Raw genomic sequence first — 115,343 nt, 5'->3', positions numbered from 1 at the left:
CAGCCCGGTGCGCGTGCCCTGCAGGCTGGCCGCGAGCGCGTTGGGGCGATAGCCGATGTCGAGCGCCGTTTTCAGCACCCGCTCGCGCTTGGCCGGATCCAGGTAGCTGTCGGGGTTGAACGCCCGGGAGACGGCGGTGCGCGAGACGCCGGCCGCCTGTGCGACGTCCTGCGCGGTGACCCTGCGCGGGCGTCGGGGGGTCGGTTGCAGGGGGGCGTTCTCGTCGGTCATCGGCCGTACCGGATCATCAGTCGTCGGGTGCGCAGGGTCACCGCGCACCGTCACATGGGTGTCACCAAGTGCCGGTATCTGAACACGTGTGCACATTTGGACTCAACCCCGTTGATGCAATCGCATCTGGCGGCTATCGTCGCGGGACTCTGACCGATGTGGCGCATGATATACTGCACCGCATCGGCGGGTCGCAGGACACCTGAACGCGCGTCTTGCGCAACCAACTTGGGGAGAGAAAGATGAACCTACTCAAAATCGCTGCAACAACTGCCTTCGGCCTGACGGCCACGGCGAGTTTTGCAGAAACCGAGATCACCTTCTGGCATGCGATGGGTGGCCAGCTCGGCGAGACCGTCAACCAGGTGGCAAAGGACTTCAACGCCAGCCAGGACGAGTACAAGATCACGCCCGTCTTCAAGGGATCTTATGAGGAAACGCTGACTGCGGGCATCGCGGCCTTCCGCGCGGGCGAGCAGCCCAACATCATTCAGGTCTTCGACGCGGGTGCCGCCACCGTGATCGGGGCTGCGGGCGCCGTCATTCCCGTGGAAGACCTGCTGGAGCAGAACAAGCTCGACTTCGACATCAACGACTATATTGCCGGTGTGCGCTATTTCTATGCCGATGCGGATGGCAAGATGATCGGCATGCCGTTCAACTCCTCCACGCCGATCCTCTATTACAATCAGGATGCGCTGGACGCGGCTGGTGTGACTGCCCCCAAAACCTGGGAAGAGTTTGCCGAAACCACGGGTCCTGCGCTGAAGGAAGCCGGGTATATCCCGCTGAGCCAGTCGCACCTGCCCTGGATCTTCACCGAGAACTTCTTCTCGCGCCACAATCTTCAATTCGCCTCGAACGACAACGGCTATACCGGGCTCGACACCCAGATCATGGTCAACCACCCGGCGATCAGAGCGCATTTCCAGGCGCTGACGGACTGGAAAGAGGCGGGCCTCTTTGAATGGTACGGCACCGGCTGGTCCGACAACCAGGACCCGTTTGAATCCGGTCAGGTGGCCATGTGGCTGGGCTCCTCCGGCTCCTTCGGGGGTATCCAGGACCGTGTGGACTTCAACTTCTCCGCCACCATGCTGCCCTACTGGGAAGCGGTGACAACAGAGCCCACACAAACCTTCATCGGTGGTGCTGCTCTCTTTGCCATGTCGGGACATGATGAGGCCGAAAACGCAGCCGCGGCGGCCTTCTTCGACTTCCTGGCCTCTGCCGACACGCAGGTGATGTGGCACAAAGAGACCGGCTATGTACCGATCACCACAGCCGCCTATGAGCTGGCCGCCGAGCAAGGCCACTACGAGGAGTTCCCGGCAGCCGAGGTCGGCATCCAGCAGCTCAGCCTGCCCGGCGGCGACTTCACCCGTGGCTATCGCATGGGCTTCTACGTGCAGATCCGCGACGTGATGAACCGCGAATACGGCCGCATCCTGACCGGTGAAGCCACCGTCGACGAGGCTTTCGAGATCATCGAAACGGAAGCCAACGATCTGCTGTCGCGCTTCGCGCGCACTCAGGGCTAAGCACAGAACACGAACGGTGGCCGGGCCCGTGCCTGGCCACCGTTGCACTTGTAACTGGGCAGGGGGGACCAACCAGTGAAACGCGCCGCTTTTGGGCAGATCGGCTTTCCGATCCTGTTGCTGATCCCACAATTGGTGATCATCGCCATCTTCTTCTACTGGCCCGCGGGCTATGCGATCCAGTCCTCCTTCTACCTGCAGGACCCCTTCGGCTTTGGGTCGACCTATGTGGGCATGGACAACTACACCCGTCTGACAACGTCGCGCACGTATCTCTCCAGCTTCTGGTTCACGGTGATCTTCACCACGCTGGTCACGTTCTTTTCGCTGGCCATCGCGCTGCTGCTGGCCGTGAAGGCCGACAAGGTGATCCGCGGCGCCAAGACCTATCGCACGTTGCTGATGTGGGTTTATGCGATCGCGCCGCCCGTGGCGGGACTGATGGGTGTGATGCTGTTCGATCAGTCGCGCGGGAACATCACGCAGCTGCTGGCCAGCTTCGGCTATGACTACCGCCTCGGTGTGAACTACTGGGATACGGCGGCGGCGATGATCACGGTCTCGATCTGGAAACAGATCCCCGTCAACTTCATCTTCTTCCTCTCGGGTCTGCAGGCCATCCCGAGATCGGTGCGCGAAGCGGCGCTGATCGACAATGCCTCGGGCAGCAGCCGGTTCTGGGACATCACCTTCCCGCTGCTCGCACCCACCGGGTTCTTCCTGTTGATCATCAACATCACCTATGCGCTCTTTGATACCTTCGGCATCGTCGACACCATCGTGAAGGGCGAGCCCGGCAACAACCCGATGACGCTGGTCTATCGCGTGTTTGTCGATGGCTTCCGGGGCGGTGATCTGGGCGGCTCTTCGGCGCAGTCGGTCGTGCTGATGGTGCTGGTGCTCATTCTGACCGTCGTGCAGTTCCGCTTCCTGGAACGCCGCATACATTATACGTAAGGAGGCAGGCAGATGGCAGATATCACCGAAAGCCGCATCGAAGCGCAATCGACCGCCCGCCCCGCCAAGCGCATCAAATGGGAACACATCGGCGACCACGCGATCCTGATCGCCGGCGCGCTGCTGATGCTGGTGCCGGTCTTCATGATCTTCGCCTCCTCAAGCTGGGACGACATCACGCTGCACCGCGAGGGCCTGCAATTCGGCTTCTCCGACGATATGGCGAACAACTACAACGCGGCCCTCTTCGAGTACGGCGGCTTCACCGACAGCGTGAATGGCGTGACCATGCTGGCCAACTCGCTGATCCTCGGGATCGGCTTTGCCATCGGCAAGATCATCGTGGGCATGATGGCGGCCTATGCCATCGTCTACTTCCGCCTGCGCTTTGCCACGCTGGCCTTCTGGATGATCTTCACCACGCTTCTGCTGCCGCTGGAGGTGCGCATCCTGCCCTCCTATGAGGTCATCACCTGGATGAACCTGGGCAACACCTATACGGGCCTCATTGTGCCTTTGATCGCCTCGGCAACGGCGACGTTTTTTTTCCGGCAGTTCTTCATGTCCGTGCCGGAGGAGCTGATCGAAGCGGCGCGGATCGACGGCGCAGGCCCGGTGAAGTTCTTCATCGATATCCTCGTGCCCCTCAGCCAGACGATGATCGCGGCGATGTTCATCATCATGTTCGTCTTCGGCTGGAACCAGTATCTCTGGCCCACGCTGATCACCACCGATGAGAGCCTGTTTACCCTGGTGCGCGGCATCCGGCAGATCATGCAGGCCTATGCCGATGGCTCTTCGACCCCCGAATATGGCGAGGCCGCAGCGCTTGCGATCATCGCCATGACACCGCCCGTTCTGGTGGTGGTGTTCTTCCAAAGCTGGTTCGTCAAGGGCCTCACAGAATCCGACAAGTAAGGAGCCACGCGAATGGCAAAGGTCAAACTGGACGGGGTGCGCAAGGTCTACCCCAATGGGGTGGAAGCGGTGGAGCCCTGTGACATCGACATCCCCGATGGCGAACTGGTGGTGCTGGTGGGGCCATCGGGCTGTGGCAAGTCCACGCTGCTGCGCATGGTGGCCGGGCTGGAGGAGATTACGGATGGCACGCTGATGATCGGTGATGCGGTCATGAATGACGTGGAACCGGCCAATCGGAACATCGCGATGGTGTTCCAGAACTACGCGCTCTATCCGCATATGACGGTCGCCAAGAACATGGGCTATGGGCTGAAAAACCGCGGGCTGCCCAAAGCCGAGATCAACCAGAAGGTGGCTGAAGCTGCCAAGATGCTGAACCTCTCAGAGTATCTCAACCGGCGGCCCAGCCAGCTGTCGGGCGGGCAGCGGCAGCGGGTGGCGATGGGGCGCGCGATCGTGCGCTCGCCGGAGCTGTTCCTCTTTGACGAGCCGCTCTCGAACCTGGATGCCAAGCTGCGCAACCAGATGCGCATCGAGATCCGCGCGCTGCAGCAACGCCTTGGCGTGACGGCGATGTATGTGACCCATGATCAGGTCGAAGCGATGACGCTGGCCGACCGGATCATCGTGCTCAATGCCGGGCGGATCGAGCAGATCGGCACGCCGGGCGAGATTTACAGCCAGCCCGCTTCGACCTTCGTGGCGAGTTTCATGGGGGCGCCGCCGATGAACATCTTCACCGGCACCAGCGATGGGCAACAGGCGACGCTGGATGGGGGTGTGTCGCTGAATGGTGCGGGCGCGCCGAGCCACACCGGCAAGATCCAGATTGGTATTCGCCCTGAAGATGTGGCGCTGGATGCCAGCGGCCCCCTGCCGTTTGAGGTCGAGATCGTGGAAGAGCTGGGCGCGCACCGGCTGCTGCACGGCCGGTTGAGCGGCCAACCCTTCTCGGTCAGCGTGAACAAGGATCAACCGGCGCAGACCGGGCCTGCCAAGGTGGCCCTGAAACCCGGCGCGGTGCATTTCTTTGACGCTGAGGCAGGCCGCCGGCTGTGACGCAGATCTTTGACCGGCTGCCGGATGTGACGGACAGCCAGCGCGCGGCGATCTTCTCCGCTGCGCGCACGTCTGAGGCCCATGCGCAGCTGATGCGGGAGATCCCGGCGATGACCGGGCTGGAGGTAGGCGGCTCTGGCCCCGACGCGCCGTTGGCGGGCCGGTTGTCTATCGCCGCCTGGAACGTGGAGCGCTGCCTCGACCCGGAGGAAAGCGCCGCCTTGCTGCAGCGCCATGATGTCAAAGTGGCCCTGCTCAGCGAAATGGACAGCGGCATGGCCCGGACCGGCCAGCGCAACACCGTGGCCGCGATGGCCGAGGCCATGGGGATGCACTACGCCTTTGGCGTCGAGTTTTACGAGATGGGCCTCGGTGGCCCGACGGAACGGCATTTCTGCAAGGACGATTTCAATGCGCGGGGCTGGCACGGGAATGGCATCCTGTCCGCTGCCCCGTTTGAGCGGCTGGCGCTGATCCGTCTTGACCGGGACGGGCACTGGTTCACCGGTGCGGCCGGCCAGACAGACCAGCCCCGCGTGGGCGGACGGATGGCCGTGGCGGCGGTGCTGCCCACGGAAGCGGGGCCTGTCTGCGTGGTCTCCACCCACCTGGAGAGCAACGCGCAGGCGCCCCATCGCCATGCGGAACTCGCGCGACTGCTGACGGAGGTCGAGGTCTTCGCGGGGGAGATGCCGGTGCTGATCGGTGGTGATCTGAACACCGGCAACCACATGCCCCCTGATTATGACTGGCGCCAGGAGACACTCTTTGCGCTGGCCGAAGAGCGGGGTTATGCCTGGTCACTGACGCCCGACGGCACCACCACGCGCAAGAGCCTGATCACCCCGCACCCGACCCGCAAGATGAAGCTCGACTGGTTTTGCCATCGCGGGCTGACGGGCGCGGGTGGTCAGATCGTGCCTGCGCTGACGCCCGATGACACGCCACTCTCGGATCATGAGTGTCTTGTCGGGCAGGTGACGGTGCCCGCGTCGCGCTGCGCGTAACAAACCTGAAAAAAACTTTGCGCCTTTTGTCGATTGGTGCGCTCTCCGTCCGTCGTGGAGGTGAAGCGGCACACCTGCCCTTCGCCAAACACGAGGAGACAGAGACATGACATTTGCAACACCGGCCCTGTGGATCGCGGGCGGCCTGATCGCGCTGAGTGCGGCCACGCTCGCCCTGCCCCGGCACGTGAGCGTGGAACGTTCGGCAGTTCTGGAGGCCACACCGGAGGCCGTGCTGTCGCTTGCCGCGTCGAACAGCGGCTATCAGGCGTTCAACCCCTACAAGACACGCGATCCGGAGTTGAAGATCGACCTCTTTGGACCGGAGGCGGGCGTGGGGTCGGGCTTTCACTTCGACGGCAAGGAGGGCAAAGGCCAGCAGACCGTGGCGGGCGTGACCGACGACACGGTACGCTATGCCATTGATCTGGGTGCGATGGGGCAGCCCACGCAGGCGATCCACGCGGTGCCCTCCGAGACCGGCACGCAGGTGACCTGGCGCATCGAGAGCGACATGGGGATCAACCCGGTGTTCCGCGTCTTTGGCCTCTTCATGGAGCGCATGATGGGCCCGACCCTCGAGCTCGGTCTTGAAAACCTGCGCAAGGCCGCCGCTTAATACCCTCAGCAAACAGGAGAAAACCCATGCGTTACACATTTCTGCTCTATTCCGACCCGGCGGACTTTGCCCATATGACGCCCGAGGACTGGGCGCGCGAGAAGGAGGTCTACGGCGCCTATATCGGGGCGTTGCAGGAGGCGGGGGTGTTTGTCGATACCGACTGGCTGCACCCGGCGGAGACGGCGACGACGATCACGCTGAAAGACGGAGAGACACGGGTGCAGGACGGCCCCTTTGCCGAGACCAAGGAGAGCCTTGGCGGGTTTTTTGCCATCGAGGTGCCGGATCTGGATGCGGCCCTTGCCTGGGCGGAGAAATGCCCGGCCGCCAAGACCGGGAAGGTCGAAATCCGCGCCTCAGCCATGGGTGACTATTGAGCCCGCAGGACGCGGCCCGACGCGCCGAGGATGTGGCGCGCGGGGCGTACGGCAAGCTGCTGGCGATGCTCGCCAGCAGCACCGGTGACATCATCGCCGCCGAAGATGCTTTGGCGGACGCCTTTGTCGCTGCTTTGACGACCTGGCCCGCGCGGGGTGTGCCGGACCGGCCCGAGGCCTGGTTGCTCACCGTGGCCAGGAACAAGCGCATCGATGCCGCGCGCAAGGATCAGCGGCTGGTGATCATCGAGGAGGTGCCCGAGATGGCCGCGCCCGCCGAGACAGATGAGAGCCTCGACGAACGCCTGAAACTGCTCTTTGTCTGCGCACATCCGGCGATTGATGCGGGCGTGCACACGCCGCTGATGCTGCAGACGGTGCTGGGGCTGGAGGCCGAGGAGATCGCGCGGGCGTTTCTGACCTCACCGGCGGCCATGGCGCAGCGGCTGGTGCGCGCCAAACGCAAGATCAAGGCGGCGGGCATCCCCTTCGTGGTGCCGGAGCCCGCGCACTACCCCAGCCGCATGAGCGCGGTGCTGGAGGCGGTCTATGGCGCCTATGCGGTGGACTGGATGGCGGGCGCGGGTGATCTCTCGCACGAGGCGTTCTTCCTCAGCACCGTGCTGGCCGATCTGGCGCCGGACGATCCGGAGGCGCTGGGGCTGACCGCGCTCATCGGCTTTATCGAGGCGCGGCGGGATGCGCGCCTCGCGGATGGGGTGCTGGTGCCCGTGCCGGAGCAGGACACGACGCTTTGGGATAAGGCCCTGATCGACCGCTCCACCGCGCTCTTGCAGCGGGCGGCGACGCATGGGGTGCCGGGGCGGTTTCAATTGGAGGCGGCGATCCAGTCGGTGCATGCGGCCCGCGCGGTGACCGGCCGGACCGATTGGCGCGCTCTGTCGCAGCTCTATGCTGGCCTGGTGCAGGCCTTCCCGACCATTGGCGCGGCGGTCAGCCGCGCGGCGGCGGTGGCCGAAGATGCGGGGCCAGCAGAGGGCCTCGCGCTGCTCGATCAGATCGGTTTTGACGGGCTTGCCCGATACCAGCCCGCCCAGGCCGTGCGCGCCCATTGCCTGGAGCGGATGGACCGCCGCGGCGAGGCGGCGGAGGCCTATGCCAAGGCCATCGCACTGTGCACGGACGCGCCTTCGCGTCGCTGGCTTGAACAGCGCGCCGCAGCCTTGCGCGACACATCCTGCTGAGCAGGCTTGCCGAAAACGACGTGTTCGATTAGAGACTGCGCCACGTCCCCAGGATTGCGGGACGATGGAGTTTGTATGTCTACGACAGAGACCCGGCGCTAGGGTCCAGCCAGCCTGGACCGATCTGAGCCATAGGACGTCCGCGCACCGGCCCGGACGCCCGTTCTGATGACATCAACTCACGAGACAGTCCATTGAATATCTCAAAACACGAGCAGCGTGTGCTGCATGCCCTTGCGCAAGGCGGGGCGATCCACTTTGAGCGCCTGCCGAGCGGCAAGGTCCACGAGGTCTTTTGCGTCACCCGTGACGGTCATGTGCTGACCGATTGCACGCTGACGCTCTTTGACCGGCTGCGCAAACGCGGCTTGATCCGGTCGCGACAGGGCCAACCGTATCGGGCCACGCGGGCGGGCATCACCGCCGTGCGGGCGCAACTCGACAACAGATAGGAGACGACATGACAGATATGACCCTACGACCGACCGAGCGGGGTGATCTGGCCGCGCTGGAGCAGGTGGTTCAGGCCACCGGGCTCTTTCCCAGCGAGATGCTGGCGGAGATGCTGGCGCCGGCGCTGACCGGAGAGCGCGCCGCGCTCTGGCTGAGCTGCGTGGTCGCGGGGGCCCCTGTGGGCCTCAGCTATGCCGAACCCGAGGCGCTCACCGACGGCACCTGGAACCTGCGCGCGCTGGCGGTGCATCCCACGCAACACGGGGCCGGGCGCGGAGCGGCTCTCGTCCGCGCGACGGAGGACCACTTGCGCGCGGCGGGGCAGCGGCTGCTGATTGTCGAGACATCGGGGACGGAGGCGTTCGCCTCCGTCCGCCGGTTCTACGGCAAGATCGGATACAGCGAGGAGGCCCGCATCGCGGGTTTCTGGGCGGCGGGGGATGACAAGGTGATCTTCCGAAAGACGCTCTAGCCCGGCGCGGGCGCGCTGCGGGGTCACCGCCACGGCGAGACCGCGCGGCGCGCCCTTGTGTTGCAGGAGATCGGCAAATGGCTGCCGGGTGGCTGCGGCACTGGCGACCGCTGAGAGAGAGGCCCTGCGAAACCCTGCCTACCTGCGCAGCGGTGCGGCCCCACCTCCGCTGGCGATCAATGTCCGCGGTGCGTCACATTTGATCGCCTGTCAGCGCATCCCCCGGGCTTGGACGGGGCGACATCTTTTGGGTCCTGATGCAGCTCGAGACAGAATTCGGGACAGGTTTCAGCGAACGGAACCGATGGCCATGAGGCGCTTGGCCGGACCCCGCGCACTGGCGCGAACCTCGATAGGTTCAAATCAAATCCGCAAATTGCAGGCAGTACGGTCCCGGTCAGCGACGGGGATCACGGTATCCGGGGGTGCCGAGGGTGGACCGAACCCTGCTGCAGAGGTCTGGATGGCGTCACCGGGGGCGGCCCGGTGACGCCGAGGTTCGGGCTCAGGCGAAGGCGACGCCGTTCTCGTCCATCGGCAGGCTGGAGACCCGCAGATCATCACTGGCCGCCGCAATCGCATTTGCCAGGGCGGGCGCGGCAGGCGGTGTGCCCGGCTCGCCCACACCGGTCGGGGCTTCTGCGGAGGGCACGATATGCACGTCGATGGCCGCGATATCGCCGATGCGCAGCGGCTCGTAGTCGGGGAAGTTGTACTGATCGACCGCGCCGCCGGTGAGCGTGATCCGGTCACGCATCACATGGCCGATGCCGTAGCCGATGCCGCCCTCCATCTGTGCCTTGATGACATCCGGGTTCACGGGCAGGCCGCAATCGACGGCGCAGGTGATCTTCTCGATCCGCACACCGTCTTCAGCCGAACCGGAGACCTCGACCACCTCAGCCACGTAGGAGCCGAAGGACTTGTGCACCGCGACACCTTGCGCGTGGCCTGCGGGCGCGCTGCCCCAGCCCGCTTTCTCAGTGGCCAGTTTCAGCACACCGGCGAGCCGGTCCTGATCGGCCCCGCCGGTCAGGTAGCTGAGGCGGTAGGCCACCGGGTCCTGACCCGCTGCCTTGGCGGCCATGTCCATCATGACCTCCATCACATAGGCGGTGTGGGTGTGCCCCACCGAGCGCCACCAGAGCGTGCTGGTCGCCTTCTCCGTATCCGTCAGGCCGAAGAAGGCGCCGGGGATCTGGTAGGGCGTGTCGGACGCACCCTCGACGGAGCTGTGATCCACGCCGTCATGCACCAGCATCGGCTCGAACGCGGTGCCCTTCATGATCGACTGCCCCGCGATCCGGTGATCCCAGCCGACGATCCGGCCGTCGGCGTCGAGACCGACCTTGACCTTGTGACCGAAGGCGGGGCGGTAATAGCCGCTGCGCAGATCATCCTCGCGCGACCAGACCAGCTTGACCGGGCGCGAGCGGTCGGTGACCACGAAGGCCAGCGCGGCCTCGACCTGATAATCCGCATCCGGGGTCGCACGGCGCCCGAAGGAGCCGCCCGCGAGCATCGTCTTGATCTCGATCTTCTCCATCGGCAGCTCGAAGATCTGCGAGAGCGCCATATGCGGCCCGGTGGGCAACTGGCAGCCGTCATGCAACCGGATGCCGCCGTCTTCGGTGGCTTCGATGGTGCAATTGAGCGGCTCCATCGGGGCATGGGCGAGCAGCGGGAAGTAGAAACTCTGCTCCAGCACCTGATCCGCGCCGTTGAGCAGCGCCTGGGTCGCAGCCTGATCCGATTTATTCACGTTGTAGGTGGGCTCCGCGTCGAGGGCCGCACGGATTTCCGCTTCGATCTCGTCCGAGCTGCGGGTCTCGGCGGCGGAGAGGTCCCACTCCACCTCGACCGCATCGCGCGCCTGCATCGCCGCCCAGGTGCTCTCGGCATAGACAGCGACACCTGCGCTGTTGGGCAGGACGGCGGACATGATGTAGCCCTTCACCTCTTGCGCAGCACTGTCATCGAAGCCGGTGGCGAGGCCACCGCGCTGCTCGGGCCGTTTGATCATCGCGACCATCTGGTTCGGCAGATGCAGGTCCATGGCGAACATGGCACTCCCGTCGCCCTTGATCGCGCTGTCGAGGCGGCGGATGTCGGGATTGCCGATCAGCTTGAACGTGGCGGGGTCTTTCAGCGCAGGTGTCTCGGGCGCGTCGAGCGTGGCGGCCACGGCGACGAACTCACCGATGGGCGCGGATTGGCCCGCGCCGGTCACGACGCCCTCCTCGATGGAAAGCTCCGAGGCATCGACGCCCCAGCTCTGCGCGGCGGCAGCAATCAGCATCTCACGCGCGGCGGCCCCGGCGGTGCGGTACTGCTGGAAGGAATTCGCCATCGCGGTCGAGCCGCCGGTGCCCTGGAACGGACCGAAGGCGAAGTTGTTGTAAACTTCGGCATTCGACGGCGCGAAGTCATAGGTGATCTGGTCCATGCGCAACCCGATTTCCTCGGCGATCAGCGTCGACAGGCCGGTGGCGGGCCCCTGCCCGAACTCCACATGTTTGACGATGGCCGTCACCGTGCCATCCGACGCGATCTTGACGAAGGGATTGAAGGCGGTGCTCTCCCCGGCGGCGGCGAGCGCCCCGTCCGGACGGGCACCGATGAAGAGGACGGCGCCCGCGGCTGCGGCGCCTTTCAGAAAACTGCGGCGTGTTGTGTCGAGGGTCATATCAGGCCTCCAGGATTTCGGCGGCGCGCTGGATACCGGCGCGGATGCGTTGATAGGTGGCACAGCGGCAGGCGTTGCCGTACATGTAGGCGTCGATGTCTTCGGCGGTGGGCTTTGGGTTTTCGCTGAGCAAGCCCACGGCGGACATGATCTGGCCCGACTGGCAGTAGCCGCATTGCACCACGTCAAGCTCGACCCAGGCCTGCTGGACGGCGGCGCCGATTTCTGTCTCGGACATAGCTTCGATGGTCGTGATCTCGGCGCCTTCCACATCTTCGACGTAGGTCTGGCAGGAGCGCACGGGCTGGCCATCCAGATGCACGGTGCAGGCGCCGCAGGAGGCCACGCCGCATCCGAATTTTGTTCCGGTCATCTTGAGCTCGTCCCGGATGACCCACAAAAGCGGTGTCCCGGGTTCAACATCGACCTCGTGGCTGGTGCCGTTCAATTTCAAAGAGAAGGCCATTCAGAGTTCTCCATCTGGCTTGAGGGGGTGAAATCCATTCGCTGATCGCAACACTTTAAGCGAGAATCGCGCGCCTGTAAACTCGTGAGTTTACCTTGCCGTTTGACCGTGTCGGAGAATTGCAGCATATGGTGACGGCATGACCGATTGCAGCGAGCCAAGCGCGTCCAAGTACGAGCAGATACTTAGAGCCGCCGTGGAGGAATTCCAGGAAAACGGCTTTGCCGATGCGCGCATGGACCGCATCTCGGCCCGGGCCGAGGTCTCAAAGCGGACGGTTTACAAGTACTTTGAAAGCAAAGACAAACTGTTCCGCTCCATCGTCGATGTCTTTGCCGCGCGGTTTTCGGAAGTTCAGGACATCCGATATGATCCGGACCGGCCCTTGAGAGCGCAACTGGTCGACCTGGCCTGGGCGGAGGGGCGCCTTTTGATCGCACCCGATGTGATTGCCATGGCGCGGATGATCATCAGCGAAACCCTGCGCAACCCGGACCTCGCCGAAGAGGCGAACAACAAGATCGACAAGACCAGCGTGTTTACGGCGATGCTGCGGGACGCCACGCAAAACGGTGCGCTGGCCGTGGATGACCCGGAGGATGCTGCGGTGGCGTTCATCGGCCTGATCAAGGCCAAGGCCTTCTGGCCGGTGATGTTCGGCGCGCCCATCGTGTCGGCAGGCGAGATGGAGCAGATCGTGCAGCGCAGCGTCGACATGATGCTCAGCCGCTACGGGGTTGCCCCCTGAGCAGGCGCGGGCCGTGCGGCGAAAAGATATTTTGCGGACGGGCTGACCCGGACTGGTGCCGTCGCGTTTGATCTGTCCGGCGGCCTGCGCCGACCGGCGCGGCATAGGTGTCGGACGTGCTGGCCGTCTCGACCGTATGCTCAGAAGCAGCAGGACTGTCGCACCCATATGGGTGACAAACCCGCTATCGGCGCCGTCCGGACCAGACGGATGGGCGGGCTTGTGTCAGCATCCGCCCTGACTGGGGCTGTCGGTGCGGTGCGCCCGCGCATGCCGATGGATCAGGCACAGCCCGCATCATTTCAAAACTGAACGTACCTTTTCAAAATGTGGCAGTGGACGGCGCCCCTCTGCCCCTGCAGAAAGAGGGCCCGGCACTGGAATAGATGCCGGTTTGACCCCTCCGGCAGGCTGCATCGCGGCGGCCCGCGCAATACGGCAGTCTGATGGTGCGTTTCGAGGTTCTTCCATTTCTTGGCCTGCTGTTTGTCGGCACGCTCTGTGGTTCGATGATCATGCCTTACATGGCGTACTTCGTCGTCGAAGGGCTGGGGCGCGACCCCTGGGCGATCAGCCTTTACGCCGGCGCTGTCGCTGTCCTGGTTGTTCTCATCAACCGGCGCTTTGCGAAATGGATGGACGCGGGCACCCGGCCCTTTCCATTGATCGGCATGGCGGCTGCGGGATTCCTCACGGCCACGGCAGCCCTGTCCCTGATCCCCGCTTTCTGGACAGTGCTCAGCTTCGGCGTTCTGGGCTTTGCGGTAAGTTCGAGCGCGATGTCGACCATGTTCAGCCTCGGCGGGATCATTGCCCAGCACAGCGCTATCAAGCGGACGAGTTTCAACGCCTACATGCGTGCCACGACCTCGACCGCGTGGATGGTGGGGCCGGCGCTGTCCTTTGTCGTGGCCGATCAGGTCGGCCCGGTGGCGGTCTTTCAGGTTGCCGTGGGGGTCGGACTGATCTGGCTCGGACTGTGGTGGTGGGTCGCGCCACGCGACGCGGCCATCGAGCCGACAGCACCCGGAACGACTGATCGGCGCGGCAGCCTCACGGTCGCGCTCTGGATCGCGGTGAGTTTCGTCTTCTGCCTGTCGGTGGCGCATTTCATGACCTTCACCGCCCTGCCCCTCTTCTTCGTGCAGGAGGTCGGGCTGCCCGGTTACGCGCCGGGGCATGCCTTTAGCGTGAAAACCTTTGTCGAGGTGCTGGCCATCCTGCTGACGCCCATCCTGATTGCGCGGGTCGGCATCCGAAGGTCCCTGCTGGCCACCGGGCTCTTGGCGGTCGTGGCCATTCAGTTTCTGGCGTCGGTACAATCCTATCCGCAGATGCTGCTGGGTGCTGCCCTGGAGGGATTCTACTACGGGCTCTTTTCCACCCTCGCCATCAGCTTCGTGCAATCCTTCGCAGAAGACCGCCCGGCCTATGCGACGGCGATGTATTGGAACACGCTGATGGTCACGGGGCTTTTGGGAGGACCGGCGGCAGGTCTGATCGCACAAATCTATGATTTCCGCACGGTGATCCTGGTGGCCTCAGCTGTGGCGCTGTTCTCCGTCCTGATCCTGGCCATCGGATCACGGCACCCGCAGGTGCGATCGGTCTCGGCCTCCTGAGCATCGCAAGCCATCTGCCTGCCTGCGACGGCTCTTCGAAATGAACCATCTGCAGCGCCAACTGGCAGCCTGGCACAGCGCACTTTTCGATATGTCGGACGGGCGAGACAGGCGGGCAAGCGATTCGCGAAAAACGGGTATCTTGGACCGGCTGCACCGGAGGTGCGGCAGCTTGTCGCCGCATCTTCGGCCACATTCGGTATACATTTGCATACGCTGCCAGGAGATCCGCGCCGGTCACGAGAAAGTTACCAAAAGGTAAACATTGAATAATTTTACAATTTGAGAATGTATTTACAAAGATCGCGCACAACCGAAAAAACGTTTACAGAAAATATCAATTAAACCAACAGGAAAGCGACTATGTTTACAAGCTCTGCTATGCTCTGAGGGCAGGTGCTCGGAGATCCGACTGGGCGGACACCACCGCAGTACCGCACGAGGAGGATGCTCATGACAACGGAAGATCTGCTGGCGCCGGTTGATGCCAACTCACCCACCGCCACCCCGAAACAGCCCCATGTGACAGCCGACGACTATGCACGGATGTATGCGGACTCTGTCACGGATCCGGACGCCTTCTGGGCGCGAGAAGGTCAGCGGATCACCTGGATGACGCCCTTCACCAAGGTCAAGAACACCTCCTTCGAGCCCGGCAATATCGACATTCGCTGGTTTGAGGACGGCACCCTGAACGTCTCGGCCAATTGCATTGACCGGCATCTGGAAACGCGCGGCGATCAGACGGCGATCATCTGGGAGCCGGACAGCCCCGAAGATCCCGCGCTGCACATCACCTATCGCGACCTGCACACCTCGGTCTGCAAGATGGCGAATGTGCTCAAGGACCTCGGCGTCCGCAAAGGCGACCGGGTGATCATCTACCTGCCCATGATCCCCGAAGCGGCCTATGCCATGCTCGCCTGCGCACGGATCGGGGCCATTCATTCCATTGTCTTCGCGGGTTTCTCCCCGGACGCGCTGGGGGCGCGGATCAACGGCTGTGACGCGAAAGTCGTCATCACCGCAGATCATGCCCCCCGGGGCGGACGCGAAACGCCGCTGAAGTCCAACACTGATACGGCCCTGCTGCACTGCAAGGACGACGTCAAATGCCTGGTCGTAAAGCGGACCGGCGGTCAGACCACCTGGACGGATCGCGACCATGACTGCACCGCGATGATGGCCGAGGCCTCGGCAGAGTGCGCACCCGTCGAGATGAACGCGGAAGACCCGCTCTTCATCCTCTATACCTCGGGCTCGACCGGCCAGCCCAAGGGCGTGGTGCATAGCTCCGGCGGTTACCTCGTCTACGCCGCGATGACGCATCAGATCACCTTCGACTATCATGACGGCGATGTCTTTTGGTGCACGGCGGATGTGGGTTGGGTGACAGGCCACAGCTACATCGTCTATGGTCCGCTCGCCAATGGCGCCACGACAATCATGTTTGAGGGCGTGCCCACCTACCCCGATGCGGGCCGCTTCTGGGAGGTGTGCGCCAAGCACAAGGTCAACCAGTTCTACACGGCCCCCACCGCCATCCGCGCGCTGATGGGCGCGGGCAAGGAGTGGGTCGAGAAGCACGATCTGTCGAGCCTGCGGCTGCTGGGTTCCGTGGGTGAACCGATCAACCCGGAAGCCTGGAACTGGTACAACGAGGTTGTGGGCAAGGGCAAATGCCCCATCGTCGATACCTTCTGGCAGACCGAGACAGGTGGTCACATGCTGACACCGCTGCCCAGCACCAAGCTGAAGCCGGGTGCGGCGCAGCAGCCGTTCTTTGGGGTGCAGCCCGTGGTGCTGGAACCGACCTCCGGCGAGGTGATCGACGGCAATGGCGTCGAAGGGGTGCTCTGCATGGCCGACAGCTGGCCCGGGCAGATGCGCACCGTCTGGGGCGATCACGACCGCTTTGAGAAGACCTATTTCTCTGATTACAAAGGCTATTATTTCTCGGGCGATGGTTGCCGCCGTGACGAGGATGGTGACTACTGGATCACCGGTCGCGTCGATGACGTGATCAACGTCTCGGGCCACCGTATGGGCACAGCCGAAGTGGAAAGCGCGCTGGTCGCCCATGCCAAGGTCGCCGAAAGCGCCGTGGTGGGCTACCCCCATGACGTCAAGGGCCAGGGCATCTATGCCTATGTGACCCTGATGAACGGCGAGGAGCCCTCGGAGGAGCTGCGCAAGGAGCTTGAAACATGGGTCCGCACCGAGATTGGTCCCATCGCCAAACCGGACCTCATTCAATGGGCGCCGGGCCTGCCCAAGACCCGCTCGGGCAAGATTATGCGGCGCATTCTGCGCAAGATCGCCGAGGATGATTTCGGCTCGCTTGGGGATACGTCCACGCTCGCAGATCCCTCGGTGGTCGACGATCTGATCGAAAACCGTATGAACCGGGGGGACACATAATGGACGGCTCGAAAACACCCGTTGCCGCCCCGGTTCTGATCCTGCTTGGCCCTCCGGGCGCGGGCAAGGGCACCCAGGCGCGCATGCTCGAAGAGGCCCACGGGCTTGTCCAACTGTCCACGGGCGATCTGCTGCGCGCGGCGGTGGCGGCGGGCACGCCGGCAGGGCAGCGGGCCAAGGCGGTGATGGAAGCCGGCGATCTGGTCAGCGATGACATCGTGATCGCCATCCTGCGCGACCGGCTGGGTGAAGCCGATTGCGCGCAGGGGGTGATCCTTGACGGCTTTCCCCGGACGACTGTTCAGGCCCAGGCCCTGGATGCGCTTCTGGCGGCAACCGGACAGCGGATCAACGCCGCGATCAGCCTCGAGGTTGAGGATGCCGCGATGGTCGAGCGTATTTCAGGGCGGTTCACCTGCGGCGGCTGCGGCGAAGGTTATCACGACAGCTTCAAACCCACCGCAAAACCGGGTGTGTGCGACACCTGCGGCGGCACCGAGATGAAGCGCCGCGCGGATGACACCGCAGAAACGGTGGCGCAGCGGCTCGAGGCCTATCACGCGCAAACCGCGCCGCTGATCACCTACTATCAAGGCAAAGGCGCACTGACCCGTGTGCCCGCGATGGGGGCCATCGACCAGATTGCCGCCGAACTCAATGCCGTTGTGTCGCAGGTCACGACATAGCGCACACTGGAGGGGTCCGTGCGGGCCTGAGGAACCATAAGGAGGAGGGCTTCATGTCCCAAGCAAACGACAACAACGCCTATTGGAGTGCCAATGTGCGTCTCATCCTGATCAGCCTCGTCATCTGGGCGCTGGTCTCATTCGGGTTCGGGATCATCCTGCGCCCGCTTCTGGCCGGCATCGCCGTGGGCGGCACCGACCTGGGCTTCTGGTTTGCACAGCAAGGTTCGATCCTCGTCTTCCTGGCGCTGATCTTCTTCTACGCCTGGCGGATGAACAAGCTCGACCGTGAACACGGCGTGGACGAGGAATAGGAACCATGGATCAGTTTACACTCAACCTGCTGTTTGTGGGCGCGAGCTTTGCGCTCTACATCGGCATCGCGATCTGGGCCCGCGCGGGCTCCACATCGGAGTTCTACGCCGCCGGGCGCGGCGTGCATCCTGTCACCAACGGCATGGCGACGGCGGCGGACTGGATGTCGGCCGCCTCCTTCATCTCCATGGCGGGGCTCATCGCCTTTACCGGCTATGACAACTCCTCCTTCCTGATGGGCTGGACGGGTGGCTATGTGCTGCTGGCGCTGCTGCTGGCGCCGTACCTGCGCAAGTTCGGCAAGTTCACAGTGTCCGAGTTCATCGGCGACCGGTTCTACTCCAGCACCGCGCGCATGGTGGCGGTGATCTGCCTGCTTGTGGCCTCCATCACCTATGTGATCGGCCAGATGCAGGGTGTGGGCATCGCCTTTGGCCGCTTCCTCGAGATCGACGCCTTCTGGGGGTTGCTCATCGGTGCCTGTGTGGTCTTTGCCTATGCGGTCTTCGGCGGCATGAAGGGCGTGACCTACACCCAGGTGGCGCAGTACTGCGTGCTGATCACCGCCTATACGATCCCGGCGGTCTTCATCTCGCTGCAGCTGACCGGCAACCCTATCCCGGCCCTCGGTCTCTTTGGCTCGACGGAAAGTGGTGAGCCGCTTCTGGCGAAACTGAACCAGATCGTGACCGACCTCGGCTTTGCGGAGTATACGGCGGCGCATGGATCGACCATCAACATGGTGCTCTTCACCCTGTCGCTGATGATCGGCACCGCCGGTCTGCCCCACGTGATCATGCGCTTCTTTACCGTGCCGCGTGTGTCGGATGCGCGCTGGTCCGCAGGCTGGACGCTGGTCTTCATCGCGCTGCTTTATCTGACTGCCCCGGCTGTGGGCGCGATGGCGCGGCTCAACATCTCGGAACTGATGTGGCCCAATGGCACCGATGGAGAAGCGGTCAGCGTCGAGCAGATTGAGAGCGATCCAGAGTATGCCTGGATGGCCACATGGCAGAAGACCGGCCTCTTGGGTTGGGAAGACAAGAACGGCGACGGCAAGATCCAGTACTACAACGACGCCAACGCCGATCTGCAAGCCAAGGCGGCAGAGAACGGGTGGGAAGGCAATGAGCTGACCAATTTTAACCGCGATATCCTCGTGCTCGCCAATCCAGAGATCGCCTCCCTGCCCGGCTGGGTGATCGGCCTTGTGGCGGCGGGTGGTCTCGCAGCGGCACTGTCGACGGCGGCGGGTCTGCTCCTGGCCATCTCCTCGGCGGTCAGTCACGATCTGCTCAAGGGACAGCTGACACCCAACATGTCGGAGAAATCGGAGCTGCTAGCAGCGCGGATATCCATGGCAGCGGCGATCGTGGTGGCCGTCTTGCTGGGGCTCAATCCGCCGGGCTTTGCCGCGCAGACCGTGGCCCTGGCCTTCGGTCTCGCGGCTGCGTCGATCTTCCCGGCGCTGATGATGGGGATCTTCTCGACCCGCATCAACAACGTTGGCGCCGTGGCAGGTATGCTCGCCGGTCTGGTGGTGACGCTGCTCTATATCTTCCTGCACAAAGGCTGGTTCTTCATCCCGGACACCAACACGTTCACGGATGCCGACCCGCTCTTGGGCCCGATCAAGTCGACCTCTTTCGGCGCCATCGGGGCTGCGGTCAACTTCGCGGTGGCCTATGTGGTATCCGGCATGACCAAGGAGACCCCGCAGGAAATCAAGGACCTCGTCGAGAGCGTCCGCATCCCGCGTGGGGCGGGCGTGGCCGTCGAAGGTCACTAGTACCGCCTGACACCGCCGCCTGCGGGTGGCGGTGCCTCCCATATCAGGCCCGTCCTGCCCGATCCTCCCTCGGGCAGGACATCCCTTTCCAGAGGCTGACACATGCCCCTTCCGGCCCATCTGCGACAGTTCCTTGCCTCCGTGCATCCCTATGACAGCCTGTCAGAGGCTGATGTCGATGCGCTGGCAGAGGTCTGCGAGGCCCGGGATTTCACGCCTGGAGAAACAGTGTTTGCGGTCGGAGATACCGCAACAAGCCTCTACATCATTGCGAGCGGAGAGGTCGACGTCACCGACGAGACCGGCGTGCAGATCTCCATCCTCGGCCCGCGCAATTCCTTCGGCGAGCGTGCCTTGCTGCGTGGCGAAGACGCCAGCCGCACGGTCACCCCGACGCAGGACACGACCCTGATCGTGATGCCAGCGGAGACGTTCTTTGCCCTGATCGACGCCCATGCGCCGGTGGCCGGGTTCTTCGACCGCCGCCGCCCGCCGCGGACCGATCAGAAGGATCTGACGACGCTTCCGGTCGAGCAGTTGATGACCCGTGACCCGATGACCTGCGCACCCGAGACGCCGATCCGCAGCGCTGCCGGAGAGATGCACGCCAAGCGCATCTCCTCGATCTGTGTCAGCGATGCGGGGGGCTTTCGCGGCATCGTCACCCTGCGCGATATGAACGGCAAAGTCGTGGCCGAGGGTGTTGACCCGGCAGCGCCGGTGTCGGCGATCATGACGGATCAGCCGCTGACACTCGGGCCGCAAGCGCTGGTGACGGATGTGTTGCACCTGATGGTCGAGCGCGGGATTGGCCATGTGCCAATCGTCGAGGGCGCTGACCTCGTGGGTATCGTCACGCAAACCGATCTCACCCGTGCGCAGGCCATGTCCTCCGCCGATCTGGTGGGCCGCGTGGCCAAGGCCGCAGACGCTGCAGAGATGTCCCGCGCGACAGCACAGATCCCCAACTTGCTGGTGCAGCTGGTCGAAGCAGGAAACCGGCATGAGGTCGTGACCCGTCTGATCACCGACATCGCCGACACTGCCACGCGCCGGTTGCTCGCGCTCGCCGAAGCCGCGCTTGGACCACCCCCCGTGCCCTACCTCTGGCTCGCCTGCGGCAGCCAGGGGCGGCAGGAGCAAACCGGTGTCTCCGATCAGGACAACTGCCTGATCCTGTCCGATGACGTGACCGAGGCGCAGATGCCCTATTTCGCGGACCTCGCGAAATACGTCAGCCAAGGGCTCGATACCTGCGGGTATTTCTACTGCCCCGGCGACATGATGGCCACGAACCCGCGCTGGTGCCAGCCGCTGCGCGTGTGGCGCGAGTATTTCCGCGGCTGGATCGCCACCCCGAACCCCGAGGCGCAGATGCTCGCCTCTGTGATGTTCGACCTCCGGCCTATCGGGGGTGACCTTAGCCTCTTCGAAGATCTGCAGCAGAAGACGCTGGCAGAGGCATCGAAGAACTCGATCTTCACCGCGCATATGATCGCCAATTCGCTGAAGCACCAACCGCCGCTGGGTCTCCTGCGCGGGCTCGCGACGATCCGGTCGGGCGAGCACCGCAACCAGCTTGATCTCAAACACAACGGCGTGGTGCCGGTGGTCGATCTGGGCCGCGTCTACACGCTACAAGGCCAGCTCAGCCCGGTGAACACCCGCGCCCGGCTGGAGGCCGCGCAAAAGGCGGGCGTGCTCTCTGCCTCCGGGGGCGCGGACCTGCTGCACGCCTATGATTTGATCGCCACGATGCGGCTCGAGCATCAGGTGACACAGATCAAGGCAGGCGCGAAACCCAACAACTACCTTGATCCCGCCACGCTCTCGGATTTCGAGCGCAGCCACCTGCGTGACGCCTTCGTGGTTGTGAAGACGATGCAATCCGCTGTGGGATCGGGCAAAGGCGCGTTAGGATAGGCCCATGTTTGTCGAACTCATCGCCACCATCTTTGCCGGGATCGCCTGCGCCGGGATCGCCATGCTGCTCAATATCGTGACCGGGCGGCGCCTGCCGAAATGGGTGATGCCGGTGGCCGCAGGCGCGGGTATGATCGGGATGACCATCTCGAATGAGTACACCTGGTTTGACCGCACCGCAGAGCGGCTGCCCGAGGGCGTCGAGATCGCCATGACGGTGGACGAGCAAGGCTGGATGCGCCCCTGGACACAAGTCTGGCCCTACACCAAGCGCTTCGTCGCGGTCGATACGGGCACCGCGCGCAAGCACCCAGACCTGCCGGACCAGCGGCTGGCCGACATCTATTTCTTCGGGCGCTGGTCGCCGGTGAACCAGGCGCCGATGCTCTTTGACTGTGGCCTCGCACGCTCCGCCCTGCTGATCGACGGCGCCGAGTTCGCCGCCGACGGCACCGTCGCCAATGCTGACTGGCAGGCGACGCCGGCGGGCGACCCGATCCTGCAACTGGTGTGCGAGACTTGAGATGTTCACCACCCTGTCCCTCCGCCTGCGCGTCTTTCTCTTCTTCTGCCTCGTGGCCTTTGCAAGCGTGGCGCTGGCGGCGGGCGCATTGGCCTTCGGCTGGTCCCGGGGTCCGACTGACCTGCCAGCCGGTCCCTTCATCACCGCCTTCATTGCCTTCGCCTTTCTGAACACCGGCTTCGCGCTCGGCATATGGCTGCTCTTCGATGAGAACATGGCCAAACCCATCACGCGTCTCTCAGCCGATCTGAGGCTGCGCGCCCATTCCGGCGTCGAGTGCGAGGTTGATACCCAAGCCGCGCGCTATCTTGGCGATCTGGGTCCTGCGGCGAGCGCGCTTTCGGAAACGATGAGCAGCGCGGTGATGGATACGGCTGCCGAGGTTGCTCGTGAGACGCAGCGCCTGAAGGCGGAGAGCGAACGGCTGACAGCGCTCCTGACCGAAATCCCGATTGCGACAATCCTGCTCAACCCGGCGCAGGAGATTGTGCTTTACGACGCGCAGGCGGCGGATGTCCTGTCACAAATCGCCCCACCGCGGCTCAAGGCACCCCTAGCGGATTACTTCGAGACAAGCGCAATCACGGAGGCAATGTCGCAACTGACGGCGCAGATCACCGAAGTGCCGCTTGGCTTGACAGGTACGGCCGGCAGCGAAGAGTTCGAGGCCCGGCTCAAGTCGCTCGGAGACGGCAGCCATATGCTGCTGATCGAGGTGGAGGCCACCGGCGACAAGGTGGTTGCGCAGCGGCCGCTGGTCTTTGATTTCGACCTGATGACCGCAGGAGAGACCCGGGAGATCAGCGAGACCGCCTTGCGCGATCTTTGCTTCGTTCCCTTCGACACGGAAACCACCGGGCTGTCGGTTGAGGCCGACGCAATCATTCAAATCGGTGCTGTTCGGGTGCTGAACGGCCGGATCGTGGAAGGCGAGATCCTCGACACCTATGTGGACCCGGGATGCGCAATACCGCCCGCATCGACCAAAATTCACCGGATTTCAGACGCCGATGTGGCGGGCGCGCCCGACATCGGCAACGCCGGGCGCCGCTTTCACCATTTTGCCCGGGACGCGGTTCTTGTGGCCCATAACGCACCTTTCGACATCGGTCTTTTGCGCAAATCCCAGGATGAGATGGGTGTCGAGTGGGACCATCCCGTGCTCGACACCGTACTGCTCTCAGCGGTGGTCTTTGGCATCACCGAGGATCATTCGCTGGACGCGTTGTGCGAGCGGCTGTCCGTGACGTTGCCAGAGCAGGACCGGCACACTGCCCTGGGCGACGCGCGGGCGACGGCGCAGGCCCTGGTCAGGCTGCTGCCTTTGCTGGAGGCGAAAGGCGTGCGTACCTTCGGCGATGTGGTCGAGGCCACCAAGAAACATGGGCGCTTGCTTCAGGACATGAATGCCTAGAGCTGTTTCAGGATCGGCCACGGCATTTAGTTGTAGAAATAGTCCACCAAAAACAGTGGGATGGCGGGGATGTAGGTACATATCAGCAGGACGGTGAGCAGCACGGCGATGAAATAGACATTCACCTTCGTCACGTCCCAGATGTTGGCACGCGCCACCGCACAGGCGGTGATCAACACGCTGGCGACGGGTGGTGTCTGCTGACCAATGGCGAGGTTGAGCGTGACGACCAGGCCAAAATGGATCGGGTTGATCCCAACGGCGTCGATCAGCGGGATGACGATGGGCACCACCAGGATAATGGCTGCAGCGGAGTGCAGGAAAAAGCCGATGATAAGGAAGAAGAAGTTCAGGATCAGCAGGATCAACCATTTGTTTTCGGTGATGCTGAGAATCCCCGCGGCGAGTTCCTGTGGATATTGTGCGCGGGTCAGGAAACCGCCCATCACCACGGACGCGGCGACCAGCAGCATCACGACAGCCGTCTGCATGCCGCCATCGAGCATGGAGCGCTGGAGGTGCCGCAGATCCACTTGCCGGTACCAGAGGCTGATCGCAATGGCGGCCAGCACCGCGAGACCTGCGGCCTCGGTGGCCGTGACATAACCGCCGAAGATGCCGCCCAGGATGATGACAGGCAGGGCAAAGGTGGGCAGCGCATCGACAAAGGCGACCCAGAGCCTGCGCCCGGAAAACGCCTCTTCACGCGGCAGATCGTAGCGGCGTGCAAAATAGTAGGCCACACCCATGAGCCCGGCCGCGCCCATGAGGCCTGGCACCACGCCTGCCACAAAGAGCTGCTCGACCGATACATTCGCCGACGTGGCATAGAGGATCATCGGGATGGATGGCGGGATGATGATCGCCAGCGAGGCCGAAGACGAGGTCACGGCTGCGGACAGTGCAGCGGAGTAGCCGCGCTTTTTCATCTGGGGGATCATCACCGACCCCATCGCCGCCACGTCGGCGACCGCCGAGCCAGAGATTTCGGCAAAGAAGAGCGACACGCCGATGTTCACATGCGCCAGACCCCCGCGGATGAAGCCGATGAGGGCCGCTACGAAATTGATGAGCCTGTCGGTGATGCCGCCCGCGTTCATGATGGCGCCCGCCAATACGAACATCGGGATGGCGATGAGGGAGAACTTGGTGGCACCGCCGTACATGTCGAGGGCCACATTCACCAGCGAGCCGGTCCCCTCCAGAACAAGAAGGCCGCCGATGGCCGACACCGCCAACGCGACGCCGATTGGCACGTTGAGGCAAATCATGCCGACCATCGCGATGAAAATCCCCAGCATCAGCATCAGGCGTTCCCCGCTTTCTTCATTTCGGCTTCGACCTCTTCCTCGATCTCGGCATGTTCGAGCGAGACACCTCGGGCCGTGTTGCGCCAATACTCCGGCAGGCTGAGCGCCTGACAGATCAGGAACAGGACAGCGCCAACCGGGATGACCGACTGGGTGAAGCTGACGGGCACCCATGTCAGGGACACGAGGGACATACCGCCGAGAATGGTCATCACCACATACCCGGCCCAGGCCAGCAATATGAAGAATCCTGCCGTGATCGCTTCGGCCAGGGCGACAGCCCACATGCGTGTGGGCATCGGGATTGACAGCAGGACACTGTCAAACCCGATGTGGCGGCGGCGCAGGGCGGCCAGTGCCGAGCCGTAGTAGGTGATCCAGGCCAGCAGGATCGCAGCAACTTCGTCATACCAGGCGAGGCTCGACCCCACGAGCCGGTAGATGACGGCGACCACCACGATGACTGTCAGCACGACCATCAGGAGGATGACGAAGTATTCGAGGACGACCTCGAAGACCTTCTGCAGTGACTTGAACATGGCTCTCCCCGCCGGGTCACCTGCCCGGTACTATCCAACCAAACGGGCGCGGCCCGACGCGTTGGTGGAGGCAGAGGACCAAACGCGGCCCCCTGCCCCTGTCAGATCAGGACCCCGATGCGAGGGTCTGGATGCGCTCGATCAGTTCCGCGCCGCCCTCGACGGTGCTTGCGAACTCTTCATAGATGGCAGCTGAGGCGTCGATGAAGGCTTGATTGTCGGCCTCGTTCACCTCAACGCCCGCGTTCTTGATGACGGTCAGAAGCTCGGTCTCCAGTTTCGCGGCGTGTTCGTAAACGAAATCCTGGGTTTCGGCACCGCAAGCTTCAAGCTCGGCGCGCACGTCTTCCGGCAGGCGTTGCCACTGGTTTTCAGCCACCAGCACATAGCCGGGAGTGTAGACATGGCCGGTGATCGACAGGTACTTCTGCACTTCCTGGAATTTGGCCGATGCAATCTGGGCGTACGGGTTTTCCTGCCCGTCGATCACCTTGGTCTGCAGAGCGGTGAAGACCTCGGAGAACGCCATCGGTGTCGGGTTCGCCCCATATTGCTGGAACATCTTCACGCGCCATTCGCCGTTCGGGGTGCGCAGTTTGATGCCCTGCAGATCCTCGGGCGTCGTGATCGGGCGTGTGTTGTTGGTGATGTGGCGGAAGCCGTTCTCGAAATAACCAATGATCCGGTAACCCTCGCGCAGCGCGGCCTCCTGGAAGACATCGCCAAGCTCCGCCTGGATGCGACGCATGTGGTCGCGGTCCTGAACGATGTAGGGCATCTCGAACACGCCGAATTCAGGCGCGACGGAGGACATGACCGACGAGGGCAGCGAGAAATCCACCTGGCCGAGCTTCAGCTTCTGCAGCAGTTCGCGGTCCTTCCCGAGTTGGCTCGCCCCGAAGGTCTGGACTTCCGCTTTGTCCCCCAACTTTCCGTTGGCGCATTCGGCAAAGGCATCCGCCGACGCCTCGAACAGCGACCCTGGGTTTCCCACATGGCCAAACCGCAATGTCAGATCTGCCGCGGTGGCGGCAAATGGCATCGCCAATGCTGCCACGCTCGCAAGAATACGTGCTTTCAGTTTCATGGTTTCTCCTCCCTAGATGCCCCTATCGGGCGTTATTCCGCGGCGAACCGCTCCTCTGTCGTCTCCTTGAGGTAATCCATAGCGGCCTGGGCACCGCCCGACTCATGCGGCACACCGGCCTTTGCAAGCCCCATCTCCACCCCGGACAGGGTTGCCATCAGCATCAGATCGTTGAAATCCCCCAGATGACCAATGCGGAACACCTTATCCGCGACTTTTGACAGGCCATTGCCGAGCGAGATGTCATAGTGCTTGAGCGTGATGGCGCGGAACGCATCCGCCGAATGGCCCTGCGGCGTCATCACGGCTGTAAGCACCCCGGATTCGTCGCCTTGCCGAGCGCAGAGCACCTCAAGCCCCCAGGCCCGAACGGCCGTGCGCGTGGCCGCGCCATGCCGGGCGTGACGTGCAAAGACGTTATCGAGGCCCTCTTCGTGCAGCATGTCGATGGCCTCATTCAGGCCATAAAGCAGATTGGTGCCGGGCGTATAGGGGAAGTACCCGGTCTCGTTCGGCCCGATCATATCCTGCCAGTCCCAGTAGCTGCGCGGCATCGTGACCGACTTCGACCGCACAAGCGCCTTCTCACTAACCGCGTTGAAGCTCAACCCGGGCGGCAGCATCAGACCCTTCTGCGAGCCCGAGACACAGACATCCACGCCCCATTCGTCAAACCGGAAATCTATCGACGCCAAACCGGAAATCGAATCAACCATCAGCAAGGCAGGATGGCCCGTCGCGTCGATCGCCTTCCGGATCTCCCCGATGGGTGACACAGATCCTGTGGAGGTTTCGTTATGCACAACGCAGACCGCCTTGATCTGATGGTGCGTATCCTCACGCAAGCGGGCCTCAATCCGGTCAGGCTCGGCACCGCCGCGCCAATCGCCTTCGAGGCACTCCGGCTCCAGCCCGATCTTGCGCGCCATTTTTGTCCACATCGCCGCAAAGTGTCCGGTTTCGAACATCAGTACGCGATCTCCCGGAGACAGCGTGTTGACCAAGGCCGCTTCCCAGGCGCCGGTTCCCGACGACGGGAAGATGAAAACATGCTGCTGCGTTTTGAAGATGGACTTCATGCCATCGAGCGCTTTCTTGCCCACATCGGCGAAGTCAGGACCGCGATGGTCAATGGTTTGCTGGCCAATCGCTTTGAGGATGCGGTCCGGCACGGCACTCGGGCCCGGAATCTGCAAGAAATGTCGGCCAGCCTGGCGCATTTGGATCTTCTCCTGCGGGCGCCCCACGGAGCGGGCGCGTTTATCGGTTGCTAAAACGTAATTATGAATTCATAATTCAGTCAACCCAAAAACTGTCACAATGTGCATTCGCACTGAAACGGGGGAGTTTGACCATTCATGCGTGAGAACACCCGTCTCTCTGGCAAGCTGACAGGTGCGGTCGAAGGTGAAGTGATGTCAGACGCGGCGTCCCGCGCGCGCTACGCCACAGACGCCTCTATCTATCAGATGGTTCCCGAGGCCGTCGTTGTCCCCCGCTCAAAGGACGATATCCAAGCTGTCATGGCAGTGGCCCGAGACGAAGGTGTCCCCATCCTGCCGCGTGGTGGCGGCACCTCCCAGTGCGGACAGACCGTCAATAACGCCATAGTGCTCGACAATACACGCCACCTGAACCGGATCCTGGACATTGACACCGAGGCATTGACCGCGCGAGTGGAACCGGGTCTGGTGCTGGATGAGTTGAACCGCGCGCTCAAACCGCATGGTCTGTGGTTTCCGGTCGACCCCTCGACCGCGTCGCGCTGTACCTTGGGCGGTATGGCTGCCAATAACTCCTCAGGTGGCAAATCGCTGCGCTACGGGATCATGCGCGACAATGTCAGGGCGATTTCTGCGATTTTGCCGGATGGCACCGAAGCACGATTTAATGGAGCAGTTCCGCCGCCTGGGCCTTACGCCGACTTGGTTGCTGATATGCGTGCTCTCGGGCAGCGCGAAGTGGGTGAAATCGAAGCACGCTTTCCCAAAGTCCAGCGGCGGGTCGGTGGCTACAACATCGACGCGTTGACGGGCAATGACGTGAATATGGCCCATCTTCTGGTTGGCTCCGAGGGAACGCTCGCCTATTTCACCGAACTGGAGCTGAGCCTGGCACGCCTGCCCGGCGAAAAGGTCACCGGGGTCTGTCATTTTCCGACCTTCTATGCGGCGATGGATGCAGCACAGCATCTGGTGAAACTCGACCCGCAGGCAGTGGAACTGATCGACGACACGATGATTGCGCTTGGCCGCGAGATCCCGCTCTTTCGAAAGACCATAGACGCCTTTGTCGAAGGCGACCCCGCCGCGCTTCTGCTTGTGGAATTCGCCGATGGCAGTGCGGCGCGCAATGCAGCAAAACTGGCCGAACTCGCCGAGATGATGGGTGATCTTGGTTACGACTTCGCCGCGAAAGATGGCCACTGGGGCGGTGTGGTTCCCGTGACGGACAACGGCCTGCAAGGCGCCATTGCCGAATACCGGAAAGCCGGTTTGAACGTGATGATGTCGATGAAGGAGGCCGGCAAGCCGATCTCTTTCGTCGAAGACTGTGCAGTCGCCCTGCCCGACCTTGCCGAATACACCGCAGGGCTGACCGAGATTTTCACGCGCCACGGCACCAAGGGCACCTGGTATGCCCATGCGTCGGTCGGCTGTCTGCACGTGCGACCTGTGCTGAACATGCGGCAGGACAAGGACGTCCGCACGATGCGTGCGATTGCCGAAGAGGCGTTTGATCTCGTGAAACGCTACAAGGGGTCGCATTCAGGCGAACACGGCGATGGGATCGTCCGGTCGGAGTTTCATGAGACCATGTTCGGGTCCCGCATCGTGACAGCCTTTGAGCAGGTCAAAGCGCGCTTCGATCCGGGGGCGCTTATGAACCCTGGAAAGATTGTGCAGGCGCCCGCGATGGATGATCGGCGGGTCTTTCGCTACGGTGCTGACTATGCCGTTCCTGAATTCGATACAGCGCTCGATTGGTCGGCTTGGCCGGGGTCAGCGGGCGGGTTTCAGGGCGCCGTCGAGATGTGCAACAACAATGGTGCCTGTCGCAAGCTCAAGGGTGGCGTCATGTGCCCCTCGTTTCGCGCCACCAGGAACGAGCGGGACACGACACGTGGACGCGCCAACACCCTGCGATTTGCAATTTCCGGGCAGATGCCGGGCGGTCTGACCTCGGATGCCATGGCTGACACCATGAAGTATTGCGTGTCCTGCAAAGGATGTCGCCGCGAATGCCCGACAGGTGTTGATATGGCCCGCATGAAGATCGAGGTGCTTGCCGCGCGGCGAAAGACAAACGGGCTGTCGATTGCGGAGAGGCTGATCGGCTATCTGCCGCGCTATGCGCCTTATGCGGCAAAAGTGCCGTTTTTGATGAACCTGCGCAATAAGACGGGCGCGATCCGGAAGCTGACCGAGGGGTTGACCGGTGTCTCGCACCGGCGCGACCTGCCGGCCTGGTCACGGCATCCGTTTGCCGACGCAGAAGCACAGGATGCCGATCCGCATGTCCTGCTGTTCGCGGATGTGTTCAACCGCTATTTCGAACCTGAAAATCTTCGATCCGCGATCCGGGTTCTGCGCTCCAGTGGCAAGCTGGTAGCTGTGGCGCGGGATGGGACCGACCGGGCATTGGATTGCGGACGCACACTGCTGGCGGTGGGGTGCGTGGACGAGGCGCGGGCAGAGGCGCGGCGGGTGATTGCCGCCACCCGCGAAGCAGTCGCACATGGGGTGAAGCTGGTTGGGTTGGAGCCGTCTTCCATCCTGACGTTTCGGGATGAATGCCTCGCCCTTTGCCCGGGACCGGGCGCAGAGGCCCTGGCAGCCGCCACTTTTACGTTCGAGGAATACCTTATCCAACAGGCCGACCTGCCGCTCAAACCCCTCGATCGTCCGATCTACGTCCATGGTCATTGCCATCAAAAAGCACATGACGCGGTCACGCCGATGTTGGATCTGCTGAGACGCATACCAGATACGGAGGTCCATTTGATAGAAACCAGTTGTTGCGGCATGGCAGGCGCCTTCGGCTATGCGCCGGACACAATCGACCTTTCGCTCAAAATGGCGGGGCTGGACCTGCTGCCGGCACTTCACGCCGCTCCCGAAGACGCGCTAATCATTGCAGATGGTATATCCTGTCGGCATCAGATCGCGGACGGAACGGACAGGCGCGCCCAGCATGTGGCACGCTTGCTAGATCAGGCTCTCGCCGGGTAAGAAAGACACATGAACCTGACCAGTAGCATCCAACGCCCCACCTTGCATGAAGAGCTGGTCGAACGGTTGCGCAATCTCGTGATCGAAGACATCCTGAAGCCGGACGAAAAAGTGCCGGAAAAGGAGCTGTGTGAGAGTTTCGGAGTGTCCCGAACGCCGCTGCGGGAGGCGCTGAAGGTTCTGGCGTCCGAAGGGCTGGTGGTCTTGCAAGCGAACCGTGGCGCTCGTATCGCCCGAGTCACGCGTGAGGAACTTGAGAATACATTTCCAGTGCTCGCGGCGCTTGAACAGTTGGCCGGCGAACTGGCATGTGCACATTTGGATGACGAAGGTATCTCGAAGATCGAAGAGCGCCATGCAGAAATGCTCGCCGCGTACAAGGCCCAGGATCGGAAGGCGTATTTCCAGGCCAATCAAGATATTCACAACGCGCTGATTTCCGGGGCACAGAATGATGTATTGAAGGCGCACCATCGCAGGCTCGCTGCGCGGGTCAGTCGGGCTCGGTTCATGGTAAATTTGTCCGATGAAAGGTGGTCGGAAGCGATCAGTGAGCACAAGCAGATGATGATGCGTTTAAGATGCCGCGATGCCGTCGGGCTCGGGCAACTTATGAAAACCCATATGACAAACAAGCTTGCCGCGCACGTCAAAGCACTTGGATCAGACGGAGAGCCCCGACAAAAACAAACCTGAGAGCTTCGCGGTGGTCAAAGCCGACTACTAACTGCCTGCTTCGGTTATTCAGACCTGCAGCTTTGCTGACACGTTGATCTTCACGCACTCCACTGAAAGATGCCGGGGAAGAATACTATCCAGTCCGCTGGCAGATCCTATCGGTCTGTTGTTGGCTCCTGGGCAATTGCCACAGCTTGAAAAAAACCTGCCGTCTGTGTGGCGCATGCTGAGCGAACATCCGGTATGGCGCGACCCACTGACCAATATAAGATCGCCTTGCGAGATGGGAGCCGACAAAATCCCAATCTGTGTAAGCGCTCACCTAGTTTCAATCGTCCTTTGAAGCGGTCAATCGCCCCTCAAAACAGTGTACCCAGCAAACTGGTGATTGGGGTTTGCTGAACCAAAGGAGCATACAATATCAGTCAAGCGACGGTAATGGACGCACTTCGCAAGCCCTACCGGACTATGAATTCGGCATGCAGCGCTCCCGCCGCCTTTATGCTCTTCAGGATGTCGATCATGTCTCGTGGGGCCACGCCAAGCGCATTCAGCCCGGCGATGACTTCGGACAAGGATGTCCCCGTCGGGATCTCAGCAAGTCCGATACCAGGCTCCTCTTCGATTTCGGCATCTGTTCTTGGCACAACGACGGTCTCTCCATCCGCAAATGGATTGGGCTGAACCGCGATCGGCGCCTCCTGGATCCGCAAGGTCAGGTTCCCCTGAGACACCGCAACGCGAGAGATTCGGACGTCTTCCCCCATGACAATGGTGCCGGACCGCTGATCGACGACAACCCGCGCCTTCCGCTCTGGCAAGACCGATATATTTTCAATTCGGCCCAAAGCGTGTGCAACCGACGCCATTCGCGTCTGTGGAATATCCAGTTGAACTGTACCGGAATCCAACATGAACGCCACGGGCCGCCCAAAATCGGAATTGATGGCCTGCTCGATCCGCGCGGCGGTAGTAAAGTCAGCGTCGCGCAGAGCCAGCCGGAGATTTGTCAGACTAGAGAGATCGAATTCAATTTCCCGTTCCACACGAGCGCCGGAGGGGATCACACCCGACGTCGGCACGCCTTGAGTCACTGTCGCGCCGTCACCTTCCGCGACTGCGCCGCCCGCGATGATGGTGCCTTGTGCAACAGCGTAGATCTGGCCGTCCGCCGCATTTAACGGGGTCATGATGAGTGTTCCGCCTAGAAGGCTGTCCGCATCTCCGATCGCCGAAACTGTCACATCGATTTGACTGCCTCCGCGCGCGAATGGCGGGAGAGCAGCAGTTACCAGTACCGCTGCGACGTTCTGAGGTCTGAACTGCTCGCCCGCGACGTTGACACCGAGACGTTCGAGAATGTTGGACATAATCTCTTCGGTAAACGGCGAATTTCGCAACCCATCACCGGTTCCGTTCAGGCCGACAACGAGGCCATATCCCACGAGATCATTCCCACGTACACCGTCAAATTCAACCAGATCTTTGATCCGCACAGGTCCTGCATGAAGCGCCGGAACGCATAAAAGGACGGTTGCCAAAACGGCCAAAAGAAATCTCATAGGAAATTCACCAAGTTGAGTTGTGCGCTGCGAACTGTGACGGAGTAGAGGCTCTGCAGATGGAATTGAACGCTCTCCAACTCGGTTGCCGTCTCAAAGGGGTCGGCTGCGAGCAAGGCATTTCGCGCAAACTCCATACTGGTCTCTTCGGCCTGATTGCGGGCAGAGATCATTTCGATCCGTTCTTCGACAAATCCGATACTAGCGCGTAGACTGGTGAGTTGATCTTGGTTGGACTGAAGACCAATTCCCGTCAGTCCAAAAAGCTCTGACTGTTCTTGCACTCCGAACCCAAGCGCGGCGTCGTCGCCGAGCGCAGCAACGGTGATATGCATCAACAAGTCTTTGATTGCATCGTCGTCGGCACGGATATCGAGCGACACACGCTCGGTATCAGAGAGCGCGAACGGTGCAAGCGCAGTTGTTGAGCCTGAGTAGGCAAGGGCGTCGAATCCCGCAGGATCATTGAACCAAGTTTCTGCCGCAGCGAGCGCGTCTTCGGGCGTCGGTTGACCTGCAATCACAGTGCGTACCAATCCAATCAGTGTTTCGGCGTCCGGTAGCGGTGCGCTGTCTGTCGCTGTACCCGCAAAAAGGCTCAGCCCGGCGACGTCGTCATTTAGCGAATTGACGATCCCCTGCAGCTGCGTCCTGGCATTTTCAGCTGGATTGCCGGAGACAACACCCAAGGGGCCGCCGCTTGCCAGAAGCAAGTCCAGCCCCAATTGACTACCGTACTCCTGAACCCGCTCCAGGGAATCCTGCATGGCGCCGGTCAAGTACCCGGCTTCGGTGTTTGCGACAGAATACCCTTGCAGAACCTCCAGCGAACGTTCGAGCCCGGTGAGATAGTTGTGATTGCCGGACAAGACTTGCCTGACATCAGCGACCTTACCGCTCGAAAGCTCATCTGTCAGTCGCGTCAGATCCTGCCTGAGCGCGACGCTACGGCGCTGCAGCATGAAGGATTGTGCAAGATCACCAAGGGAGGTCGACTTCATCGCTTACAGCCTCAAAATTGTTTGCATCATTTCGTCTGCAGCCTCGATCATTCGGGCATTCGCAGCATAGGTCTGTTCGACCAGCAGGAGCTTCTGAAGCTCCTGATCGGTATCGACCCCCTCGGCCAAAACCAGTTGGGTCAGCTCATTGAATTGGGTCGACGTGAACGTCTGTGTTTGCTCTGCTTGCGCTCGGTCCGCGCCGAGTTGCGATGTCAGCGTGGAGGCCAAATTGATCATCGAGAAGGCGCCTGTGCCGAAATCGCCCGACGCCGGTACACGTTGTGTGAGCAAAGCCTCCGACAGTGCTTGCAATTGACGAGAGTCGCCGACATCGCCCGGGGCAACTGCATTCAGGCCGTCTCGCAAACGCCAGGACTCACCCCCCTGTCGGTCGTCGATCGCCGCGTTGATAGTCAAACGTTCCGAAATGCCGACCTCGTTTAGTGGATCGAATGCGATGCCGGTGTCGGTGAAAATGCCTGGGTCTCCTACGGCCAAGGTCGGATCGACCGCTGGATCCTGGAAGCGTTCCACCAAATCTCGCGCCAGCGCGTCCAGTTGCGTCTGAGCTTCAACCCCGAGCTCATCTCTGATCTCGAACTGGGCCCCAAGTGATCCTCCGCCGAGCGCGCCACGATCACTGCTTGTCTGAGCGGGGTAGCCATTGATTGTCAGGCCTGACAGTTGGCCACCTGCGAGGCTCATGTAGGGGGTCACCTGATTGACAGCCGTGAACTCGATCTCTGCGACCCCACCGTCGAGCAGGATTGCACCGCCGGTCGAGTAGAGCGCGATTTGACCGTTTTCTCGCGAGATTTGGCGAACGGGGACGATCCCGCTAATCTCGTCCACAAGAGCCTGGCGATTGTCTTGCAGTGCGGATGTATCCCCGCCCAGTGCCATGGTCTTGGTAATTTGTCGGTTCAGCTCTTGGACGCTGGTCAAGGCTGTACTCAGCTGGTTGATTTGGAAATCAATATTTCGATCCGCTTCGCTGCGCGCTTCCTGGATATTCCGCGAAGCTGAAGAGATCAACGTCGCGAGGTCGCGCGCGGCATTGACCGTTGCGTCTAGGCGCTCGGGCGCGTCAGGGCGGCTTGTGGCGGTGACCAGGCTGCTTTCAAACTGCGCAATCCTGGCTGAAAGTGAGTTTGGATCATCCGGAATACCCAGAAAATCTTCATGGTTGGTCAAGAACTTCGTGCGGTCGCTTGCGTTGTTGAACGCGGCCTCGGCGAGGCCGCGATCGACAAGAAGGGCCGGGCTGACAAGGCGCGTAATCCCATCTATCTTTACGCCGCCGATCAACGACGACGACAGATCAACGGAGCGCACCCCGTAACCTGGGGTCATCGCGTTTGCGATATTTGCCGAGATCGTCTCGGAATTGCGCCCCGCGGCGCGCAACCCGGTCATGGCATTTGACAGTGCAGATGAAATCGTCATGTCTGGCCCTTACTTGTTAACTGGGAGCTGCGGAGATCGCCTTATCGCTTGATGTTGGTGGTTTCCTGCAACATCTCGTCCACGGTCTGGATCACCTTCGCGCTTGATGAATACGCCCGTTGGGTCTTGATCATGTCGGTCAGCTCACCTGCGACGTCGACAGCGGATTCCTCGCGGGCGAAGGACGCGATATCACCGGTCGGGCCGTCTCCGGCGTCCCATAGGAAGAAAGCTCCGCTTTCGCGAGATGGCAGATAGGTTTGGCTGTCAAACGCCTGCAAACCGTTCGGATTGGCGACGTTCACGAGCGGAATCTGATAGACAGTGCGGATCTCGCCTGTATCAAAGCTTGCCCGCACGAACCCATTGGGATCCACATCAAGCCCGATGAAGTTGCCGATGGCCGAGCCGTCCTTCGTCACCGAAATCGGTGCGAAGTTGTAGGACAGCTGCGACAGACCTTCGTTGTCGCCAATGGCGCCAATATCAATGGTTATGGGGCCAGCGGCCACGTTCACATTGATCAGGCCCGTGGCCGTATCATAGGCCGGGCTTGCACCCGCTGGCGTTACGGTCGGAATGGGCGTAACGGTCGCGAGCGAGCCACCGGCGGTGCGCGCATCGGTGAATGTCAGCGTGTAACGCCCGATCTCATCGCCAGCTTGGGCGGAATCGGTCATCACCATCGTCCATTCATTGGTCGCAGGGTCGGTCGCAGTGGCAGGCGGTGTTGGTGTGAAAGTAATGCTGATGCTCTGAGACGTACCGAGGTTGTCAAAATACTCGACCGACAGCTGTTCAGTCAGCGCCGCGGCGCCAAACTCCGTCTCCGTGGCCGGAAGATTGATGCCCAGGCTCATGTTCAATGTCGGGTTGCCCGCAAGCTGGCCTGTATTGATGCGCACCGGCTCGAGCCCATCCGCGGTATCACGCGGGAACGGCGGGATGGTACCGTCGGCAGCGGCGGGAATGCCCATCAGAACGAGGCCAGACTGCGACGTAAGGTAGCCTTCGGCATCAGTGCGGAAGGACCCGGTGGTGGTCAGAAACATCGGTGCGTCCGCACCCGCAGTCTGCACCTGCGCGGCCTGAGCGACGGGCAGCATGCCCGCGCCGCGAACCGCAAGATCCGTCGGGTTCGAGGTGGTGATCAGTGGCCCGCGTTCGTCGATCAGACGCTGAGTGTTGGCCCGGACGCCGCCAGCGGCATAAGACCCACCTCCGGAGGACAGCACCATGGATTCGAAATCCGTCTGCACCCGCTTGTAGCCATAGGTCGACGAGTTTGAGATATTGTCCGAGATGGACGCCAACCGCTGCGCATTAGTCTGCAAGCCTGCAACACCTGCATTGAGCGACGAAGAAATTGTCATGGGCACGCCTTTCTGATGTGATCATCCATTGATCGCACAGATAAGCGTCCGGGCTTAACACCGCGCTAACATATAAAATGCGCCCTATTTCGGCCACAATTCATCGCAGCAGCACAATTTCCACCCTGTCGTTACGCGTAGCCATTGGGTTGCGGTGAACCGGTTCACGATCAGCATGGCCGGTCACCCGCTGCATACGCTCGGGCAATATGCCATCCTGCTGAAGCATGAGCCGGGTGCGTGTCGCACGGTCGGCGGATTTATCCCAGACCGGATTGTCAGCCAAAACAATAGGTACCGCCCGGACATGGCCGCCGATGGCGATATCATTGGTCACAGCCTGGCTTACCGTGGCCACCATCTCGACAAGCGTTTCCATCAGCGGTGTCGGTCGATCACTGCCTTCCTCAAAGAGCGGGAGGCCGTCGAGGGCAAAAAGTTCGATAACAAGACCCTCATCGGTGATACGCGTCACGATATGCTGGAGTGCATTCTCCATCACCGTGCTCTCTCCACCGAGCGCGGTCAGTTCCGCGATGATCTCCTCCAACTCTTCATTGGTGGCATCCTGCGCACCGTCATCCGTGCTTGTGCCACTGTCCCCACGGGACTGCTGCTGCTGGGCGGCGTAGTGTGTGGTGGCACCGAGGCCGTTTTGAGGCAAGGTTTCTTCAGAGAAGATGCTCTCACCACCGAAGGCGCCATCACCGCCCCCGGAAACCCGGTTCACCGGTATGGTCGGCGAAAAATAATCCGCCAAACCCTGCCGTTGCTGTTCTGTCGTCGCATTCAACAGCCACATCATCATGAAGAACGCCATCATCGCCGTCACGAAATCCGCATATGCGACCTTCCAGGCACCGCCATGGTGCCCGCCGGCGATGATCTTCTTCCGTTTGATGATGACTGGTGCCAGATTGCTCTGCGCAGCCATAACTCACCACTCTCATATTCACCCAACAGCGGTGATAGCGCAGAAGGTCTTTCCACCTCCTTAATGAAAGCTGGTTTTTCCACTGTGTCAGCGCGGAGGTGCCCGACACCAAAGGCGAGGGACGACGCCAAGATGTCGCTGGCTCTGCATTATAACGGCAAACAGGTTGGTGTTCGGTGTGATAACGATTGACCGGCGTCATCGGTTGGCCCGTTGAACATTGGCATCTCGCAGCGGTCCTTCTGCGCCTCAGGTCCGCCTACCAATTAGCTCGGCCCTGGGAGAACGTTTGCGATCAGAGCCGCACCGGCGAGAACACTCTGTTTCGTGATATGCCGTTCGGCAGCCTGACCTCGCTCAGTCGCGTCGGCCCGCTATTTGTTTTGAGACAGCGCCGCATCCTGGCAACGTGGGGTCCGAGCCGGCTTGGTCCGGTATGCAAAGACCATTCATGTCTGCAAGAGTTCTTCCGGGAGCGGCTTGCATCACAGCGCGCTGGGAGATAATATTTCACGGCACGGACCGGGTGTGGTGATTATCCCAACTCGTCGCCTGAACACCGATCACCGCCAAACAGCGCAAAGACGGCCTAGCTCTCAGCAACTCTCCGCGCCTTGGAAAGGGCCATCTGTCTCTGCCGCTCACGGAAGCGGGCCTTATCGGCCTCCGACGTCTCGGAAACGCATTGGTGACAGCTTACTCCCACCTCGTATTCGGCGCGTTTGGTGTCTTGGGGGAGGATGGGACGACGGCATCCGTGACACAGCATATGCGGCCCCTCGCGCAATCCATGTTCAACGCTGACACGGTTGTCAAAGACAAAGCATGCACCGGTCCATCTCGTGTCCTTCTCCGGGACGTCTTCAAGATATTTCAAAATACCGCCTTTGAGGTGATACACGTCTTCGACACCCTGCCCCAATAGATAGTTGGTAGATTTCTCACAGCGAATGCCGCCGGTGCAAAACATCGCGACCTTCTTGTTGTGGAAGCGCTCCTTGTTCGCCTCCCACCATGCCGGGAACTCGCCGAAGCTCTGGGTGTTGGGGTCGATGGCGCCTTCGAAGGTGCCGATGGCGACCTCATAGTCGTTGCGGGTATCGATCACGGCGACATCCGGTGACGTGATCAGCGCATTCCAGTCTTCCGGTTCGACATAATGGCCGACCCGTGCGCGTGGATCCACATCCGGTTGGCCCATAGTCACGATCTCACGCTTGAGACGCACCTTCATCTTGCCAAAGGGGGCGTGGTCGCTGACCGCCTCTTTCCACTCGAGATCAGCGCAGCCCGGAAGAGCGCGCAAATGTGCGATGACCGCATCAATACCTGCGCGCGGCCCGGCGATGGTGCCGTTCACCCCTTCCTGTGCAAGCAAAAGGGTGCCCTGCACATTCTGCGCAGTACAAAGAGCCAGCAGGTGGGGTTTGAGCGCGGCGGGGTCGTCAAACCGCGTGAAATGATAGAGGGCGGCAATGGTATACATGCGCGCTGAAATAGGCCCCAACGGCTGCGGGAGCAAGAGCGGAGGCGTGCCGCACAGGCGCTCACACGCATCGGTTGCCATTGACGCCTCGCGCGCCGCCCCTTACCCAAAGATGACCAAAAGGGAGGTGCGGATGACCCAAGCCCTGATCGTGATCGACCTGCAGAAGGATTTCTGCCCCGGTGGCGCTCTGGCGGTACCGGACGGCGATAGCATCGTCGGCGGCGTCAACGCGCTGATGGCCAAAGCCGAGGCGGTGATCCTGACGCAAGACTGGCACCCGGCGGGTCATTCCTCCTTCGCCTCGTCGCACGCCGAAAAGGCGCCTTACGATCTGACAGACATGCCCTATGGGCCGCAGGTGCTCTGGCCCGACCACTGTATTCAAGGCAGCCTCGGCGCGCAGTTCCACCCTGAACTTCAGGTGGACCGCGCGGACCTGATCATCCGCAAGGGCTATAATCCGGGCATCGACAGCTATTCGGCGTTTTTCGAGAACGATCAGGTGACGCCCACCGGGCTGGAAGGCTATCTTCGCACACGGGGCATCGAAAGGTTGGTCATGGCGGGCCTCGCACTCGACTTCTGCGTGAACTTCTCGGCCGTGGATGCGGCGAAGCTCGGGTTTACCGTAACGGTGCGTGAAGATCTCTGCCGGGCGATTGACCTGGACGGATCGCTCGCCGCTGCGCGCGACGGAATGGGAGCCACCGGTGTGCGGCTGGAGACCGGCCATGGTTGATATCGCGAGACGCGTCTGGAACCACAAATGGAAGATCGACCCGATTGTCCGGTCATTGATCGACACGGATTTCTACAAACTCCTGATGTGCCAATCGGTCTTTCGCAACAAGCCCGGCACGCGGGTGACCTTCAGCCTGATCAACCGCTCCAAACATGTGCCTTTGGCGGAACTCATTGACGAGGGCGAACTGCGCGAACAGCTTGACCACATCCGCTCGCTCTCGCTCTCGCGCGGGGAAAGCACCTGGCTGCGCGGCAACACCTTCTACGGCAAGCGCCAGATGTTCCGGCCCGACTTCATGGAGTGGTTCGAGCAACTGCGCTTGCCGCCCTATCACCTAGAGCGCAAGGGAGATCAGTACGAACTGACGTTTGAGGGCAACTGGCCCGAGGTGATGCTTTGGGAAATCCCGGCGCTGGCGGTGCTGATGGAGTTGCGCGGGCGGGCGGTGCTGAACCGGATGGGAAAATTCGAACTGCAGGTGCTCTATGCCCGGGCAATGACCCGCGTCTGGGAGAAGATTGAGGCGCTCCGCGACATTTCCGACCTGTCGATTGCCGATTTCGGAACGCGTCGGCGGCACAGCTATCTCTGGCAAGACTGGTGCGTGCAGGCGATGCAGGAGGGCTTGGGTGACGCCTTCACAGGGACCTCGAACTGCAAGATCGCCATGAATCGCGAGCTTGAGGCGATTGGTACCAACGCCCATGAGCTCCCGATGGTCTATGCCGCCCTGGCCGAAACCGACGAGGCGTTGGCGCAGGCGCCCTACGATGTCCTCTCGGACTGGCACGAGGAGCATGAGGGCAACCTGCGGATCATCCTGCCCGACACCTTCGGCACGAAAGGCTTCCTCGACAAGGCGCCGGACTGGCTGGCTGGATGGACGGGCATCCGGATCGACAGCGGAGACCCTGCGAAGGCGGCGGAAATCGCCATCGACTGGTGGAAAGCACGTGGAGAAGACCCCAGCGCCAAGCGGATCATCTTCAGCGATGGGCTCGACGTGGACAAGATCCGCTCGCTTCACGGCAAATTCGCGGGCCGCACCAATGTCTCGTTCGGGTGGGGCACCTTGCTCACCAACGACTTCCGCATGCTGGTGCCCGAGGATAGGCTCGCCCCCTTCTCGCTGGTCTGCAAGGCGGTGGAGGCGAATGGTGCTCCCACCGTCAAGCTGTCCGACAATCCCAACAAGGCGATGGGCCCTGCTGCTGAGATCGCGCGCTATAAACAGGTTTTTGGCGTTGGCGAGCAGGTTGCGCAGGATGTGATTGTCTGACCGGCTGCGGCCCCTGCACGGCTGGGCTCTTTACCGATGACATCATCCCGCTTCTGCCAGCACCAACTTCTTATCTTATTGCCGACACATTAATCGGATATGCCGCCACCGCGTCATCTTTTGTCAGGATCACAAGTGTCGCGTCTCGTTTGGGCATAATTGGACTGCGGTGGATGCCCGCTTGAGCCAGCGCGTCCAGATCGCCGGAGTACGCAACCGCAAGCCCATCGTCGTCCTCTCGCTCACCACAGTGGATCCGGAGCGCCGCCCAGACACCGATCCGCCGCCTGGTCGGATGCGCAAAGAACCTGCCAATCGACGCTGGCTTCGACAATGATGCTCTTTGTCGATGCGGACCATTTGCCCTACCGCTGCGCTTTAGATCCGTCGGCGAGGCAGCGCGCGCAGATGAGGGACGTACCCGCCCTGCGAGCAGTCGAAGACGTTTCCCAATAAAAGCCAGTTTTTCGAGCGTCGCCACTCACGGTATTCTTTTCCGCCCGAAGGTAGAGAGCACGAAGGCCACCCGATCACTATGATTTGGAGCAGGCTGCACCCGTTGTCTGGTGATCTCATCGCAATTGGGTGGGCCCAACGCCGTTTGCAACCGACGATCCCACTGCCCACCAACTGTTTATGAGATCAAAGGGTCATGAACAGGAAGGTCCTCACGTCGCCGCACACCCGGTTTTCAGGTCAAACCCGCGCTGTCGCTGAACATGGAGTGGCTGTGTCGCGGATCTTGAAACAGATCAATGAGCCAGGACGATCTCAAATACGCTGTGATCAACGGTCTCGGACTTTTCGGCCACCTGTTTGACCGCGATCCGCGCACCGGTCTCTTCGGCCAATCCGTCAAGTAGTCCGACCACCATGGTATCGAGACCTATTCGCTGAGAGAAGTAGTGCAGGTGATATGTTCTGTCGGCGATTTCTTCGAGCTGGAAGGACGGTGGTTTCAGATGAGGCATCGACTTCTTTATCTGCGCATGCATGTCGTCGAGGCCCGCCAACCGTTCCAGGAAGCTGTCTCCCGCGCGCTTCATCAGTCTTCCATAGCTGGAGCTGCCCGCGTAATCGATCCAGTACGAGCCAAACTTCGCCATCACCTCTCCAGCGGAGAGCCCGGTATGCTCAGACACGGCACCAACGAGATCGTAGGTCACACTGTCGTCATAGCTTTTCATATGATCGAAACTCCGACCTTCGACAGCAGCTTTTTGGCAGATTGTCTCCCACGTTTGTTCGTCGTGATTGTTAATGATGAAGGTGCGAATTCCTTCGTTAATCATCCCATACATTCTGGTTACCTTGCAAATTGACTGAGCACTCGACGAGACAAAGGACAGTTCCTTGCGTCGACATATGAGCCCGTTGGAGTTTTCGTTTCGGAGCGTCGTTTCCGATCACTCAGGAAATGGATAAGTCGCCAGAGACGGTTCGAATACCCGTAGACCTGCAGGATGCGCTTGCACCGATGCATGGCTGGATCGGGCTATCTGTGATCGGTCGGCCCAAAGGATTGGTCCAGGCCCCATACGACGATAGTGGCGGCGCATTTCAGCATGCGGCGGTCAAAGACAACCGCGCGGTACGATTTGAGCAGCCTTATCGTCAGGTCGGGCGTGATGAGGTGATACTTCGTCAAAGCACGCGGCGCAGAAGTCCTTCGCGGGTCAGAAAACCTCTCTCTTTCGCAACCATTGCTTTGGCATGCAGGGCGCGGGCTCGGCGTCCGGCGCGGGCCGTTCCCTGCCCCACCGTCCTTAGAAACGTGTCAGCGAGCTGTTGCAGGGCGGGAACTCGCGTGCTGGCATCAACCAGAACCTCAATGATCGCGCAGATCGCCATCACCTCTTCCGCTGTGCCGCGCAACCGGATGTGATCGTGCGAGATGGCTTCGGAGATCTCCATGTAACCAAGAAGAAGTGCGGTGACGGTCTCCCGGTCGGTCGATCCGTTTGGGCTTTTCAGTTGGCCGGTACCGCCTCGCATCCGGCGGACGTGCAGCACGCCATCGACAAAGCGCACCGTAACCCGGTCGTCGTCGAGTACCATGCGCGAGATCTGTGATCCGGCAAGTTTGCGAATGGCCTCTGCGTTGTGCGGTTCAGCCTGCTCAAGGGTTGCATAGAGCGCGCTGATCCAGTCGCGCAGATGACGGGGATCACTCGACATATTCAAACACGCCCAAGCCTTCGGCCCGCAAAACTATCTGATCAAGGTTTGCAACGAGACGGCAGCGCCCGGCCAATTCGTTGATGAAGCCAGACCCGGGGCGTAACGGATCGGATAGCAGCAGCTGTGCAACGGTATCGACCTCGAAGAACAGCTCGAACTGGGCGGCCTGGCTTTCCGCCCGCAGGGTGACGGTTGTCGGCAGATCGGGGGCGCGGCGGTCTGGGTGGATCGCGGCCAGCGCACCCGGCAGACGGCGCGCCACCCGCATAGGCGCCGCCTCGTAAGTCAGGCTGATCTGACCTGGCAAAAACCCGTGAACCTTGCTGCCATGCACGAGGAACACATGCGGTTGCTGCCGGTCGAAATGCGCCTTGTCAGTCCCCCGTGCAGCCACCACCGTGATGTTGTCACTCAACACCCAGGCGCCCCATTCCCAGGCCACGTCCTCGCCCCAGAACCAGCGGCCCCAATTGTGGTCGTGATAGCCGCGGGCGTCCTCCAAGGACACCTCTTCGCCGTCGAGCGTGAGCGTGCCGGAGATGGCCAGTACCGGCACGGCGCTCCAGCCGATCCAGCCACTGCCGAACTGCGCCGTCAGATCCAGCGCGCCTGCGGACAGAACCGGGCGCGCGATCAGATCTGCCTCAAACCCATCTTCAGGTCTTGCCACCTTCGCGTGCAACGCGCTGCCGTCACGCGTCACGGCGATGGAGAGTGTGCTGAGAAACAGGGCCTGCGTGTCGACTTTGCTGTCGGCGAAGGACGCGATTTCGATCCCGCCGATCCAATCGCCATCCGGCGCGCTCGCCAGCGCCACGCCCACCGCCCGGGCGCGGGCGTCCCACGGTGGCCCGTGCAGTGACATGTTGATCAGCACAACGCGCCCCGTGTCGGGCAGGAAGACGTTGAGATGAAACCAGTCTTTGTAGGCGGCCGCCGTCGGATCGCTCAGCACCGGTGGCCGGAGCACGTCAAAGGGTGTCACCGCAGGATCGGGCCGCTGTGCACCGCGTCTCCGGGTTCAACCGCGTCCCGTTCGGGGGCCGTCCGTGCCAGTGCCTCGACCGATTGTACGATCTCGCGGGAGTGGATCCACAGCCCCATCAGCGTGTCGATGAAGGTGATTGCGGGCGGAACCGTCTTGCTTTGATAGACTTTGTTTTCCAGCGGGGCAGGGACATTGTCGATGGTCTCAGCCAGATCCTCCGCCAGCAGCAGCGCCAGATCATTGCGGATGTGGTCGAGAACGGGGGCGGCGGGCATCCCTTCCGTCCAGCCGGTCACACGCAGCGCGTTCCACAGCAGCTCTCCGTTGTCCTTCACCGCGCTTGCCTCCAGCGCCCGGCGGATGCGCGCACCCTCCGCCGTCTTGGAAATCTCGCGCCCCGCTTGTGCAAGCCCGGCCAGCGTCGAGCCAATCACACTGACACCGGAGGTGTAATGCAGGGTGATCAACCGGCTGGCGAGAGAGGAGAAGAGGCTTGCGGTGGTGCGCCCGGCATCTTCCGGCGGATCGATGAGGCGAATATTTGCGCTGTTGGCCATGGGCGGGTCTCCTCAGGAGGCTTTGGTGGGTTTGCGGCGGGCGGGTTTCTTGGCTGGCGCTTTCTTGGCGGGGGCGGCCTTGCTCTTTGTCGCGGTTGCCTTGTTTTTCGCCGTCGCGGCACTGGCTTTTGCGTTGGCTGCCGGGGCCTTGCGCTTGGCCGCCTGTTTGGCCACCGTGACCTCCAATGGTACCACCCCGTCGCTGCAGCCATAGATCAGCACTGCCCCCCGATAGACCCCAACTGGCATGTCAGCTGGTGCATCCAGAACCAGCGCGAACTCCAGGCTCTCATCGGTGGCGAGCAGGGCGGTCGGCGGCGCAAAGGCGGTCTGGGCGAACCATGTCGCACCCGTGTCCGAGACCAGCGGGGTGATCATTGGCGTGATCATGGAATGCACCCTCTGACGGTTCTCTACAGTCACGCTCGCCTTGGCCTGCCCACCTGGGCGCAGCTTGAGATCCACGCCCGCGCCGTCGATCTGTTGCACCACCGTGCCTGGAGTGACCGGCCCGACGATGCCCTGCAGCTGCCGCAGATACTGCATGGTCGCCTGGCTGAGGCTTTGCTGAAACGCGCTTTGCAGCTTCATCAGCTCTTCGAACGGGCTGGACGGGGTGCCCCCGTGGTCGTGGTCATGTGGCATGTCGGTCCCTCTTACTTCAGTCTTGCAATGACGTATTTCAGCACTTCGCGCAGGAATTGGCGGTGGCGGGTTTCGGGCATGAAGCTGAGCCCGTCCGCTTCGAAGGTGAGCGCGCGGGTGATGAAATCCTGCGCCAGGGCCCGCCCGTGGTCGATGGAGCCTGCCGCGTGCATGGCCTCGAGCAGCCAGCGCACCTCGTCGGGGTCCTTGCTGGCGCGGGGCAGGGTCAGCAGCTTGATGGCGCGGGCGCGCTGGCGCTTGGGCGCGGTGCGCAGGAAATGCAGCAGCATGACCGTGCGTTTGCCTTCAAAAAGATCGCCGCTGATTTCCTTGCCGTAGAGCACCTCATCCGCGGTCAGGTTCAACAGGTCGTCCTGCACCTGAAAGCCGATGCCCGCGAGGTAGCCCAGCTCCATCACATCGATCAGCGCGTCTTCTAGATTGGCGACCATCGACGGGCCGGACCCGGCCACGACCCCCAAGCGCAAGGGCGCGATCATCGTGTACCAGCAGGTCTTCTTATAGGCCATGCGCAGATAGTCTTCGCTCTCCAGATCGAAGCGCGCGTTGTGGATCCAGTCGAGCTCGATGGCCTGACCTTCGACGGATTCGCGGCTCAGGCGTTCGAAATCCTTGAGAATGCGCATCGCCTTGCGCACGCCCAACTGTTCCACATTGTCCAAGAGCAGCGACAGGCAAAACACAAAGGTCGCATCGCCGGTATTGATCGCAATCGGCACCCCGTGACGGCGAAACAGCGTCTCGTCCCCGCGCCGGAAATCGGAGATATCCTCGATATCGTCGTGCACCAGCGCGCCGTTGTGAAAAAGCTCGATGGCCGTCGCGGTATTCTCCGCCTGTGCTTCGGTGCCACCCATGCCCTGACAGGCGGCATAGACCAGCGCGGGCCGCAGGCCTTTGCCCACGCGAAAGGGGTAGTCGCTGATCTGATCGTAGAGCACATCCATCCCCGTTTCGCGGCGCGCATCGAAAAAGCGGGTCATCGCCTTTTCAGTCCGGGTCCTTGCAGTACTTAGGGCCTGCTCGATGAGGGCCCGGTCGTAGGCAGGCGTGGTCAAACCGGTTTCTGCGCGCTGGCGATGCCGAAGCCGGGCACAAGGTCGATCCAGCCGGTGTTTTCGAACCCCGCGGCCTCGAAGAGCGCCATGAACTGCTCGGGCGTGTGGAACCCGATCCAACCCGGGTCGGCCCAGAGTGCTAGGCCCGAAGAGCGTTTCACAAACCATTCGGGGCCCGCGTCGATCACTGTATAGTAGCCGCCCGGGCGCAGCGCGCGGTAGATCTCCCGCGTGGCGGCAGACGGATCCGGGTAATGGTGATGCGCCAGACAGGAATAGACCAGATCGAATTGACCAGTGAAGACCTCCGGCAGATCGCCCACGTCGGACTGGAAGAAGGCCGTGTGGTCGAATGCCTTGGCACGGGCGGAGGCATAGGCGGCATTGACCATGCCTGCTGCCAGATCAATGCCGACGGCTTCGCCCTCGGGCACCATCTGCGACAGGCGGCAAAGCTCCCGCCCCGCGCCGCAGCCTGCATCCAGCAGACGGAAGTCCGGCTTGATCCAGGCCGACAGCTCCTCGACAGCGGCATTCATGATCGGGGTCGAGAAGGGGCGCACATAGGCGTCATAGATCTCGCCCATGCGGTCGAACTCGGAGACCAACGCATCGTTTTCGGTGGCACGGCCCAGCAAAACGGGCTTGGGGTACTTCTTCGAGAAATACCGGCCAAGGCCAGCGCGGTCGAGCGGTTGGGGCAAGGTGCCCAACGTCGTCCGCTCGATCAGCCCGGCGTTGCGGCCTTGTTCATAGGGCTTCATAACCAACGCGGAATAGAGATGCATGGCTTGCACCAGCACCCCTTCCGCCATGATGCCGCCGGGAGCGCTCATGACGTCTTGGCCTTCGTTTTGGCGGCCGCGTGCAACCGTCGTAACACCACGGGGATTTCGCGATCACCGAAGGGGCGCACGCTGACGGTGCCGTGCACGTCCTGATCCAGTTTCATCTTCGAAGTTGGTCTGCCCTTCAGCGTGAAGACCACGTCTTCTCCATGCGCGACCATCCGGCCTGCCGGTTCGGCCACCACGCCCGCAGCCTTCAGGCTGTCGGAAATCTCCGGGTCTGCCGCGACGTCCTGCCCGGTGTTGTTCGTGACCGCAAAGCTCGCCGTGGCGTCTTTGCCCGCGGCTGCTGCGAGGATCAGGGGCTGGATCGCTGGTGCCCCGGGCTGTGCTCTTGGCCCCGATGCGGGTGCAGACGCCTTCGCGGCGCCCTGTTCTGCCAAATCGCGCAGCGCCCCCAGATAATCCTTGGTGACGTCAAATAGTCCGGAATAATACTTCATGTTCAGGCGCATGGCCTGGCTGAAAAGGTCTTTCATCTGTGAGTTCGACATGGATCACCCTTTGATCCCTGTGCCCGGCCGCACCGACCGCCCGTAACAGGGCCGCACGCAATAGAAATGATCGTACCAATGATGCTCATAATCCGGCTGGTCGAAGACCTCGACATGGTGACAACAAGCGCGTTCGGATTTGCCCACTTCGACGGTCCAGCGCAGGTAGTGGCTGTTGCAGCCGACCACCCAGATCAGCGCCTCGAACTCCGCGCAATGCACGCCGTCGTCGAGTTTGGTGTCAAACTCGGCACGCACCGTTCGGCGTTCCTTGGGACCAAGTGAAAAGCTGTTCGGGGTCAGTTTCAGGCGGCCTGCATCCGGCCCCGCCGCGGCCATCGTAAAGTTTCGCGGGCGGAAATCCGTGTTCGTGATGCGCATTTCGATGATCCCGGTGCTGCCCGCACAGAGCTGACAGTGAAACTCGCCCAAATCCTTGGGCATCCAGCACGGCTCGGGGATGTCACAGCAGTTTGACGATTGCCCCGCCGTAAGCGTGGAAAGAAACCGCTGCGCCGAACCCGCGAGGCTGTCGACCAGGTCGCCCGTCAGATCCATCTGCCGGACCATCATGTCCGACATGGCGTCCATACTCTCGCGCATGTCCCGCGCGGTCATCTTGCTCTTCTTCATGGGCAGTCCCCCTTTTCTATTCCGGAGCGCTCAGGGTCAAACGGGCCACAAGACGCAAGTGCGGCATGACGATTGTGGTGTGAAACCGTCGGCCCGCGCCCAACTGCGTCGCAGCGTTCAGCGGTTCGGGCACGGCAAACTCACCCGTCAGCGCACGGCTTTCGCCCGGAGCCAGATCGCCTTTGTCCTTTGATGTCAGCTTCAGGCGCATCAGCCCCAGGTATGATCGCCGCAGACCCAGAATGAACTCGCCGAAGACCTCCAGCGGCGCCTCCGCATCCGAGGCATAAGCGGCTGAAAACGCGCCTGCCAACCCGTCGGAGGCGAAGAGCCCGCCTACGCCACCTGTTGACACCGGCAGGGCCACATTGCCCCGGTTGGAGACCGTCAGTTGCGCTGTGATCCGCTCGCCCGGTCGTCCGGTGATGCTGATCGACCCTGGCGACAGGCGCAGCTTCTCGCGCACAGGCACGTCGACCATCACGGGGTATTCGCCGTCGTTGGTCACCAGCGTGGCCTTGTGTACACCCGGCGGGGCCGTCTTGCCGATCCGGGTCGCGATCCGGGTCTGACCCTTGCGCGGCACCAGTCGCGCGCGCAACTCGGCACCCATCTCCTTCTTGAGAGCGCCGCCCAGTTTCAACACAGCGGATTGCGGCTCGGCCACCTCGAACGACGCCAAAGCGCTGCCCTTGCGCAGCGTGATGCCTTCTGCCAGCTCAGCCATCGTCTTCGATGAGTTCTATGCGGCTGACATTACCCGCGATTTCTCGCGCGTTGCCCGGCGGCCCGCAGATTTCGCAGGGGTTCGGCTTGTAATCCTCGGTAATCACCTGCGCTTCGCCACAGAGGTTGATGGCCAGAAGCTCGTTGCCCAGCAGCGACAGGCCAACCTTGAAATTCGCCGGCAAATGCGCCCGGATCGCGGGGATTTCCTTGATCCGCAGAGAGAAATCAATCGGGTCGACGCCCAGCTGCACTTTGGGCAGCTCCGTGACACCGATCTTCACCTCTGGCAGTTCTCGCACCCGCAGCTCGATGGTCGGCAATTCGCGGATCCGCGTCGTGTTGCTGACGGAAAAATCCCCGTCAATGGTGCTGCCGCCGCTGAGGTTGAGATCGATGTCGAAATCGTCAGGTACATCCACGCCCATTGCAGTCTCCTTCTTGAGGTTGGGCCGAGAGGTTGACGTAAGGTTAACAGAAATTTGAGATTCTGCGAAGTCCCGCGGTAAATCGGCTTTGACTGCCCAAACTGAGGACGACGCAGCCATCGCCAGCGTGGGTCGTGGCGGTCTACGGTTTGCTGATCAAAGTTCATAGCAGAGCGGCCTCACGTGTGAACGTCGTGACGTCACGATGATGGGTTCGCCCATCGGCATCTTGCGAAGGCCGGAGACATGAGCGCAGGTTGATTTGGGCGGCGTTTTTTGTTCGGTGTTTCTGACGACTTCAATCACTTGAGCGCGCCAACATGGGAGCCGGCGCCGAAAGCTTGATCGACATGCAGGCCATGTCCGGCCACGTCCCGGTTGCATCGCGATTCACCCGGGGGCTGCAGTCGGATCAAGACGCGGTTACCGCAGGAAAGGCAGGAGATCGAAAGGGCAGATTGCCGTGTCGACACTGTGCCAACAGTCGGCAAGATCATGCGCGGAGTGCGTATGATTGTCGCGATCCGCGCCAGAGACCGTTTTTTCCCTTCTCACCACACCACCGACATGCTCAGTTCGGGCAATGCGTTAGAGACACCGAGGAACCTATGCCCAAACTGACCCCAATTTCACCAGTATTGTCGCGCCGCAAACTTCTGCAGTTGGGCACAACCACGACTGCAGCGACCATGCTGGGCCTGAACGCGATCCGCGCAGCTGCATCGGTGCCCGTGAACTTCCAGCTCTCCTGGCTTCATTCGGTTCAATTCGGCGGCAGCTACATCGCGGAGGCGAAAGGATATTGGTCCGATCTCGGGCTGGACGTCGCGCTGACGCCCGGTGGGCCAAACGCCCCTGTTGAGCCTCCAGTGGTCACCGGATCTGCACTCATGGGGATTTCAGCCGCCGACTACACGGCCGCCGCTGTCGAAAACGGCGCCCCCTTCAAGATCCTGGCGGTTGCGATGCAGAAAAATCCCTTTGCAATTTCGTCTCTTCCGGACAACCCGGTCAACAGCCCCGCCGATCTAGCGGGAAAGTCGATTGGTATGGCCACCGCCAACACTCCGGTGCTGCAGGCACTGTGCGACCTAAATGGCGTGGATATCAATGAAATCGAGATCGTACCGACACAATATGACGGTGCGCCGCTCCTGGCAGGTCAGGTCGACTGCCTGCTGTCCTGGTCCACGGATCTGCCCGTCGCCATGACAATGCAAGGCGTCGAACCAGTGGTCATGCTGCTCGCCGACCATGGCTATGCGGTGCACTCACAGACCTACATTGCAACAGAAGACGCAATTGCAAACCGGCGCTCCGATCTCGTGGCGCTCCTGAAAGGTGAGGTCATGGGGTGGACCGACTACGTTGCCGACACAGACGCCGCCGCTGCGCTCACTATTGAGCGCTATCCTGACGCTGGACTCGATCTGGCAACGCAAGAACTACAGGCAGAGCGACAGGTTCCTCTGATGTTTTCCGATCTGACCGACCAGCACGGGTTTGGCTGGTTCACAGAGGAAACCGTGGCCGCGAATATCGAGACCCTCGCCTTGCTAGGACGCACCGTGACGCCTGACCTCTGGGATCTTAGTATTCTGGAAGAGGTGCATGGGAGCACCTGATATCGCAACGACGACTATGCCAGCACCGCTGGATATCGAACTGACCGGTATCTCGAAGTCCTTTTCGTCTTCCGCGGGCGATCTCTCGGTCGTCCGCGACATCGACCTTCAGGTTCGAGGTGGCAGTACAACGGCATTGCTCGGTCCGTCGGGGTGCGGGAAGTCGACCCTTTTGCGGATCGTCGCTGGACTGGAGGAAGCAGATCACGGAAGTGTCCTGCTTGGCGACAAACCACCACATGCCAGACGCTCCAAAGGTGAAATCGCGGTAGCTTTCCAGGATGATGCGCTGCTGCCCTGGCGTACCCTGAAAGCAAACGTCGCGCTGGGTCGTCAGCTCGTCCGGATGCCCGCCGCGCCGCGCCGGGTTGCCGACCTGATTGATCGTGTGGGTCTGTCCGGTTTCGAGGCACGACGCCCGGCCGAACTCTCCGGCGGGATGCGACAGCGCGCGGCCATCGCCCGGTGCTTGGCGACAGATCCGCGGGTTCTCCTGCTTGATGAACCATTCGGAGCAGTGGATGCACTCACCCGCAGGCGGCTCAATGTCGAGCTCCCCCCCGTCTGGGGTGACGGCGTGACGACGGTGCTCTTGGTGACGCACTCGGTGACCGAAGCGGTCTTGCTGGCCGACAAGATCGTCGTGCTGTCCGCCCGCCCCGCTCGCATCACAGATGTGATAAACGTCACCCTGCCCCGCCCCAGACGGGAAGACATGCTGCAAACACCGGCCTTCGCCGAAACAGTGCGCACCGTCGAAGAGGCTCTGGGCGCTGGAGGCGGTGGATCCTCCTCGGCATGAGTGACGCGCCAATTTCTGCCCGCGTGCTCCGGTTTCTGGGGACGCTGATGGCCGTGCTTCTTGCCTGGCAGTTCGCTGCGACCCTGCTGGCAGGCAGCTTTCTTTTTGCTGGCCCAATCGAAATTTTGCGGTACCTGCTGGACAACCACGCTGTCCTCGGACGGGCCCTGCTGGCGACGGTTCAGACAGCGGCATTGGGATATCTTTGGGGCAACGCCGTTGCGATCCTCTTGGCAGGTCTGGCGCTGCTTTTGCCCCTGTCCGAAAGACCAATCCGCATTCTGTCACTGGTCGTCTTCTGCCTGCCCCTGATTGCAACGGGCCCGATCCTGCGTGTGCTTTATGGCCCCGGGATCGGACCACAGGTGACCCTCGCAGCGCTCAGCGTGTTCTACACGACACTTGTACCGCTTCTCGCAGGGCTGCGGGCGGTGCCGCGTGTGTGGGTCGATATGGTCCAGAGCTATGGCCGCGGGCGCTGGACGACGCTGGCCAAGGTACGCGTCCTGGCGTCGACACCCTATCTGATCGCCGGGCTGCAGATCGCGGCCCCGGCCGCCTTTCTCGGTGCATTGATTGGTGAATTCACCGGAGCGGAACGTGGTCTCGGCATTCTGACGCTTCAGGCAATGCGCCGACTTGATACAGACGCGACCTGGGCCATTGCGAGCATCGCGGCTGTTACGTCGATCAGTGTCTACCTGGTGATCGGTAAACTCGGCCGCCTTCTTTGGAAAGGCGCGCCGACAACCCTACTGGCGCCGCCGCTCAAGGCGCCGAGACGTCATTGGCTGCGGTCCGTCGCCGGCGTTTTGGGTCTGACCCTCATGGTGCTTTTGCTATGGCAGGGCGTGATGGACGTTTTTGGACTGAACCGTTTCTTCGCCAAGAGACCCGATGACATCTGGAGTTTTCTGGTAACGGGCACGGAAGCAGAGGCCCATCGCGAGACGCTTCTGTCCGCGCTCGGAGATACGCTGATAACGGTCGTACCCGGGTTCTTCGCCGGGCTCGCGCTGGGAGGCGCGCTTGCTGCTCTGTGCACGCTCATGCCGCGTATGTCCGGCGTCCTCTTGCCGGTTGCGATCACCCTGCGGGCGGTTCCTATCGTCACAACGGCGCCGCTCATTGTCCTTTGGTTGGGCCGAGGACCAACCGGCGTCATCACCATCGTCGCCATCATGATTTTCTTCCCGACGCTCATTGCGTGCCTGCATGGGCTCAAGCAGGTGCCAAAAGCGGTGCTTGATGTGTGCGAGAGCTATTCCGCACCGAGGTGGCGGATACTCGTTCACGCACGCATTCCAGCCGCCCTGCCCGCCTTTTTCGCGACCGCGCGCATTGCCGTTCCGGCAGCGGTGCTGGCGGCAACAGTGGCGGAGTGGCTCGCAACCGGTCAGGGGATGGGTCATCTCATGGCACTGGCAGCCTCCACGTCAGACTACAACATGCTGTGGAGCGCAGTTGTCGCGCTCACCCTCGTCGCGGTGATTGCCCATTTCGCTGTCGCCCTCGCGGAACAGGTGGTGTTCGCCCGATACGCACCGGAACAGCTCCAACCCTAAGGGGAGAGCTGATACAAGAGATCGCTCACCACTCGGGCCGTATCGTCCCACGTTGGCAAGCTCTCGCCGTGACGCCTCGACCCGGTTGCGAGAGCCTTCCTGAGCGAGGCATCGGTGAGAAGCTCGCGCAGCGCAGCAGAGAGCGCGACGGCATCTCCGACGCGCACACAGCGCCCCGCAGTTACTGGAACCGTGTCAGGAACGGCGCCGCCGTCGCATGTGACGATGGGCAGACCGTGCACCATAGCTTCGGCGAACACCATGCCGTAGCCTTCGTACCGTGTCGCAAGTGCAAAGATCGACGCGGTCGCATATCGGACGCGCAGCGCGTCAGGAGACAGTTCGCCGTTGAAATGCAAGCGCTCTTCGACTCCGAGTTCCAAAGCCAAGTGTTTCAATTCAGCGGCGTGCGCGGGATCGCTCTCCCGTCCAACGATATGCGCAGTCCAAGGCAGATCTTTCAGGCGCGAAAGCGCATGCAGAAGTGTATCATGCCCCTTGCGCCTGACCAGTTGACCGACGGCTAGGATCTCCGGCGGCTTGGCGGGCTGGGAGATCTCCGTTGCAGCCCGCGTCACACCGGGCGGAGCGATTTTGATCCGATCCGCTGCAACACCGAAGTCGTCGATGAGCATGCGGGCGGTATGCGGACTGGGAACGACAATATGAGACGCGCGGGCCAAATTCGCACATTCCACATGTTTGAGGTGAGCGGATCGCTCGGGCGACAGCCCTGTTTCGTAAGCGAGTGGATGGTGTGTGACAGCGATAATCGGTGCGGTCGTCTCAGACAGCCTGTCCGGCGGCATTGCGCCAGTGAGGAACCCATCCAGAATCACGGGACGATTCGATGGCAACCCCGCCAAGGCGCGCGCCGTGCTATCTATCGCTGCCTCTGTCGGGTCAGGGAAACCGTCAGGCAGCTGCAAATGCGCGATGTCCCACCCCAAACGCCGCAGGCCCAGAAGCAGTTGTTTTTCGTAGATGTAGCCACCCGTAAGTGTTTCGATGTCACCGGGGATCGCGAAGGTTGCTGAACGCGTCATCTGTTGGCGACTTTGCGCCGATTGTCTGGCTCACTGGCTGAAAACGGAAAAGTCATTGGACCTCATCACCTTAAGCACCAAATACTGCCAAAGCTTAACAAGGAGCAAGACCACTATGGGTGTAGCCGAGGTGCAAGAGGATCGGATTGCCGAAGCCAGAAGCGACGAGCGGCCCGTCCCGCTCAACGTCGCCCACCGCCCGGACACATGGCTTGATGCGACCGTCACGCGGCGTCGGTATCTTGTTCTGAGTTTGAATGCGGTGACCATAGCGCTGCTGCTCTTTGCCATGATTTCTCTCATGTCGACCGGCGGAATGATCCTTGCCGAATGGGTCATGCTGATCGCCTATGGAATCACGCTGCCGTGGCTTTCTATCGGTCTTTGGAACAGTCTGATCGGCTTCGCCCTAGACCGAAAGTACCGCCTTGATGCCGCCGAACATGTGACACCTGCGCTGGGTCGCATCAGCGGACACGAGCCCATTCGGACAAAGACCGCGATCATCATGCCCCTGCGCAACGAAGACCCATCGGACTCGCTACGCCGCTTCGCTGATGTGCAACGCGCCCTTGGCAAGACGAGATGGGGGGCACAGTTCGACTTTCATGTGCTCAGCGACAGCGATCAGGCCGATATCATCCTGCGCGAGGAAGCCGCATTTGCCAAATGGCGTACCAGCGCGCCGGATGTGACCATCGAATACCGGCGTCGGGACGACAACAGCGGCTACAAGGCCGGCAATGTCGCGGAGTTTCTCGAACGCTGCGGTGACCGCTACGACTTCTTCATACCGCTCGACGCGGATAGCGTTATGGGTGCCGAGACCGTGCTGCGGCTGGTCCGCGTGATGCAGACTTCTCCCGAGATTGGCATCCTGCAGTCCTTGGTCACAGGCCTGCCGTCGAAAACCTTCTTCACGCGTGCGTTCCAGTTCGGCATGCGCCACGGCATGCGATCCTACACGCTGGGCTCCGCCTGGTGGCAGGCAGATTGCGGACCGAACTGGGGGCACAATGCCATCATGCGCGCTGCAGCTTTTCGAGAGCATTGTATGCTGCCCGTCCTGCCGGGTTCCGGCCCGCTCTCGGGCGACATCCTGAGCCACGATCAGCTCGAAGCCGCGCTGATGCGGCGTGCGGGTTATGAAGTGCGGGTGCTGGCCGAAGAGAGTGAAAGCCATGAGGAGAACCCGCCCAGCTTGGCTGATTTTATTCGACGTGAACTGCGCTGGTGTAATGGCAACATGCAATATCTTCGGATGCTCGGGCAGCCCGGGCTACTGCCCGTGAGTCGCATTCAGCTTTATCTGGCCATCCAGATTTATCTCGCAGCCCCCGCTTGGATTGTCTTCATCTTGATGGGCGCCGGTCTCGCAGCAATACCCGAACAATTCGAAGGTATCTCTGTGACAGGCGGCTTGGCGCTCTTTGCGGTGCTGATGACACTGAACCTCATGCCAAAGATGATGGGGCTGGGGCAGATACTGGCTGAAGCCGCCCGCGCCGAGGCCTATGGGGGCCGGAAACGCGTCGTCGTGAGCTGCGCTGCAGAAATTCTAGTTTCCATGCTCATGGCGCCGATCGTTGCCTTCGGCTTGACGATCTTCCTGATCGGCTTGGTCTTTGGGAAGCGCGTCGGCTGGGATGCACAACAGCGCAGCCGTGCGCGACTTCACTGGAGCGAGGCCGTGCGCGTATTGTGGCCGCAGACCATGGCCGGTCTGGCTTTGGCAGTGTGGCTCGCAGCGTTTGCGGCATGGGCGCTGTTGTTTGCTGCGCCAATGCTGTTATCGTTCTGCTTCGCTATCCCGATTGCGGTTTTGTCGACGGCCCCAGCTCTGAGCCAGTGGTCGATCCGGCGCGGGCTATTCGATATCCCGGAGGATCGGCGGGAGAAAGTTCCGCTGCTGGAGCAAGACCTGCAAGCTGACGCTGCCTGAGGAGGAGGCAAACGATGATGAAACATAGCAATTTTGCTGTCTCAAAAAGACTGTCTGCCGTTGCAATCGTTATGGCAATGAGTGCAACAACGGCTCAGGCCGACATGGCCACATACGCTATTGATCCCGACCACCAGACGGTTGCCTTTACCATCATGCATGCCGGCTATGCCCGCACTCTGGGTCGGTTTGCAGAGGTTCAGGGCACATTCGACTACAACGATGAGACGCAGGAACTTTCTAATGTTCGTGTCACAATCGAAACCGCGAGCGTGCAAACCTGGCATGAGGCACGTGACAATCACGTCAGATCGGATGATTTTCTGGCCGCAGACGCGCATCCGCAGATTACATTCACCGCGGATGCAGGCACGCCAAGTTCCGAGACGACTGGGACGGTCACGGGCGATCTGACGATACGGGGCGTGACAAAACCGATCACATTGGACGTCACGAAAAATCAGCTTTCGGATTATCCATGCTGTCACGGTAAGGAAACAGTCGGCATCTCTGCGACCACACGCATTCTCCGAAGCGACTTCGGTAGCACCTACGCACTGCCCGTTTTTGTGGGCGACGAAGTCGACATCATGCTCGAATTCGAAGCCATACGGCAGGACTAAGCAATAAGCTGAGGTGGCTCAGCGGCAAACCATTGACGGGCTGCGGGTTCTGCTCAAAGCACTCCTCCGGCAGCGTGGCGTTTGTGCAAGACAGTGCATTGCGACAATGCAAATGCCGACACGAGAGCTTGGAAGTTTAAGGACGCGGCCGTGCAACCCCCAATATTGAACGACCTGCTATCTGATCGTGAGGTCGCAATTGAGTGTGACTGACCGTACGGTGTTTCTAAAGTGCAAATTGACAGGAGCAGACTGCCGTGGTCGTCATTGTTCATTGTCCCCAGGGAAACGCTTTGTCGCGCCGATGATCGCTCGCGTAGCTCAGCAACAAACAAGGCGTCCGTTAGATCCGGTTGGATGAGTAGTTTCAAATGGTCCAGAGGTCACCGTCCATAGAAACCCGACGAAGGAGGTGTCATATGGTGGCCGCTTTCCTTCGCAGACATCGGAAAAGTGATTTCACACCGAACGTTGGGGCGCTCTCTTTCACCAATCCGGTGCATTTGAGAGTTAACCTGTCATTTATGTGGCCCTGGCTATCCGAGCAGGCTGTGCAACCATGAATCCGCACAGCATCAAAACATCGTTCGATATCCAAAATGTTTGCAGGCTCGAAGTCGTAGACCGGAGCTGTCAACTACACTTGGAATAGCCGCAACTACCGCAGGTCATGCAGCCTTCCACCATGCGCAGGTCGTACTGCCCGCAGCTGCTGCAGGCTTGACCACGCCCACCATCAAGCCCGACGACCTGCGCCTGCGGATCCGACTTCAACCCCATCCCCTCGCCCGCGATAAAGCCCGTGGCGATCATGTGCTGTTCGATCACGCCACCGATGGCGGCGAGGATCGAGGGAATGTACTTGCCCTGCATCCAGGCGCCGCCACGGGGGTCAAACACCGCTTTCAACTCCTCGACCACGAAGGACACGTCGCCCCCGCGCCGGAACACCGCCGAGATCATTCGGGTGAGTGCCACGGTCCAGGCAAAATGCTCCATGTTCTTGGAGTTGATGAAGACCTCAAAGGGCCGCCGGTGGCCGTTTAGCACGATGTCGTTGATGGTGATATAGAGCGCATGCTCGCTGTCGGGCCACTTCACCTTATAGGTGTTGCCTTCGAGCTCATTGGGCCGGTCCAGCGGTTCGGACATGTAGATCACGTCGCCATGCGGCTGCTGCGGCTCGGCCGCATCGGTGGTGATCACCTCGGGGGCACTCTTTTCCGCCGGCATCTCCTCAGCCACGCTCAGCACAGACCCCGTCACCGCATTGGGCCGGTAAGTGGTGCAGCCTTTGCAGCCGGTATCCCAGGCCTGCATGTAGACATCTTTGAAGGCGTCAAAGCTGATGTCTTCCGGGCAGTTGATCGTCTTGGAAATCGAGCTGTCGACCCACTTCTGGGCCGCCGCCTGCATCTTCACGTGATCCGATGGCGCCAGTGTCTGGGCATTCACGAAGTAGTCGGGCAGGTCTTTGTCGCCGAATTTCTCGCGCCAGAGCTGCACGGCGTAATCCACCACCTCTTCTTCCGTGCGGCTGCCGTCCTTCTGCAGCACTTTGCGATTGTAGGCATAGGCAAAGACCGGCTCGATGCCCGAAGAGACATTGCCCGCATAGAGGCTGATCGTTCCCGTGGGCGCAATGGAGGTCAGAAGCGCATTGCGGATGCCATGTTCGCGCACCGCGTCGCGCACGTCGTCATCCATCATCTGCATGGTCCCGGAGGCGAGATAATCCTCGACCTCGAACAGCGGGAACACGCCCTTCTCCTTCGCCAATTGCACCGACGCCAGGTACGCGGCGCGGGCGATCTGGTGCAACCAGCGCTCGGTCTGACGCGCCGCCTCGTCCGAGCCATAGCGCAGCCCGACCATCAAAAGCGCATCCGCCAACCCCGTCACCCCCAGTCCGATTCGCCGCTTGGCCTGCGCCTCGCGCGCCTGTGCCTCCAGCGGAAACTTCGAGACATCGACCACATTGTCCATCATCCGCACGGCCACAGCCACCAGATCATCCAGCGCAGCCTCATCCAGCGCGGCGGACTCTTCGAACGGGTTGCTGACCAGCCGCGACAGGTTGATCGAGCCCAGAAGGCAGGCGCCATAAGGCGGCAAGGGTTGTTCCCCGCAGGGGTTCGTCGCCGCGATGGTCTCGCAGTAATTCAGGTTGTTCGCGGCGTTGATCCGGTCGATGAAGATCACACCCGGTTCGGCGTAATCATAGGTCGCCTGCATGATCCGGTTCCACAGATCACGGGCTTGCAAGGTCCGGTACACCTCATCCCCAAAGACGAGATCCCAGGACCCATCCGCCTTGACCGCCTCCATGAACGGGTCGGTCACCAACACCGACATATTGAACATGCGCAGCCGCGCGGGGTCGGATTTGGCGGCGATGAAGTCCTCAATGTCCGGGTGATCGCAGCGCATGGTCGCCATCATCGCACCGCGGCGTGAGCCTGCCGACATGATCGTGCGGCACATCGCGTCCCAGACGTCCATGAAGCTCAGCGGTCCCGAGGCATCCGCTGCCACGCCTTTCACATCCGCGCCCTTGGGCCGGATGGTCGAGAAATCATAGCCGATGCCGCCGCCCTGCTGCATGGTCAGCGCGGCCTCTTTCAGCATGTCGAAGATGCCGCCCATGCTGTCCGGCACGGTGCCCATGACGAAACAGTTGAAAAGCGTCACCTGCCGCGCGGTGCCAGCCCCTGCCGTGATCCGCCCGGCGGGCAGGTATTTGAAATCCTCCAGGGCGGCGTAAAACCGATCTTCCCAGGCCGCTGGATCGGCCTCGACCTTCGCCAAATCCTTCGCGATCCGGCGCCAGGTGCCTTCCACCGTCGTGTCGATCGCTGTGCCGTCCGCCTCTTTGAAACGGTACTTCATGTCCCAGATCTGTTCGGCGATGGGAGCGGCAAAGCGGGTCATGCTGATCGATTCCTTGATGGCGGCCAGAAGGCTGCCAATCTACCACCTATTGAAGCTTTGGGCAATTGGACTACGATATCTGCTATCGAGACAGATTCTGTGCGTGGGTCAGTGGGAAAGCCTGTGGATAAATCCTGTGTAAACCTGATCAAGCTCTCCGTGGGCTCTGAAACCGTGGACAGCCTCATAGCGTGGCAGGCGACCAAACGCGCGCAGGGCCCCGATGGCTTGCCGCGTCACATCACCCGGATGTGGCCGAAACGCGAGGCCGACATCCTCAACGGCGGCTCGATTTACTGGGTGGTGAAAGGCGTGCTGCAATGCCGCCAGCGCATCCTTAGACTGGACGAGGTGATCGGGCAGGATGGCATCCGCCGCTGCGCCATCGTGCTGGACCGGGAGGTGATCCGCACGCAGTCGAGCCTCAAGCGGCCGTTCCAGGGCTGGCGCTATCTCAAGGTCGAAGACGCGCCGCCGGACCTGCCGAAAGGGCGCGAGAGCGAGGAGGCTCTGCCGGTCGAGCTCAATCGGGCTTTGGCAGAGATCGGGGTGCTCTGACCCTCAGTCCGTCAGCTGCGCGATCAAGGCTGCTGCCACCGTCCGGTCCGCGTCTGAGACCTCCGCCACACGGCTGCGCCAGAGCGTCGCTTGCGACCGCAGAATGGGCGCATCCTCCAGCACCTTGAGGTGATTGGCGCGCAGGGTCTCGCCGCTGGAGGTGATGTCGGCGATCATCTCCGCCGTCTCATTTGCCACCGTGCCTTCCGTCGCGCCCTGGCTATCGACCAGCGCGTAATCGGCCACACCGGCATGGCGCAGATGCTCGCGCACCAGCCGGTGGTACTTGGTGGCGATCCGCAAACGCATGCCATGCGCCGCCCGGAAGGCCGTCGCCACCGCATCGAGATCATCGAGCGTGTCCACATCGACCCAGGCTTTCGGCACCGCCAGCACCAGATCGGCATGGCCAAACCCTAGCTCGGCCAGCGGCTCCACCTGCTGCTCCCAAAGTGGCAATTTCTCCTGTACCAAATCGGTCCCGGTGACGCCGAAATGCAGCCGCCCAGCTGCCAATTCACGCGGCACCTCGCCCGCAGACAGCAGCACCAGGGACACGCCCGAGATGCCATCCACGGCGCCTGCGTATTCCCGGTCCGACCCGGTGCGTGTCAGCGTGATCCCCAGCTGACCGAACCAGTCGAAGGTCTTCTCCATCAGCCGCCCCTTGGAGGGCACGCCCAGCTTCACGCTCATGCCTGCGCCTCCAGGTCCAACATCAGGCCAGGGCGCAACACGCCGCCGACCGCGGGGATTTCGGCGCCATTACCAAGCCGTCGGGTCAACGCGTCATAGCGACCGCCGGTGGCTACAGCGGGCAGATCGGCCCGCTGTGCGCTAAAGAAGCCGAAGACGAAGCCGTCGTAATACTCCATCGACGTGCGCCCAAAGCTCGCCTCGAAGGGCAGCGCATCCACATCCACGCCGCGGGTTGAGAGGGCGTCCGCGCGGGCCGCCAGCCCGTCCACCGCCGCGCCGATGCTCGGCAGATCGACGGCGATGTCGCGCAGTTGCGCGAGTGCGTAGGGCACGGTTTCACGCACATTCAGCAGCGCGTCGAGCAGGTCGACCTCGGCGTCGCTGAGCGGGGGCTCGGCGGCATCGGCGCGCAGACGGGCCACCCGCGCGTCTATCTCGGTTTGGGTGCGTTTGCCGATGAGCGGCCCGTCGCAGTCGAGCGTGCCGTCGAGCAGCTTAGCCCGGCGGGCGGAGACGTCGAGACGGCCCGAGTAGCGCTCGAGAAGGGCGCGAAACCGGCGCGGGCGCCAGATGTGCCGCAAGAGCGCGGCCTTCCGTGCATCGCTGGTGTTGAGCCCGCGCACGGCGGCCATCAGAATGCCGATATCGCCGGTTGCGGCGCGCAGGTTCAGGGGTGCCACGGCCTGCGCGAAGAGCGCGAAGACCTCGGCATCCGCCGCTGCGGGATTGGCGCGGTCAAAGACCTCATAGCCCACCTGAACGAACTCATTGGCCCGGTCAGGGTCGTGTTCTTGGCGGCGGAACACCTCGCCGGAGTAGGTGTAGCGTGCCGGCTCGGCCCCATGGGCCATGTGCATTTCCACCACCGGCACGGTGAAATCGGGGCGCAGCATCTGCTCGCCGCGCAGCGCATCCGTGGTCACATAGGCGCGCGCGCGGATTTCCTCGCCATAGAGGTCGAGCAAGGTCTCCGCCGGTTGCAGAATCGGCGTCTCAACCGGCATCGCGCCTGCGGCCTCGAAGGTCGCGCGCAGCTGAGCCGCGCGCGCGAGCGTCTCGGCAGGGGTGATCATGCCCCGGCGCCGCCGTCCGCCAGACCGTGCTGGCTGAGGATCTCACGGACCTTGGAAATCAGGTGATCGCGCGGCACTTCGAACTGGCTGGGGCGGTCTTTCCACTCCTCCAGCGTGGCGCTCTCAGCGATCTGGGCGCCGAGGATCAGGTCCTTGATCTGCACGACGCCGCGCTCCTTCTCGTCGCCGCCTTCGATCACGGCGACGGGGCTGCCGCGCTTGTCGGCGTATTTGAGCTGGTTGCCGAAGTTCTTTGGGTTGCCGAGGTAGACCTCCGCCCGGAGGCCCGCCTGCCGCAACTCCGCGACCATGGCCTGATAGTCCGCCATGCGGTCCCGATCCATCACCGTGACGACGACCGGACCTGCCTCGGTGGAGGTCATCCGCCCCTTGGCCTGCAGCGCGGCCAGCAGCCGGTCGACACCGATGGAAACGCCTGTGGCCGGGACTTCCTGCCCGGTGAAGCGCTTGACGAGATCGTCATAGCGCCCGCCGCCCGCGACGGAGCCAAAGTTGCGCGTGCGGCCTTTCTCGTCCTTGATTTCGAAAGTCAGCTCGGCCTCGTAGACTGGACCGGTGTAGTAGCCGAGGCCTCGCACTACGGATGGGTCAACTTGAAACCTCACGTCGGAGTAACCCGCGCTCTCCACCAATTCCTGGATGCCGCGAAGCTCTTCGACTCCTTCGAACCCAACGGTTGAGTCACCAATCAGCCTCTTCAGGTGCTGAATCACACGGCGGTTCCAGATGTGTCGGTAGTCGCCATGGCGCGTCTTCTCCTCGCGTTCCCGAAAGGCGGGATCGACTGAGTATCGAGCACCGTGCAGTTGGCGCGCTCGATCAGCATCACCTTCGGCTTCCGCATTTGCCGCTTCCTCGGCGAGCTTATTACCGACCTCAAAGTGTGAGTTCACAAATCCCATTAGCTTATCGATCTGGAGCGATGACAGGTTGGCGCCTTTAGTGAAGTCTCCACTTTCATCCTTGCGGCCTTCGCCAAGAAGGGCGCGCACGCCTTCTGGCCCGAGCCGGTCCAGCTTATCGATGGCGCGCAGCACGATGCCACGTTCAACCTCTTTGTCGTCGCCTGCGAGGCCTGCAACTTCAAGCACCCCGTTCAGCACTTTGCGGTTGTTCACGCGGATCACGTAGTCGCCGCGCGGGATGCCGACCTCTTCGAGGCAGTCGGCGAGCATGGCGCAGATTTCGGCGTCAGCAGCCACCGAAGGCGCGCCTACGGTATCCGCATCGCATTGATAAAATTGGCGGAACCGGCCCGGCCCCGGCTTTTCGTTGCGCCAGACGGGGCCCATCGCATAGCGGCGGTAGGGTTTGGGCAAGTCATTCTGATGCTGCGCGTAGACGCGCGCCAAAGGCGCCGTCAGATCATAGCGCAAGGCCAGCCAGTCGCCCGGTTTATCGGCCTCGGCGTCCTCCTGCCAGGCGAAGACCCCCTCGTTCGGGCGGTCCACGTCCGGAAGAAACTTGCCCAGCGCCTCGACAGTTTCGACCCCGGAGCTTTCCAGCGCATCGAAACCATACCGATGATAGACCGCCGCGATCTTGCGCAGCATTTCGGCGCGCTGGGTGACCTCTGCGCCGAAATAGTCACGAAAGCCCTTGGGCGTCTCCGCCCGGGGCCGTGGGGTCTTCTTGGGTTTGGCCATGATGCACCTTTTGGCATGCCGGTTTCGCGCGCGGTCTAGCCCAAGGGGGCATGGGGGGCAAGGCGCGGTCTTTATTGCCGCGCGGCGCCGTGATACGCGCTGCACATGGAAAACCTCGAAGAACAGATCGCGCATCTAACCCGCATGGTAGAGGAGCTGTCGGACGTGGTGGCGCGGCAAGAGGCCGAGATCGCCACCTTGACCCGCCGTGTCTTCATGCTGATGCAGCGCGAAGGCGAGCGCGAGGCGCAAGGATCAGGCGGTGTGGTGCTGGGCGACGAGCGTCCGCCGCATTATTGAGCGGATCCGTACGGGGCAGCCGGCATATCCGTCTCCGGCGGGAGGATCTGCAGCGCTTGAGGAAGGTGGGTTCGTGTTAGAGGTCTTGCACCTCGATCACGCCCGACAGGGATTTGATTGCGCCCTTGATCTGCGGATTCACCACGAAGCTCGCTCCGAGATCGACCTCAACTTCGCCGGGCAAGTCGGGGTCGATCAGATTGAGTTCAACCGGGCCGCGAGCTGCTACCGCTCCCGCCTCAGCGGCGCTTTGCAGAACCGTTGCGACCGCTGGGATGGCGTCTGCGGTTTCGACAAAGACTTTCAGACCCATGGTGCCGCCTTGATCCACCATGGCGTCAGCGGGTGATACAGCACGGCCCAGCAGTTTGAGCTGATCGGCTTCCAGCGTGGCTTCGACGGTGACGATGACCTTGGAGCCCGTCTCCAGATAATCACGCGCGGCTTCAAGCGTGTCGGAAAACAGTGTGACCTCATAAGCCCCGGTGGGATCCGACATCTGCGCAAAGGCAAAGCGGTTGCCCCGGGCCGATTTGCGCTCCTGTCGGCCGGCGACGATACCCGCGAGGCGGGCATTCATCGCGCCGAATGCCCCGATTTTCTCGGTCAATTCATCCAGCGTGAGGAAGGGAGCACCGCGATCAGTTGCCATGCGCCGCTGAAGCGGGCCCATGTAATCGTCCAAGGGATGGCCGGAGAGGTAGAAGCCGACTGCGACAAATTCCTCGGCCAGTCGTTCGGCAGGCAGCCAGTCTTGGACAGGGTGCAGACGCGGTTCGGGCAGATCCTCGCCCGCTTCTCCGAAGAGCGAGACCTGGGCCGAGGCTTTCTGATCGTGGATCGCCGCGGAATAGGCCACGATGGCGTCCAGCGCATCGAAGATACGGCGACGGTTTGGATCGAGTTCATCAAAGGCGCCCGCGCGGGCCAGCATTTCCAGCGGACGTTTGCCAACGCGTTTGAGGTCGACCCTGCGTGCAAGATCAAACAAGGTCGAAAACGGTTTGTCCCCTCGCCCATCGGTGATCAGCTTCATCGCCTCCAGACCGACGCCCTTCAATGCACCCAAAGCATAGACCAGCGCTCCGTCCGTGACCTTGAACGTCGCGCCTGATCGGTTCACGCAAGGCGGCACCCAAGGTAAGCCCAGTTGTTTTCGGACTTCCTCGAAATACACGGCGAGCTTGTCGGTCAGGTGAATGTCGCAATTCATGACCCCGGCCATGAACTCGACCGGGTGGTTCGCCTTGAGCCAGGCGGTTTGGTAACTGACAACCGCATAAGCCGCCGCATGCGACTTGTTGAAGCCGTAGTTGGCGAATTTGTCGAGGAGGTTCCAAACCTCCATCGCCTTATCCTTGTCGACGCCGTTCTTGGCCGCGCCTTCGAGGAACTTCGGCCGCTCTGCGTCCATCGCCTCCTGGATTTTCTTGCCCATGGCGCGGCGCAGCAGGTCCGCGCCACCAAGCGAATACCCGGCCATTTCCTGCGCGATCTGCATCACCTGTTCTTGGTAGACGATGATGCCTTGAGTTTCGTCCAGGATATGGTCGATGGTGGGGTGCAGGTTTTCGCGCTCGCGCAACCCGTTCTTGACCTCGCAGTAGGTAGGGATGTTCTCCATCGGGCCGGGACGGTAGAGGGCGACAAGCGCCACGATGTCTTCGATACAGGTGGGCTTCATGCGCTTCAGCGCGTCGATCATACCAGAGCTTTCGACCTGGAACACGGCGACCGTCTTGCCCGCGGCATAGAGCTTGTAGCTGGCCTCGTCATCGAGGGGGATGCCGCCGATGTCGTTTTCCATGCCCTCGGCGGGAGTGTAGAGTTCGGTGCCGTCCGCCGCGTCGTGCAGCTTGCGACCCGAGGCGAGAATTTGTTCCACGGCGTTCTGGATGACGGTGAGGGTTTTCAGGCCGAGGAAGTCGAATTTGACAAGCCCGGCCTGTTCCACCCATTTCATGTTGAACTGGGTCGCCGGCATGTCCGAGCGTGGGTCCTGATAAAGTGGCACAAGCGCGTCCAGGGGCCTGTCACCTATCACCACGCCCGCGGCATGAGTGGAAGCGTTTCTGAGCAAGCCCTCGACCTGCTGCACATAGGTTAGGAGACGGTCCACCACCTCTTCGTTGCGCGCTTCCTCGCGCAGTCTCGGTTCATCCGCCAGAGCCTTCTCGATGCTGACGGGTTTGACGCCCTCAACGGGGATCATCTTGCTCAGCCGGTCGACCTGACCATAGGGCATTTGCAAAACGCGACCGATGTCCCGTACTGCTGCCTTTGACAAAAGCGCACCAAAAGTGATGATTTGCCCGACCTTATCGCGGCCGTACTTGTCCTGAACGTACCTAATGACCTCTTCCCGCCGATCCATGCAGAAGTCGATATCAAAGTCGGGCATAGAGACCCGCTCGGGGTTCAGGAAGCGCTCAAAGAGCAATTGATAGCGCAAAGGATCGAGGTCGGTGATCGTGAGAGCATAGGCCACCAACGAGCCCGCGCCGGATCCGCGCCCCGGCCCCACCGGGATATCATGCTCCTTGGCCCATTTGATGAAGTCGGCCACGATCAGAAAATAGCCGGGAAAGCCCATGCCTTCGATGATGCCCAGCTCGAACTCCAGCCGCGCTTCATACTCCTCGACAGAGGCCGCGTGGGGGATGACGGCGAGCCGATCTTTCAGCCCGGCATGCGCCTGCTTGCGCAGTTCCTCGATCTCATCGTCCGCGAACTTCGGCAGGATCGGATCCCGGCGATAGGCTTGGAAAGCGCAGCGGCGGGCAATCTCAACCGTGTTTTCGATCGCCTCGGGCAGATCGGCAAAGAGCGTGACCATCTCGGCCTGTGATTTGAAATAGTGCTGCGCAGTCAACCGCCGCCGCGGATCCTGCTGATCGACATAAGCGCCCTCGGCGATGCAGATCAGGGCGTCATGCGCCTCATACATCTCCGCGTCCGGAAAGTAGACATCGTTGGTCGCGACCAATGGCAGGTCCATCGCATAGGCCATCTCGACAAAGCCGCGCTCTGTCCGGCGCTCTGCTTCAGGTTGCCCGTTTTCACCAGGATGGCGTTGCAACTCCACGTAAAGCCGGTCGCCGAAGATCTCGTGCAGCCTGGTCATCAGAGCCTCAGCCGCCGGACGTTGACCCGCCTGCAGCAGTTTGCCCACGGTCCCGTCTGGCCCGCCGGAGAGGCAGATCACATCCTGCGCGTGCTCCGCCAACTGGTCGAGCGTCACCTGCGGCAGCGCGCCACCCTTGTCCACATAGAGACAGGAGTTGAGCTTCATCAGATGCGCATAACCCGTCTCGCTCTGTGCAAGCAGCACCAGTGGCGCGGGCAGCGCAGGCTTGTCGCCGGGACGGACCTCCACATAGGTCAGATCAACCTGACAACCGAGGATAGGCTGGACACCCGCGCCTGACATTGCGACCGAGAACTCAAGTGCTGCAAACATGTTATTGGTATCGGTAAGGGCCAGCGCGGGCATCTCGGCTTTACGGCAGAGATCTGGCAGTTTCTTGAGCCGAAGCGCGCCTTCCAGAAGCGAATATTCGGAGTGGCTGCGGAGATGAATGAATCGGGGATTTGAGGTCATGCGCCGAGCCTAGTCGAGCCTCTTGGAGCCCACCAGCACGAACTCCGACCGCTGTCATTTTTTGAGCGCGCGACCCGCCGTGAACTGGCACCGCGACCCTTTTCCCTTGCAATCCCCCGCTGGCCACGCTTAGCCTCAGATCGGTTTACGCGTGCCCTTCGTTCTACGCCGCATCGAGCGGGGCAACTGGCGCTTCTTTGGTACCGCGGCGGATCTGACGGCATGGACATTGCGTTTCGCCTGAACGGAGAAACAGTTGCACTGCGGGACGTCGCACCAACCGTCACCCTTCTCGACTGGCTGCGCGAGGAGCGCGGGCTGACCGGCACCAAGGAAGGCTGTAACGAGGGCGACTGCGGGGCCTGCTCAGTCATGGTGACCGATCACAGCGGTGCGCGTGCACTCAACGCCTGCATCCTTTTTCTGCCCCAGCTCAACGGGAAGGCGGTTCGCACAGTCGAAGGAGTTGCGGCACCAGACGGCACACTGCATCCGGTCCAGCGGGCGATGATAGATCATCACGGCAGCCAATGCGGTTTCTGCACACCAGGCTTCATAGTGAGCATGGCCACCGCGCACCTGAACGGTGCGACCGATCATGATGTGCAACTGGCCGGTAACCTTTGCCGCTGCACGGGTTATGCACCGATCATTCGTGCAGCTGAGGCTGCTGCGGATCAGCCCATCCCGGAGCATATGCGTGACCGCTCGGTTTCCGCGACCGAAGGTCTTGCAGCGGAGCTCGATGCGCCTTGGGTGCAACCGGTGGACACCGATGCTCTCGCGACGTGGTACGCCAACCACCCCGATGCGACATTGATTGCCGGAGCAACAGATGTGGGCCTATGGGTCACCAAAGAGTTCCGCGATCTTGGACATGTCGCCTTCTTGAACCGTTGTGCAGGCCTCCGAGGCATCAACGAGACGGATGATGGCCTGCGGATTGGCGCGATGACGACGCTCACCGAACTGGAAGCGGCTGTCGCACCGCTCTATCCCTCATTTGCCAAGCTCATCCGGCGCTATGGGTCGGTGCAGGTTCGGAATGCGGCAACCATCGGCGGCAATATTGCCAACGGCTCGCCGATAGGCGACGGGCCACCCGCGCTGATTGCTCTCGGAGCCACTCTGCATCTGCGGCACGACCAGACCCGGCGCAGCATGCCGCTCGAGGCCTTCTTCCTCGACTACGGCAAGCAGGATCGCAGGCCCGGCGAGTTTGTCGAGGCTGTCACCATCCCGGACCAGACCAACCGGTTGCGCTGCTACAAACTGTCCAAACGGTTCGACCAGGATATCTCCGCAGTCTGCGGTTGCCTCTCGATCACCGTCGAAGATGGCGCGGTCTCAATCGCTCGGCTGGTCTACGGCGGCATGGCCGGAACCCCCAAACGCGCACAAAAGGCAGAAGCGGCCCTGATTGGGACAGCTTGGTCAGAGACCTCAGTGCGAGCCGCGATGGCAGCCCTATGCGACGATTTCGAGCCGCTGTCGGACATGCGGGCCAGCGCCAGCTACCGGCTGCAAACAGCACAGAACATGTTGTTGCGATATTGGTATGCGGATCAGGACACGCACGTGAGCGCGCTGGAGGTGAGCCCTTGAGCGTCACCAAGCCTCTTCCACACGATGCCGCTCGCCTCCATGTCACCGGCGAAGCCCGCTATGTTGACGACATCCCAACGCCCAAAGGTACGCTGCATTTGGCATTCGGCCTCTCCAGCGCTGCAGCCGGTACTCTGAAGTCTATGGACCTCGCCGACGTCCAGGCAGCCCCCGGTGTGGTCGCGGTGATGACAGCCGCGGACTTGCCCTTCGCCAATGATGTCTCGCCGTCAATCCACGATGAGCCGTTGCTGGCCACTGATAAGGTGCACTACGTCGGGCAACCGCTGTTCTTGGTGGCAGCCACGTCTCATCTCGCGGCGCGGAAGGCTGCGAGACTGGGCAAGGTCCAGATCAGCGAGACCAAACCGATACTCGACATAGAAGACGCCCTTGCGCAAAACAGCCGCTTCGAAGATGGCCCACGCATCTACGGACGCGGCGATGTCGAGGCCGCGATCGCCTCAGCACCTCATCAGATCAGCGGCCAGCTCGTCGTGGGAGGACAGGAGCACTTTTATTTGGAAGGACAGGCAGCACTGGCACTCCCCCAGGAAGGGGGTGACATGGTGGTGATGAGTTCCACACAGCATCCGACCGAAATTCAGCACAAAGTTGCGGAGGCCTTAGGGCAACCGATGCACAGCGTGCGGGTGGAAACCCGACGTATGGGCGGTGGTTTTGGTGGAAAAGAGAGCCAGGGCAATGCGTTAGCAGTGGCATGTGCCGTTGTCGCGCGGGAAACCGGGCGGCCGTGTCGCATGCGCTATGATCGCGATGACGATATGATCATTACAGGGAAGCGCCACGACTTCCGCATCGACTATTCGGTGGGTTTTGACGACAAAGGGGCAATTCAGGGCATCGACTTTACCCACTATACCCGCTGCGGGTGGGCGCAGGATCTGTCGCTGCCGGTTGCGGACCGCGCAATGTTGCACGCCGACAATGCCTATTACCTGCCAGCTGTGCGCATCACCAGCCATCGCCTAAAGACCAATATGCAAAGTGCGACGGCGTTTCGCGGCTTCGGCGGCCCACAGGGTATGCTGGGGGTCGAACGGGTTATGGACCACATTGCGATGCATCTTGGCTGGGATCCGTTGCGTGTCCGGAAGAACAATCTATACAACACCAAGGCCAGCACCGGACAGCAAAACCGGAACACCACTCCCTATGGTCAGAAGGTCGAGGACTTCATCTTGCCAGAGATGATCGACGAACTTGTTGCCACTAGTGATTATGAAAAACGTCGTGCCGCAGTCGCCGTCTGGAATTCCGAGAACCTCGTACTGAAAAGAGGTATCGCCCTCACGCCCGTTAAATTCGGAATTTCCTTCACACTGACCCATCTCAATCAGGCCGGGGCTCTGGTGCATGTTTATCAAGATGGCTCGATCCACCTCAACCACGGCGGCACCGAGATGGGCCAGGGCTTGTTCCAGAAGGTGGCGCAGGTCGCTGCAGCGCGGTTCGGGGTAGATGTTGGACAGGTGAAGATCACCGCAACGGACACCGGGAAGGTCCCGAACACCTCGGCGACAGCGGCATCATCAGGTAGTGATCTGAATGGCATGGCCGTTAAAGCGGCATGCGATACCATCCGCAGCCGCATGGCGGATCTGCTGACCGAGCGGCATCAGTGCGACAGGACAGATGTGATTTTCAAGAATGGGCAGGTGGAAGTGGTGGATGCCACCTATACCTTCGAAGAAGTCGCGCAGATGGCCTATTTCGCACGCATCAGCCTCTCCGCGACAGGTTTTTATAAGACACCCAAGCTTCAGTGGGACCGCATCAAAGGGAAGGGTCGGCCCTTCTTCTACTTCGCGTATGGTGTGGCAGTGACCGAGGTGGTGATCGACACTCTGACCGGCGAAAACCGGATCCTGCGGGCCGATATTCTGCATGATGTCGGAGCCTCATTGAACCCCGGACTTGATATTGGACAGATTGAAGGCGGCTACGTACAGGGCTCGGGTTGGCTCACCACAGAGGAGTTGGTGTGGGACGAGAGAGGCAAACTGCGCACCCACGCGCCGTCTACCTACAAGATCCCGGCCTGCTCCGACCGCCCCGAAATTTTCAATGTCGCCCTCTGGGATGACCAAAACAGGGAAGAGACGATTTATCGTTCAAAGGCAGTGGGTGAACCGCCGCTTATGCTGGGTATCTCCGCCTATGCGGCACTTTGTGACGCGGTACAGGCCTGCGGGGGCCATTATGCGGATTTACAAACCCCAGCCACGGCCGAAGCTGTTTTCGCAGCAATCCAAAGGGCGCGCGGATGAGCGCGGTGTACGTGGAAATCACTGCAACCAGGGGCTCCGCGCCGCGTGACGCTGGCACTGCAATGAAAATCACCACGACCGGCATCGAGGGCACAATCGGAGGAGGCGCGTTGGAGTACAGCGCCATCGCCCGTGCGCGCGAAATACTTGCTCAGGCTCTTCCGGACGAGACGCGAACCCTGCCACTTGGTCCAAGCCTGGGCCAGTGTTGCGGGGGATCCGTGTCCCTGCGCTTCGGTCGCACACCGACAGCCATCGACGAAACGGCTCGTCGCGTCCCATGCACGGCCACACCGCCCGAGAGACCACCGCTTCTGTGGGCGTGGGGCGCCGGGCATGTGGGACGGGCAGTTATCAACGCGTGTCCGCCGGGTCTGTTTGACATCACTTGGGTTGACAGCTCTGCCAGCCGATTTCCCGAGACTGTCGACCCCGATATCGTCATGATAACGGCGAGCGATATGCCCCGCCTGGCGGCACGTGCTCCGCAAGAGGCGCATCACCTGATCTTTACCTATTCGCATGACATAGACCTCGATCTCTGCGCAACACTGCTGAAGCGCGGTTTTGCGTCCTGTGGATTGATCGGTTCAGCAACAAAATGGGCCAGGTTCCAGAACCGATTGCAAGGGACAGGGCTTGACCCAGCGTCCATCACCTGCCCCATCGGCGACAAGTCTCTGGGTAAGCACCCGGACGCGATAGCAGCCGGAACCATACGAAGCTTGTTGTCCAGACTGAAAGCGCCTGCATGAGTTCTCTTTTGTCACTGCGGAACCTGACAAAGGCGTATCCCGGCGTTGTTGCGAACGACAATGTCTCGCTTCAGATCGCGCCGGGCGAGATACACGCACTTTTGGGTGAGAATGGGGCGGGCAAGTCAACGCTGGTGAAGATGATCTATGGTCTGGTCAAACCCGACGCGGGCGAGATGCAGATACATGGCGCCCCCTTCGCACCGGTAGAGCCGCGCGCGGCCCGAGCCGCTGGCGTTGGTATGGTGTTCCAGCATTTTTCGCTTTTCGATGCGCTTAGCGTCGCTGAAAACATCGCGTTGGGTATGGAGAATGCGCCAAGGCTGCGCGATCTTTCCCGCCGGATCAGAGAGGTGTCTGACACCTACGGGTTGCCGTTGGCACCGGACAGGATTGTCGGTGACCTTTCCGCTGGCGAACGCCAACGCGTTGAGATCATACGTTGCCTGCTGCAGAAGCCGACACTGCTGATCATGGACGAGCCCACATCCGTGCTGACCCCGCAAGAAGTCGAAATCCTGTTCGAAACCCTACGCAAGCTAAGTGCAGAGGGAACGGCAATTCTCTATATATCCCATAAGCTTGAGGAAATCCGCGCACTGTGTGATACGGCAACGATCCTCCGTTTGGGCAAGGTTGTCGGAGAATGCATCCCGCGCGAGACGACAGCGCGAGACATGGCTGAGATGATGGTCGGCAAGGTACTGTCCACGCCAAGCCGCGCAGGTGTGATGCCGGGCCCGACCATGTTGTCTCTCCATAAGTTGTCCCTGCCCTCTTCGACAGCATTCGGATTGCCGCTTCGGGAGATTTCGTTGGAGTTGCGCCAAGGTGAAATTCTCGGAATCGGCGGTGTGGCTGGCAATGGCCAAGACGAGTTGCTTGCTGCGTTGTCCGGCGAGATCCGGGCCCCTGCTGGCATGCTGCATCTGAAAGGACAGGATATTGGTGGGCTCGGGCCGAACCCACGGCGCGTGCTAGGCCTGCTGGCGGCGCCCGAAGAACGTCTTGGCCATGCAGCAGCCCCAGGGATGTCACTCACCGAAAACGCGATGCTGACAGGTGCCGCGCGCGAAGGCCTCGAAACTGGCGGATTTCTGAACTGGCAGGCAGCTCAGGGCTTTGCGGAGAATATTATTGACGCCTTCGATGTGCGCACCCCGGGGGCCGAAAACGCGGCAGGGTCACTTTCTGGGGGCAATCTGCAAAAATTTGTCATCGGCCGCGAGGTTCTGCAACGCCCGGAGGTGCTTGTTGTCAACCAACCGACCTGGGGCGTCGACGCGTCGGCCGCAGCCGCCATCAGGCAGGCTCTCCTCGATCTGGCGGAAGGTGGCGCGGCGGTGATCGTGATCAGCCAAGACCTTGATGAACTGATGGAGATAGCGGACCGTTTCGCCGCGCTGAACGAAGGTCGGTTGTCGGCTCCACAGCCCACGGCGGGCCTCAGCATGGAACAAATCGGCTTGATGATGGGCGGCGCACACGGCATGGAGGTGGCACATGTCTAGATCTCCGAAAAAGAAATTACTTCAATGGTTTATGAGATTTGAGAAAAGCCGGATGACGACCGAGTGCCTATATGATCCGGCTTGAGAAACGTCCACAGTCCAGTCGTGCGTTTGCTTATCTGACACCGCTATTTGCTGTGTTGGCGACTTTCTTTTTTGGCGGACTTCTGTTCGCCGCATTGGGCAAGGACCCGATCCAGTCGATCCTCACGATCTTTTGGGAGCCACTGTTTGGCGAATTCGCATTTTTCTACCGCCCGCAACTCCTTATCAAGGGGGCGCCCCTGGTATTGATCGCCATCGGTCTCAGCCTTGGTTTCAAAGCGGGGATCTGGAACATTGGCGCGGAAGGCCAGTATATCATGGGCGCGTTTTTTGGTGCGGGGTTGGGCCTGGCGTTCTATCCCGCCGAGAGCAGATTGATCTTTCCTGGAATGGTATTGGCCGGTGCTCTGGGAGGGTGGATCTGGGCCATGATCCCCGCGGTCCTGAAGGTGCGCTTTGGGACGAATGAAATCCTGGTTTCGCTGATGCTGGTCTATGTGGCCGAGCAGTTTCTGGCATCAATGTCTCTGGGATTGCTCAAAAATCCGGAGGGCTTCGGCTTTCCCGGAAGCCGCAATCTGCAGCAATATGACAGTGCACACAACGCGGAGCTCATCACGGGTACGGGTATGCATTGGGGCGTCGTCGCAGCGTTCATCGCTGTGATATTCGCTTATGTGCTGCTCTCTCGACATCGCTTGGGTTTTGCCGTTCGGGTCACGGGCGAGGCACCACGAGCCGCGCGGTTTGCGGGCGTGAACCCCAGCCGCCTTGTCCTCTTTTGTCTCGGCACCTCCGGCGTGCTCGCGGGCCTTGCAGGCTTGTTTGAGGTCTCAGGTCCGGCAGGCCAGGTCAGCATTGATTTCAATGTTGGCTACGGGTTCACAGCGATCATCGTCGCCTTTCTTGGTCGGCTGCACCCCATCGGTATCGTTATGGCGGGGCTCTTGATGGCGCTCACCTACATCGGGGGTGACATCGCCCAGAGCCAATTGGGGCTGCCTGCTGCCGCAATCCAGGTCTTCCAGGGCATGCTGCTCTTCTTCTTACTCGCTCTGGATCTGTTCACCAACTATCGGCTGCGTATCGGCCGCGCGGAGACCGCATAAATGGACCTGTCCGCCATCAATCCCATTCTTCTCATCGCAGCCTTGATGAGCGCCGCAACCCCAATCTTGCTGGCTGCGACAGGCGAACTGGTTGTCGAGCGAGCTGGCGTGCTGAACCTAGGGGTGGAGGGCATGATGATCGTGGGTGCGATCTGTGGCTTTGCGATTGCGGTCGAAACCAACTCACCGCTCGCTGGTTTTGTCGCGGCGGCGGCTGGCGGAGCCGCCTTGAGCCTGCTCTTCGCGCTCCTCACGCAAGTCGCTCTGGCCAATCAGGTGGCGTCAGGGCTTGCGCTGACGCTCTTCGGGCTCGGCCTCTCGGCGCTGCTGGGCCAAGGCTATGTTGGTGTCAAGCCGCCCCGTATGGGTGATGTCAATCTCGGTCCGCTTGCCGAGATCCCTGTACTGGGTCCGATCATATTCTCCCATGACCCCATTCTCTACATCGGTATCCTCTTCGTTGCCGGAGTCTGGGCCACGCTGAAATTCACCCGTGTTGGTTTGGTCTTGCGCGCCGTGGGAGAGAACCACGACGCCGCTCATGCTCTGGGCTACAAGGTTGTCCGCATCCGCACACTTGCGATCATGTTCGGCGGCGCGCTCGCCGGCATGGGTGGCGCCTACATCTCCCTGATCCGCGTGCCACAATGGACAGAAGGTATGACGGCCGGTGTTGGCTGGATCGCGCTCGCCCTGGTTGTCTTCGCAAGCTGGAAGCCGTGGCGCGTCCTTTTGGGTGCCTATCTTTTTGGCGGGATCGCCCAACTGCAACTCAATCTGCAAGGCGCAGGCGTTGCCATTCCCGTCGAATATCTGGCAATGTCACCCTACATCATCACCATCATCGTATTGGTGATCCTCTCTGCGGACAAAAGCGCAGCACCCGGCTCTTTGGGCCGCACATTCCATGCCTCCAGCTAGGGGCCAAACAACGCCTCACATAAGGGGCGGTTTAACACGGGGAAACTCTAAACATGAAACTCACTACTTTTCTGACCAGTGCCGCTGTTGCATTGGGTTTGGCCACTGGCGTCGCCGCGGATGGTCACGAGAAGACAAAGGTTGGCTTTGTCTACGTCGGTCCTATCGGCGACGGCGGCTGGACCTATGAGCACAACAAGGGCCGTCTCATGGTCGAAGAACAACTCGGAGATGCAGTCGAGACTGTCTACGTCGAGAACGTGGCCGAGGGTCCGGACAGCGAACGTGTGATGACGCAGATGGCGCTTGATGGCGCCGATCTGATTTTCACGACGTCCTTTGGGTATATGGATGCGACCATCAACATCGCCAAGAAGTTTCCTGATGTGAAATTCGAGCATGCGACCGGCTACAAGCGCGCTGACAATGTCTCGACCTATTCGGCGCGCTTCTACGAAGGCCGTGCGATCCAGGGTCACATCGCCGGCAAGATGACCAAGTCAAACATTGTCGGTTACATCGCATCCTATCCGATCCCCGAAGTCATCCGTGGCATCAACGCGGCCTATATCCACGCCGCCAAGGTCAATCCTGATGTCGAGTTCAAGATCATCTGGGCCTACACATGGTTTGATCCTGCAAAGGAAGCCGACGCTGCGCGTGCCCTGATTGAGCAGGGTGCGGATGTGGTCCTCCAGCACACCGACTCCACGGCGCCTCAAGCCGCCGCTCAGGAAGCCGGCGACGTCGTGACCTTCGGCCAGGCCTCCGACATGGCTCAATACGCGCCGTTCCCGCGCGTTTCTTCGATCATCGATGAATGGGGCCCCTATTATGTCGCGCGGACTAAGGCGGTGATGGATGGCACTTGGGAAAGCACGGATACGTGGGATGGTATCGGCGCTGGTATGGTTGGCATTGGTGAAATCTCCGATGCCGTGCCCGCCGATGTGAAAGAGGAAGCGCTCGCGATGAAGGCCGCGATTGCAGATGGCTCCTACCACCCTTTCACAGGCCCGATCAAAAAACAGGACGGCAGCGACTGGTTAGCAGAAGGTGAAGTTGCCGACGATGCCACGCTTGCCGGGATGAATTTCTACGTCGAAGGTCTCACCGGCGAAATCCCGCAATGAAGCTCGCCACCTGAAACAAAGGCTCCGCGATTGCGGGGCCTTCTTGCGTTTTGAGTCAACGGGCCCGGGTCCACGACCCTCAAATCAGCTATAGTTTTCCTTTCCCGCCCATTTTTCCAAAGTGTCTCAATCAAAACGTGACCAACTCTGTCGCGCTTTATCCATTCGGAAACAAGTTCTTGCCATAAAGCCTGCGCGCAAGATTGAGCGAGGAGGCATGTCGAATCGACGTGAGCGACAACGCGATTGATGGGCGAGCCAAGCGGCGATGGCGGCTACCGGATTCGATCTATCTCGAGTCTCTTTTGGCGCTTGCTTTGTCCTCCGCGCTGACCATTGCCGCCGTGAAGGCATCGCTCGGAGCTTGCATTACAGCTGGTCCAAGGAGTTCCTTGAGCCTGGCAAGAAACGCCTTGCAGGCGACACCGTGCGTGCAGCGACGTCAACCGAAGTCAAAGACCTGCGGCGGGAATCCCGTGATCTTAGGTAGGTCGTGGCAGAGCAAGCTTTGGAACTGCGGTTGCTCAAAAAAGCATGATCGCGCATGGGGACGACGACGCATGAGGTATCTATTACCCGGCAAGCGATTTGGCCAAGCCAAATCTGCCGAGAGGGCGGCATCCGAGAAGCTGGAGATTATCCGCCTCGTCGACGGGTCGCATCTCCCGACGAAACGCACGCTGGACAAGCTGGGCATCCCCAGAACGACCTTTTACCGTTGGTATGACCGGTATCTGTCGGGTGGCCCCGAGGGATTGAGGATCGAAGTCCAAAGCCGTCACAGGTCTGGAACCGCATCCCAGAGCCGGTGCGCGAGAAGATCAAGGATCTGGCCCTGAAGGAAAGCGATCTGTCGCCGCGCGAGCTCGCGGTTCAGTTCACCGACACGGAAAAGTATTTTGTGTCAGAGGCTTCGGTCTATCGCATCCTCAAATCCTACGACCTGATCACCAGCCCGGCCTACGTGGTTCTGTCGGCTGCCGACGAGTTCAGGGACAAGACATCCCGGCCCAATCAACTCTGGCAAACCGACTTCACCTATCTCAAGGTCATCGGCTGGAGCTGGTTCTACCTGTCCACGATCCTAGACGACTACAGTCGCTACATCATCGCCTGGAAGCTCTGCAAGAAGATGAAGACCGAGGATGTGACCGACACGCTCGATCTGGTTCGGGGTGTGATCAGGCAACGGTCCTGCACAAGCCGCGCCTGCTCAGCGACAATGGGTCTAGTTACGTATCTAACGAACTGGCCGGTTGGCTTGAGGATCAGAAGATGGACCACGTCCGAGGCGCTCCGTATCACCCGCAGACCCAGGGCACGATCGAACGTTGGCACCAGACCCTCAAGAACCGCATTCTGCTTGAAAATTACTGCCGGCCAGGAGATCTCAGGCAACGGATCGACGCCTTCGTCGAGTACTACAACCATCGACGCTATCACGAGAGTTTGCAGAACCTAACGCCCGCTGCTGTTTACTTCGGACGGGGTCAGACCATTCTGCAACAACGAGAAAGGATCAAACGAAAGACCATCGAAACGCGACGCTTGCTTCACCGCAAATCCGCCGCACAATCAAACCTATCAGATGCGCCAGACCCTCTCTTAGATCAGGGAGCCATCTGTTCCAAAATCCCTGACGTCAGACACGTTTTCGACACTGGGGCACTGTTCGGCTCGCTCGACAGGTGTTCATCAAACAGGGCGCTCCACCCTATCGGCTCATTGCCAATGTCGGCACAGTGGGTGCCATAATAGATCCGGCAAAAAGGCAAGGCCACCGGTGCCTAGAGCGGCCCCGAACTGGCAAAGGAGTTCACCTCAGCACTGGCAAGAATTAGATAAAACTCACATTTTTGAGAAACTGTTCTACTAATTGGAAACATGGCCACACTTAATCTCCATCATCTACGTCTCTTTCATGCCGTTGCACGTGATGGCACCCTCACGGGCGCTGCCCGGACGTTGAATATCTCACAGTCCGCTGTCTCAACTCAGATCAAAGCGCTGGAAGCCTCACTAAATCAAAATCTGTTTGAGCGCAGCGGACGCAATCTGGTGTTAACCGAGGCAGGACGCATAGCTTTGGATCATGCAGAAGAGATCTTCCGCACAGCAGATGATTTGTCGGCCACTCTCAGAAGGTCGGCTACAAAACGTCAAACACTCCGTGTGGGTGCACTGGCTACGCTGTCCCGCAACTTCCAGCTCTCCTTTCTGCGCCCTATGGTCGGTCGCGATGACGTGGAAGTTGTGCTTCGATCAGGCTCACAAGAGGATCTGCTGCGAGGTCTCGATGCCCTCTCACTTGACGTCGTGCTCACGAATTTGGTCCCAGCACGAGATGCCACAAGCCCCTATCTTGTCCATCGTCTGGACGAACAACCGGTGAGCTTCGTCGGAACGCGTGGCAGAATGCTGGCTGACAACGCCAAGCCGCGGGGCATCGTCGCCGCGCATCCGCTGATCCTCCCGACGCCGGAAACGGCATTGCGCGCCGGCTTTGATGCCATGGTGGAACGGCAAAGACTGGTCCCCAAGATCGCCGCAGAGGCGGACGATATGGCAATGCTTCGGCTGCTGGCCCGCGCCGATGTCGGTGTCGCCGTGATCCCGCCTATTGTCGTGAAAGATGAACTCGCCTCCGGGAAACTCGTGGAATTCGCCCGTCTCGATGAAATCACTGAGGTGTTCTACGCCGTAACCATTCGTCGGAAGTTTCCCAATCAGTTGCTTACAGAGGTTCTTTCAGCGCCGGGTACTTAAAGGCCGCCGACCCGTCTATGGAGGCCAATGTACGAACATAACGCGGAGTGGTCACGGTCGCTTCGATGCATTAATGGATAGCTTCGATCCCAAAGCAATAGCTTGCGCCGTCCGCGGGCATATTGAGACGCAGTTTGATTTGGCTCCGGAAAACTCGCTATGCGACGTTATCCGGACGCTACCAATGCGCCTTATGGACAATGACCATGCCGTCATTAAATCAGCTCTTTGAGGGTCAATGCTACCGGTCGTTTTTAGGGGTAGCGCGTTGCGCGCGCCGTTGTCGGGCGCCGCAAACCACACGTCCGCAACCAGATGCGGCAACTCAAATTATACTGAGATTGCCGGTGGCGAGCGCAACAGCGTAGACAAGCGCATTGGCAGCCGCATGTGCAACAATCGCATCTACCACTGATCCGCGACGCGCCATAACCCACGAGAAGACCAGACCAGCAACAAGGGCTTCCATCCAGCGGTCATGCAAAGCTGCAAACAGGCAAGCCGTAATCAGCGCGGCGAGGAGACGCCATCTGAGCCCGCCGCCAAATCGCAGTCGCCTTTCGAGATATCCTCGGAAGAAAAGTTCTTCGATCACTGGCACGAAGAGAATGGTGCCGACACCGCGTAGGATGAACCATCCGATCAGCAGTCCACCAGCCAAGGTGCCGTAGGGAGCGCTCTCGGTGGCATCAACAGGAATGAGGACCCACATCAATCCGACGAGCGCACCTGCACCAATCGCAACCCCGTCAAGTTGCCAATCGAGGCGCCGATAGAGCGGCAGGAACAGTGCGAGCGCGGCGCCCATGGCCAAAACCCGCAAGGGGTATACAACACCGGGGCTTGAGGCGAAGACTTGCGCAAGTAGCGCGCTGAACATGAAGATGGCGAAGGGCAGGATCTGCGCGACGACCGGGTCCTGAAGGAGCGGCAAGGCAGGAGCGGTTTCTTTTGACGGGCTGTTCTCGGCGGGGGCCGCCTTTTGCAGCGCCGGTACCGTCTGAGCAAGACCCACAATCCCCAAGGCGACAAGTGTGAACATCAACCAGCCTGCGTGGGAATGAAACCCGCCAACGGCCAGCTCCGGATTTCCCTCCAGACCGATGATCAGAAGAATTGCAATGCGCAGCACGTTAAAGAGCGCCGATGCCATCAACCCGATTGGAAAGAGCAGAAGTGCCCTCGGGAAGCGCAGATCCTGACGAAAAAGCCAAAGATAGAGCGATACGAAAACTGTGACCAGCGCAAACCCTTCAACCCCGGAGCACGCAGGCGCCACGTTGATGTAGAAGTCGCCTTCCCCGATGACTTTGGTGTTTTCGGGCGTATTAACTTGATATCCAAGACTGCGCACAACGGCAGTGACGGCGTCAAAGGTAATCTGCGAGATCGTCTCGAGCCGCCACAGCGGTCGGATCTGCATGGCGAGCCAGGGTGTGGCCGCAGCAGCTGCCAGCATGGGCATGATGGTCATTCCATGCACACGCAGGAATCCAAGCCACCGCGGCATTGGTGCGAGATAGAGCATCACCCCTCCAAGAAGGAGTGCCATGCCACTGATCCAGAATGAAAAGGCAGGCGCAATAACATCAGTACCCGCCCCATTGCGCAGAAATGTGACTGGGACGAGCGCCAAAGCCACACCAGCGAGATTCATGGCAAGTGGTGCGCTGCGTGAACCCGCCTGCTGGAAGAGCGCCCGCAATACGCTGGGATAAAACATGTAGAACAAGAACAAGGCTGCAAGCATGCAGTAGACGGCAACCAAGGTGCCGCTGGCCGCGCTGCATATGCCTGGCGACCAATTCTCGTGACAGTTGAACGATATGCTATGCTTGAAGATCAACCCGATGGCTGCCAACTCACCAATAAGCAGGAGAGCCGCCGCGACCAGAGCACGGCGAGGCGGCGTGGGTGCGGTGATATCAGCTTCTGTTGTGACCATGGCAGATCAGCCCACTGTTGAGTTTAGTCCACGCGTTTGGTGCATCGCAATGCGGATGGGCCCACCCATCTTGTCGGGCGGGCCCACCATTTTCAGAAGCAAGGCTTACGCCGCGCGACGGCGACGTTCCCAAGCGATGAGCACAACGGCTGCCAGAGCCGCCAAAGCAGCTGTACCTTCCAGTGCGCTGATTTCCGGAACCGAGACAGGGTCGCAGATTTGCCCGAGAGGGCAGGTGCCAGTCGCGTAAACCGGAAGGGCGGCGAGTGTTGCAATCGCTGCAAGTGCCACTTTCTTCATTGTGTTCTCCTTACAGAACAATGGTTAAATCAGAGGGCCGATTGGAGCGCTGCGCAATATGCAGCATCGGGTCTGACCCGGCGGGGGCTCCGCCTGCTGCAGATGCCCGAGCCCCGGGCACCTGCCATCTCATAGACCGCCTCAGCAGATGCAGTCGTATTCCTCGAAAGCGATCCCCAAAATGAAGGGTTGTGCGTTGTTCGCCGTGGCCGGGTTCGGGTCGAGAATGACACCGACAATATCACCAACGTCCGCCTCGAAGCCTTCCCCGTTGGCCAGCGCCTGCTGAACGATAAAGTCGACATCAGCAGTCTGACCAAGATCGGGCGCCACACTGAACGTCAGATCGCTGTCAACGCTGTTGGTGAGCTCCCAGATCGCAAACTGGACCTCCCAGCCGGTGAAGGTGCCGTCCACCGACCCGGTCCCGTCGTTCTCGAAATCCTGATTCAGGATCCATGTGATCAGATCGAGGTTTTCCGCTGCTGTCTCACCGTTTATCCCGACTTGGCTCGCCTCGAAGACGGAGCTCGTCGCTGGGTCACTGGCAAGGAACATGTCCGCAGTATTTGTCGGCGCCACGTCAAAGGTTCGCCCCGTAGCCGCAGGATCGAGGAAATCGAGGCAATAAGCCTGCTCGAAGGTCACGCCTTCAAACCGGGCATCCCCATCGGCTTCGGTGATCAGGATATCATAGCCGAAATCACCGAAGGGCGCGCTGCCGGCAAAGCCATCCGCGATCTTGTAGCTGATCAATGTATCCGGCAGGCTCTCGTTCAGGCTTTCCACCGAATTCGCATCGCCCTTGACGGTCAGTTCGATATTTGCGGTATCCGAGCCACCCTGATCATCCTCAACCTTGAAGCTGATGTTGGCGGTGGCGCTTTCGCCGATGTCGAGGTCCGCAAACGCAGCTTCGGCGTCGAAGACAAATTCATCACCGTCGCGAGTGATTTCCAGACCGAAGAAGTCGAAGGCATCACCAGTTCCGGTCGTCGCCGTACCATCGAGGAAGATGGTGTCACCGTCTGCGATGTTTTCGCTACCGAGCATTGTGATCGATACCGGATCACCATCGGGGTCACTGTAGTTGTCAGACAGATTGACAATGATCGTCTCATCGGCACAGCCGATGCCTGCATCGTCCGTCGCGTCCGGGTCACCGTTGGGTTGGACCACACCGGCATCGTTGTCAGGAGTGTTCTGACCAGCCACAACAACGATGTTCTCGATGATCGACTGACCGCCACCGATATCTTCAGCATCGCTGTCGATGTCGTCTGAGATGTCGCCGTCCACATTCTGGGTCGTCAGTTCTTTGGCAGATACTGCATCGGTGAACAGCACGGCGTAGGTGCCTGCAACCAAACCGGTAAAGCTGTAGTTGCCTTGCGCATCCGTTGTGGTCGTCCGTCCGGTGCTGTTTCCAGCCCCGTCAAAAAGCTCCACAAGGACATTCTGCACGCCGTTGTCGGGACCATCGTTGTCAAGCCCGTCTCCGTCATCGTCGCAGAAGTAGCGGCCCGAGAGCGAGCCGAGCAGTTCCTGAACGCCAGCGTCGACATCCTTGGTCTCCTGCCCTGCCGTCACCGTCACCGGAGCCGTTTTGCCATTGGCGGCATCCACGACGTCACTGTCCACTGTCTCATCTCCACCTTGGTCAGGCGCAATGAACTCTTTACCCTCGGTGGCCTCGAACATCACGACGTAGTCGCGCGCGCCCAAGTTGTCGAAACGGTAGTCGCCATTCGGGTCCGTCAAGGTTGCAGCGATCGGGTTTCCATCGATATCGGTTGCCGGTGTGACGCCATCGGCCTCGAACAGCATAACGACCTTGCCCGCGATATCCGCGTCTCCCGCAGCCGCGCCATCATCCACGCCGTCGCGATCATCGTCGCAGAAATACGTACCTGACAGTGCACCAGGCCGTTCAACCACGCCAGCGTCATTGTCGGGCGTATTCTGGCCCGCAACAACCACAATGGTTTCAATGATCGACATGCCGCCACCCAAATCGGCAGCGTCGCTGTCAATGTCGTCTGAGGTGTCGCCATCCACGTTTTGCGTCGTCAGGTCTTTGCCCGAGACGGAGTCGGTGAATTTCACCCCATAGGTGCCCGCGACCAGATCACCAAAGGAGTAGTTGCCGTCCGCGTCCGTCATCGTGGTGACAGGATCGCCCAAGGTGTCCAGAACCGCATTCCCAGCCGCGTCCAAGAGTGCCACCAGAACCCCGGCCACGCCGTTGCCTGCACCATCGTTGTCCAGACCGTCGCGATTCTCGTCACAGAAATAGCGACCGGAAAGAGACCCCAAAGGCTCTGCTCCCGGCACAAAGCAAAGATCGTCAACGGCACCCGATCCGTCGAGTTGGATTTCCATGGAGACGACATTCTCCACATTCATCACAACCTGACCGACACCACCGTTGACGAGATTTGGGATGACGAAGGTCTCAGTCGACCCGTCTTCGAGAGTCAGCGTGATGGTCCCGCCCTCTTCTGTATCGACAACCTTGATGTCGAACACGGTGGAAGGATTGTCGAAATCGAAGACCAGCTTGCCTCCAATCGCATCATCGGGGTCAGAGCTGTCGCCGTCCTCGGAAACGATCAGCACATTGCCCAGCTGCGCGACTTGAGTTTCGAGATCATCATCACCACCGGTGGGGTTTTGACTGTCAAAGATCATCGCGTCGCCAGAACCGCCCATTGCGGAGATGGTGACGCCGTCGATCTGTGACCCGATCACGTCCCCTGCCACGAACCCTTCGAAGTCGACTTTCACCGCATCCGGGTCGTCACAGACCTCGAATTTGACCTGCTCGAATTTGAGCGCGTCGATACGCACATATTCACCATCATCGCGCCACGCCCGAATCTCGACGATGTCACCTTCGGCAATCTCGAGCCCCTGCAGCGTAAACTCCGAGAAGTAGCCGTTGTCCGAACCGCCCCCGTCACTGTCGCGATCCAGAATCACCACCTGCTGCATTTCACCGTTCACAAAGACTTTCAGCTTGGAGGCACCATCGCATTCATCCTGAACGCAGATTTTCAGATTGTAGATGCCGTCTTCGCCACCAAAATCAGTCGATAGTTTGCCGTCATGTCCGGAGAGCTTGACCAACTCGCCGCCCGAAGCCTTCGCACCGTCGACGACATGGAAGCCGTGTAGATCAAGGTCCTCGGCTTCGATTGTGTAGGTGCAGGTGTCAGGATCGAAGCTCCACGGATCAGGTTGAGGCTTTTCTCCTGCATCCAGACATTTGTAGTCCAACCAGTTCGACGTCACATTTTTCTGGGACGAAATGGTGAGCTGTGCACCCTCGGGCGGCGTCGGATGACCACTGCCGTTGTAGAAGGTAAAGTAGTCGGTGTCGCCGTGCTCTTGCTCGATCTGAACCATGACGTACCAATTGCCGTCTTGGTCGTGCACCCAGTAGTAGCTCTCGGCATAAATCTGGCCGCCGTTGCCAAGCTCGTTGCCATCAAGGTCGACGATATCGGCTTTTTGACCGTAGCGATCATTGGCATGCTCGTTCCGCCAGCTGTCACCGCTGAGGAAGGCGTCATTGTCGCAGACCGTAAAACAGGTCGTGGCCGATGCAGGCATTGTAAAGCAGTCGCCTGGCCCAAGATTGCTGTCCCCTCCGCTCAGCAGATCGGACTCTGCAAAAGCTGTGAATTCGTATGTTCGATATGTCATCTAGTGTCTCCCAACAGCACTATTTTAAGGCCAGGCCTTTTCACAAAAATTGATCCGGCGAGACTGCCGGTGTCGCGCTCGCGCGAAAAATGGAAAGCCAGATGGGGCCGGGAAACTTCGGTCACAATGGGCAGCAACGCCCGGAAAGAACATGGACCGCGAAGCGGAAAATCGATCACGTCGATAAAATGGCCTGATCAAACCTGACTTGTCGGTTCGAAACGAAATCAAACTCCCACACAACGTTAACATCACAATCAGTTGATTAACGTTTAGATCAGAAATTCAGCAGATGCGAATCAAATTTTTTGAAATTTTCAGTTTTCTTTCGATTGCAACCCTAGCGGGTCTATACAGCCCAAAATCAGCAAAAATACTCCGACACTCATAATTGTACTTGTTTTTAAACAGAAAAGTTCGGCAAAAAACATCCTATATCAGGAATATCACGATCGCCTTTAAGTTGAGATGTACATCTTTTCAGCACGGTGCAGATAAGTCGGCCATCGAGTCCGGGAACGCTGTGTTAACCACTGTCACAGCATGATTTGAGCGGTAAAGCACGCCATATCGCGTCCCTGTGATGTTCTTTCGACAGTCAGAAAGCGGCCTGGGATCCTGGTCTGTCACCAACTGATCGAGAATCGGTATTCCCAGCAACGGGGTTGCCGATCGATGGGCGCGCCGATATCGCACATCCAACACGCTACAGTCCGCCTCAAGCATATTGCTCAACTCCTTTTCCAAGAGACCCGTTTTCTTTCACACCCTCGATGAGGTTCACAAAAACGTCTTCCGGGCGCAGGCCCGGAGCCTCGCTCAGCAACTCGGCAATGCACGCGAAGAGCGCCTTTTTTGCCCCGCGGTCCGGCTTTTCATCTTACTGATCTGAATAAAGATCGGGTCCTTGCTGCACGCGACGTCCCAATATCTTGCGCCGCATCGGAAGTTGGAGGGTTGTGCTCCGTGATCGTCTTCCGCCACGCTGAAGGTATCTCCCATGGCCTGATAGGGATGAGTGATCGCATGGCAGGCCCCAAGCTTCCCTCCCTGATCTCGCGCATGACGCACAAGGACCCGCAACTCATGATCGGAACCCACATCGACTCCTCATGAGACCTGCTGAAAAGTTTCGAACGGCGCGAGCTTGATGCGGTCATCGTGCGTATTCACTCTGACCGAAGAGATGGCGAGGTGCTTGGCCATGAAAAGTTCGGTTGGTATGCTGCACCGGGCGGGCAATATCGCAAGGGCGAACCAATTCCACTCGCCACGCTTGCGGAACCATGCGGCGTCCGGTTGATGGCAGGACAGCTTCTAGACGAGGCGGGCGTCCGCTGGACGGAGACACTCCTCGGAGACGGCGTGACAGCGGTCGTTGCGGCGGGCCTCGGGGTTCCGGCCTTGACGCGACGGTACCGCCTTTGGGTGCGGTGGAGGTGGGTTCCAAGCTTGGACTGTCCGGGTTGCCGCGCCTGCTCATCGTGCTCCATTCGAGGGTTCGCGATCAGCTGGCCCACGACACAACACGCCACTCGCACTCGCCGCTGCATTTCACGGTATTGCCTGCAACTAGGTCATCCGCCAATTCCTGTCTGCAAGAAGACGAAAGAGTCAGACGTTTGGGGGTATGGCCGTTGGGTCCAACCCACGCTTTACCGCACTTGCCCGTACCGCCTCTTGAAGCACGTCACTGCGTCCCAGCAGACGGCGGAACCGGGTCTCATTCAGGACAAGCAGCGTTGACGGCGCGATGGCGCGAACTTCCGCGCGTAGGCTTCTCTGCATGAGAACCGTCATCTGGCCGAACATCTCACCCCGGCCTAGGCGCCAGCTCTGACCGGCACTTTCCAGCTCCACCGCACCAGAGGCGATGAAGAAGACGCTCTTTGCAGGGGTCTCCTTGTCTAGAATGACTTCACCCGCATCGGCATAGCGGGTCCGAAGCGCCCGGCCCAACCTGCGAAGCGCGCCCTCCTCAAGGCCCGCGAAGAGCGGAAGCTGTCGGACAAGTTCGGTGCGTTGCAAGGCAATGTCCAGGCGCGGGCGCTCTTCTGCACGGGCCCGGCGTTTGGCGAGATCTTGCATCAATGCAGTATATACCTCAGCGTTTATCAGACCGTCTTCGCGCATGATTGTATATTCCCGCTCCTCCAGTCGCAGGGCCGTGCGCCGGATGAAACGCCGCTCGAGCTCACCCGCATAGCCCGGATACTGCAGTTGGAGGCCTTCAAGGGCTGTTTCGAGGGCGTCCATTCGCCTCGTCAGGAGTTCGTGCAACAGTTCCGCGACCCGCCGACCATGGATGCGCCGTATCCGAGTGTCGATAAATGTGCCGAGGTCGCGCATGGTCAGTCGCTGAGACAAAAGCAACTCGAAACGATCGGCCGTCATGCTGGCCAAGGGCCGCGACAGGCCGAGCCGGTTGTTCAGAAAAACTGCCGTTCGAAAGCCCTGGCCGTAGGTGATGCTGCGACGTGCCGCGCGCTGATATCCGCTCCGGCCACCGGATCTGGCGCTTTCGATCAGACGGTCCGCATCGGAAAGAACCCGCTCGGCCATACGTGCCGAGATGGTGCGTTCTCGCATGCGAACCAAAATCGTGTCGCGTTCGTGCCCGGCGAGCGCGATCAGCCCGAGGGTGATACGGTCCCGGTCAAGAATGTCGGCGCTCTCCTCCGATGCCTTGACCGCTGCGTCCAACCGCTCGCCGAAGCGCTTCGCCTCGGCGCGCACGATGTCATGGCTGAGTTCGTAGTTTTCAGTTGTCTCGGCAACATCCTGGCGAACGGTTTGCAAAGAGACGGCGACCACCTGACGCGACAACGCCTCGTCAATCGGAGACAGCCGATCCAGCCCCAGCCACCCGATGATCAGCCTGAGCGTGGTGCCCTGCACCACCAGTGTGAAAAGCGTGAAGCCGGTGGCAAGAATTCCGACGAGACGTTTGGTTTCAGGAGGTACAAGAACGCTCTCGGTCACTGCGAGAGCAAGAGCGAGCGTCACTGCACCCCGCAATCCACCCCAAAGTATCGCGGCCCTGAAAGGCCGCTCGACCACGGGAGAGACACGGACCAACGTGAGGAGCGGCATCAGCCCGAAAAGGACGACCCCGCGTGCCGCAATTGCGGCGAGGATGACCACGCCGATCAAGAGGAAATCACCGACACGCACTTCCTCAAGTAGCCGGGGGATCAAAAGTGCTGCAAGGATGAAGATCAACGCCCCTGCCCAATGGGCAAGAACGTCCCACAGCTCGCGCATATTTGCCCAGATCTGGGGCGACACCCGTCCAGGCGCGATCAGATTGAGCGTGAGGCCGGAAGCGACAACGGCAATCACGCCGGAGGCACCAATGCTCTGCTCCGCGATGATATAGGCAAGGTAAGGCAGCGCTATAGATATTGAGAGCTGTGCCAGGTCATGACGGTCACATAGAGCCATAAGCCAGGTGGCAGCCCGTGCCGCGATCCAACCTGTGAAAGCCCCGCCCGCGATCAGGAGGGGGAACTGCTTAAAGGCATCGCCGAGGCTCGGGTCCGGCACCCAGAGCATTACGAACCCCATGAACAACCCAAAAAGCGCAATGGCCGCCGCGTCGTTCAACAGGCTTTCACCTTCGATGATCCGCGCAAGCCGCCGAGGTGCCGAGATTGACCGAAAGATCGAGACCACCGCCGACGGATCCGTGGTGGAGACAATGGCGCCGATCAGCAAGCAGGCCACAAGGGGTAATGTGCTCGTCCAGGACAGGGCAAACCCAACACTGAGAGTGGCTACGATGACAGCAACGACGGCCAAAACCAGGATCGGCACCCAGTCGTCCAACATTCGACGCAGGTTCATCCCAAGCGTGGCCTGGAAGAGCAACGTCGGCAGAAAGACATAAAGGAAGATGTTTGAACGGATCGGGAGCGCCAGAATGGCTTCCGCCACCGGGTTCAGTGCATCCGTAAGGTCCGTTCGCAAGAAAAATACGGCACCGACCCCAATCAAAATCCCAAGGGCTGCGAGGATCACACTGAACGGCAGACGCAGTTGCATGGCAATCGGCTCGGCTGCGCCGATGATCAGAAAGAGCGATGCAATGATCGTGGTGACGACAACAATATCCATAGTCTTGCGCTATGATGTCATTTCATCGAGAGATGCCCAAGGTTTGAATTCGGCGCATTTCGCAAGGTCGAAGTGCCGCTTTCTCCTGGATGCGCGCGACTGAGGCATCGGGGACTGGTCGTCAGACCACTGGACAAACTCTTGTGTGTCGCTGCAAAAACCCGCATTTGGTCGCTGCTCCATATGGTTAAGCGCCGCATTTCCAACGGTTTGACGGCAGGAACGCCAAGTTATTTGAGGTTTGCCTGCAACCGCGACGGGCCACCGAACCCAACGCTGAAACAATCCGCCCGCATTGTCGCGGCGTTTCGGTTGGCGACGGCAGTTTGCTGTCGGTAGCGGATTCAACAGATTATCGGGGCGCGCACAACCTGCCTTGGACGGTGCCGGCTGCCACGATATCGGTGCGGTCGCCCACATCCGCAAACGCACGGTTGTCTTCGCAAAGCTTTCATCACCGGAAACCTTCTTGGTAGATCGAAAAAGATAGGTCTGCGCCGGGCCAATCTTTCACTGCAGTCGCGCCGCAAGGGGTAACCCCTCGCCTCGACTCCACATCTTCTAACATCGTTGGTGAGCCCGCTTTTTGACCCATGCAAAAGACTGATTGTGCACTCCGGATGTCTTGCCGCAGTGTTGATTGTGTAACCTCTCTAGAGGATTATGCGACGGGAGCCGTTTCCTGCCGTTCCCCTTCGACATCACGGCCCCCGCATGTGCAGATACCGAGGATCATAGGGATGAGAACACTCTCGATGGCAGTGGCCGCTTCAATGGTTTTTCAGAGCCCGCATGCGCGCGCCGAAGTCCTGACCATTCCGGGACCCGAGGGCGCTCTGTCAGGCACCTATACTGATGCGGGCGAGAGGCAACACGTGGTTGTAATCGTGCCGGGCTCCGGACCTGTTGACCGCGATGGCAACGGGCCGGAGGTTGGCTTGCACTCAAACAGTTATCGTCTGCTGGCCGAAGCCCTGACCGCGGCAGGTCTGTCATCCATCCGGATCGACAAGCGAGGGTTCTTTGGCAGCGCAACGGCTATCGCTGACCCGAACGCCGTCACGATCACGGACTATGCAGAGGATGCGCGCGCGTGGGTCGATAGAGCAGCAAAGACAGCCTCGTGCGTTTGGGTGGCGGGCCATTCTGAAGGCGGCTTGGTGGCGATGATCGCCGCAACGAAGCCACCTGCAGCGCTGTGCGGCGTGATCCTGCTGGCGGCTCCAGGACGTCCAGTTGGACAGCTAATGCGGGCGCAGATCCGTGCCAATCCCGCCAACGGACCTTTCATCGCCGAATTGGAAGCGATTATTGACAGTCTTGAAGCGGGGCAGCCCTATCCGATCAACGCGATTTCGGCTGAGCTGCAGCCCATGTTCCAGCCAGGGATGCAACGCTACATGATTGACTTGTTTTCTTATGACCCGATGACTGCAACTGCAGCGCTCAAGCTGCCTCTTTTGATTGTGCACGGCGAGGCCGATGTCCAGATCGGCGTGCAAGATGCCAAGCTTCTGCAGTCCGCGGCTTTAGATTCCGAGTTGCATCTCATCCCGGATATGACCCACATGCTGAAAGCGGATGTATCTGGACAACCGTTTGCGACCTACACCGATCCCGACCTACCGCTGCATCCAGCGCTTGTTCCGGCGATCATGGGGTTCATATCGTCTCAGGACTAACCGCGGCCCTCAATACCAACAGAGTGCCGACGGCGGGCGCCCTCGGGTGGCGGTGGAAACGGGGCGGCACGGTGTACGATCTTTAGGGCCGCTCGGTCCAGTGCCGATGATCCCGAACTGCGCGCGACTTGCGCGTCGGCCAACCGTCCGTCAGACCCGATGGTGAACGCGATGACCGTCGTCCCGCGGACGTCGAGATCAGGGCGGCGTTGGCGCGCGATGTGCCGCATCACCTGTCCGGGGTAGTTGGCGGCGGCGGCTGTGCCGGATACGGCGGAGGTCGTGGTTGGTTGCCCTTGGCTTTTTGCGGATGCCTCCACCTCACCGGACGCGGTGCCTTGAACGGCATCCTGTACGCCTCGCCCCGTCTTGGAAATCGCAGGCGGCGGCTCTGCCGGTACCGGGGCGAACTGTGGCCGGTCTGGGCGCAGCCTTGGACGTAGCGACACGGTTCCGGCCGCCACGACAGATGTTGCTGTGGGGGGGATGATGACATCGGCGGCAGTCTCGGCGCGGGTGATCTCCGGCTGGAGACTCATGGGCTGCGCAAGGGGCTTCCCTATTGGAATTGCCGAAGCGGGCGCGACCGGCGGCGTGGACGTTACGGTGGCGGGGTCGGTGCGATTGGTTGGACGCTTGGATGAAAGCATATCTTGGAGAGGGCGTGACTGCTCTGTCCCCGCGACCATGTCGGCAAAACTGGTGCCCAAAGTCGCGACAGCCGCGCCAGAGCCCGTCTCCATCATCGCACGTTCGGGCTGATCCCACGGTTGTAGTATCGCTATGTGGAGCGCGACAGCACCCAAAAGAGCGGCCAATTTCGTCATGACAAGCCGTGGAATCATGGCAGGCCGCGTTCCGTCACGATCATCACCCGACCCGCGCCCAGGATCTTGAGTTGCGCGGCGACCCGGACCAACTCGGCGGCGGACAGCGCCCGGTCGGGCATCAGACGGACCTGCGCGGTAGCGGGCAGCCTGTCATAGGCCGCGGCGACACTGCCGACCACGGCGCCGTCGATGCGCATCTGACCATCCGCGTTTATGACGAGCACATCGGGCGGCACACGGCCTTCGACCTCGGCTGTCTGAACGAGGGTGAGCGGGCGGTCTTGCGGGGCGTTGAGCGTTCCCGCCACCATGAAGAACACCAGCATCAGGAAGACGATGTTGATCAGCGCGATGGTCGGCTCGCGTTTATGCGGGCGGGCTCGCATCTGTCAGCGGCCCAGGACGCTCAGAGTTATCCCAGGGATCGCACGCAGGGCCACAAGGGCGTCGGTCAGTCGCTGAGCATCGACGGGGCCGCGCAGACTGAGCAGCGCGCGGCTCCCAGGAGGCACATCTGTCAGTGGGCTTTGCTCCAGATCATCCAGCGCATGTCGCACGCCATTCACGGTGAAGTGGTCGGGTGCAAGCTGGAAAAAAAGTAGCGGCGCCTGCGCGGCTTGCCCTCCGGTCTGACCTGCGGCGGCAAGCTCGACCTCGGCGAAGCGCGAGAAGGTCGAGGAGAGCATGAAGAAAAGCAGTAGCAGGAAGATGACATCAACGAGCGATGTCATCGACAGGCGCCGCCGGCCCCGGGGGGCGCTAAGCATGGGAGAGCCCCGTGGCCGCAGGCTCGTCCGCGCTGGTCTCAAGAGCCGCAGGCCACAGCGAGTGCAGCAATCGTTCGGCCAGAAGGCGCTCGCTCGCCATCCGCCCTTCGAACCAGCTGAGCGCGAGGGCGGCGGGCATGGCGACGCTGAGCCCGGCGGCGGTGGTCAGAAGGGCGACCCAAATGCCGCCGGCCAGAACCGAGGGGTCGACTTGCGCGCCCGCGTTTTGCAGGGCCTGGAAGGCGTCGATCATGCCCAGAACTGTGCCGAACAGCCCGAGCAGGGGCGCGAGCTGGGCCACGGTGTCGAGCCAGCGGAAGCCGCGTTCGAGGCGCGCGAAGGCGGTCTCGGCCTCGACGGCCAGGCGCGCCCGGCTCTGTCCGCTTTGCCATGCATGTCGGATCAGCGGCGCGAGATGGCTGGCGGAGCGCGCGAGCGCGTCGCGGGCGCCCGTAGGGTCATCGACCTCGAGGGCTGCAATGGCTTGCGTGAGCGCGCGGTGGCGCCCGACGCCTGCGCTGGCAAACTGCCAGAGCTTGTAGAGGATCACCGCGACGGTCAGCACCGAAATGATCAGTAGCAGCAGGACCACAGGCCCGCCGGTTTCAACCAGATCGCGGACGGGGGCGAGCCAGGCGGCCATCTGCGCGCTCATCGCAGCACCTCGATGGATGTGCGCGTGCTTGCCCGCAGCGCCGCGTCGCAGGTCTCGAGTGTGAGATCACCACCCTCACAGCGCTCGGTTCCATTGAAAAGAATCTGGCCGAGATCATCACAGGCCAGTCCCTCGACCGCGAATTGGCGCACTCGCCGTCGCGCAGCCGGCAGCGCGCCAAAGTCGAAAAGAGTGAGGCGCTCGACCTGCCCCGCGGCGGTGAAGAGGACGGTTTCGGTGACCAGCACATCAATGGGCGTGAGCAGGCCGTTCTCAATCACGAAGGTGAGGGTGCAGGCTTGGCCATCGCTCTCGGTGGCGTTCAGTTCAATCCCGATGTGGGCGGCCTCCTCCGCCAGCGTGCAAACCGGCACAAGGGCCATGAGGAGTGGGAGAAGAAAGCGGTGCATCGGCATCCTCGGTGTGGTCTCAACGATATGCGGAAAGACCCTGGCAATGCCACGCGGCAGTTGCTGGAGTGTGGTGTAAGTCTAGCGGTTTGGAGCCGCGGGAGCAAACCGCGGCCCCGGTCAGGCGATGTGCTGGATCGTCGAAAACCCTTCGAAGGTGGGCGATCCTTCGTGCAGCTTGGCGGTCTCGCCCGCGTTCTTGTGCGCCTCGCGGAAAGCGTTGCTGCGCGTCCAGCCGCGGAAGGCCTCCTCGGAGGCCCAGACCGTGTGCGAGGCGTAGAGAATCGTGCCGTTGGCCTCCGGACCCTTGAGCATGTGAAACTCCACAAATCCCTCCATGTCTTTGAGATGACTGTCCCGTCCCAGCCAGAGCGCTTCGAAGGCCTCGGCGTTCTCGGGGCGGACAGTGAAGCGGTTCATTGCGATATACATCGTTGGTCTCCATTGGATCGCTTGTCTCTCACTTGGCGTCTTTCGTCCGGTGATCAAGGTCAGAAGGTGGCGGCGAGCGTCAGAATGAAATTGCGCCCTGTCGCGTTGCGGGTCGAGAGGCGTGGCTGGTAGAGCTTGTCGAAGACATTCTCGACGCCGAAACGGATTTCGGTGCCCTCCAGCGCACCGCCCTTCGGCACGTAGGTGGCGCGCAGGTTGCTGACGCCGAAGCCGGGGGAGACATCGGTGCCTTCGTCATAGCGGCGCTGGGTCGCGAGTTCATAGCTCAGGTCCCAGGCGTCGCTGAGCCGCTGGCCGATCGTGACCCGCAGCGCATCGGCCGGGTTGAAGCGATAGTCCTGCACGGTACCGTTGAGCAAGCTCTCTTCCCCGTCGGAGATATGGGCGTTGAGATCAACGTAGAACCCACTCTGGCGCGCATAGGAGGCTTCGAATTCAAAGCCGTCGCGGTCGACGGCATCGACTGAGGCAAGCGGGTCGGCCATTGCGCGGATAGTAGTGACGCTGTCGGAGGCCTGCGTGTAGTAGTTGAGCTTCATGGCCAGCGTGTCGCCAGCCTCGAATACATCGAGGCCTGCATAGGAGACCCCGACCTCGTAGGTGGTGGCGCGCTCTGACTGGAAGATGAGACTGCTTTCGATGTCATCAACGATAGGCAGGTTCACAGTGTAGGCCGCCGAGCCGAAGAGGGCGATGCCGTTGTCGAAGGCATAGCGGAGCGACAGCCCACCCATCACCGCGTCATCGCCGAATTCCGAGAGCCCATTGGCGGGGTCCTCGGTGATCTTCTGGGTTTCGAAGCGCAGGGCGGGCATGATCGTCCAGGCGTCACCGATCTGCATCTCATCGACCAAGTAGAGCGCGAACACCTCCTTCTCTCCCCCGGGCGCAGAGCCGGCAGAGGCGTCCTGACGGTCGCGCCAGATGTACTCGGCGCCTGCGCGCAACTCGTGCTGCACTGCCCCCGTACTAAAGAGCGCGGTGTTGCGGATGCGCAGCGTGGTGGTCTGGTAGCGATTGTCCGCATCCAGCAGCCCGAGCGTACCCACCGACAGTGTGCGGTCAATCGCCTGGCTCTCCACCAGCTCATCGGAATAGGTCAGCTCGACATAGAGATTGATGAGATCGTTGCCGACCGGATTGTAGTTATAGCGCAAGCTGGCGACCTCATTTTCGATGACGCGGTCGACATTGCCGAAGTTGGCCAGCCCGAAGGTGTCATAGGGGACATCGAACTGTTCCTGTTCGGTGTTGGAATAACTGAAGGTCAGGGAATGCGCGCGGTCGTCGCCGAAGGTATAGCGGCCCTTGATGAGGTATGACGGATCGTCCAGATCGCCCGCCGCCGGGTTGATCTCGTCGCCATCACCGTCAGTGCGAACGCTAAGGGTGCGGCGGGTATAGTTGAAGAGCAGCTCGAGGTTCTCGTCGGGTTGCCATCCGAGGATCGTGGAGCTGGTCAATCCATCGCCGTTCGAAGAGAACTCAAATGTCTGCCGCCCGCCGAAACCCAGCTCCTCGCCAAGGATGTCCGAGGCGTTGATCGTCTCGAGCCGCACCACTCCGCCGAAGACGCCCGAGCCATATTCGAACGAGCCAATAGTGCCGCGGATCACCTCGACCTCGCGGAAGAGGAAGGGGTCGGTGTAGAGCTGGGTGCCGATGCGGTAGAGTTCCTCGCTGCCCTTGGTCGCGCCGTCGACCTGAATGAGCACCTTCTGGTCAGTGCCGAAGGTGCCGTTTGCACCGTAGCCGCGGATGTTGATGCCGGAGCCAGCGGCGGTTGCCCCGTTGACCAGCGTCACACCGGGGACGGAATCGATGAGCTCGGCGATGGTGCCGGCCTGCCGGTCCTTGATCTCCGTCTCATCAATTATAGTGGTGGGAATGGCGGTTTCGGTAGCGACATCCCGCTTGCTTTCACCCAAAACGATAGTGCCAAGATAGGTGGCATCCTCGTCCTGCGTTTGTGAATAGGCGGCCGCAGGCGCGGCAATCAGCGCCGCCGTGGTGGCGCGCAACAGATCGCGCGAATATGGCAAAAGCATAGGTCCCCTCGAAGCTGGCAAAGTCGCGTGCTCGCAAGAGGCTGGCCGCAGTCAATTTGGAAGATTTCGGGCAAGTCGTTCGCTTCCCCCTTGAAGAGATATCTTAAACTTACTAAAAGTGTCAAGAATATCGTCAGCCAGGTGATCCAATCCACCGAGCCAATTTTGATCTCCCGAACAAAATTGGTGCGCCGTTATGACAGACCTCACTCCCGAAGACATTCGTGCGGCCCGCGCTGCAGAACCGAAGATGCGAGACCGCGATCTGGCGGAGAAGTTGGGCTTGACAGAAGCGCAGCTGGTGGCCGCCCACGTCGGCTTTGGCGCAACGGCCGCCGTGGCGCATCCAGATCAGGTCATTCATGCCGCCGCCAGTTTCGGCGAGACCATGGCGCTGACCCGCAACAGGTCCTGCGTGCACGAAAAGATCGGCCTTTATGACAACTATCATCCGGGATCTCATGCGGCGATGGTGTTGACGGAAGAGATCGACTTGCGCATCTTTCCCGGCCACTGGCGCCACGCTTACATGGTCGAAACGAAAATTGAGGCCGGTCTGCGCCGCAGTCTGCAGATCTTCGACGCGGCGGGAGATGCCGTGCACAAGATCTTCCTGCGCGAGGACCTTGTCGAGGATCCATGGGAGCAGGCGAAGGTTCAGATCGCCCTGCCCCATCAGGACACCCAGCTTACGGTTGCAGCGCGACAGCCTCCGGAGGTTCCCAAATCGGATCCTGGCAAGCTCGACATTCTGCGCAAGGAATGGGCGCGAATGACCGACACGCATCAGTTCCTTCGGCTGGCCTCAAAGCTGAAGATGAACCGCCTTGGTGCCTATCGGATCGCAGGCGCCCCTTTCGTGCGTGCTCTGCCACCTGGGGCCATAGATATAATGCTCGAAGCCGTGCGCGATAGGCAGATTGAGGTCATGCTCTTTGTCGGTAATCGCGGCTGCATTCAGATCCACACAGGGCCAATCAAAACGCTCAAACGCATGGGACCCTGGCAGAATGTGATGGACCCGGGCTTCAACTTGCATCTGCGCAGCGATCACGTCGCCGAGGTCTGGGCGGTCGAAAAACCGACGCAACGCGGACCAGCGGTCTCGGTCGAGGCTTTCGATGCACGCGGCATGCTGATCTTTCAGGTTTTCGGGCTCGGAAAGGAGGGGCGCGACAGCCGCCCGGCCTGGCGCGAGATCGTCGAAGCGCTGCCAGCGCTTGAGGTGGAGGCTGTGCAATGAAACTGAAACAGGGCCGCATGACCTTGAGCGATCGTATCGGTTTGCTCGTCACGCTGATCTTACTCGCGTTGGGGCTCGCCACCTCCAACGTACGCGCCGACGTCAGTGCGGGCCGGATTGTGGCCCTCGGGGGATCGGTTACCGAGATCGTCTTTGCCTTGGGCGAAGAACATAGGCTCGTGGCGCGCGATACGACCTCGAGCTTCCCACCCGCTGCTCTGGGTCTGCCCGATGTTGGCTACATCCGGGCCCTGTCGCCTGAAGGTGTACTGAGCGCGCAACCGGATCTGATTATATCGGAGGAAGGCGCGGGACCCCCAGACGCGGTGGAGCTTCTGAAATCAGCGCAGATCCCCTTCATCGAGATGCCGCAGGCGCGCACGGCCCCGCAGATCGCCGACAAGATCAATGCCGTGGGCACAGCTCTGGGCGTGCCCGACAAGGCGGCAAGGCTTGCGGAAAAGGTGGTGACAGAATTGCAATCGACCGCGCAGGAGATTGCGGCTTCCGATCAGCCGCGCCCGCGAGTTCTGTTCCTTCTCAGCACGCAAGGTGGGCGGCTCATGGCCTCCGGCACGGAAACATCTGCCGATGCGATCATCGCCCTGGCGGGCGGAGAGAACGCCATTGATACCTTCGAAGGCTACAAATCCGTGACCGCCGAAGCGATTGCTACTGCCGCCCCCGACGTGATCCTGATGATGGACCGCAGCGGCAATCACGCGAGCAGCGACGCGGAGCTCTTCGCGATGCCGGCCCTGCGCACCACTCCCGCGGCACAAGAGAAAGCGGTGGTGCGAATGAACGGGCTCTTATTATTGGGGTTCGGACCGCGCACAGCTCAGGCTGTCCGAGAATTGCACAACGCGCTTTATTCGGCGGGCTGAGGCTGTGGCACTCGCCGATCAAAGCATGGGCGTTGTCGTGGATCGCCGCCAGCGCGCGCGGCAATTGCGAGGTCTTCTTGCGCTGGGTTTGATCGCCGTCTGCGTCATCAGCCTTGCGGTCGGAGCGTCGGGGACGTCGCTGTGGCGCGCCCTCTGGAGCCTCATGGTCGGTCAGAGCCTGTCGGCGACCGAAGCCGCGATCCTTTGGGAAATCCGCGCGCCACGAACCCTGCTGGGCGCTTGCGTTGGGGCTGCGCTGGCGGTTTCGGGAGCTGTAATGCAGGGGCTCTTTCGCAATCCATTGGCCGATCCGGGCCTTCTGGGCGTCAGCGCAGGTGCGGGGCTCGGCGCGCTGCTGGCTATCGTCTTAGGAAGCGCCCTGCCCTTCGGGATCGCTGGATATCTGGGGGATGCACTCTTACCGGTGATGGCCTTTGCCGGCGCTTGGGCATCAATGATGCTGCTCTATGTGGTGGCGACACGCTCCGGGCGCACCTCGGTGGCCACGATGCTACTGGCCGGCATAGCCCTGGCCGCGCTGACCGGAGCTGTGTCTGGGCTGCTGATCTTCCATGCGGACGACATGCAACTGCGTGAGCTCACATTCTGGCAGTTGGGGTCGCTTGCAGGCAGTTCCTGGAGCAAAGTCATGGTTGCTGGACCTGTCATCGTGATCGCTACATGTATAGCGACGACCCTTGCGCACGGGCTGAACGGGCTCGCGCTCGGCGAAGCGTCGGCACATCACATGGGGATCAACGTGCAGCGCACCAAGAATGTTGCCATTCTGGGCGTCAGCGCCGCGACCGGCGCCGCAGTGGCAGTCTCGGGCGGTATAGGCTTCGTGGGCATCGTCGTGCCGCATCTGCTGCGGTTGTTTACGGGGCCCGATCATCACGGGCTTCTGATCAACTCCGCCCTGCTGGGGGCCAGCCTGCTGTTGCTTGCCGACATTGTCTCGCGCTTCATCGTTGCGCCCGCTGAGCTGCCCATCGGCATTGTCACGGCGGTACTGGGCGCTCCCTTCTTCTTGTGGATCCTTCTACGCCGCCGCACCGTGGTCGACCTCTGAGATGATCATCGCGAGAGGCGTGACCCTGCGATACCGACACAAGACGGTCCTTGAGGGGCTGGAATTCGCCGCGCACGCCGGTGAGCTAACGGCGATTGTCGGGCCTAACGGGTCAGGCAAAACCAGCTTGCTGAAGACGCTGACCGGAGAAGTCCGCTGTACCGGTGACATCCGTGTGGCTGGCTGCAACATTGCAACGACGCCCGCCTGGGAATTGGCGAGCATTCGAGCGGTACTCCCGCAATCCACGCCAATGTCCTTCCCTTTCCAGGCCATCGAGGTGGTGCGGCTTGGTCTCGCCCAGAGCATCTCGGATGACAGCAATCTGCCGCACCGGGCCTTGGCGCGCGTTGGCCTGAGCGGGTATGAAGCACGTTATTATCAGGAATTGTCGGGCGGAGAACAACAGCGCGTGCAACTGGCTCGGGTGTTGTGTCAGGTGTGGGAGCCAAAGATTTCCGGACAGCCACGCTGGCTATTGCTCGACGAGCCTGTGTCGAGCTTGGACATCGGACATCAACTTCACGTCATGCAGATCGCACGCGAGTACGCAGATGCCGGCGGCGGTGTGGTTGCCGTCATGCATGACCTCAACCTCTCGGCAATGTTTGCGGATCGCGTGGTGTTGATGAAATCTGGCCGTGTTGTCGCAGATGGCGTTCCCGAGGTCGTGCTGACAGACGAAAAACTGTCGCACACCTACGACTGTCGCATCCGCACGCGAACGCCTCCTGCGTCACGAAATTGGTACCTGATACCGCAGGCGGCGTACCGCGATGACTTCGATACCGCTCGCTGAGAAGTTCGACCACGTGCATATTTTGTCGCAACTCTTCGGTGAGCCTCTCTTTTTTCGCCTCTAGGTCGTAGAAAGCCGGAGTTGCCCCGATATTTGGACAGTTTTCGGCGCAGATTGGATTCGTCTTCGATTCCTGCTGGTCAGTTTGGTTCATGTCTCTGCAAAGCCATAGACCATCGCTTGCGCTGCGCAGCCCCGGGTGGACCAGTGGTGTCTGCAACCGCGGAACGCGATGCATCTTAGAATGCAATCTTTGCTCCTGATCTGCTCTCGCAAACGTGCAGGTCGACCGACCCGAGCAAAAGACGTGAACAGACCGCCCCGATCCGTGTTTGAAATCCCGAGCAGGCCGAACCTTGCGATGGCCTCATTCAGCGCTTCGACGCCAGAACCGAGATCCAACGAGTTGGAGCGTATACCGTTCAACAAGGTCTTGAACGTGTCTCCGGGATCACGTTGATTGCTGGCGTCTGTTTGGCGAGTTGTCCGAGGATTGCGGAGGGTCGTCGAAATAACAGATCGCATCGCATTTTGCATACGCAGAATGCGGTCGCCTCTGCGCTTTGGCCTGGAACACGGATACGGCCTATGAGACAGCCCTATGCGATCAAGTCCTGGTGGTCGGCACCTTCAGGCGCCTCCACAGAAAAGCGCAAACGGGTTCCCGTGTCGTTTGTCATATTCGCTCCAGGGGGCAGACAAAATAGCGTATTCTCCGGATGCGTTCGCAAGTTGAGGTCAGGATATGCACGCTTTGCTCTTTGAGATGGAGCCCCGCTCTGGACATGAAGCACATTATTTCAGGCACGCTGACGCGTTGCGGCCGCTGCTGGCGGAGCACAAAGGTTTATTGTTCATTGAGCGTTTCAAATCCCTGTCTCGTCCAAATGTAATTCTCTCCCATTCACACTGGAGAGATGAAGCCTCCCTCTCCAAATGGAGGAGCGATCCGAAACATCACAGCTCACAAGCCGCTGGCCGCAACAAACATTTTCAGGACTATCGCATTCGGATATCGCATGTCCTGGCAATGGCGCGGCCGGGCGTGGCGACGGAAACCTGGACTATCGAGGGTGCCTATGCCGATGTTGAGGCGATAGCGCCGAGATACCTCACGATCATTGCCTCGACGGCAGAACCAGTCACCGAAATGGGTGAAGCGTTTCGGAGCGTGACCATCGAGGAAAGCTATCTCTCTGTTGCGGATGCCGTCTCCTGTGATTGCGGCAGATCAACCCTCGCTACCGCTCTGGAAAATCCCTCCATCACAAGTGCCATGCTGGCGCTGGTTTCGCGTGACTACGGGATGTTCGAGCGCACCGAAGCGCCACAATACTTTCCGCCCGCGAAAGCGGATGTGACATAAAGATCTAAGGCCAACCGCCGCCGCCCTGCCGCCTGAAACCTGAAGACAATCCGCCACCGGAGATGGACAATACGCGCTCGCGGCCACGGCTACAGGCTACCGCGACGATCACACAGTCCGCAGTGGGCAAGACAAACCAATATCGGTTCCGTGCGGATGAGAGCGTGCTCTCAAAAAACATGGCAAAAACTTGGCGCGGTCGCGCGGCAGCAAACGCCTACATCTCAACAGTCGTCGCCCGATCTGACAGGAGGACCACTAGAGTCAGAATGACCAGGCCACCTGAGATCATAGCGAGAACCGCCCATCCGAGAGTCGAAACCACAAAACCGGCCGCAAAGGCGCAAACGGTTGAGACCAGCGCAATAATCGTGTCATTTGTACCCTGCACCGCTGCTTTTTCCTTCTCGGACAAGGCAGCGTCCAACATCGTCGTGGCCCCGATGAAGCCAAAGTTCCATCCAACGCCCAGAACAATCAACGAGCCGTAAAAGTTCATTGCAGTGAGACCGAGAGAAGCCGCGACGGCTGCGGCCATGATCATGCCAAGCCCGACTGTCGCAATGGGCTGCGCTCCAAATCGTTGGATTAGGAAACCGGTGAAGAAACTTGGCGCGAACATCGCAACAATGTGCCAACGAACGACATCGCTTGCGGTATCTTCGCTGAACCCGCAGCCAATCATCGCAATCGGTGTCGGCACCATAAGGAACACCATGACACCCTGCGAAACCGCAGCGATGGCGATAGAACGCCTAATGGGACGACGGCGGAGCGCGGCCAGAGCGGCAAATCTGTCGGACTGGTCGTCCGTCGCAGCCCTCATGGGCACCGGCATCCGTACGGCGGCCAATGGGACAATTCCAAGCACAGCGATCATACCGATCGCCGCATAGGCACCCGCAAAGGGGATCGGCGCGAGCGCATCTTTCGCGGCTATAAAAACCTGCGGTCCTATGATAGCTGCGATGAGGAGGGAACTCAGCATCAGCGAGATCGCGACCGGTCGCCATTTTCTGTCGACCGCCTCTCCCGCCGCAAAGCGGAAGTATTGGAACGCGGCCCAACCCGCGCCCATCAGGAGATGCGCGACACAAAGCAGCGCGAAGTTCTGAACATACAGTGCCTGCGTGGCTGCAATAGCCCCGGTGAGTGTCATCAACGCCCCAAAAGCAAAGCCCGCCCGACGCCCGATACGGCCCATTAGGATCGAAACCGGAGCCGCGGCAACCAAACCGGCTAAGGTTTGAACCGAAGACGGCAGCGTCGCCAGCACCGGGTCCGGCGCCAGCATCAGTCCCGTCAAACCACCCAAGATCAACTGTATCGGAAACGCTGCCCCAAGGATCGTATTGGCTAGCAGCAGGCCGGCGAAGTTACGGTTTTTGAGAATGGAAGCCTCGGACATCAAAAGCAGTTCTGTTACCTTGTTTGTTCTCAAGAGGTTTTAGTGTGATTGCAGATATCTTCATTAGGCTTCTCGACATGATCTCGTGATAAAGAGAATTCGCTCGACAAACCCTGATATTGGCCTCACCCACCGGAGACCGCTGATGACGCTCCTCAACCGACCTGCGACGGTGCAGCGCGCCGAGTGCAAAGCGGGTGGCTGGCGCGCTTCAAGGTGATTTGCACCTCGATTTGGTCCAGTGCCTGCTGATTTCGCTAGCGGACCGGAGTGCAAATTCAGGACGTATTGAGAATGCACCGTCCATCCTTTTGCGTCCTGCTCATCCGGTCTGCGACTTGACTAAACGTCTTGCCCGGGCGCCACAGAACTGGACCTACCGAATTCTGGAAGCAATTCCTCGTGGCTTCTCAACCACCGCAGTCCCTCTCGCTTGCCTGGCAACTCACGCCAGTCCGGCGACCTATTCGTTGAGACCTGATCCAAGACTTGGCGCGCTGGCCTCTTCTGGTGTAGCCTATTTGGTAAGTATTGTTTTGACACATAATCGCGTTCGTGGGGAAGCGATCATGGTTTTCAGAAATTGGATTGTTATCGGCATTCTGGCTGTCGTCGGTCTGGCCCTCATAAGCTATTGGATATCGCTTCCGGACGTACCTGATGGTGTCACACCACAAAGTGGCATGGATGATACGGTCAAGGCGGTTGCGGCCCTCGCAGGCGCAATCACCACACTGGGCGGAGCGGTCTTCGGCGTTCTTGGCAAGCTCAACGAATACAGACTGGCCAAGCTCGAGATCGAAGAGAAGAGGATGGCCCTCGAAGAGCGAAAGCCAAAGAACGAGGACGGATGATCAGACGTACGATCACAAGCTTTGTGTTTGCCCTGTGGGCCGCCAATTGCGGCGCAGAGGGGCTAGATGAGGCAACGATCGCCCCCGACCAGCGAAGCGGTGTCGAACGCCTGCTGCATCGCGCGGGGTTTGGCGGCCTGCAAAAAAGCTACGCCATTGTCGTGGGTGTCAGTGACTTTGCGGAGTTTCCGGATCTGCCCACCGAAAACGACCCGATCATGATGCGCGACTATCTCACCAACGAAGCGGGTTTCGACTACGTCCACATACTGACTGAGGAGAAAGTCACCAAAGCACGGCTCGAAGAGTTGATGCTCGACGAATTCCGCCCGATGGTCGGTCCGAACGACCGCTTTCTGTTCTATTGGTCAGGCCATGGCGAGACGCTTGAGCTTGGTAGTGGCCAAATGGGCTTTCTACCGCTTTCTGACAGCCGAAAAGCTTCCTTTTCGTCGATGGTCGCCATGTCAGACCTCGCACGATGGAACCGGTTTATCAGCGCGCATCAGGTCTTGTTCTTGCTCGACAGTTGCTTTTCGGGTCTCGCAGGTGGCGCGCCGCAGTCGGACCTTACCAATATCAGCCGTCAGCAGCTTTCTGGGCCAGGCAGACACCTCATCACTGCGGGCCGCGTGAACGAACAAACCATAGCGGTCGATGATCTGGGCGGATCGATCTTTACCCACGCCTTGCTCAAGGGGGTGCGGGGTGCGGCGGACTCAAAAAACGACCTTGGGGCCGATGGTCTGATCTCGGTGGGAGAGTTGAAAGCCTATCTGGGCCAGGAAGTCGGAAGGCTCCGAATGGCTTACAACTGGCAAAAGACCATTACGCCACAAATTCGTGACCTGTCGGGCAGCGACGGAGCCTTCTTCTTTCCCCTCCCCGCGAAGTTTCCCGCCAAACAGGTCGATATAGCGCCAAAGGATGGCGTGCAGATCACGCCTCAAAGCGGAGACCCTGACATTCTCGAGGTGCAACGCAGCCTGATCGAGCTGGGATACGATCTTGGCCCACCCGACGGCATCCTTGGCTTTTCGACACGCCGGGCGCTAATTGCTTTTCAAACCAAAAGCGGACTGGATCGAACCGGAGAGATCGACGACGCAACAACGCTCGCAATCCTGCAGGCCCTGGTGCCTGCTCCAGATGACACGCCTCCAGACATCGCAACCAAGGATGAAGATCAGCCGCAAACCACTATCAGCGACGGACCCGGCCCGCCGATGGTACTGATCGAAGGCGGCAGATTTGTCATGGGCCGCAACGATGGCACTCCTGAAGAGGGCCCCGCGCGCGATGTTACGGTCGCGCCGTTCTGGGTCTCCACCACGGAAACGACGATGGCCCTGTTTGGTCAATATGTTGAAGAAGAGGGTCTCGATTTTGTAAGCCGTAAGATCGAGGCTGAACCAACATGCTATGAGTGGAGCAAGGATAACCGCTTGCGCCGTACTGCCTACGCGTACAATCAGTTGCAGGACACGCCGGACGATGACCCGGTTTCTTGCGTGAACCGGGAGGATATCGATGGCTTTCTCGAATGGCTGAATCGAGGTGGAGCCAGCCCGCCCTATCGGCTGCCAACCGAGGCCGAGTTTGAGTATCTCTTGTCGAGAGACAACGATCGACACGGTCAGATGCATGTTGCTGCTGACTCTTTCTGGGTGGACAACAGAGCCGCCCTTGTCTGCGACTGGGGCAACTTTGCCGATGCCTCGGCTCCGTTCAATTGGACGAACCGTGAGTGTAGCGACGGATCTCCCGGCGTCTCAGCCGTTGCAAGTTTTGAACCTGATCCCAACGGTCTCTACGATATTCGCGGCAACCTATGGGAATGGGTATCCGACTGCTGGCGACCCAGACATAAAGACCCAGCCCCTGCAGACTGCAAAACGGGGACTGTGCGGGGTGCGTCCTTTGACGATCCGCTCAAAAACCTTGGGAGCACTGTGCGTCAACCGGTACCTCTCAAGCGACGTCAAACGAACATCGGTTTTCGCCTTGCACGGAATACCGACTGACCCTCTGGACAGTGGGAAAGGTTTACTGAGACCAGAACGAAGACTGTGAGACTCAGCCCCATTTCCGTTCAAATAGCCTATGGTTCAGGTCTCTTCCGGACTCCGAACAGGTCTCCTAGCGCTGCACGGCAACTCCGTCGGCGTTGACTGATGGTTGGGTCGTGCTCCAACTGTGGTCGCGATGCGTCGTACCGCGAATGCGTTAAGGGATCCGCCCCGCACAAACTGACACCATCAGCCCGAATTGGGCCAAGACTGCGCTATCGGCTCAAGGAGTGTCATCGGATCGGCCGGTCGTGTTCAATTGTCCGACTCGGCATGCTCGAGTTCTTCCAATCTTTCCGGAGCCGGAGCCGTTGCTGACCAGATTGCCAACAGCGATGTCGCCAGACAGGCAGATAGGTCCGGCAATGCGACTGGCTGCGACTTCAATAGTGGCGGGGATCTGTCTTGTTAGGCGCAAAATCCGAGCATTGGACGCTCGGTCAGCAACTCTGGCACGCTCCCCGAATTGCGTCAATTCGGATCTTGCCAGATGCACCCGATAGCCACCATCGACAAAGAAGGTGGGACCTTCTTGGGGAGTACCATCCGATCAGCCCCTGTCGATTTTCTCACGATCCGCTTGCCAATGGAGAATGTCGGTTTCGCCTCAAACACCGCCGCCGCGACAGGCGACGGCTTTGGCAGGCAAGCCAGCCGAGCCAGTCACATCGCCCAAGTCGCCAAAAGCGATGTCCCCGTCTTTCTTGCAGTTAGTCGTTTGCCTCAGGCGGGAGGAAATTAACGTCGTGCTGCGCGGAGATTTTCACGACTTCTTCGACATCGGTCATCTCATGCAGTTCATCGAAGAGATCCTTGAGCTTCCCCGCTGGCGAAACCCAGAAGAGCGCGCGGCACGGTTTGTCGGACTTGTTGAAATAGCCATGAGGTATGCCCTTCGGCATCCGTACCAGATCACCCGCTTTCGCCTTTGTCCATCGACCGTCGAGCTTGAGATCAAGCTCTCCCTCCTGAACCAGAATAAACTCATCTTGGGTTGGGTGAATATGCACGGGCACAAACTGCCCCGGTTCCGAATTGGTCTCGAAAGCGAAAGTCGTGTCGCAATAGGCTTTGATGTAGTAGGTTTGGCCCAGAATATTGAGCTTGGTGCCCTCTCCATTCGCCGTGATGCCTTGATCCAGATCTTTCATCGTATGCTCCTCTGCTGAACTCTTGTTGCAAAAGCCGGATCAACCGGCCTGGTATTGCGGTGCGGATGCCAAGAACTCGCCGTAGGCGGCATGGCTTGGATAGCTGAACTGCTCGGCCAAGGGGTTGGAACGCTTTCTCTTCGTCGCGCCCATATCCGTCAACAGCTCGTCAAAGTGCTTGAAGTGGAACGGGGCCGAACACAAACCACCATAGACCTTGGCCGCCGGGCGCTCGTTGCGCTTCCAGTTCAGCATCATATCGATGTTGTCACGCATCGCCTTGTCGGACGGTATGTTGGCCAACTGGCCATCCATGTAGCGCACAAGCCAGTTCGCAATCATCTCGGCTGACAAAACCGTGCAGAAGGACGAATTGAAGCCCACAAAGCCCATGTCTGGCAAATCAGGGTTTACAGCCAGACGGTACACCCTGTACTGGCCATCCTCTTCAATGAGCTTGTCTTTCTCGGCCTGCGGAAGGTAGGGCACCCCAAGCTTCCAGCCGACGGCCAATATGGACACATCTGCCTGCACGCGGTCGCCTGTGCTCAACACGATGTCTTTGCCATCGTAGTTTTCATAGGTGCCTTGGATCGGCTTGATCTTCCCGGCCTTGAGCGCTTCGAAAAGGCCAGGCGTGACGATAGGCACCGAGCACGAGACCTCCTTTTCGATGGGGGTCTTTGGCACCATGTTGTATTTCTTCAAACCAAGCTGGGTTTTGAGAAGGGCTTCCAAGCCCCGGAAGTTGACCCAGACCAAGGGCTTCAGAGCCGCTGCGACCACACGTTGCAGGCCAGACTTGCCCCACGTGTTGAACTGTTGTTCCTGCGCCCGCATGTAAAGCAGGCGCTTGAAGTTAATACCACCGACGAAATAGGGAACACGCCAGACCGGTTCCAGATAGACCCACGTGACTTCGCGCGCACCGTTGATGGCGGCGTTCACGGCAATGTCAGTTGCAGATTTCGACCCACCCAGAACGACGACGCGCTTGCCTCTGACAATAGATGGATCGGTGTATTCAGAGGAGTGCATGACCGCGCCGCCAGCATCGACGAAACCGTCCTGCCCGGGGTGAGTCAGTATGTTCTTGTCCGAGAACTGACCGGTGCAGACGCTTACGAAGTCAAAATGCTCGGTCCATTTCTGACCGCCTGCGTCAAGGGTCAGGGTCCAGCCGCCTGCGTCGTGCCGATCCATGGATTTGACGTTGGTGTTCAAGCGGAAGAGACGACCGAGATTGTGCTTCTCCGCATAAGTATGCAGATAGGCATGCACCTGCGGGCCCTTGGGCCACTCGGGATAGTCATCCGGCATCGGATGATCCGTGTAGCAATAAAGATCCTTGGGCGATTGCGTCTGCACATCCGGATAGGATCGAGACAATTCCCAAACCCCGCCAAAGTCGTGGCTGCGCTCAAAGCCGCAGACGCGATGGCCGCGCTCATCAAACGCCTTGGCAGCAGCCAGGCCGCTGACGCCGCCCCCGACGACGGCAACCTTCTTTCTCTTGATCATCGCCGTCTCTCCCTCAAGCCGCGTCCGGCGGGGGAAGGAAATCGACTTCATGCATGGCTGACAGCTTGACGAGTTCTTCCGGGTCCGTGACGCCATCCAACGCCACGAAGAGATCAAACAGCTTGCGTGCCGGTGCAACGCCAAAGACGCATTTGGCATCAGTGCCAGACCGGTTGAAGATGCCGTGCGCGACGCCCATTGGCATCTGCACTGTGTCACCCACGCCAACCTGGTGCACATCCGCGCCAAATTCGACTTCTAGATTGCCCTCGAGCATATAGATCCACTCATCCTGGGTTGGGTGAATATGCGGTGGCACAAACGTCTCCTTTGGCACATCCGCGTGCCAGATGAAGGTATTCGGGCTGTGCAGCTTCGGTCTGTAGGTCTGTCCGACGACATTCCACACAGTGCCACCCAATCCCTCGGCGCTTGGCGTAACCCCCTGTTCCATGTCTTTCTCTTTCTCTGTTTTCGCAGCGATAGGCTGTAGCAGATAAACGGAAACGATTATCCAAATTGCGAATCCAAAATCCGTGAGGCTTGAGGTTTTTTGCTGAAGCGGTAGGTTTTTTGGATGCAGGGTTCCACCTATCTGGCAAATCACGCGGTCTTGGAGACCACGGATCTTTCCGAGGCCCGCTCTGCTGTTGCCGACAAATACTGTGATCATCGCCTCGACCTGATCCGCGGGCACGGGCTGGACATGCGATACAACCATGTGCCCGGCGCGCAGAGCTCTCTGAATGTATTGAGCTACGGAGGAGATGTTCGCATCAACCCGGGTGAGCTCCACCGGTTCTATCTGCTTCAGATCCCTGTCGCAGGCAAAGCCCTGATCAAGCACCGCGGCGAAGAGGTCGAGGCCGATGTCTGGACAGCCTCCATCCTGAACCCGGATCGTCCGACGGACATGGAGTGGTCCGCCGATTGTACCAAAGTGATGTTGCAGATTGATGCAGACTTCCTGAACATTGTTGCGTGCGAGGATCTTGGCTTTGATTTGCCGGGGCCGGTTCGATTTGACCCAAAGGTCGATCTCAGCAGATCACCCGGTCTCGCCGTAAGGGAAGCGGTGCTGTCAACGGTGCGCGCATACGAAGACGGTACGCTTGGTCTGGGCCGTCAGAGGTTCCAAGAGATGAGCCTTGAGCGCAGCTTGGCGAGGACGCTCCTGAGCCTGCAACCCAGCAACGTAAGCCAGTATTTCGAGATGGAGCGCTTCCCGATTGTGCCCAAGCAGATCAAGCGGGCCATCGAGTTTGTCCAGACAGAGTACCATCGCGATCTGCGTCTAGATGATATCGCTGTGGCAAGCGGGTTGCATCCGCGCAGTTTGCAGTCGGCCTTTCGTTCAAGCTTTGCTGTTTCGCCAATGGACTATCTGAAGACTGTGCGCCTGAATGCGGCACGCTATCGGCTCTGCCGGCGCCGCAACCGAGAGAGTGTAACCGATGTTGCCTTTGGCTGCGGCTTCTCGCATCTGGGTCGGTTTTCGCGGGACTACCGCGCACGGTTCGGTCACGCTCCCAGTGAAACGGTTTAGCCGAAGTCCTTTTCACTTGCCATGTCCAGGTGCCACCTGTTCAGCATGGAAAATCGTCGCCGTGACCCATCACCGTATCAATGTCCGCAGCGCGCTTGGCGATGCTTTCACTTCGTTTTTTCGAAGTGCAACTCTCTCGAAGCGGAGCTTGAGTTCCCAATGCCGCGAGCGAAGAGATTGAATCTCTGTTCTGTGGGCGCTCGACCAATGGAACGAGCGTTCGGTTCTCAACTGTTCACAATCAAATTGTCTTTGCGTCTGACCCAGAGAGGAACGGCTCCTAAGCCCCGACGACCAGCCGTTCATTTGCTGCTCTTTGCACAAAATCGATCCGAAAGACTGTCAGATTGCTTTTGTAACCACCCGGTTTTCCGAATAGTAAACAGACATTCCAGAACCCAGGCAGACGCGGCGCAGCATGACATCAGAGCAAAAGACGGCGGTTGTAACAGGGGGGCTGTCAGGCATGGGGCTCGCTATTGCGCGCAGGCTGGCGGAGGACGGTATTTCTGTTTTCGTCGGGGCACGCAGCGCAGGCGACGCGGGGCTTGTTCATGACGTGCTGAAGGCGGATACGGGAAAGATTATAGCCGCACCCTTGGACGTAAGATCACGCGACAGCGTCGATACCTTCATTGCAGATATCGCTACGACGCAGGGTGGCGTTGATATTCTGGTGAATGCTGCCGGTGTCTATGAAGAAGCGGCTGTGATCGATCATTCTGACCAAATCTGGAACGATCACATCGACACCAACCTGAGCGGCACCTTCCGAATGATACGTGCAGTAATGCCGCGTATGAAACGTGAGGGCTGGGGTCGGATTATCAATATCGCCTCGGTCGCGGCGCATCATGGCATGGCCAATAACGCGGCGTATTGCGCGTCTAAAGCGGGGCTTTTGGGTCTGGGCCGCTGTGTCAGTCTTGAGGGGGCGGCGCATGGCGTCACCTGCGTTTCGATCAGTCCCACATGGGTCGAGACGGAGATGCTTCGCCGGTTCATTGACGCCGACATGGACACCACAGGCCAGACCTTGGAGCAGGTTCGCGCCGAATATGCCAAGTCAAACCCTCAGAACCAGCTTGTGCAACCGTCCGAGGTCGCAGAGCTTGCCGCATTTTTGGCCAGCGACGCGGCCCGCGCGTTGACGATGGAAGACTTTCAGATCAATGCCGGATCCCTTTGGTGATCACGCGTGCGGCGCGTGAGCAGGGCCTTGCCATCACTGATCACATCGAACGGCCGATCGCTGATCCGCGACCACATTGCGCGGGCTGCGGTATTCTCGAAGGTTGAGGTGGCGCGTAAAGTGTCCGGAAATTCCTTGATGACCTTCGCAATGCCGAGATCCAGGGTGACCTTTGCCAACCAGTCCATCGGAGGCAGCGCATTCGCGTCTTTTGGCGCGATGTGGGTATCAGACATCAGATTGTAGATCGGCGCGTCTGAAGCTGTGATGGGTCCAAGCAGGAATGCAGCCGCCGCAGTCACGTCTGTCATTGGAAATGCGAGCGATTGCGGCATGTGACCGGCGCGCAAAGAGGCCTCGAGAATGATCTCGTAGATGTCGCGCGGATTGGGGGCATCGAGGTCGTAAAGTGAGGGCAGACGCACAATCGCTGCCGGGCCACCCGCTGTGCGAATGGCGTCTTCTGCTGCGATTTTGGCCGCGCCATAGCCCGTGCATCCATCCCAATCCGTCGCGGGCGCCTCGGGCCACGGGCCGCCCTGGTCGGGAAACACGGCACTTGATGAGGTGAAGCGCAGGTCTGCGCCTGCATTGGCACAGAAGGTCAGGACGGTTTCTATCCCTCGCATCGACCAATCCAGCATTTCGTCCTGACCAATCGCAAGGTTTACCATCGCTGCGCAATGAACGACCTTGGTGACAGAGCCTGCCAGTGCGGCATAAGCCTCGTCCTCCAGAGCGAAATGTGGTGCGTCGAGAGTGCCGTGCACGATAACATAACGGTCCGGTGCAACCTCTTGCGCCACCGCAACCTCATCAAGCCTGTCACGCGCGCCACGGTTCTTGTCCCTGACAAGGCAGTAGACAACTTCGCCGGCCGGCAAGTCGCGTGCGGCCTGCGCCAGAACGTGCCCGCCCAGAAAACCAGTTGCACCGGTCAGCAATATGCCGGGCCGACCAAAATCTTCGGTTGGAGCCGGGGCGTCCGCTTCCCTTGTCATGAGCTGATCAAGGCGGTGGAGCGGCACGTTCATGGCGAGATCAAAGTCAAGCGGCATACCGTAGATCTTTTCGAGCTCCAGCATCAAGGTCACGCACATCAGCGAGTCGCCACCTTGATCGTGAAAGCTTAGTGCAGGGTCGATTTTTGATGGCGCACAGGCCATGGCCAAGGCCGCCGCAGCAATGACCGCGTCTTCTGCATAGTGCAGTTCATGGGGGGGTTCCTCAACCGCCGGAAGCGCGCGCAGGTCCGCTTTGCCGGACACCGGATGCAGCGGCAGGGCGTCCATCTGCACGAGAAAGGATGGCACGCAATAGGCAGGCAGCACGGCGCGCAAATCGGCCGCAAGCGCTGCCGGTATCGTGTTCGCACCGTCCACAATTCCCCAGCGTTCGGCATTGCGCGCCGCCTGTGCGGAATCGACCGCATAATAGAAAATCAGGCTTTGCCCGCGCGAATCGACCTCCGCAACCCAAGGCGCGGCGCTGGAAAATGCGAGCCTGTCACGCATGGTATCGGTCAGCTCTGTGGTCTGGATGGAAAAACCACGCAGTTTCAGCATATGGGCAATGCGCCCTTCGATATGCAGCGCGCCGTTGTCATCGACCCAAGCCTGATCTCCGGTATCATAAAGCCTTGTCTCACGCCCCTCGATTGTCAATTCGCGAAACCGAAGGCGTGTCTCTTCAGGACGGTTTACATACCCGGGGCCCAGCATACGCGGCCCCTCGAAATGCAGCTGCCCGGACACTCCGGGCGGACAGACCGCATCGGTCTCGTCCAGAATGACAGCGCGCAAATGCGTCATTGGGACACCCACGGATGCCGGTGTATCTCCTGCGGGCTCTGTCAGATGCGACATGCAGACGTCATGGGTTTCGCAGATACTGTACAGGTTCCACAAGGCCGCATTGGGCAGCTTGGCCAGTGAGGCCATTATCAGATCATCGCTCACCACCTCTCCGTTCAGAATGACGCGTGAAAGTGGCAGCTCCGCGGCCCGATCGGCGTCCAGCACGTTGAGAAAAGTGTCATAGAAAGAGGGCGTGAACAGCATCTCTGAGATGTCGTTTTCGATGAGGAACTCGGCCAGTTTTCCAGGTGCGAACAAGGTACTGGCATCGGGAAACCACAAATTTGAACCCTTGCGCAGCGGGCGAAACATCTCCCAAATTGCAAAGACATATATAGCCACGCGCAGGCCCGGACCGTAGGGCGTGTACGCATCGCGCCAGAGATAGGACAGGTAGGCTGCGTCCTGAGACACCGGTATGCATTTGGGCCGTCCCGTCGTGCCCGATGTCGCCACGAGATAAATCGGGTCGGTCGGTGCAATCGACACCGCGCGCAACGGTACGTCGGGTGCATGCAGGTCGTTCAGCAGATCATTGGCATGAACTGTCTTGCAATCGCCCGGCAATTGACCCGGTGCGGCAGTTTCGCAGGTGACGATCAAGCTCACTTTCAATTCGGACGCGATGTTGTGCAAGACCATCTGTGGCATCGCAGGGTCAAGATGGACAAACGGGCGACCGGTCATAACACAAGCAACGGCACTTGCAGCCATGGCCACACCGGGTGAGCCAAAAATGCCGACTACCTGTGGTGTTTCCAGGTGTTCACTCAGTGCGGAAACAAATTGACCAAGTCTGCAATAGGTGACGGTGCGTTCACTATCAGACATAGCAGGCAGATCTGAGAACTCAGAAATGGCCTTTGCAAGGTCCGCTGCAACGGTGTGACGTGATGTCATGGAATTGGCCCTTGTTTCTGCCTGACCGCATACCAGAATTCCAGCCGGACCCAAGCCAATACGGGGGGCCTGCACGCATGGTCTTCCACGAAAGCCCAAGAAAGCCGAACGTTTCGACAACGCGATCTGACACGCATGCACCAGCTTGTGGTGAGAGGATCGGCATGCGAACCTCGCGGATCGCATCCACCCGCGCCATTCCTTGCCCGACGAGCACCTCAACCTGCTGGTCTTCCCCCACTTGAGTGGTCCTCCGCTATGTTTAGGAAAGCGGAGGAAAGACATGGCCAACAAGCGACCAA

General features: G+C 60.5%; 94 protein-coding genes and 2 pseudogenes (1 of these 96 running past the window's edge). 49 read left to right on the top strand and 47 right to left on the bottom strand.

The features are described from left to right. Window positions 1-327, bottom strand: partial view of a LacI family DNA-binding transcriptional regulator gene (locus Q1A71_RS20830; protein WP_299681285.1) — the 5' end (the start) only. Its footprint begins 795 nt before the window's first position; the window shows 327 of its 1,122 coding nt (coding positions 1-327); the start codon lies at window positions 325-327; its stop codon lies off the left edge, out of view. Window positions 328-473: 146 nt separating this feature from the next. Between Q1A71_RS20830 and Q1A71_RS20825 the strand changes: the two genes are divergently transcribed. From Q1A71_RS20825 to Q1A71_RS20780, 10 genes are all read left to right on the top strand, one after another. After that, window positions 474-1,772, top strand: a complete 1,299-nt coding sequence (locus tag Q1A71_RS20825; RefSeq protein WP_299681282.1) for an extracellular solute-binding protein — start codon at window positions 474-476, stop codon at window positions 1,770-1,772. Between the two features lie 75 nt (window positions 1,773-1,847). Continuing rightward, complete coding sequence (locus Q1A71_RS20820) at window positions 1,848-2,729, top strand: ABC transporter permease subunit (protein WP_299681279.1); 882 nt, start codon at window positions 1,848-1,850, stop codon at window positions 2,727-2,729. 12 nt (window positions 2,730-2,741) lie between these two features. Next, window positions 2,742-3,647, top strand: a complete 906-nt coding sequence (locus Q1A71_RS20815; protein WP_299681276.1) for an ABC transporter permease subunit — start codon at window positions 2,742-2,744, stop codon at window positions 3,645-3,647. 12 nt (window positions 3,648-3,659) lie between these two features. After that, a complete protein-coding gene (ugpC, locus tag Q1A71_RS20810) occupies window positions 3,660-4,709 on the top strand; it encodes a sn-glycerol-3-phosphate ABC transporter ATP-binding protein UgpC (protein ID WP_299681273.1) in 1,050 nt (349 codons plus the stop codon). Beyond that, on the top strand, window positions 4,706-5,716 hold the full coding sequence (locus Q1A71_RS20805; protein ID WP_299681270.1) for an endonuclease/exonuclease/phosphatase family protein: 1,011 nt from the start codon (window positions 4,706-4,708) through the stop codon (window positions 5,714-5,716). The genes ugpC and Q1A71_RS20805 overlap by 4 nt, the downstream gene beginning before the upstream one ends. A 106-nt stretch (window positions 5,717-5,822) precedes the next feature. Next, window positions 5,823-6,335, top strand: a complete 513-nt coding sequence (locus Q1A71_RS20800; RefSeq protein WP_299681267.1) for an SRPBCC family protein — start codon at window positions 5,823-5,825, stop codon at window positions 6,333-6,335. A 26-nt stretch (window positions 6,336-6,361) separates the two neighbouring features. Beyond that, window positions 6,362-6,715 (top strand): YciI family protein, encoded by a 354-nt coding sequence (locus tag Q1A71_RS20795; protein ID WP_299681264.1) that lies wholly within the window; start codon window positions 6,362-6,364, stop codon window positions 6,713-6,715. Then, window positions 6,712-7,920 carry a DUF6596 domain-containing protein gene (locus Q1A71_RS20790; RefSeq protein ID WP_299681261.1) on the top strand — a complete coding sequence of 403 codons (1,209 nt, stop codon included), beginning with the start codon at window positions 6,712-6,714 and terminating at the stop codon, window positions 7,918-7,920. Before Q1A71_RS20795 ends, Q1A71_RS20790 begins: the two co-directional genes overlap by 4 nt. Window positions 7,921-8,114: 194 nt before the next feature. Further along, window positions 8,115-8,372 (top strand): YjhX family toxin, encoded by a 258-nt coding sequence (locus Q1A71_RS20785; RefSeq protein ID WP_299681258.1) that lies wholly within the window; start codon window positions 8,115-8,117, stop codon window positions 8,370-8,372. A gap of 8 nt (window positions 8,373-8,380) precedes the next feature. Continuing rightward, complete coding sequence (locus Q1A71_RS20780) at window positions 8,381-8,845, top strand: GNAT family N-acetyltransferase (RefSeq protein ID WP_299681255.1); 465 nt, start codon at window positions 8,381-8,383, stop codon at window positions 8,843-8,845. A 505-nt stretch (window positions 8,846-9,350) separates the two neighbouring features. On the opposite strand, the gene Q1A71_RS20775 is transcribed toward Q1A71_RS20780, so the two are convergent. After that, on the bottom strand, window positions 9,351-11,531 hold the full coding sequence (locus tag Q1A71_RS20775) for a molybdopterin cofactor-binding domain-containing protein (RefSeq protein WP_299681252.1): 2,181 nt from the start codon (window positions 11,529-11,531) through the stop codon (window positions 9,351-9,353). A gap of 1 nt (window position 11,532) precedes the next feature. Beyond that, entirely contained in the window at window positions 11,533-11,997 is a 465-nt protein-coding gene (locus Q1A71_RS20770; RefSeq protein ID WP_299681249.1) for a (2Fe-2S)-binding protein, read from the bottom strand. 139 nt (window positions 11,998-12,136) lie between these two features. On the opposite strand from Q1A71_RS20770, the gene Q1A71_RS20765 reads away from it, so the two are divergent. The 9 genes from Q1A71_RS20765 to Q1A71_RS20725 all read left to right on the top strand — a co-directional run bounded on the left by Q1A71_RS20765 (window position 12,137) and on the right by Q1A71_RS20725 (window position 23,438). After that, on the top strand, window positions 12,137-12,745 hold the full coding sequence (locus tag Q1A71_RS20765) for a TetR/AcrR family transcriptional regulator (protein WP_299681246.1): 609 nt from the start codon (window positions 12,137-12,139) through the stop codon (window positions 12,743-12,745). A gap of 446 nt (window positions 12,746-13,191) precedes the next feature. Further along, window positions 13,192-14,367, top strand: a complete 1,176-nt coding sequence (locus tag Q1A71_RS20760; RefSeq protein WP_299681244.1) for an MFS transporter — start codon at window positions 13,192-13,194, stop codon at window positions 14,365-14,367. Between the two features lie 453 nt (window positions 14,368-14,820). Beyond that, window positions 14,821-16,788 carry an acetate--CoA ligase gene (acs, locus tag Q1A71_RS20755; RefSeq protein WP_299681241.1) on the top strand — a complete coding sequence of 656 codons (1,968 nt, stop codon included), beginning with the start codon at window positions 14,821-14,823 and terminating at the stop codon, window positions 16,786-16,788. After that, window positions 16,788-17,474, top strand: coding sequence for an adenylate kinase (locus tag Q1A71_RS20750; protein ID WP_299681238.1), 687 nt, complete (start codon window positions 16,788-16,790; stop codon window positions 17,472-17,474). The genes acs and Q1A71_RS20750 overlap by 1 nt, the downstream gene beginning before the upstream one ends. A 53-nt stretch (window positions 17,475-17,527) precedes the next feature. Continuing rightward, window positions 17,528-17,788: a DUF4212 domain-containing protein gene (locus Q1A71_RS20745; protein ID WP_299681235.1), complete on the top strand. Its 261-nt coding sequence runs from the start codon at window positions 17,528-17,530 to the stop codon at window positions 17,786-17,788. 5 nt (window positions 17,789-17,793) lie between these two features. Then, entirely contained in the window at window positions 17,794-19,578 is a 1,785-nt protein-coding gene (locus tag Q1A71_RS20740) for a sodium:solute symporter family protein (RefSeq protein WP_299681232.1), read from the top strand. Between the two features lie 102 nt (window positions 19,579-19,680). Continuing rightward, entirely contained in the window at window positions 19,681-21,501 is a 1,821-nt protein-coding gene (locus Q1A71_RS20735; protein WP_299681229.1) for a DUF294 nucleotidyltransferase-like domain-containing protein, read from the top strand. A 4-nt stretch (window positions 21,502-21,505) separates the two neighbouring features. Further along, the gene (locus Q1A71_RS20730; RefSeq protein WP_299681226.1) at window positions 21,506-22,024 is read left to right on the top strand and encodes a hypothetical protein; all 519 of its coding nucleotides are present in this window, start codon (window positions 21,506-21,508) and stop codon (window positions 22,022-22,024) included. Window position 22,025: 1 nt separating this feature from the next. Next, on the top strand, window positions 22,026-23,438 hold the full coding sequence (locus Q1A71_RS20725; protein ID WP_299681223.1) for a 3'-5' exonuclease: 1,413 nt from the start codon (window positions 22,026-22,028) through the stop codon (window positions 23,436-23,438). Between the two features lie 26 nt (window positions 23,439-23,464). On the opposite strand, the gene Q1A71_RS20720 is transcribed toward Q1A71_RS20725, so the two are convergent. From Q1A71_RS20720 to Q1A71_RS20705, 4 genes are all read right to left on the bottom strand, one after another. Beyond that, window positions 23,465-24,745 carry a TRAP transporter large permease gene (locus tag Q1A71_RS20720; protein WP_299681220.1) on the bottom strand — a complete coding sequence of 427 codons (1,281 nt, stop codon included), beginning with the start codon at window positions 24,743-24,745 and terminating at the stop codon, window positions 23,465-23,467. After that, window positions 24,745-25,287, bottom strand: coding sequence for a TRAP transporter small permease subunit (locus tag Q1A71_RS20715; RefSeq protein ID WP_299681217.1), 543 nt, complete (start codon window positions 25,285-25,287; stop codon window positions 24,745-24,747). The genes Q1A71_RS20720 and Q1A71_RS20715 overlap by 1 nt, the downstream gene beginning before the upstream one ends. 106 nt (window positions 25,288-25,393) lie before the next feature. After that, on the bottom strand, window positions 25,394-26,374 hold the full coding sequence (locus tag Q1A71_RS20710; RefSeq protein WP_299681214.1) for a TRAP transporter substrate-binding protein: 981 nt from the start codon (window positions 26,372-26,374) through the stop codon (window positions 25,394-25,396). Between the two features lie 32 nt (window positions 26,375-26,406). Beyond that, the gene (locus tag Q1A71_RS20705; protein ID WP_299681211.1) at window positions 26,407-27,594 is read right to left on the bottom strand and encodes an aminotransferase class V-fold PLP-dependent enzyme; all 1,188 of its coding nucleotides are present in this window, start codon (window positions 27,592-27,594) and stop codon (window positions 26,407-26,409) included. 138 nt (window positions 27,595-27,732) lie between these two features. On the opposite strand from Q1A71_RS20705, the gene Q1A71_RS20700 reads away from it, so the two are divergent. Next, window positions 27,733-30,606, top strand: a complete 2,874-nt coding sequence (locus Q1A71_RS20700) for an FAD-binding oxidoreductase (protein ID WP_299681208.1) — start codon at window positions 27,733-27,735, stop codon at window positions 30,604-30,606. Window positions 30,607-30,615: 9 nt separating this feature from the next. Continuing rightward, a complete protein-coding gene (locus Q1A71_RS20695; RefSeq protein ID WP_299681205.1) occupies window positions 30,616-31,302 on the top strand; it encodes a GntR family transcriptional regulator in 687 nt (228 codons plus the stop codon). A 440-nt stretch (window positions 31,303-31,742) separates the two neighbouring features. On the opposite strand, the gene Q1A71_RS20690 is transcribed toward Q1A71_RS20695, so the two are convergent. From Q1A71_RS20690 to Q1A71_RS20665, 6 genes are all read right to left on the bottom strand, one after another. Then, the gene (locus tag Q1A71_RS20690) at window positions 31,743-32,846 is read right to left on the bottom strand and encodes a flagellar basal body P-ring protein FlgI (protein WP_299681202.1); all 1,104 of its coding nucleotides are present in this window, start codon (window positions 32,844-32,846) and stop codon (window positions 31,743-31,745) included. Then, the gene (locus Q1A71_RS20685) at window positions 32,843-33,847 is read right to left on the bottom strand and encodes a flagellin (RefSeq protein ID WP_299681199.1); all 1,005 of its coding nucleotides are present in this window, start codon (window positions 33,845-33,847) and stop codon (window positions 32,843-32,845) included. The genes Q1A71_RS20690 and Q1A71_RS20685 overlap by 4 nt, the downstream gene beginning before the upstream one ends. A gap of 3 nt (window positions 33,848-33,850) precedes the next feature. Then, on the bottom strand, window positions 33,851-35,296 hold the full coding sequence (gene flgK, locus Q1A71_RS20680) for a flagellar hook-associated protein FlgK (protein ID WP_299681196.1): 1,446 nt from the start codon (window positions 35,294-35,296) through the stop codon (window positions 33,851-33,853). A 41-nt stretch (window positions 35,297-35,337) separates the two neighbouring features. Beyond that, complete coding sequence (locus tag Q1A71_RS20675) at window positions 35,338-36,669, bottom strand: flagellar hook-basal body complex protein (RefSeq protein ID WP_299681193.1); 1,332 nt, start codon at window positions 36,667-36,669, stop codon at window positions 35,338-35,340. A 100-nt stretch (window positions 36,670-36,769) separates the two neighbouring features. Beyond that, entirely contained in the window at window positions 36,770-37,603 is an 834-nt protein-coding gene (locus Q1A71_RS20670) for a flagellar motor protein MotB (RefSeq protein ID WP_299681191.1), read from the bottom strand. A gap of 589 nt (window positions 37,604-38,192) precedes the next feature. Further along, complete coding sequence (locus tag Q1A71_RS20665; protein WP_299681188.1) at window positions 38,193-39,089, bottom strand: rhodanese-related sulfurtransferase; 897 nt, start codon at window positions 39,087-39,089, stop codon at window positions 38,193-38,195. A 133-nt stretch (window positions 39,090-39,222) separates the two neighbouring features. Between Q1A71_RS20665 and pncA the strand changes: the two genes are divergently transcribed. Together pncA and pncB are read left to right on the top strand one after the other, a co-directional pair. Beyond that, complete coding sequence (gene pncA, locus Q1A71_RS20660) at window positions 39,223-39,831, top strand: bifunctional nicotinamidase/pyrazinamidase (protein ID WP_299681185.1); 609 nt, start codon at window positions 39,223-39,225, stop codon at window positions 39,829-39,831. Then, window positions 39,824-41,116 carry a nicotinate phosphoribosyltransferase gene (gene pncB, locus Q1A71_RS20655; protein WP_299681183.1) on the top strand — a complete coding sequence of 431 codons (1,293 nt, stop codon included), beginning with the start codon at window positions 39,824-39,826 and terminating at the stop codon, window positions 41,114-41,116. The genes pncA and pncB overlap by 8 nt, the downstream gene beginning before the upstream one ends. 752 nt (window positions 41,117-41,868) lie before the next feature. Here pncB and Q1A71_RS20650 read toward each other — a convergent pair. The 11 genes from Q1A71_RS20650 to Q1A71_RS20600 all read right to left on the bottom strand — a co-directional run bounded on the left by Q1A71_RS20650 (window position 41,869) and on the right by Q1A71_RS20600 (window position 49,695). Continuing rightward, entirely contained in the window at window positions 41,869-42,417 is a 549-nt protein-coding gene (locus Q1A71_RS20650; protein ID WP_299681181.1) for a heme NO-binding domain-containing protein, read from the bottom strand. A 343-nt stretch (window positions 42,418-42,760) separates the two neighbouring features. Next, complete coding sequence (locus tag Q1A71_RS20645; RefSeq protein ID WP_299681179.1) at window positions 42,761-43,294, bottom strand: hypothetical protein; 534 nt, start codon at window positions 43,292-43,294, stop codon at window positions 42,761-42,763. Beyond that, on the bottom strand, window positions 43,284-44,282 hold the full coding sequence (locus Q1A71_RS20640; protein ID WP_299681177.1) for a hypothetical protein: 999 nt from the start codon (window positions 44,280-44,282) through the stop codon (window positions 43,284-43,286). The genes Q1A71_RS20645 and Q1A71_RS20640 overlap by 11 nt, the downstream gene beginning before the upstream one ends. Then, window positions 44,279-44,842, bottom strand: a complete 564-nt coding sequence (locus Q1A71_RS20635) for a hypothetical protein (RefSeq protein WP_299681175.1) — start codon at window positions 44,840-44,842, stop codon at window positions 44,279-44,281. The genes Q1A71_RS20640 and Q1A71_RS20635 overlap by 4 nt, the downstream gene beginning before the upstream one ends. A gap of 12 nt (window positions 44,843-44,854) precedes the next feature. After that, complete coding sequence (locus Q1A71_RS20630; RefSeq protein ID WP_299681173.1) at window positions 44,855-45,487, bottom strand: hypothetical protein; 633 nt, start codon at window positions 45,485-45,487, stop codon at window positions 44,855-44,857. An 11-nt stretch (window positions 45,488-45,498) separates the two neighbouring features. Beyond that, the gene (locus Q1A71_RS20625; RefSeq protein WP_299681171.1) at window positions 45,499-46,491 is read right to left on the bottom strand and encodes a polyprenyl synthetase family protein; all 993 of its coding nucleotides are present in this window, start codon (window positions 46,489-46,491) and stop codon (window positions 45,499-45,501) included. A gap of 71 nt (window positions 46,492-46,562) precedes the next feature. Further along, window positions 46,563-47,402 carry a methyltransferase domain-containing protein gene (locus tag Q1A71_RS20620; protein WP_299681169.1) on the bottom strand — a complete coding sequence of 280 codons (840 nt, stop codon included), beginning with the start codon at window positions 47,400-47,402 and terminating at the stop codon, window positions 46,563-46,565. Next, window positions 47,399-47,908 (bottom strand): hypothetical protein, encoded by a 510-nt coding sequence (locus Q1A71_RS20615; RefSeq protein ID WP_299681167.1) that lies wholly within the window; start codon window positions 47,906-47,908, stop codon window positions 47,399-47,401. The genes Q1A71_RS20620 and Q1A71_RS20615 overlap by 4 nt, the downstream gene beginning before the upstream one ends. A gap of 3 nt (window positions 47,909-47,911) precedes the next feature. Continuing rightward, complete coding sequence (locus tag Q1A71_RS20610; RefSeq protein WP_299681165.1) at window positions 47,912-48,541, bottom strand: hypothetical protein; 630 nt, start codon at window positions 48,539-48,541, stop codon at window positions 47,912-47,914. A gap of 16 nt (window positions 48,542-48,557) precedes the next feature. Then, on the bottom strand, window positions 48,558-49,268 hold the full coding sequence (locus tag Q1A71_RS20605; RefSeq protein WP_299681163.1) for a hypothetical protein: 711 nt from the start codon (window positions 49,266-49,268) through the stop codon (window positions 48,558-48,560). Then, on the bottom strand, window positions 49,261-49,695 hold the full coding sequence (locus tag Q1A71_RS20600; protein ID WP_299681161.1) for a hypothetical protein: 435 nt from the start codon (window positions 49,693-49,695) through the stop codon (window positions 49,261-49,263). Before Q1A71_RS20600 ends, Q1A71_RS20605 begins: the two co-directional genes overlap by 8 nt. Before the next feature lie 689 nt (window positions 49,696-50,384). Between Q1A71_RS20600 and Q1A71_RS20595 the strand changes: the two genes are divergently transcribed. The 3 genes from Q1A71_RS20595 to Q1A71_RS20585 are packed head-to-tail and all read left to right on the top strand — an operon-like array spanning window position 50,385 to window position 53,687. Beyond that, entirely contained in the window at window positions 50,385-51,320 is a 936-nt protein-coding gene (locus tag Q1A71_RS20595) for an ABC transporter substrate-binding protein (protein WP_299681315.1), read from the top strand. After that, window positions 51,307-52,122: an ABC transporter ATP-binding protein gene (locus Q1A71_RS20590; RefSeq protein WP_299681159.1), complete on the top strand. Its 816-nt coding sequence runs from the start codon at window positions 51,307-51,309 to the stop codon at window positions 52,120-52,122. The genes Q1A71_RS20595 and Q1A71_RS20590 overlap by 14 nt, the downstream gene beginning before the upstream one ends. After that, a complete protein-coding gene (locus Q1A71_RS20585) occupies window positions 52,119-53,687 on the top strand; it encodes an ABC transporter permease subunit (RefSeq protein ID WP_299681157.1) in 1,569 nt (522 codons plus the stop codon). The genes Q1A71_RS20590 and Q1A71_RS20585 overlap by 4 nt, the downstream gene beginning before the upstream one ends. Here Q1A71_RS20585 and Q1A71_RS20580 read toward each other — a convergent pair. Beyond that, entirely contained in the window at window positions 53,684-54,733 is a 1,050-nt protein-coding gene (locus Q1A71_RS20580; protein WP_299681155.1) for a glycosyltransferase family 4 protein, read from the bottom strand. The genes Q1A71_RS20585 and Q1A71_RS20580 overlap by 4 nt on opposite strands. Before the next feature lie 115 nt (window positions 54,734-54,848). On the opposite strand from Q1A71_RS20580, the gene mdoH reads away from it, so the two are divergent. Both mdoH and Q1A71_RS20570 read left to right on the top strand, forming a co-directional pair. Continuing rightward, window positions 54,849-56,675 carry a glucans biosynthesis glucosyltransferase MdoH gene (mdoH, locus tag Q1A71_RS20575; protein WP_299681152.1) on the top strand — a complete coding sequence of 609 codons (1,827 nt, stop codon included), beginning with the start codon at window positions 54,849-54,851 and terminating at the stop codon, window positions 56,673-56,675. Between the two features lie 14 nt (window positions 56,676-56,689). Next, entirely contained in the window at window positions 56,690-57,298 is a 609-nt protein-coding gene (locus Q1A71_RS20570) for a YceI family protein (RefSeq protein ID WP_299681149.1), read from the top strand. Between the two features lie 633 nt (window positions 57,299-57,931). Here the strand turns inward: Q1A71_RS20570 and Q1A71_RS20565 are convergent. After that, window positions 57,932-60,229, bottom strand: a complete 2,298-nt coding sequence (locus Q1A71_RS20565; RefSeq protein WP_299681146.1) for an adenosylcobalamin-dependent ribonucleoside-diphosphate reductase — start codon at window positions 60,227-60,229, stop codon at window positions 57,932-57,934. A gap of 123 nt (window positions 60,230-60,352) precedes the next feature. Between Q1A71_RS20565 and Q1A71_RS20560 the strand changes: the two genes are divergently transcribed. After that, window positions 60,353-60,787 (top strand): DUF1489 domain-containing protein, encoded by a 435-nt coding sequence (locus tag Q1A71_RS20560; protein ID WP_299681143.1) that lies wholly within the window; start codon window positions 60,353-60,355, stop codon window positions 60,785-60,787. Between the two features lie 3 nt (window positions 60,788-60,790). Here the strand turns inward: Q1A71_RS20560 and hisG are convergent, their stop codons facing one another. From hisG to hisS, 3 genes are read right to left on the bottom strand one after another with little or no spacing between them, the layout of a single operon-like run. Further along, a complete protein-coding gene (gene hisG, locus Q1A71_RS20555; RefSeq protein WP_299681140.1) occupies window positions 60,791-61,483 on the bottom strand; it encodes an ATP phosphoribosyltransferase in 693 nt (230 codons plus the stop codon). Continuing rightward, window positions 61,480-62,559, bottom strand: a complete 1,080-nt coding sequence (locus Q1A71_RS20550) for an ATP phosphoribosyltransferase regulatory subunit (protein ID WP_299681137.1) — start codon at window positions 62,557-62,559, stop codon at window positions 61,480-61,482. The genes hisG and Q1A71_RS20550 overlap by 4 nt, the downstream gene beginning before the upstream one ends. Next, the gene (gene hisS / locus Q1A71_RS20545) at window positions 62,556-64,226 is read right to left on the bottom strand and encodes a histidine--tRNA ligase (RefSeq protein WP_299681134.1); all 1,671 of its coding nucleotides are present in this window, start codon (window positions 64,224-64,226) and stop codon (window positions 62,556-62,558) included. The genes Q1A71_RS20550 and hisS overlap by 4 nt, the downstream gene beginning before the upstream one ends. A 105-nt stretch (window positions 64,227-64,331) precedes the next feature. On the opposite strand from hisS, the gene Q1A71_RS20540 reads away from it, so the two are divergent. Further along, the gene (locus tag Q1A71_RS20540; protein WP_299681131.1) at window positions 64,332-64,526 is read left to right on the top strand and encodes a SlyX family protein; all 195 of its coding nucleotides are present in this window, start codon (window positions 64,332-64,334) and stop codon (window positions 64,524-64,526) included. A 76-nt stretch (window positions 64,527-64,602) separates the two neighbouring features. On the opposite strand, the gene dnaE is transcribed toward Q1A71_RS20540, so the two are convergent. After that, on the bottom strand, window positions 64,603-68,127 hold the full coding sequence (dnaE, locus tag Q1A71_RS20535; RefSeq protein ID WP_299681128.1) for a DNA polymerase III subunit alpha: 3,525 nt from the start codon (window positions 68,125-68,127) through the stop codon (window positions 64,603-64,605). Window positions 68,128-68,349: 222 nt separating this feature from the next. Between dnaE and xdhA the strand changes: the two genes are divergently transcribed. From xdhA to Q1A71_RS20490, 9 genes and pseudogenes are all read left to right on the top strand, one after another. Beyond that, on the top strand, window positions 68,350-69,732 hold the full coding sequence (gene xdhA / locus Q1A71_RS20530; RefSeq protein WP_299681125.1) for a xanthine dehydrogenase small subunit: 1,383 nt from the start codon (window positions 68,350-68,352) through the stop codon (window positions 69,730-69,732). Next, window positions 69,729-72,023 carry a xanthine dehydrogenase molybdopterin binding subunit gene (gene xdhB, locus Q1A71_RS20525; protein ID WP_299681122.1) on the top strand — a complete coding sequence of 765 codons (2,295 nt, stop codon included), beginning with the start codon at window positions 69,729-69,731 and terminating at the stop codon, window positions 72,021-72,023. The genes xdhA and xdhB overlap by 4 nt, the downstream gene beginning before the upstream one ends. Further along, on the top strand, window positions 72,020-72,778 hold the full coding sequence (gene xdhC / locus Q1A71_RS20520; protein ID WP_299681119.1) for a xanthine dehydrogenase accessory protein XdhC: 759 nt from the start codon (window positions 72,020-72,022) through the stop codon (window positions 72,776-72,778). Before xdhB ends, xdhC begins: the two co-directional genes overlap by 4 nt. Then, the gene (locus Q1A71_RS20515) at window positions 72,775-74,289 is read left to right on the top strand and encodes an ABC transporter ATP-binding protein (protein ID WP_299681115.1); all 1,515 of its coding nucleotides are present in this window, start codon (window positions 72,775-72,777) and stop codon (window positions 74,287-74,289) included. Before xdhC ends, Q1A71_RS20515 begins: the two co-directional genes overlap by 4 nt. Before the next feature lie 71 nt (window positions 74,290-74,360). After that, window positions 74,361-75,443 (top strand): ABC transporter permease, encoded by a 1,083-nt coding sequence (locus Q1A71_RS20510; RefSeq protein WP_299681110.1) that lies wholly within the window; start codon window positions 74,361-74,363, stop codon window positions 75,441-75,443. After that, window positions 75,444-76,364, top strand: coding sequence for an ABC transporter permease (locus Q1A71_RS20505; protein ID WP_299681106.1), 921 nt, complete (start codon window positions 75,444-75,446; stop codon window positions 76,362-76,364). A 53-nt stretch (window positions 76,365-76,417) separates the two neighbouring features. Then, window positions 76,418-77,497, top strand: coding sequence for a BMP family ABC transporter substrate-binding protein (locus Q1A71_RS20500; RefSeq protein ID WP_299681103.1), 1,080 nt, complete (start codon window positions 76,418-76,420; stop codon window positions 77,495-77,497). A 328-nt stretch (window positions 77,498-77,825) separates the two neighbouring features. Then, window positions 77,826-79,069: pseudogene (locus tag Q1A71_RS20495) on the top strand (IS3 family transposase); the annotation flags it as partial. A gap of 312 nt (window positions 79,070-79,381) precedes the next feature. Further along, on the top strand, window positions 79,382-80,263 hold the full coding sequence (locus Q1A71_RS20490) for a LysR family transcriptional regulator (RefSeq protein ID WP_299681100.1): 882 nt from the start codon (window positions 79,382-79,384) through the stop codon (window positions 80,261-80,263). 325 nt (window positions 80,264-80,588) lie between these two features. Here Q1A71_RS20490 and xrtE read toward each other — a convergent pair whose 3' ends face one another. From xrtE to Q1A71_RS20470, 5 genes and pseudogenes are all read right to left on the bottom strand, one after another. Beyond that, window positions 80,589-82,208 carry an exosortase E/protease, VPEID-CTERM system gene (xrtE, locus tag Q1A71_RS20485; RefSeq protein ID WP_299681097.1) on the bottom strand — a complete coding sequence of 540 codons (1,620 nt, stop codon included), beginning with the start codon at window positions 82,206-82,208 and terminating at the stop codon, window positions 80,589-80,591. Window positions 82,209-82,313: 105 nt separating this feature from the next. Then, window positions 82,314-82,508 (bottom strand): VPEID-CTERM sorting domain-containing protein, encoded by a 195-nt coding sequence (locus Q1A71_RS20480; protein WP_299681094.1) that lies wholly within the window; start codon window positions 82,506-82,508, stop codon window positions 82,314-82,316. Window positions 82,509-82,649: 141 nt separating this feature from the next. Next, the gene (locus Q1A71_RS20475; RefSeq protein ID WP_299681091.1) at window positions 82,650-86,216 is read right to left on the bottom strand and encodes an SdrD B-like domain-containing protein; all 3,567 of its coding nucleotides are present in this window, start codon (window positions 86,214-86,216) and stop codon (window positions 82,650-82,652) included. 718 nt (window positions 86,217-86,934) lie between these two features. Then, window positions 86,935-87,063: pseudogene (locus Q1A71_RS23700) on the bottom strand (tautomerase family protein); the annotation flags it as partial. A 767-nt stretch (window positions 87,064-87,830) separates the two neighbouring features. Further along, window positions 87,831-90,332 (bottom strand): cation:proton antiporter, encoded by a 2,502-nt coding sequence (locus Q1A71_RS20470; protein ID WP_299681088.1) that lies wholly within the window; start codon window positions 90,330-90,332, stop codon window positions 87,831-87,833. A gap of 593 nt (window positions 90,333-90,925) precedes the next feature. Between Q1A71_RS20470 and Q1A71_RS20465 the strand changes: the two genes are divergently transcribed. Beyond that, the gene (locus tag Q1A71_RS20465; RefSeq protein ID WP_299681085.1) at window positions 90,926-92,014 is read left to right on the top strand and encodes an alpha/beta fold hydrolase; all 1,089 of its coding nucleotides are present in this window, start codon (window positions 90,926-90,928) and stop codon (window positions 92,012-92,014) included. Here the strand turns inward: Q1A71_RS20465 and Q1A71_RS20460 are convergent. The 7 genes from Q1A71_RS20460 to Q1A71_RS20430 all read right to left on the bottom strand — a co-directional run bounded on the left by Q1A71_RS20460 (window position 92,011) and on the right by Q1A71_RS20430 (window position 97,177). Continuing rightward, window positions 92,011-92,553: an energy transducer TonB gene (locus Q1A71_RS20460; protein ID WP_299681082.1), complete on the bottom strand. Its 543-nt coding sequence runs from the start codon at window positions 92,551-92,553 to the stop codon at window positions 92,011-92,013. The genes Q1A71_RS20465 and Q1A71_RS20460 overlap by 4 nt on opposite strands. Window positions 92,554-92,855: 302 nt before the next feature. Next, a complete protein-coding gene (locus Q1A71_RS20455; protein WP_299681079.1) occupies window positions 92,856-93,230 on the bottom strand; it encodes a biopolymer transporter ExbD in 375 nt (124 codons plus the stop codon). Between the two features lie 3 nt (window positions 93,231-93,233). Further along, window positions 93,234-93,611, bottom strand: a complete 378-nt coding sequence (locus tag Q1A71_RS20450; RefSeq protein WP_299681076.1) for a biopolymer transporter ExbD — start codon at window positions 93,609-93,611, stop codon at window positions 93,234-93,236. Next, the gene (locus tag Q1A71_RS20445) at window positions 93,604-94,266 is read right to left on the bottom strand and encodes a MotA/TolQ/ExbB proton channel family protein (protein WP_299681074.1); all 663 of its coding nucleotides are present in this window, start codon (window positions 94,264-94,266) and stop codon (window positions 93,604-93,606) included. Before Q1A71_RS20445 ends, Q1A71_RS20450 begins: the two co-directional genes overlap by 8 nt. Then, entirely contained in the window at window positions 94,263-94,676 is a 414-nt protein-coding gene (locus tag Q1A71_RS20440) for a hypothetical protein (protein WP_299681071.1), read from the bottom strand. Before Q1A71_RS20440 ends, Q1A71_RS20445 begins: the two co-directional genes overlap by 4 nt. Window positions 94,677-94,796: 120 nt before the next feature. Beyond that, window positions 94,797-95,108, bottom strand: a complete 312-nt coding sequence (locus Q1A71_RS20435) for an antibiotic biosynthesis monooxygenase (protein WP_299681068.1) — start codon at window positions 95,106-95,108, stop codon at window positions 94,797-94,799. 59 nt (window positions 95,109-95,167) lie between these two features. After that, window positions 95,168-97,177: a TonB-dependent receptor gene (locus tag Q1A71_RS20430; protein WP_299681065.1), complete on the bottom strand. Its 2,010-nt coding sequence runs from the start codon at window positions 97,175-97,177 to the stop codon at window positions 95,168-95,170. A 196-nt stretch (window positions 97,178-97,373) separates the two neighbouring features. On the opposite strand from Q1A71_RS20430, the gene Q1A71_RS20425 reads away from it, so the two are divergent. The 5 genes from Q1A71_RS20425 (at window position 97,374) to Q1A71_RS20405 (ending at window position 102,544) form a co-directional block, all read left to right on the top strand. After that, window positions 97,374-98,420: a ChuX/HutX family heme-like substrate-binding protein gene (locus Q1A71_RS20425; RefSeq protein ID WP_299681062.1), complete on the top strand. Its 1,047-nt coding sequence runs from the start codon at window positions 97,374-97,376 to the stop codon at window positions 98,418-98,420. Continuing rightward, entirely contained in the window at window positions 98,417-99,307 is an 891-nt protein-coding gene (locus tag Q1A71_RS20420) for an ABC transporter substrate-binding protein (protein WP_299681059.1), read from the top strand. Before Q1A71_RS20425 ends, Q1A71_RS20420 begins: the two co-directional genes overlap by 4 nt. Window positions 99,308-99,332: 25 nt before the next feature. Then, window positions 99,333-100,379, top strand: coding sequence for an iron chelate uptake ABC transporter family permease subunit (locus tag Q1A71_RS20415; RefSeq protein WP_299681313.1), 1,047 nt, complete (start codon window positions 99,333-99,335; stop codon window positions 100,377-100,379). 1 nt (window position 100,380) lies between these two features. Continuing rightward, window positions 100,381-101,178 (top strand): heme ABC transporter ATP-binding protein, encoded by a 798-nt coding sequence (locus Q1A71_RS20410; protein ID WP_299681056.1) that lies wholly within the window; start codon window positions 100,381-100,383, stop codon window positions 101,176-101,178. Between the two features lie 745 nt (window positions 101,179-101,923). Then, window positions 101,924-102,544 carry an antibiotic biosynthesis monooxygenase gene (locus Q1A71_RS20405; protein ID WP_299681053.1) on the top strand — a complete coding sequence of 207 codons (621 nt, stop codon included), beginning with the start codon at window positions 101,924-101,926 and terminating at the stop codon, window positions 102,542-102,544. A gap of 217 nt (window positions 102,545-102,761) precedes the next feature. Here Q1A71_RS20405 and Q1A71_RS20400 read toward each other — a convergent pair whose 3' ends face one another. Beyond that, a complete protein-coding gene (locus Q1A71_RS20400) occupies window positions 102,762-103,952 on the bottom strand; it encodes an MFS transporter (protein WP_299681050.1) in 1,191 nt (396 codons plus the stop codon). 569 nt (window positions 103,953-104,521) lie between these two features. Between Q1A71_RS20400 and Q1A71_RS20395 the strand changes: the two genes are divergently transcribed. Both Q1A71_RS20395 and Q1A71_RS20390 read left to right on the top strand, forming a co-directional pair. Next, a complete protein-coding gene (locus tag Q1A71_RS20395; protein WP_299681047.1) occupies window positions 104,522-104,806 on the top strand; it encodes a hypothetical protein in 285 nt (94 codons plus the stop codon). Then, window positions 104,803-106,830 carry an SUMF1/EgtB/PvdO family nonheme iron enzyme gene (locus tag Q1A71_RS20390; RefSeq protein WP_299681044.1) on the top strand — a complete coding sequence of 676 codons (2,028 nt, stop codon included), beginning with the start codon at window positions 104,803-104,805 and terminating at the stop codon, window positions 106,828-106,830. The genes Q1A71_RS20395 and Q1A71_RS20390 overlap by 4 nt, the downstream gene beginning before the upstream one ends. 755 nt (window positions 106,831-107,585) lie before the next feature. Here Q1A71_RS20390 and Q1A71_RS20385 read toward each other — a convergent pair. From Q1A71_RS20385 to Q1A71_RS20375, 3 genes are read right to left on the bottom strand one after another with little or no spacing between them, the layout of a single operon-like run. Continuing rightward, the gene (locus Q1A71_RS20385) at window positions 107,586-108,026 is read right to left on the bottom strand and encodes a cupin domain-containing protein (protein ID WP_299681041.1); all 441 of its coding nucleotides are present in this window, start codon (window positions 108,024-108,026) and stop codon (window positions 107,586-107,588) included. Window positions 108,027-108,065: 39 nt separating this feature from the next. Next, a complete protein-coding gene (locus Q1A71_RS20380) occupies window positions 108,066-109,547 on the bottom strand; it encodes an NAD(P)-binding domain-containing protein (RefSeq protein WP_299681038.1) in 1,482 nt (493 codons plus the stop codon). Between the two features lie 13 nt (window positions 109,548-109,560). Then, a complete protein-coding gene (locus tag Q1A71_RS20375; protein WP_299681034.1) occupies window positions 109,561-110,001 on the bottom strand; it encodes a cupin domain-containing protein in 441 nt (146 codons plus the stop codon). Window positions 110,002-110,124: 123 nt separating this feature from the next. Here Q1A71_RS20375 and Q1A71_RS20370 point away from each other — a divergent pair, with 123 nt between their 5' ends. Further along, window positions 110,125-111,093 (top strand): AraC family transcriptional regulator, encoded by a 969-nt coding sequence (locus Q1A71_RS20370; RefSeq protein WP_299681031.1) that lies wholly within the window; start codon window positions 110,125-110,127, stop codon window positions 111,091-111,093. A 418-nt stretch (window positions 111,094-111,511) separates the two neighbouring features. After that, the gene (locus Q1A71_RS20365) at window positions 111,512-112,285 is read left to right on the top strand and encodes an SDR family NAD(P)-dependent oxidoreductase (RefSeq protein WP_299681028.1); all 774 of its coding nucleotides are present in this window, start codon (window positions 111,512-111,514) and stop codon (window positions 112,283-112,285) included. Here the strand turns inward: Q1A71_RS20365 and Q1A71_RS20360 are convergent. Next, window positions 112,258-115,041: an AMP-binding protein gene (locus Q1A71_RS20360; protein ID WP_299681026.1), complete on the bottom strand. Its 2,784-nt coding sequence runs from the start codon at window positions 115,039-115,041 to the stop codon at window positions 112,258-112,260. The two genes, Q1A71_RS20365 and Q1A71_RS20360, sit on opposite strands and share 28 nt — an antisense overlap. Between the last annotated feature and the right edge of the window lie 302 nt (window positions 115,042-115,343).

Source organism: uncultured Roseobacter sp. (assembly GCF_947493125.1).
In the GTDB taxonomy this organism is placed as follows: Bacteria; Pseudomonadota; Alphaproteobacteria; order Rhodobacterales; family Rhodobacteraceae; genus Roseobacter.
Note: the sequence above shows the minus strand (reverse complement) of the source record. Positions and strands in the feature narration are given on the sequence as shown.

What these genes read in the sequence shown, in the direction of transcription:
- Q1A71_RS20825 (WP_299681282.1), top strand. Translation starts at nt 474, where the DNA reads ATGAACCTACTCAAAATCGCTGCAACAACTGCCTTCGGCCTGACGGCC.
- Q1A71_RS20815 (WP_299681276.1), top strand. Translation starts at nt 2,742, where the DNA reads ATGGCAGATATCACCGAAAGCCGCATCGAAGCGCAATCGACCGCCCGC.
- ugpC (WP_299681273.1), top strand. Translation starts at nt 3,660, where the DNA reads ATGGCAAAGGTCAAACTGGACGGGGTGCGCAAGGTCTACCCCAATGGG.
- Q1A71_RS20800 (WP_299681267.1), top strand. Translation starts at nt 5,823, where the DNA reads ATGACATTTGCAACACCGGCCCTGTGGATCGCGGGCGGCCTGATCGCG.
- Q1A71_RS20795 (WP_299681264.1), top strand. Translation starts at nt 6,362, where the DNA reads ATGCGTTACACATTTCTGCTCTATTCCGACCCGGCGGACTTTGCCCAT.
- Q1A71_RS20780 (WP_299681255.1), top strand. Translation starts at nt 8,381, where the DNA reads ATGACAGATATGACCCTACGACCGACCGAGCGGGGTGATCTGGCCGCG.
- Q1A71_RS20775 (WP_299681252.1), bottom strand. Translation starts at nt 11,531, where the DNA reads ATGACCCTCGACACAACACGCCGCAGTTTTCTGAAAGGCGCCGCAGCC.
- Q1A71_RS20770 (WP_299681249.1), bottom strand. Translation starts at nt 11,997, where the DNA reads ATGGCCTTCTCTTTGAAATTGAACGGCACCAGCCACGAGGTCGATGTT.
- Q1A71_RS20765 (WP_299681246.1), top strand. Translation starts at nt 12,137, where the DNA reads ATGACCGATTGCAGCGAGCCAAGCGCGTCCAAGTACGAGCAGATACTT.
- Q1A71_RS20760 (WP_299681244.1), top strand. Translation starts at nt 13,192, where the DNA reads ATGGTGCGTTTCGAGGTTCTTCCATTTCTTGGCCTGCTGTTTGTCGGC.
- acs (WP_299681241.1), top strand. Translation starts at nt 14,821, where the DNA reads ATGACAACGGAAGATCTGCTGGCGCCGGTTGATGCCAACTCACCCACC.
- Q1A71_RS20750 (WP_299681238.1), top strand. Translation starts at nt 16,788, where the DNA reads ATGGACGGCTCGAAAACACCCGTTGCCGCCCCGGTTCTGATCCTGCTT.
- Q1A71_RS20745 (WP_299681235.1), top strand. Translation starts at nt 17,528, where the DNA reads ATGTCCCAAGCAAACGACAACAACGCCTATTGGAGTGCCAATGTGCGT.
- Q1A71_RS20740 (WP_299681232.1), top strand. Translation starts at nt 17,794, where the DNA reads ATGGATCAGTTTACACTCAACCTGCTGTTTGTGGGCGCGAGCTTTGCG.
- Q1A71_RS20735 (WP_299681229.1), top strand. Translation starts at nt 19,681, where the DNA reads ATGCCCCTTCCGGCCCATCTGCGACAGTTCCTTGCCTCCGTGCATCCC.
- Q1A71_RS20730 (WP_299681226.1), top strand. Translation starts at nt 21,506, where the DNA reads ATGTTTGTCGAACTCATCGCCACCATCTTTGCCGGGATCGCCTGCGCC.
- Q1A71_RS20725 (WP_299681223.1), top strand. Translation starts at nt 22,026, where the DNA reads ATGTTCACCACCCTGTCCCTCCGCCTGCGCGTCTTTCTCTTCTTCTGC.
- Q1A71_RS20720 (WP_299681220.1), bottom strand. Translation starts at nt 24,745, where the DNA reads ATGCTGATGCTGGGGATTTTCATCGCGATGGTCGGCATGATTTGCCTC.
- Q1A71_RS20715 (WP_299681217.1), bottom strand. Translation starts at nt 25,287, where the DNA reads ATGTTCAAGTCACTGCAGAAGGTCTTCGAGGTCGTCCTCGAATACTTC.
- Q1A71_RS20710 (WP_299681214.1), bottom strand. Translation starts at nt 26,374, where the DNA reads ATGAAACTGAAAGCACGTATTCTTGCGAGCGTGGCAGCATTGGCGATG.
- Q1A71_RS20705 (WP_299681211.1), bottom strand. Translation starts at nt 27,594, where the DNA reads ATGCGCCAGGCTGGCCGACATTTCTTGCAGATTCCGGGCCCGAGTGCC.
- Q1A71_RS20700 (WP_299681208.1), top strand. Translation starts at nt 27,733, where the DNA reads ATGCGTGAGAACACCCGTCTCTCTGGCAAGCTGACAGGTGCGGTCGAA.
- Q1A71_RS20695 (WP_299681205.1), top strand. Translation starts at nt 30,616, where the DNA reads ATGAACCTGACCAGTAGCATCCAACGCCCCACCTTGCATGAAGAGCTG.
- Q1A71_RS20690 (WP_299681202.1), bottom strand. Translation starts at nt 32,846, where the DNA reads ATGAGATTTCTTTTGGCCGTTTTGGCAACCGTCCTTTTATGCGTTCCG.
- Q1A71_RS20685 (WP_299681199.1), bottom strand. Translation starts at nt 33,847, where the DNA reads ATGAAGTCGACCTCCCTTGGTGATCTTGCACAATCCTTCATGCTGCAG.
- flgK (WP_299681196.1), bottom strand. Translation starts at nt 35,296, where the DNA reads ATGACGATTTCATCTGCACTGTCAAATGCCATGACCGGGTTGCGCGCC.
- Q1A71_RS20675 (WP_299681193.1), bottom strand. Translation starts at nt 36,669, where the DNA reads ATGACAATTTCTTCGTCGCTCAATGCAGGTGTTGCAGGCTTGCAGACT.
- Q1A71_RS20670 (WP_299681191.1), bottom strand. Translation starts at nt 37,603, where the DNA reads ATGGCTGCGCAGAGCAATCTGGCACCAGTCATCATCAAACGGAAGAAG.
- Q1A71_RS20665 (WP_299681188.1), bottom strand. Translation starts at nt 39,089, where the DNA reads ATGTATACCATTGCCGCCCTCTATCATTTCACGCGGTTTGACGACCCC.
- pncA (WP_299681185.1), top strand. Translation starts at nt 39,223, where the DNA reads ATGACCCAAGCCCTGATCGTGATCGACCTGCAGAAGGATTTCTGCCCC.
- pncB (WP_299681183.1), top strand. Translation starts at nt 39,824, where the DNA reads ATGGTTGATATCGCGAGACGCGTCTGGAACCACAAATGGAAGATCGAC.
- Q1A71_RS20650 (WP_299681181.1), bottom strand. Translation starts at nt 42,417, where the DNA reads ATGTATGGGATGATTAACGAAGGAATTCGCACCTTCATCATTAACAAT.
- Q1A71_RS20645 (WP_299681179.1), bottom strand. Translation starts at nt 43,294, where the DNA reads ATGTCGAGTGATCCCCGTCATCTGCGCGACTGGATCAGCGCGCTCTAT.
- Q1A71_RS20635 (WP_299681175.1), bottom strand. Translation starts at nt 44,842, where the DNA reads ATGGCCAACAGCGCAAATATTCGCCTCATCGATCCGCCGGAAGATGCC.
- Q1A71_RS20630 (WP_299681173.1), bottom strand. Translation starts at nt 45,487, where the DNA reads ATGCCACATGACCACGACCACGGGGGCACCCCGTCCAGCCCGTTCGAA.
- Q1A71_RS20625 (WP_299681171.1), bottom strand. Translation starts at nt 46,491, where the DNA reads ATGACCCGCTTTTTCGATGCGCGCCGCGAAACGGGGATGGATGTGCTC.
- Q1A71_RS20620 (WP_299681169.1), bottom strand. Translation starts at nt 47,402, where the DNA reads ATGAGCGCTCCCGGCGGCATCATGGCGGAAGGGGTGCTGGTGCAAGCC.
- Q1A71_RS20615 (WP_299681167.1), bottom strand. Translation starts at nt 47,908, where the DNA reads ATGTCGAACTCACAGATGAAAGACCTTTTCAGCCAGGCCATGCGCCTG.
- Q1A71_RS20610 (WP_299681165.1), bottom strand. Translation starts at nt 48,541, where the DNA reads ATGAAGAAGAGCAAGATGACCGCGCGGGACATGCGCGAGAGTATGGAC.
- Q1A71_RS20605 (WP_299681163.1), bottom strand. Translation starts at nt 49,268, where the DNA reads ATGGCTGAGCTGGCAGAAGGCATCACGCTGCGCAAGGGCAGCGCTTTG.
- Q1A71_RS20600 (WP_299681161.1), bottom strand. Translation starts at nt 49,695, where the DNA reads ATGGGCGTGGATGTACCTGACGATTTCGACATCGATCTCAACCTCAGC.
- Q1A71_RS20595 (WP_299681315.1), top strand. Translation starts at nt 50,385, where the DNA reads ATGCTGGGCCTGAACGCGATCCGCGCAGCTGCATCGGTGCCCGTGAAC.
- Q1A71_RS20590 (WP_299681159.1), top strand. Translation starts at nt 51,307, where the DNA reads ATGGGAGCACCTGATATCGCAACGACGACTATGCCAGCACCGCTGGAT.
- Q1A71_RS20585 (WP_299681157.1), top strand. Translation starts at nt 52,119, where the DNA reads ATGAGTGACGCGCCAATTTCTGCCCGCGTGCTCCGGTTTCTGGGGACG.
- Q1A71_RS20580 (WP_299681155.1), bottom strand. Translation starts at nt 54,733, where the DNA reads ATGACGCGTTCAGCAACCTTCGCGATCCCCGGTGACATCGAAACACTT.
- mdoH (WP_299681152.1), top strand. Translation starts at nt 54,849, where the DNA reads ATGGGTGTAGCCGAGGTGCAAGAGGATCGGATTGCCGAAGCCAGAAGC.
- Q1A71_RS20570 (WP_299681149.1), top strand. Translation starts at nt 56,690, where the DNA reads ATGATGAAACATAGCAATTTTGCTGTCTCAAAAAGACTGTCTGCCGTT.
- Q1A71_RS20565 (WP_299681146.1), bottom strand. Translation starts at nt 60,229, where the DNA reads ATGACCCGCTTTGCCGCTCCCATCGCCGAACAGATCTGGGACATGAAG.
- hisG (WP_299681140.1), bottom strand. Translation starts at nt 61,483, where the DNA reads ATGAGCGTGAAGCTGGGCGTGCCCTCCAAGGGGCGGCTGATGGAGAAG.
- Q1A71_RS20550 (WP_299681137.1), bottom strand. Translation starts at nt 62,559, where the DNA reads ATGATCACCCCTGCCGAGACGCTCGCGCGCGCGGCTCAGCTGCGCGCG.
- hisS (WP_299681134.1), bottom strand. Translation starts at nt 64,226, where the DNA reads ATGGCCAAACCCAAGAAGACCCCACGGCCCCGGGCGGAGACGCCCAAG.
- Q1A71_RS20540 (WP_299681131.1), top strand. Translation starts at nt 64,332, where the DNA reads ATGGAAAACCTCGAAGAACAGATCGCGCATCTAACCCGCATGGTAGAG.
- dnaE (WP_299681128.1), bottom strand. Translation starts at nt 68,127, where the DNA reads ATGACCTCAAATCCCCGATTCATTCATCTCCGCAGCCACTCCGAATAT.
- xdhA (WP_299681125.1), top strand. Translation starts at nt 68,350, where the DNA reads ATGGACATTGCGTTTCGCCTGAACGGAGAAACAGTTGCACTGCGGGAC.
- xdhC (WP_299681119.1), top strand. Translation starts at nt 72,020, where the DNA reads ATGAGCGCGGTGTACGTGGAAATCACTGCAACCAGGGGCTCCGCGCCG.
- Q1A71_RS20515 (WP_299681115.1), top strand. Translation starts at nt 72,775, where the DNA reads ATGAGTTCTCTTTTGTCACTGCGGAACCTGACAAAGGCGTATCCCGGC.
- Q1A71_RS20510 (WP_299681110.1), top strand. Translation starts at nt 74,361, where the DNA reads ATGATCCGGCTTGAGAAACGTCCACAGTCCAGTCGTGCGTTTGCTTAT.
- Q1A71_RS20505 (WP_299681106.1), top strand. Translation starts at nt 75,444, where the DNA reads ATGGACCTGTCCGCCATCAATCCCATTCTTCTCATCGCAGCCTTGATG.
- Q1A71_RS20500 (WP_299681103.1), top strand. Translation starts at nt 76,418, where the DNA reads ATGAAACTCACTACTTTTCTGACCAGTGCCGCTGTTGCATTGGGTTTG.
- Q1A71_RS20490 (WP_299681100.1), top strand. Translation starts at nt 79,382, where the DNA reads ATGGCCACACTTAATCTCCATCATCTACGTCTCTTTCATGCCGTTGCA.
- xrtE (WP_299681097.1), bottom strand. Translation starts at nt 82,208, where the DNA reads ATGGTCACAACAGAAGCTGATATCACCGCACCCACGCCGCCTCGCCGT.
- Q1A71_RS20480 (WP_299681094.1), bottom strand. Translation starts at nt 82,508, where the DNA reads ATGAAGAAAGTGGCACTTGCAGCGATTGCAACACTCGCCGCCCTTCCG.
- Q1A71_RS20475 (WP_299681091.1), bottom strand. Translation starts at nt 86,216, where the DNA reads ATGACATATCGAACATACGAATTCACAGCTTTTGCAGAGTCCGATCTG.
- Q1A71_RS20470 (WP_299681088.1), bottom strand. Translation starts at nt 90,332, where the DNA reads ATGGATATTGTTGTCGTCACCACGATCATTGCATCGCTCTTTCTGATC.
- Q1A71_RS20465 (WP_299681085.1), top strand. Translation starts at nt 90,926, where the DNA reads ATGCAAAAGACTGATTGTGCACTCCGGATGTCTTGCCGCAGTGTTGAT.
- Q1A71_RS20460 (WP_299681082.1), bottom strand. Translation starts at nt 92,553, where the DNA reads ATGAGTCTCCAGCCGGAGATCACCCGCGCCGAGACTGCCGCCGATGTC.
- Q1A71_RS20455 (WP_299681079.1), bottom strand. Translation starts at nt 93,230, where the DNA reads ATGCGAGCCCGCCCGCATAAACGCGAGCCGACCATCGCGCTGATCAAC.
- Q1A71_RS20450 (WP_299681076.1), bottom strand. Translation starts at nt 93,611, where the DNA reads ATGCTTAGCGCCCCCCGGGGCCGGCGGCGCCTGTCGATGACATCGCTC.
- Q1A71_RS20445 (WP_299681074.1), bottom strand. Translation starts at nt 94,266, where the DNA reads ATGAGCGCGCAGATGGCCGCCTGGCTCGCCCCCGTCCGCGATCTGGTT.
- Q1A71_RS20440 (WP_299681071.1), bottom strand. Translation starts at nt 94,676, where the DNA reads ATGCACCGCTTTCTTCTCCCACTCCTCATGGCCCTTGTGCCGGTTTGC.
- Q1A71_RS20435 (WP_299681068.1), bottom strand. Translation starts at nt 95,108, where the DNA reads ATGTATATCGCAATGAACCGCTTCACTGTCCGCCCCGAGAACGCCGAG.
- Q1A71_RS20430 (WP_299681065.1), bottom strand. Translation starts at nt 97,177, where the DNA reads ATGCTTTTGCCATATTCGCGCGATCTGTTGCGCGCCACCACGGCGGCG.
- Q1A71_RS20425 (WP_299681062.1), top strand. Translation starts at nt 97,374, where the DNA reads ATGACAGACCTCACTCCCGAAGACATTCGTGCGGCCCGCGCTGCAGAA.
- Q1A71_RS20420 (WP_299681059.1), top strand. Translation starts at nt 98,417, where the DNA reads ATGAAACTGAAACAGGGCCGCATGACCTTGAGCGATCGTATCGGTTTG.
- Q1A71_RS20415 (WP_299681313.1), top strand. Translation starts at nt 99,333, where the DNA reads ATGGGCGTTGTCGTGGATCGCCGCCAGCGCGCGCGGCAATTGCGAGGT.
- Q1A71_RS20410 (WP_299681056.1), top strand. Translation starts at nt 100,381, where the DNA reads ATGATCATCGCGAGAGGCGTGACCCTGCGATACCGACACAAGACGGTC.
- Q1A71_RS20405 (WP_299681053.1), top strand. Translation starts at nt 101,924, where the DNA reads ATGCACGCTTTGCTCTTTGAGATGGAGCCCCGCTCTGGACATGAAGCA.
- Q1A71_RS20400 (WP_299681050.1), bottom strand. Translation starts at nt 103,952, where the DNA reads ATGTCCGAGGCTTCCATTCTCAAAAACCGTAACTTCGCCGGCCTGCTG.
- Q1A71_RS20395 (WP_299681047.1), top strand. Translation starts at nt 104,522, where the DNA reads ATGGTTTTCAGAAATTGGATTGTTATCGGCATTCTGGCTGTCGTCGGT.
- Q1A71_RS20390 (WP_299681044.1), top strand. Translation starts at nt 104,803, where the DNA reads ATGATCAGACGTACGATCACAAGCTTTGTGTTTGCCCTGTGGGCCGCC.
- Q1A71_RS20385 (WP_299681041.1), bottom strand. Translation starts at nt 108,026, where the DNA reads ATGAAAGATCTGGATCAAGGCATCACGGCGAATGGAGAGGGCACCAAG.
- Q1A71_RS20380 (WP_299681038.1), bottom strand. Translation starts at nt 109,547, where the DNA reads ATGATCAAGAGAAAGAAGGTTGCCGTCGTCGGGGGCGGCGTCAGCGGC.
- Q1A71_RS20375 (WP_299681034.1), bottom strand. Translation starts at nt 110,001, where the DNA reads ATGGAACAGGGGGTTACGCCAAGCGCCGAGGGATTGGGTGGCACTGTG.
- Q1A71_RS20370 (WP_299681031.1), top strand. Translation starts at nt 110,125, where the DNA reads ATGCAGGGTTCCACCTATCTGGCAAATCACGCGGTCTTGGAGACCACG.
- Q1A71_RS20365 (WP_299681028.1), top strand. Translation starts at nt 111,512, where the DNA reads ATGACATCAGAGCAAAAGACGGCGGTTGTAACAGGGGGGCTGTCAGGC.
- Q1A71_RS20360 (WP_299681026.1), bottom strand. Translation starts at nt 115,041, where the DNA reads ATGACATCACGTCACACCGTTGCAGCGGACCTTGCAAAGGCCATTTCT.